Annotated in this window: 102 protein-coding genes and 2 pseudogenes (2 of these 104 only partly in view); 47 read left to right on the forward strand and 57 right to left on the reverse strand. The window is 71.6% G+C overall.

Annotated features, from left to right (window positions below; genetic code table 11):
• The 3 genes from SSP29_RS22055 to SSP29_RS22065 form a co-directional block, all read right to left on the reverse strand.
• Positions 1 to 855, reverse strand: the 5' portion of a protein-coding gene (locus SSP29_RS22055) for a methylaspartate mutase (protein WP_089102486.1). Its footprint begins 435 nt before the window's first position; 855 of the gene's 1,290 nt are visible here — the first part of the coding sequence; its start codon is at positions 853 to 855; the stop codon falls past the left edge of the window.
• Positions 852 to 1,295 (reverse strand): cobalamin B12-binding domain-containing protein, encoded by a 444-nt coding sequence (locus SSP29_RS22060; protein ID WP_150134658.1) that lies wholly within the window; start codon positions 1,293 to 1,295, stop codon positions 852 to 854. The genes SSP29_RS22055 and SSP29_RS22060 overlap by 4 nt, the downstream gene beginning before the upstream one ends.
• 86 nt (positions 1,296 to 1,381) lie before the next feature.
• Positions 1,382 to 2,662 carry a helix-turn-helix domain-containing protein gene (locus tag SSP29_RS22065; RefSeq protein WP_089102487.1) on the reverse strand — a complete coding sequence of 427 codons (1,281 nt, stop codon included), beginning with the start codon at positions 2,660 to 2,662 and terminating at the stop codon, positions 1,382 to 1,384.
• A 264-nt stretch (positions 2,663 to 2,926) separates the two neighbouring features.
• Between SSP29_RS22065 and SSP29_RS52595 the strand changes: the two genes are divergently transcribed.
• The gene (locus tag SSP29_RS52595; RefSeq protein WP_145968943.1) at positions 2,927 to 3,112 is read left to right on the forward strand and encodes a hypothetical protein; all 186 of its coding nucleotides are present in this window, start codon (positions 2,927 to 2,929) and stop codon (positions 3,110 to 3,112) included.
• Between the two features lie 122 nt (positions 3,113 to 3,234).
• On the opposite strand, the gene SSP29_RS22070 is transcribed toward SSP29_RS52595, so the two are convergent.
• On the reverse strand, positions 3,235 to 6,324 hold the full coding sequence (locus tag SSP29_RS22070) for an AfsR/SARP family transcriptional regulator (protein WP_089102488.1): 3,090 nt from the start codon (positions 6,322 to 6,324) through the stop codon (positions 3,235 to 3,237).
• Between the two features lie 531 nt (positions 6,325 to 6,855).
• Between SSP29_RS22070 and SSP29_RS22075 the strand changes: the two genes are divergently transcribed.
• Complete coding sequence (locus SSP29_RS22075; protein ID WP_089102489.1) at positions 6,856 to 7,593, forward strand: hypothetical protein; 738 nt, start codon at positions 6,856 to 6,858, stop codon at positions 7,591 to 7,593.
• A 346-nt stretch (positions 7,594 to 7,939) separates the two neighbouring features.
• On the opposite strand, the gene SSP29_RS22080 is transcribed toward SSP29_RS22075, so the two are convergent.
• A complete protein-coding gene (locus tag SSP29_RS22080; protein ID WP_089102490.1) occupies positions 7,940 to 8,623 on the reverse strand; it encodes a restriction endonuclease in 684 nt (227 codons plus the stop codon).
• Between the two features lie 484 nt (positions 8,624 to 9,107).
• On the opposite strand from SSP29_RS22080, the gene SSP29_RS59100 reads away from it, so the two are divergent.
• The gene (locus tag SSP29_RS59100; protein ID WP_150134659.1) at positions 9,108 to 9,605 is read left to right on the forward strand and encodes a hypothetical protein; all 498 of its coding nucleotides are present in this window, start codon (positions 9,108 to 9,110) and stop codon (positions 9,603 to 9,605) included.
• 38 nt (positions 9,606 to 9,643) lie between these two features.
• On the opposite strand, the gene SSP29_RS22090 is transcribed toward SSP29_RS59100, so the two are convergent.
• Together SSP29_RS22090 and SSP29_RS22095 are read right to left on the reverse strand one after the other, a co-directional pair.
• Positions 9,644 to 10,120 carry a hypothetical protein gene (locus SSP29_RS22090; protein ID WP_089102876.1) on the reverse strand — a complete coding sequence of 159 codons (477 nt, stop codon included), beginning with the start codon at positions 10,118 to 10,120 and terminating at the stop codon, positions 9,644 to 9,646.
• Between the two features lie 120 nt (positions 10,121 to 10,240).
• On the reverse strand, positions 10,241 to 10,678 hold the full coding sequence (locus SSP29_RS22095) for a glutaredoxin domain-containing protein (protein ID WP_089102491.1): 438 nt from the start codon (positions 10,676 to 10,678) through the stop codon (positions 10,241 to 10,243).
• A 64-nt stretch (positions 10,679 to 10,742) separates the two neighbouring features.
• Here SSP29_RS22095 and SSP29_RS61120 point away from each other — a divergent pair.
• Positions 10,743 to 11,000 (forward strand): annotated as a pseudogene (locus SSP29_RS61120) (NF041680 family putative transposase); the annotation flags it as partial.
• Between the two features lie 17 nt (positions 11,001 to 11,017).
• Here the strand turns inward: SSP29_RS61120 and SSP29_RS22105 are convergent.
• Positions 11,018 to 12,295, reverse strand: a complete 1,278-nt coding sequence (locus SSP29_RS22105; RefSeq protein WP_275539772.1) for an MFS transporter — start codon at positions 12,293 to 12,295, stop codon at positions 11,018 to 11,020.
• On the opposite strand from SSP29_RS22105, the gene SSP29_RS22110 reads away from it, so the two are divergent.
• On the forward strand, positions 12,283 to 12,741 hold the full coding sequence (locus SSP29_RS22110) for a MerR family transcriptional regulator (RefSeq protein ID WP_150134661.1): 459 nt from the start codon (positions 12,283 to 12,285) through the stop codon (positions 12,739 to 12,741). The two genes, SSP29_RS22105 and SSP29_RS22110, sit on opposite strands and share 13 nt — an antisense overlap.
• A gap of 313 nt (positions 12,742 to 13,054) precedes the next feature.
• Here the strand turns inward: SSP29_RS22110 and SSP29_RS58575 are convergent, their stop codons facing one another.
• From SSP29_RS58575 to SSP29_RS22130, 4 genes are all read right to left on the reverse strand, one after another.
• The gene (locus tag SSP29_RS58575; protein WP_150134662.1) at positions 13,055 to 13,618 is read right to left on the reverse strand and encodes a hypothetical protein; all 564 of its coding nucleotides are present in this window, start codon (positions 13,616 to 13,618) and stop codon (positions 13,055 to 13,057) included.
• Between the two features lie 152 nt (positions 13,619 to 13,770).
• Positions 13,771 to 14,217 carry a DUF1153 domain-containing protein gene (locus tag SSP29_RS22120; RefSeq protein ID WP_089102494.1) on the reverse strand — a complete coding sequence of 149 codons (447 nt, stop codon included), beginning with the start codon at positions 14,215 to 14,217 and terminating at the stop codon, positions 13,771 to 13,773.
• Positions 14,218 to 14,297: 80 nt separating this feature from the next.
• On the reverse strand, positions 14,298 to 14,894 hold the full coding sequence (locus tag SSP29_RS22125; protein WP_150134663.1) for a hypothetical protein: 597 nt from the start codon (positions 14,892 to 14,894) through the stop codon (positions 14,298 to 14,300).
• 332 nt (positions 14,895 to 15,226) lie between these two features.
• Positions 15,227 to 16,465: a 4-hydroxybenzoate 3-monooxygenase gene (locus tag SSP29_RS22130; protein WP_245883168.1), complete on the reverse strand. Its 1,239-nt coding sequence runs from the start codon at positions 16,463 to 16,465 to the stop codon at positions 15,227 to 15,229.
• A 481-nt stretch (positions 16,466 to 16,946) separates the two neighbouring features.
• On the opposite strand from SSP29_RS22130, the gene SSP29_RS22135 reads away from it, so the two are divergent.
• Positions 16,947 to 17,735 carry a DUF5995 family protein gene (locus SSP29_RS22135; protein WP_089102495.1) on the forward strand — a complete coding sequence of 263 codons (789 nt, stop codon included), beginning with the start codon at positions 16,947 to 16,949 and terminating at the stop codon, positions 17,733 to 17,735.
• A 394-nt stretch (positions 17,736 to 18,129) separates the two neighbouring features.
• Positions 18,130 to 19,506 (forward strand): glutamate decarboxylase, encoded by a 1,377-nt coding sequence (gene gad / locus SSP29_RS22140; protein ID WP_089102496.1) that lies wholly within the window; start codon positions 18,130 to 18,132, stop codon positions 19,504 to 19,506.
• A gap of 222 nt (positions 19,507 to 19,728) precedes the next feature.
• On the opposite strand, the gene SSP29_RS22145 is transcribed toward gad, so the two are convergent.
• The 3 genes from SSP29_RS22145 to SSP29_RS22155 all read right to left on the reverse strand — a co-directional run bounded on the left by SSP29_RS22145 (position 19,729) and on the right by SSP29_RS22155 (position 22,293).
• Positions 19,729 to 20,256 carry a hypothetical protein gene (locus SSP29_RS22145; protein ID WP_089102497.1) on the reverse strand — a complete coding sequence of 176 codons (528 nt, stop codon included), beginning with the start codon at positions 20,254 to 20,256 and terminating at the stop codon, positions 19,729 to 19,731.
• A 121-nt stretch (positions 20,257 to 20,377) separates the two neighbouring features.
• Positions 20,378 to 21,496 carry a Gfo/Idh/MocA family protein gene (locus SSP29_RS22150; RefSeq protein WP_089102498.1) on the reverse strand — a complete coding sequence of 373 codons (1,119 nt, stop codon included), beginning with the start codon at positions 21,494 to 21,496 and terminating at the stop codon, positions 20,378 to 20,380.
• Complete coding sequence (locus tag SSP29_RS22155; RefSeq protein WP_089102499.1) at positions 21,496 to 22,293, reverse strand: sugar phosphate isomerase/epimerase family protein; 798 nt, start codon at positions 22,291 to 22,293, stop codon at positions 21,496 to 21,498. The genes SSP29_RS22150 and SSP29_RS22155 overlap by 1 nt, the downstream gene beginning before the upstream one ends.
• 82 nt (positions 22,294 to 22,375) lie before the next feature.
• Between SSP29_RS22155 and SSP29_RS22160 the strand changes: the two genes are divergently transcribed.
• The 3 genes from SSP29_RS22160 to SSP29_RS22170 are packed head-to-tail and all read left to right on the forward strand — an operon-like array spanning position 22,376 to position 24,284.
• A complete protein-coding gene (locus tag SSP29_RS22160) occupies positions 22,376 to 23,005 on the forward strand; it encodes a TetR/AcrR family transcriptional regulator (protein WP_089102500.1) in 630 nt (209 codons plus the stop codon).
• A gap of 43 nt (positions 23,006 to 23,048) precedes the next feature.
• Positions 23,049 to 23,714 (forward strand): nitroreductase, encoded by a 666-nt coding sequence (locus tag SSP29_RS22165; protein WP_089102501.1) that lies wholly within the window; start codon positions 23,049 to 23,051, stop codon positions 23,712 to 23,714.
• 45 nt (positions 23,715 to 23,759) lie between these two features.
• Positions 23,760 to 24,284 (forward strand): hypothetical protein, encoded by a 525-nt coding sequence (locus SSP29_RS22170; protein WP_089102880.1) that lies wholly within the window; start codon positions 23,760 to 23,762, stop codon positions 24,282 to 24,284.
• Between the two features lie 34 nt (positions 24,285 to 24,318).
• Here SSP29_RS22170 and SSP29_RS22175 read toward each other — a convergent pair whose 3' ends face one another.
• The 4 genes from SSP29_RS22175 to SSP29_RS22190 form a co-directional block, all read right to left on the reverse strand.
• Positions 24,319 to 25,413 (reverse strand): pentapeptide repeat-containing protein, encoded by a 1,095-nt coding sequence (locus SSP29_RS22175; RefSeq protein WP_245883169.1) that lies wholly within the window; start codon positions 25,411 to 25,413, stop codon positions 24,319 to 24,321.
• Positions 25,414 to 25,493: 80 nt separating this feature from the next.
• Entirely contained in the window at positions 25,494 to 26,504 is a 1,011-nt protein-coding gene (locus SSP29_RS22180; RefSeq protein ID WP_089102503.1) for an aminoglycoside phosphotransferase family protein, read from the reverse strand.
• A 105-nt stretch (positions 26,505 to 26,609) separates the two neighbouring features.
• The gene (locus tag SSP29_RS22185; RefSeq protein WP_089102504.1) at positions 26,610 to 27,620 is read right to left on the reverse strand and encodes an amidohydrolase family protein; all 1,011 of its coding nucleotides are present in this window, start codon (positions 27,618 to 27,620) and stop codon (positions 26,610 to 26,612) included.
• Between the two features lie 162 nt (positions 27,621 to 27,782).
• Positions 27,783 to 28,046, reverse strand: a complete 264-nt coding sequence (locus SSP29_RS22190; RefSeq protein ID WP_089102505.1) for a DUF2630 family protein — start codon at positions 28,044 to 28,046, stop codon at positions 27,783 to 27,785.
• Between the two features lie 425 nt (positions 28,047 to 28,471).
• On the opposite strand from SSP29_RS22190, the gene SSP29_RS22195 reads away from it, so the two are divergent.
• The gene (locus tag SSP29_RS22195) at positions 28,472 to 29,827 is read left to right on the forward strand and encodes a phosphoinositide-specific phospholipase C-related protein (protein WP_245883189.1); all 1,356 of its coding nucleotides are present in this window, start codon (positions 28,472 to 28,474) and stop codon (positions 29,825 to 29,827) included.
• A 248-nt stretch (positions 29,828 to 30,075) separates the two neighbouring features.
• On the opposite strand, the gene SSP29_RS22200 is transcribed toward SSP29_RS22195, so the two are convergent.
• From SSP29_RS22200 to SSP29_RS61255, 3 genes are all read right to left on the reverse strand, one after another.
• The gene (locus tag SSP29_RS22200) at positions 30,076 to 31,323 is read right to left on the reverse strand and encodes an MFS transporter (RefSeq protein WP_089102506.1); all 1,248 of its coding nucleotides are present in this window, start codon (positions 31,321 to 31,323) and stop codon (positions 30,076 to 30,078) included.
• A gap of 213 nt (positions 31,324 to 31,536) precedes the next feature.
• Positions 31,537 to 31,974, reverse strand: coding sequence for a Fur family transcriptional regulator (locus SSP29_RS22205; RefSeq protein ID WP_089102882.1), 438 nt, complete (start codon positions 31,972 to 31,974; stop codon positions 31,537 to 31,539).
• A gap of 79 nt (positions 31,975 to 32,053) precedes the next feature.
• Complete coding sequence (locus SSP29_RS61255) at positions 32,054 to 32,350, reverse strand: DUF2180 family protein (RefSeq protein WP_089102507.1); 297 nt, start codon at positions 32,348 to 32,350, stop codon at positions 32,054 to 32,056.
• Positions 32,351 to 32,441: 91 nt separating this feature from the next.
• Here SSP29_RS61255 and SSP29_RS22215 point away from each other — a divergent pair, with 91 nt between their 5' ends.
• The 6 genes from SSP29_RS22215 (at position 32,442) to SSP29_RS22240 (ending at position 37,387) form a co-directional block, all read left to right on the forward strand.
• Positions 32,442 to 33,161 (forward strand): GntR family transcriptional regulator, encoded by a 720-nt coding sequence (locus SSP29_RS22215; protein WP_089102508.1) that lies wholly within the window; start codon positions 32,442 to 32,444, stop codon positions 33,159 to 33,161.
• Positions 33,158 to 34,120 carry an ADP-ribosylglycohydrolase family protein gene (locus SSP29_RS22220; RefSeq protein WP_089102509.1) on the forward strand — a complete coding sequence of 321 codons (963 nt, stop codon included), beginning with the start codon at positions 33,158 to 33,160 and terminating at the stop codon, positions 34,118 to 34,120. Before SSP29_RS22215 ends, SSP29_RS22220 begins: the two co-directional genes overlap by 4 nt.
• Positions 34,121 to 34,131: 11 nt before the next feature.
• Complete coding sequence (locus SSP29_RS22225; protein ID WP_368669249.1) at positions 34,132 to 34,725, forward strand: PfkB family carbohydrate kinase; 594 nt, start codon at positions 34,132 to 34,134, stop codon at positions 34,723 to 34,725.
• A gap of 171 nt (positions 34,726 to 34,896) precedes the next feature.
• Entirely contained in the window at positions 34,897 to 35,856 is a 960-nt protein-coding gene (locus SSP29_RS22230) for an NADP-dependent oxidoreductase (RefSeq protein WP_089102510.1), read from the forward strand.
• A 31-nt stretch (positions 35,857 to 35,887) separates the two neighbouring features.
• Positions 35,888 to 36,742 (forward strand): DMT family transporter, encoded by an 855-nt coding sequence (locus SSP29_RS22235; protein WP_089102511.1) that lies wholly within the window; start codon positions 35,888 to 35,890, stop codon positions 36,740 to 36,742.
• A gap of 207 nt (positions 36,743 to 36,949) precedes the next feature.
• Positions 36,950 to 37,387 (forward strand): universal stress protein, encoded by a 438-nt coding sequence (locus tag SSP29_RS22240; RefSeq protein ID WP_150134672.1) that lies wholly within the window; start codon positions 36,950 to 36,952, stop codon positions 37,385 to 37,387.
• Positions 37,388 to 37,492: 105 nt separating this feature from the next.
• Here the strand turns inward: SSP29_RS22240 and SSP29_RS22245 are convergent, their stop codons facing one another.
• Positions 37,493 to 37,999: a MarR family winged helix-turn-helix transcriptional regulator gene (locus SSP29_RS22245; RefSeq protein WP_089102512.1), complete on the reverse strand. Its 507-nt coding sequence runs from the start codon at positions 37,997 to 37,999 to the stop codon at positions 37,493 to 37,495.
• A 99-nt stretch (positions 38,000 to 38,098) separates the two neighbouring features.
• Entirely contained in the window at positions 38,099 to 40,483 is a 2,385-nt protein-coding gene (locus SSP29_RS22250) for an ATP-binding cassette domain-containing protein (RefSeq protein ID WP_089102885.1), read from the reverse strand.
• Between the two features lie 344 nt (positions 40,484 to 40,827).
• Here SSP29_RS22250 and SSP29_RS22255 point away from each other — a divergent pair, with 344 nt between their 5' ends.
• The 3 genes from SSP29_RS22255 to SSP29_RS22265 all read left to right on the forward strand — a co-directional run bounded on the left by SSP29_RS22255 (position 40,828) and on the right by SSP29_RS22265 (position 45,041).
• Positions 40,828 to 41,820 (forward strand): phospholipase D-like domain-containing protein, encoded by a 993-nt coding sequence (locus tag SSP29_RS22255; RefSeq protein ID WP_089102513.1) that lies wholly within the window; start codon positions 40,828 to 40,830, stop codon positions 41,818 to 41,820.
• Between the two features lie 145 nt (positions 41,821 to 41,965).
• On the forward strand, positions 41,966 to 42,802 hold the full coding sequence (locus tag SSP29_RS22260) for a PaaX family transcriptional regulator (RefSeq protein ID WP_089102514.1): 837 nt from the start codon (positions 41,966 to 41,968) through the stop codon (positions 42,800 to 42,802).
• 208 nt (positions 42,803 to 43,010) lie between these two features.
• Complete coding sequence (locus SSP29_RS22265) at positions 43,011 to 45,041, forward strand: NAD(+) synthase (RefSeq protein WP_089102515.1); 2,031 nt, start codon at positions 43,011 to 43,013, stop codon at positions 45,039 to 45,041.
• Positions 45,042 to 45,114: 73 nt separating this feature from the next.
• On the opposite strand, the gene SSP29_RS22270 is transcribed toward SSP29_RS22265, so the two are convergent.
• Positions 45,115 to 45,579, reverse strand: coding sequence for a PaaI family thioesterase (locus tag SSP29_RS22270; protein WP_089102886.1), 465 nt, complete (start codon positions 45,577 to 45,579; stop codon positions 45,115 to 45,117).
• A 70-nt stretch (positions 45,580 to 45,649) separates the two neighbouring features.
• Positions 45,650 to 46,234: a TetR/AcrR family transcriptional regulator gene (locus SSP29_RS56120; RefSeq protein WP_245883170.1), complete on the reverse strand. Its 585-nt coding sequence runs from the start codon at positions 46,232 to 46,234 to the stop codon at positions 45,650 to 45,652.
• Positions 46,235 to 46,702: 468 nt separating this feature from the next.
• On the opposite strand from SSP29_RS56120, the gene SSP29_RS56125 reads away from it, so the two are divergent.
• On the forward strand, positions 46,703 to 47,314 hold the full coding sequence (locus SSP29_RS56125) for a hypothetical protein (protein ID WP_089102517.1): 612 nt from the start codon (positions 46,703 to 46,705) through the stop codon (positions 47,312 to 47,314).
• A gap of 106 nt (positions 47,315 to 47,420) precedes the next feature.
• Here the strand turns inward: SSP29_RS56125 and SSP29_RS22285 are convergent, their stop codons facing one another.
• Entirely contained in the window at positions 47,421 to 48,110 is a 690-nt protein-coding gene (locus SSP29_RS22285; protein WP_089102518.1) for a DUF6215 domain-containing protein, read from the reverse strand.
• 158 nt (positions 48,111 to 48,268) lie between these two features.
• Between SSP29_RS22285 and SSP29_RS22290 the strand changes: the two genes are divergently transcribed.
• Positions 48,269 to 48,973 (forward strand): alpha/beta fold hydrolase, encoded by a 705-nt coding sequence (locus SSP29_RS22290; RefSeq protein WP_150134678.1) that lies wholly within the window; start codon positions 48,269 to 48,271, stop codon positions 48,971 to 48,973.
• A gap of 101 nt (positions 48,974 to 49,074) precedes the next feature.
• Positions 49,075 to 50,943 carry a glycoside hydrolase family 5 protein gene (locus SSP29_RS22295; protein ID WP_174855999.1) on the forward strand — a complete coding sequence of 623 codons (1,869 nt, stop codon included), beginning with the start codon at positions 49,075 to 49,077 and terminating at the stop codon, positions 50,941 to 50,943.
• Between the two features lie 90 nt (positions 50,944 to 51,033).
• Here SSP29_RS22295 and SSP29_RS22300 read toward each other — a convergent pair whose 3' ends face one another.
• Positions 51,034 to 51,861: an AfsR/SARP family transcriptional regulator gene (locus tag SSP29_RS22300; RefSeq protein WP_089102520.1), complete on the reverse strand. Its 828-nt coding sequence runs from the start codon at positions 51,859 to 51,861 to the stop codon at positions 51,034 to 51,036.
• Positions 51,862 to 52,145: 284 nt separating this feature from the next.
• A complete protein-coding gene (locus SSP29_RS22305; protein ID WP_368669250.1) occupies positions 52,146 to 53,183 on the reverse strand; it encodes a DMT family transporter in 1,038 nt (345 codons plus the stop codon).
• Between the two features lie 401 nt (positions 53,184 to 53,584).
• Between SSP29_RS22305 and SSP29_RS22310 the strand changes: the two genes are divergently transcribed.
• Complete coding sequence (locus SSP29_RS22310; RefSeq protein WP_089102522.1) at positions 53,585 to 54,856, forward strand: FAD-dependent oxidoreductase; 1,272 nt, start codon at positions 53,585 to 53,587, stop codon at positions 54,854 to 54,856.
• Positions 54,857 to 54,886: 30 nt separating this feature from the next.
• Here the strand turns inward: SSP29_RS22310 and SSP29_RS22315 are convergent, their stop codons facing one another.
• The 5 genes from SSP29_RS22315 to SSP29_RS22335 all read right to left on the reverse strand — a co-directional run bounded on the left by SSP29_RS22315 (position 54,887) and on the right by SSP29_RS22335 (position 59,021).
• Positions 54,887 to 55,711, reverse strand: a complete 825-nt coding sequence (locus tag SSP29_RS22315; protein ID WP_089102523.1) for an AfsR/SARP family transcriptional regulator — start codon at positions 55,709 to 55,711, stop codon at positions 54,887 to 54,889.
• A gap of 82 nt (positions 55,712 to 55,793) precedes the next feature.
• A complete protein-coding gene (locus tag SSP29_RS22320; protein WP_089102524.1) occupies positions 55,794 to 56,462 on the reverse strand; it encodes a ScbR family autoregulator-binding transcription factor in 669 nt (222 codons plus the stop codon).
• 217 nt (positions 56,463 to 56,679) lie between these two features.
• Complete coding sequence (locus SSP29_RS22325; protein WP_089102525.1) at positions 56,680 to 57,345, reverse strand: ScbR family autoregulator-binding transcription factor; 666 nt, start codon at positions 57,343 to 57,345, stop codon at positions 56,680 to 56,682.
• Positions 57,346 to 57,519: 174 nt separating this feature from the next.
• Positions 57,520 to 58,293, reverse strand: coding sequence for an SDR family NAD(P)-dependent oxidoreductase (locus SSP29_RS22330; RefSeq protein WP_089102526.1), 774 nt, complete (start codon positions 58,291 to 58,293; stop codon positions 57,520 to 57,522).
• Entirely contained in the window at positions 58,290 to 59,021 is a 732-nt protein-coding gene (locus tag SSP29_RS22335) for an HAD family hydrolase (RefSeq protein WP_089102527.1), read from the reverse strand. The genes SSP29_RS22330 and SSP29_RS22335 overlap by 4 nt, the downstream gene beginning before the upstream one ends.
• A gap of 396 nt (positions 59,022 to 59,417) precedes the next feature.
• Between SSP29_RS22335 and SSP29_RS22340 the strand changes: the two genes are divergently transcribed.
• Positions 59,418 to 60,374, forward strand: coding sequence for a ScbA/BarX family gamma-butyrolactone biosynthesis protein (locus SSP29_RS22340; RefSeq protein WP_089102528.1), 957 nt, complete (start codon positions 59,418 to 59,420; stop codon positions 60,372 to 60,374).
• 54 nt (positions 60,375 to 60,428) lie between these two features.
• Here the strand turns inward: SSP29_RS22340 and SSP29_RS59875 are convergent, their stop codons facing one another.
• The gene (locus tag SSP29_RS59875) at positions 60,429 to 61,133 is read right to left on the reverse strand and encodes a lamin tail domain-containing protein (protein WP_368669251.1); all 705 of its coding nucleotides are present in this window, start codon (positions 61,131 to 61,133) and stop codon (positions 60,429 to 60,431) included.
• A 495-nt stretch (positions 61,134 to 61,628) separates the two neighbouring features.
• On the opposite strand from SSP29_RS59875, the gene SSP29_RS22350 reads away from it, so the two are divergent.
• On the forward strand, positions 61,629 to 62,966 hold the full coding sequence (locus tag SSP29_RS22350) for a jacalin-like lectin (RefSeq protein WP_089102529.1): 1,338 nt from the start codon (positions 61,629 to 61,631) through the stop codon (positions 62,964 to 62,966).
• A gap of 69 nt (positions 62,967 to 63,035) precedes the next feature.
• Here SSP29_RS22350 and SSP29_RS22355 read toward each other — a convergent pair whose 3' ends face one another.
• Positions 63,036 to 64,685, reverse strand: coding sequence for an FAD-dependent monooxygenase (locus SSP29_RS22355; RefSeq protein WP_089102530.1), 1,650 nt, complete (start codon positions 64,683 to 64,685; stop codon positions 63,036 to 63,038).
• A 66-nt stretch (positions 64,686 to 64,751) separates the two neighbouring features.
• Positions 64,752 to 66,476: a sigma-54-dependent Fis family transcriptional regulator gene (locus SSP29_RS22360; protein WP_089102531.1), complete on the reverse strand. Its 1,725-nt coding sequence runs from the start codon at positions 66,474 to 66,476 to the stop codon at positions 64,752 to 64,754.
• A 314-nt stretch (positions 66,477 to 66,790) separates the two neighbouring features.
• Between SSP29_RS22360 and SSP29_RS22365 the strand changes: the two genes are divergently transcribed.
• The 4 genes from SSP29_RS22365 to SSP29_RS22380 all read left to right on the forward strand — a co-directional run bounded on the left by SSP29_RS22365 (position 66,791) and on the right by SSP29_RS22380 (position 71,605).
• A complete protein-coding gene (locus SSP29_RS22365; protein WP_089102532.1) occupies positions 66,791 to 67,705 on the forward strand; it encodes a YceI family protein in 915 nt (304 codons plus the stop codon).
• Positions 67,706 to 67,844: 139 nt separating this feature from the next.
• On the forward strand, positions 67,845 to 68,294 hold the full coding sequence (locus SSP29_RS22370) for a DUF302 domain-containing protein (protein ID WP_089102533.1): 450 nt from the start codon (positions 67,845 to 67,847) through the stop codon (positions 68,292 to 68,294).
• A gap of 163 nt (positions 68,295 to 68,457) precedes the next feature.
• Complete coding sequence (locus SSP29_RS22375; protein ID WP_089102534.1) at positions 68,458 to 68,874, forward strand: nuclear transport factor 2 family protein; 417 nt, start codon at positions 68,458 to 68,460, stop codon at positions 68,872 to 68,874.
• 373 nt (positions 68,875 to 69,247) lie between these two features.
• Entirely contained in the window at positions 69,248 to 71,605 is a 2,358-nt protein-coding gene (locus SSP29_RS22380; RefSeq protein ID WP_150134686.1) for a nitrate- and nitrite sensing domain-containing protein, read from the forward strand.
• Positions 71,606 to 71,623: 18 nt separating this feature from the next.
• Here the strand turns inward: SSP29_RS22380 and SSP29_RS22385 are convergent, their stop codons facing one another.
• On the reverse strand, positions 71,624 to 72,802 hold the full coding sequence (locus SSP29_RS22385; RefSeq protein ID WP_150134687.1) for an AI-2E family transporter: 1,179 nt from the start codon (positions 72,800 to 72,802) through the stop codon (positions 71,624 to 71,626).
• Positions 72,803 to 72,888: 86 nt separating this feature from the next.
• Positions 72,889 to 73,692 (reverse strand): serine hydrolase, encoded by an 804-nt coding sequence (locus SSP29_RS22390; protein WP_089102535.1) that lies wholly within the window; start codon positions 73,690 to 73,692, stop codon positions 72,889 to 72,891.
• Between the two features lie 289 nt (positions 73,693 to 73,981).
• Between SSP29_RS22390 and SSP29_RS22395 the strand changes: the two genes are divergently transcribed.
• Positions 73,982 to 75,433, forward strand: coding sequence for a purine-cytosine permease family protein (locus SSP29_RS22395; RefSeq protein WP_150134689.1), 1,452 nt, complete (start codon positions 73,982 to 73,984; stop codon positions 75,431 to 75,433).
• A 34-nt stretch (positions 75,434 to 75,467) separates the two neighbouring features.
• Here SSP29_RS22395 and SSP29_RS22400 read toward each other — a convergent pair whose 3' ends face one another.
• Positions 75,468 to 75,977, reverse strand: a complete 510-nt coding sequence (locus tag SSP29_RS22400; RefSeq protein WP_089102537.1) for a transglycosylase SLT domain-containing protein — start codon at positions 75,975 to 75,977, stop codon at positions 75,468 to 75,470.
• 393 nt (positions 75,978 to 76,370) lie between these two features.
• On the opposite strand from SSP29_RS22400, the gene SSP29_RS22405 reads away from it, so the two are divergent.
• Both SSP29_RS22405 and SSP29_RS22410 read left to right on the forward strand, forming a co-directional pair.
• A complete protein-coding gene (locus tag SSP29_RS22405; RefSeq protein ID WP_089102538.1) occupies positions 76,371 to 77,096 on the forward strand; it encodes a response regulator transcription factor in 726 nt (241 codons plus the stop codon).
• Positions 77,093 to 78,592 (forward strand): sensor histidine kinase, encoded by a 1,500-nt coding sequence (locus tag SSP29_RS22410; protein WP_089102539.1) that lies wholly within the window; start codon positions 77,093 to 77,095, stop codon positions 78,590 to 78,592. The genes SSP29_RS22405 and SSP29_RS22410 overlap by 4 nt, the downstream gene beginning before the upstream one ends.
• Before the next feature lie 20 nt (positions 78,593 to 78,612).
• Here SSP29_RS22410 and SSP29_RS22415 read toward each other — a convergent pair whose 3' ends face one another.
• The 4 genes from SSP29_RS22415 to SSP29_RS22430 are packed head-to-tail and all read right to left on the reverse strand — an operon-like array spanning position 78,613 to position 84,113.
• Positions 78,613 to 80,997 (reverse strand): bifunctional salicylyl-CoA 5-hydroxylase/oxidoreductase, encoded by a 2,385-nt coding sequence (locus SSP29_RS22415; protein ID WP_089102540.1) that lies wholly within the window; start codon positions 80,995 to 80,997, stop codon positions 78,613 to 78,615.
• An 11-nt stretch (positions 80,998 to 81,008) separates the two neighbouring features.
• Entirely contained in the window at positions 81,009 to 82,661 is a 1,653-nt protein-coding gene (locus SSP29_RS22420; protein WP_089102541.1) for an AMP-binding protein, read from the reverse strand.
• 46 nt (positions 82,662 to 82,707) lie between these two features.
• Positions 82,708 to 83,634, reverse strand: coding sequence for an acyl-CoA thioesterase (locus tag SSP29_RS22425; protein WP_089102542.1), 927 nt, complete (start codon positions 83,632 to 83,634; stop codon positions 82,708 to 82,710).
• Positions 83,631 to 84,113 carry a cupin domain-containing protein gene (locus tag SSP29_RS22430; protein ID WP_089102543.1) on the reverse strand — a complete coding sequence of 161 codons (483 nt, stop codon included), beginning with the start codon at positions 84,111 to 84,113 and terminating at the stop codon, positions 83,631 to 83,633. The genes SSP29_RS22425 and SSP29_RS22430 overlap by 4 nt, the downstream gene beginning before the upstream one ends.
• Before the next feature lie 140 nt (positions 84,114 to 84,253).
• Here SSP29_RS22430 and SSP29_RS22435 point away from each other — a divergent pair, with 140 nt between their 5' ends.
• Entirely contained in the window at positions 84,254 to 84,667 is a 414-nt protein-coding gene (locus SSP29_RS22435) for a RidA family protein (RefSeq protein ID WP_089102544.1), read from the forward strand.
• Positions 84,668 to 84,754: 87 nt separating this feature from the next.
• Here SSP29_RS22435 and SSP29_RS22440 read toward each other — a convergent pair whose 3' ends face one another.
• A complete protein-coding gene (locus SSP29_RS22440) occupies positions 84,755 to 85,609 on the reverse strand; it encodes a PaaX family transcriptional regulator (protein WP_089102545.1) in 855 nt (284 codons plus the stop codon).
• 364 nt (positions 85,610 to 85,973) lie between these two features.
• Here SSP29_RS22440 and SSP29_RS22445 point away from each other — a divergent pair, with 364 nt between their 5' ends.
• Positions 85,974 to 86,579 (forward strand): GOLPH3/VPS74 family protein, encoded by a 606-nt coding sequence (locus tag SSP29_RS22445; RefSeq protein ID WP_089102546.1) that lies wholly within the window; start codon positions 85,974 to 85,976, stop codon positions 86,577 to 86,579.
• Positions 86,580 to 86,663: 84 nt separating this feature from the next.
• Here the strand turns inward: SSP29_RS22445 and SSP29_RS22450 are convergent, their stop codons facing one another.
• The 5 genes from SSP29_RS22450 to SSP29_RS22470 are packed head-to-tail and all read right to left on the reverse strand — an operon-like array spanning position 86,664 to position 92,027.
• Positions 86,664 to 87,533 carry a carbohydrate ABC transporter permease gene (locus SSP29_RS22450; protein ID WP_089102547.1) on the reverse strand — a complete coding sequence of 290 codons (870 nt, stop codon included), beginning with the start codon at positions 87,531 to 87,533 and terminating at the stop codon, positions 86,664 to 86,666.
• Positions 87,530 to 88,492, reverse strand: a complete 963-nt coding sequence (locus SSP29_RS22455) for a carbohydrate ABC transporter permease (protein WP_089102548.1) — start codon at positions 88,490 to 88,492, stop codon at positions 87,530 to 87,532. The genes SSP29_RS22450 and SSP29_RS22455 overlap by 4 nt, the downstream gene beginning before the upstream one ends.
• Positions 88,486 to 89,787: an ABC transporter substrate-binding protein gene (locus SSP29_RS22460; protein WP_245883172.1), complete on the reverse strand. Its 1,302-nt coding sequence runs from the start codon at positions 89,785 to 89,787 to the stop codon at positions 88,486 to 88,488. The genes SSP29_RS22455 and SSP29_RS22460 overlap by 7 nt, the downstream gene beginning before the upstream one ends.
• Complete coding sequence (locus tag SSP29_RS22465; RefSeq protein ID WP_089102549.1) at positions 89,784 to 90,773, reverse strand: GNAT family N-acetyltransferase; 990 nt, start codon at positions 90,771 to 90,773, stop codon at positions 89,784 to 89,786. Before SSP29_RS22465 ends, SSP29_RS22460 begins: the two co-directional genes overlap by 4 nt.
• Positions 90,774 to 90,830: 57 nt before the next feature.
• Entirely contained in the window at positions 90,831 to 92,027 is a 1,197-nt protein-coding gene (locus SSP29_RS22470; protein WP_089102550.1) for an exo-beta-N-acetylmuramidase NamZ family protein, read from the reverse strand.
• 220 nt (positions 92,028 to 92,247) lie between these two features.
• Here SSP29_RS22470 and SSP29_RS59105 point away from each other — a divergent pair, with 220 nt between their 5' ends.
• Positions 92,248 to 94,701, forward strand: coding sequence for an FG-GAP-like repeat-containing protein (locus SSP29_RS59105; protein WP_145968944.1), 2,454 nt, complete (start codon positions 92,248 to 92,250; stop codon positions 94,699 to 94,701).
• Between the two features lie 16 nt (positions 94,702 to 94,717).
• On the opposite strand, the gene SSP29_RS22480 is transcribed toward SSP29_RS59105, so the two are convergent.
• Complete coding sequence (locus SSP29_RS22480; protein WP_089102552.1) at positions 94,718 to 95,956, reverse strand: hypothetical protein; 1,239 nt, start codon at positions 95,954 to 95,956, stop codon at positions 94,718 to 94,720.
• Positions 95,957 to 96,117: 161 nt separating this feature from the next.
• Here SSP29_RS22480 and SSP29_RS22485 point away from each other — a divergent pair, with 161 nt between their 5' ends.
• From SSP29_RS22485 to SSP29_RS58580, 4 genes are all read left to right on the forward strand, one after another.
• Entirely contained in the window at positions 96,118 to 96,306 is a 189-nt protein-coding gene (locus tag SSP29_RS22485) for a hypothetical protein (protein WP_089102553.1), read from the forward strand.
• Between the two features lie 348 nt (positions 96,307 to 96,654).
• Positions 96,655 to 99,489, forward strand: coding sequence for a helix-turn-helix transcriptional regulator (locus SSP29_RS22490; RefSeq protein WP_089102554.1), 2,835 nt, complete (start codon positions 96,655 to 96,657; stop codon positions 99,487 to 99,489).
• A gap of 145 nt (positions 99,490 to 99,634) precedes the next feature.
• The gene (locus SSP29_RS22495; protein ID WP_150134696.1) at positions 99,635 to 100,456 is read left to right on the forward strand and encodes a class I SAM-dependent methyltransferase; all 822 of its coding nucleotides are present in this window, start codon (positions 99,635 to 99,637) and stop codon (positions 100,454 to 100,456) included.
• A 95-nt stretch (positions 100,457 to 100,551) separates the two neighbouring features.
• Complete coding sequence (locus SSP29_RS58580; RefSeq protein ID WP_368669253.1) at positions 100,552 to 100,836, forward strand: FAD-binding oxidoreductase/lyase; 285 nt, start codon at positions 100,552 to 100,554, stop codon at positions 100,834 to 100,836.
• On the opposite strand, the pseudogene SSP29_RS56130 reads toward SSP29_RS58580, so the two are convergent.
• A pseudogene (locus SSP29_RS56130) lies at positions 100,747 to 101,117 on the reverse strand (phosphotransferase); the annotation flags it as partial. The gene SSP29_RS58580 and the pseudogene SSP29_RS56130 overlap by 90 nt on opposite strands.
• Before the next feature lie 85 nt (positions 101,118 to 101,202).
• Positions 101,203 to 101,871 (reverse strand): class I SAM-dependent methyltransferase, encoded by a 669-nt coding sequence (locus SSP29_RS22505; RefSeq protein ID WP_089102555.1) that lies wholly within the window; start codon positions 101,869 to 101,871, stop codon positions 101,203 to 101,205.
• 258 nt (positions 101,872 to 102,129) lie between these two features.
• Between SSP29_RS22505 and SSP29_RS22510 the strand changes: the two genes are divergently transcribed.
• Positions 102,130 to 102,444, forward strand: coding sequence for a hypothetical protein (locus SSP29_RS22510; protein ID WP_089102556.1), 315 nt, complete (start codon positions 102,130 to 102,132; stop codon positions 102,442 to 102,444).
• A gap of 142 nt (positions 102,445 to 102,586) precedes the next feature.
• Here the strand turns inward: SSP29_RS22510 and SSP29_RS22515 are convergent, their stop codons facing one another.
• Positions 102,587 to 102,916, reverse strand: coding sequence for a LysE family translocator (locus SSP29_RS22515; protein WP_089102557.1), 330 nt, complete (start codon positions 102,914 to 102,916; stop codon positions 102,587 to 102,589).
• Positions 102,917 to 102,948: 32 nt separating this feature from the next.
• Between SSP29_RS22515 and SSP29_RS22520 the strand changes: the two genes are divergently transcribed.
• From SSP29_RS22520 to SSP29_RS22540, 5 genes are all read left to right on the forward strand, one after another.
• Positions 102,949 to 103,497 (forward strand): LysR substrate-binding domain-containing protein, encoded by a 549-nt coding sequence (locus tag SSP29_RS22520; protein WP_089102558.1) that lies wholly within the window; start codon positions 102,949 to 102,951, stop codon positions 103,495 to 103,497.
• Between the two features lie 169 nt (positions 103,498 to 103,666).
• Positions 103,667 to 105,112: a glyceraldehyde-3-phosphate dehydrogenase gene (locus SSP29_RS22525; protein ID WP_089102559.1), complete on the forward strand. Its 1,446-nt coding sequence runs from the start codon at positions 103,667 to 103,669 to the stop codon at positions 105,110 to 105,112.
• A gap of 163 nt (positions 105,113 to 105,275) precedes the next feature.
• Complete coding sequence (locus SSP29_RS22530; RefSeq protein ID WP_089102560.1) at positions 105,276 to 106,799, forward strand: alpha-N-arabinofuranosidase; 1,524 nt, start codon at positions 105,276 to 105,278, stop codon at positions 106,797 to 106,799.
• A 17-nt stretch (positions 106,800 to 106,816) separates the two neighbouring features.
• A complete protein-coding gene (locus tag SSP29_RS22535) occupies positions 106,817 to 108,118 on the forward strand; it encodes a glycoside hydrolase family 27 protein (RefSeq protein ID WP_150134701.1) in 1,302 nt (433 codons plus the stop codon).
• A gap of 2 nt (positions 108,119 to 108,120) precedes the next feature.
• A complete protein-coding gene (locus tag SSP29_RS22540) occupies positions 108,121 to 109,128 on the forward strand; it encodes a LacI family DNA-binding transcriptional regulator (RefSeq protein WP_089102561.1) in 1,008 nt (335 codons plus the stop codon).
• 21 nt (positions 109,129 to 109,149) lie between these two features.
• Here SSP29_RS22540 and SSP29_RS22545 read toward each other — a convergent pair whose 3' ends face one another.
• From SSP29_RS22545 to SSP29_RS22555, 3 genes are all read right to left on the reverse strand, one after another.
• On the reverse strand, positions 109,150 to 109,836 hold the full coding sequence (locus tag SSP29_RS22545; RefSeq protein WP_150134702.1) for a class F sortase: 687 nt from the start codon (positions 109,834 to 109,836) through the stop codon (positions 109,150 to 109,152).
• 108 nt (positions 109,837 to 109,944) lie between these two features.
• The gene (locus SSP29_RS22550) at positions 109,945 to 110,409 is read right to left on the reverse strand and encodes a hypothetical protein (protein WP_089102562.1); all 465 of its coding nucleotides are present in this window, start codon (positions 110,407 to 110,409) and stop codon (positions 109,945 to 109,947) included.
• A gap of 235 nt (positions 110,410 to 110,644) precedes the next feature.
• Positions 110,645 to 112,033, reverse strand: coding sequence for a glycoside hydrolase family 43 protein (locus SSP29_RS22555; RefSeq protein WP_089102563.1), 1,389 nt, complete (start codon positions 112,031 to 112,033; stop codon positions 110,645 to 110,647).
• Between the two features lie 433 nt (positions 112,034 to 112,466).
• Here SSP29_RS22555 and SSP29_RS22560 point away from each other — a divergent pair, with 433 nt between their 5' ends.
• Positions 112,467 to 113,107: the 5' portion of a Vgb family protein gene (locus SSP29_RS22560; protein WP_089102564.1), read on the forward strand. It continues 343 nt past the right edge of the window; only the first 641 of its 984 coding nucleotides appear in the window; the start codon lies at positions 112,467 to 112,469; its stop codon lies off the right edge, out of view.

The raw sequence follows: 113,107 nt of genomic DNA on the forward strand, positions 1-113,107 counted from the left end.
GGTCGTCTTCACGATGAGCCGGGCCGCGCCGGTGCGGACCGCCAGCCGGGCGGCCTCCCGCAGGAGCAGCCGCGCCCCTTCGGGGGTCAGCGGGTACATCCCCATGTGCGCGTAGACGACGATGTGCCACTCGATGTCCGGCAGCAGTGCGGCGGCGAGCCGGGACAGCGCGGTGACCGACTCCTCGTCCTGGCGGGCGTTGGCCTGCTGCGCGTAGCTGAGGGAGACGCTGCGCAGCCCGTGCTGCCGGAAGAAGAGGGCTTCCAGCACGCTGAGCGCGATCAGCAGGCCGGGCGGGCAGAGCTGGCCCATCATGCAGCCGCCGAACGTCTCCAGATGGGGGCGTGCGCCGGTCTGCTGGGCCTCGGCCAGCAGCGCGCAGCTTCGCTCCCAGCCGGCCACGGCCACGTTGAGCGGGACCCGGCTGTAGGGCAGGCAGTACGAGACGGGGCCGCCCTCGGTGGCGTCCAGTCCGGCGGCCAGCAGCGCGGTCACGATCTTCTCGGGGCGGGCCGAGCCGTGCCGGACCTGCACCGGGAATCCGTCGTCCGCGACATCCCGCAGCACCTGCCGGGTCACGGCCGGGTCGTAGGTGGTGATCGGGTAGCCGTTGAGCGCCACGCCCTGGGCGACGGCCCGCCGGGCCGCCACGGCGTCGCCGGTCCTCGTGTAGCTGTCCACGGTGATGGTGCCGACCGTGGTGGCCGCCGCGCCGCGGGTGGCCCGCAGGCCTTCGCGCATCCGCTCGGGGCGACTCATCCCCATCCGCGGCTGCACCACCAGGTGGCCCCGGGCCTGTGCCCGGGTCACGAACTGCCCGAACGGCACCGGTGGCGAGGCCGGCCGGGCAGTCATACCGGCACCGCCCGGGACAGCGTGCGGACGAACGAACGCAGCTCGTCGGCGGAGGCGCTCTCCTCGAAGACCTGGTCGAAGCCGGCCGCCCGCAGCGTCCGCGCGACCGATCCGTCATCGGCGCCCGTGATGCCCAGCTTGCCGCCGATCACCACCTGGGTGCGCAGCAGTTCGGGACAGGCACGCAGGCCGGGGATGACCCGCTGGGCGTCGATCGCCCCGTGTCCGTTGACGCTGCTGAGGACGATCAGCTCGGGGGCCAGTCGCCGGCACTCGGCGATCAGTTCGGCGTCCGGGACGCAGGCGCCCAGATTGGTGACGCGGTGGCCGAGTTCTTCCAGCAGCAGTTGCAGGAAGACCAGATTCCAGGTGTGTGCGTCCGACGCCATGGTCGAGACGACGACGTCCAGGCCGACGCGCTCGGCCTTTCCCAGTTCCACGGAGATTCCTAGTTGGTTCAGTAGGGATGGGGAGGTGGGGGGGAACGGCGGAGCGGCGAGCGGCGAGGTGAGGGGCTCGTGGCGGGTCAGGAGACCAGCGCCGCCGGGAACGGGGTGCGGGGCAGGGACTCTCCGGGTACCGGCGCCAGGCCCGGGGTGCCGTACTGCTCCCGGCAGACCGTGCGGACGAGGTTCAGTACGGCGAACCTGGCGCTGCTGCGATCCGGGGTCAGGCGGAGCAGACCGCGTGAGAGAAGTCCGTGTACGGACTGGTGACAGTGCTGTGCGCTCCGGCCGCCGGCCGCCGCGGCCTCTTCCAGGGACCAGTCGGACGCCGAGTCCGACAGCAGTCGTACGAAGGCCAGCTGATCGGCGGTCAGCGAGCGCAGGGCCTCGTCCAGGGCCTCGCGCACGTCGCCCCGTTCGCAGTGCGTGACCGGTGGGGCGGCCAGCCCGAACGGGGAGGCGGACAGCCGTTCGGTCAGCCGGCCCGGGGATTCGAGGAGCGTCCAGCCGGCCGCGTACTCCAGTGCCCGGGGCAGCCCGTCCAGGTAGGCGCAGAGTCCGGCGATGGCCAGGGTGTCGGACGGCTCCAGGGTGAGGCCGGGGCGGAGCCGCCGCATGTGGGCCAGCATGAGCCGCACGGCCGGCACGTCCGCCAGGTCCCGTGGTGCCGTGTCCGGACCGGGTGTGTCCAACGGTGCCAGCGGGACCACCTGTTCGCCGTCGAGGGACAGCGGCGACCGGGAGGTGACCAGTACCCGCAGGCCCGGGCGACGGTGGAAGACCCGGTCCAGCAGGGTGTGGTCGAGCCCGTCGTCGGCCCCGTCGAGCACCAGCAGCGCGGGCCGGTCGCCGTCGGCCTCCAGGAGGCCGGTGCCGCCGGCGAGCGCGGCCACGGACACCCGGTCGCCGCAGGACACCCAGTGCACCGGCCAGAGCTCGGAGCGGTGCGTGCGCCAGGCCGCCTCCAGGGCCAGCCTGGTCTTGCCCACCCCGCCCAGGCCGACGACCGACACCAGCCGGTCGCCGTCCCCGGTGAGGCAGTGCGCGAGCGTCGCGGTCTCCCGTTCGCGCCCGACGATCGCGGTGCGCGGGGCGGGCGGGGCCGTGGGCTCCTCGACAGGCGCATGCCGGCGTGCCGACGCCTCGAAGGCGGAGCGCGCGCGGCCGGTCAGCCGCAGCGCGTCGGCCACCAGCCGTACGGTCTCGTGCCGGGGCCGCCTGACCCGGCCGGCCTCCATGTCCCGTACCGCACGCACGCTCAGCGTCGCGTGATCGGCCAGGCACTGCTGGGTCATTCCGGCGCGTTCACGCTGGGATCTGAGCAGTTCGCCGAAGCCGGACACCGGCTGACCACCATCCATGCCGATTTCCCTTCACATCACCACACCGATGATCGGGCCGAGGCCGGTTCCGGTCTCCGCCTGGAATGGATGGTGGTGGGATCGGATATACGGGGGATCATCAGCCGTCCCCAGCCGCTCGGGCGCGGCGGTGATCGGGCCTCCATCCGGTGTAGATCGGCCGTCGGCAGTCTCGGACCAGAACGAGGCACACGGCCTCACCGGGCTCCCCCCGGTACCCGAGACCCAGCTCCTGGGCCCGATCCCGAAGGCGGACGGCACCTGATGAAGGCATTCCCGATGTCCCTGGTCCCGCGTAAGGCCGCGCTCCTGATCGCCACCGTCGGCTGCGCCGCCGCGCTGACCGCGGCGGTGCCGGTGGGCACGCACACGGACGCCCCGAAGCCGGCCCGCTCCACGGCCGTGCTGGCCGACGGCGGGGCCCCGGACGAGTGGAACAGCACGGGCTGACCCGGGACGGCCTGCCCGTACGGGTGAGCGGCTCAGCCGACCTTCGGCTGGGCCGCTCATTCGTTCAACGGGCTGCCAGTGTCTTCGTTCAACGGGCCACCCGCGTCGGTGGGTTCAGGCTTTCACGGGCCCGGCGGAGCAGCCGGGAGCCGTGCCGCCAGCTGCTCCGCCTCGTCGGCGTCGGGCAGTCCCAGGCGGGTGAAGACGACGGCCGCCTGGCGTGCCCGGGACAGCGCCGCCGGGTTGTCGCCGAGGTCGGCGAGCGCCCGGCCGAGGACCAGCAGGGTGTTGCCCTTCTCGCGCTCGGCGCCGAGTTCCTCGCACAGGGCCAGGGCCGTCTCCCCCTCGGACAGCGCGAGGTCCGGTTTCCCCATCACCCGCCAGGCGGCCGCGAGCCGGGTCCTGACCTGCGCCTCGCGGCCCCGGATACGGAACGTCGTGCAGGTCTCCAGGCATCTGGTGTAGCTGGCGACGGCGTCCGGGTGGCGTTCGAGCTCGTGCAGTGCCATGCCGTGGACGTACCACGCGTAGGAGGTGCCGTGCGGGTCCGCCACGTCCCGCAGTTCGGCCAGGACCTCCTCGCACATGCTGACGGCCTCCTGCGCGCGGCCGCTGCGCAGCCGTGCCTGGGCGGCGTTCAGCCGGGTCACCAACTCGCCCGACCGGTGGCCCAGTTCCCTGGCCAGTTCGATCGCCCGGTCGTAGGAGTCCACGGCGTCTGCGTACCGGTGCTGGAACTGGGCTATCAGACCACGGTCGTTGAGGATCTGGCGCAGGATGACGGTGTCGCCGGCCCGCCGGCAGGCCTCGGTGGCCAGCCGGGTCTGCGACTCGGCCTCGGCGAGCTGGGTGTTCTGCAGCGCGGCGTTGCCGCACACGAACCGAGCCCGGCCCTCGGCCTGGTCGTCGCCCCGCAGTGCGGCGGCCTCGGCCACCACCCGGGCCGCCGTGGCCAGTTGCGCGTACGGGATGTCCCGTCCGAAGGGGGTGAGTGCGACCAGCAGGTCGGTGGCCGTGCGCAGCATGGGGGTGTCGCCGCCGAGCGCGAGCCGGGCGGCGGCGGTCACCGCGTTCGTGGTGCAGTCGAACTCCGAGGTCACCCAGGCGCGTGCGTCGGCCAGGGTGGCGAACCGGTGTCCGGACGTGGCGCCGCCGCCGAGGATGGCGCCGACCGGATCGCCGGGCACCATGCTCTGGAACGCCGAACAGGCCACGTCGAGCAGATGGTCGAGGAGCCGGCCCAGGGCGGCGGTGCCCTCGGCCCCCGCCGTGCCGGACGGCTCGCCGGTGCGGTGTGCCACGGCGGGGGCCGTCAGCTGGAGTGCGAAGGACCGGAGCAGGTCGTGATAGCGGTACCGGCCGGGCAGCGGCGCCTCCAGCATGGCCGCGTCGACGACCGATTCCAGCAGGTCCTCGGCCTCGTACTCGTCGAGTTCGAGCACCACCGCGGCGGCTTCGAGGCCGATGCCGGGCCGTGCGAGCGGCGCGAGCAGCCTGAAGGCCCGGGCCTGCTCGTCCGTGAGCTGGCGGTAGCCGAGTTCGAAGGCCGCGGCCACGCCCAGGTCTCCGGCGCGCAGTTCTCCGATGCGCAGCCGTTCGTCGGCGAGGCGGGCGGTCATGGTCTCGATCCGCCACCGGGGGCGGGCGGCGAGCCGTGACGCGACGATCCGCACGGCGAGCGGCAGGTGTCCGCACAGTGCCACCAGCTCGGCGGCGGCTCCGGGTTCCTCCGCGACCCGCCCCGCGCCGGCGATCGAGCGGAGCAGGGAGAGGGCCTCGTCGGTGTCGAAGACGTCGAGATCGGTCTGGAGGATGGTGGGCAGGCCGCTCAGCCGGCCCCGGCTGGTGATGATCACCCCGCAGTCGGCCGAGCCGGGCAGCAGCGGTCTCACCTGGGCGGGGTCGCGGGCGTTGTCCAGCATGAGCAGGATACGGCGGCCGTCGAGCGTCGTACGGAAGAGGCGGGCGCGGTCCTCGGTGGCGGCGGGCAGGCTGTGTCCGGGGGTCCCGAGCGCGGTGAGGAAGCTGCCCAGGACGGTTGCGGGGTCGGCCGGTTCCAGGCCGTTGCCGTGCAGATCGGCGTAGAGCTGTCCGCCGGGGAAATCGGGTTTGGCCCGGTGCGCGCCACGGAGGGCGAGGGTGCTCTTGCCGATGCCGCCCATGCCGCTGATGGAGACGACGGGCAGGGCCACCCGGGCGGGGTCGGTGAGGGCGCTGCACAGCGCCTCGACCTCGACCGTCCGTCCGGTGAAGTCGGCCGCGTCGGCGGGTAACTGGGCCGGCCGCAGGGGTGGGGCGGGCGCGGGCGCCTCGGCCGGTTCGGCGGGTTCGGCCGGTTCTGGGGGTGCTGGGGGTGCTGGGGGTGCTGGGGGTTCGTTCGCCTCGGCCGTGGCCTTCGTGGCCGCCGCCGACGGCCTGGCGGTGTCCGTGGCACGGTCCGCCGCGGGCCCCATCAGCCGCGGGTCGCCGGCGAGGACCCGGGCGTGCAGGCCGGTCAGCTCGGGGCCGGGGTCGATGCCCAGTTCCTCGGCGAGCACCCTGCGCGCCCTGCCGAACACCGCCAGCGCCTCGGCCTGGCGTCCGACGGCATAGAGCGCCCGCATCAGGAAGCCGTAGGGTCTCTCCTGCATCGGATGCTCATGGGTGAAGGCGATGAGGTCCGGGATGACCAGCCCGTGCTGTCCCTCCCGGAGGCGGTGCTCGAATCTCTGCTCCAGCAGGGTGAGCCGCAGCGCGCTGAGACGGGAGCGCTGCTGTTCTGCGAACGGCCCCGGCACACCGGTCAGGGGTTCGCCCTGCCAGAGCGCGAGCGCCTCGTTCAGCAGGCTGCCGCACTCCGCCTCCCGGCCGGCGTCCCGTGCCCGCAGGGCTTCGGCCGCGAGTTCCTCGGCGCGAACCGCGTCCACCGACGCGGGTGGGACGGTCAGTTGATAGCCGTCGCGCAGCGACACCAGGAGCTTGGGCGCGGCCCGGTCCTCCTCCATGACCTGTCGCAGTCTCCACGCGTAGGTGCGCAGGGTGGAGAGGGCGGAGTCCGGGGGTTCCTCGCCCCAGACCGCGCTGATCAGCTCATGGGCGGAGGCCGCCCGGCCGGACCTCAGCAGCAGGGCGGTCAGCAGCGCCTGCTGCTGTGGAGACCTGGTGGGGAGGGCCGCCCCGTTCCGCAGTACCTGCACGGCCCCGAGCACGACGAACCGAATGCCCTCGGCCATTCCCCTCCCCTGACCCCCAGCCTCCCCGCCGGGTGCATCCCGATGCTCTGCCAGCCCCAACCCACCTGCAAGCCGTCTCACCGATTATCGAGATCTTTTGACCGAAAATGGCAGTCGATTCCGGACAACCGGCGGCGCCGACCACGCACCTTCGGGCAGCCGGGTTCCCCGGACCGGGCTGCGACCTGGTTCTTCGTCAGCGCCGCTGCACGGAGCGGCGATTGCCGTACCGTCGAACGGCGATGTCCTCCCGGGTCCCCACGATCAGGTTGAGCGCACGGACCTCATCGTCGACCGCCTGGCCGGCCGGCCGAGCGAAATGCACACGAGACCGTGGCATGACTGGGTGGCCTGAGTACTTGCCGTGCTCGAACCGGCCGCATGCTGTGCCCCTCGGCCGGGCGGTAGAGTCCGCACGTGCGTTGATCTTCCGGACGGCGGCCAAGCGCCGCCGCAGACAGTGCGGACGGCCGCGACGAATTCGGGGCCGCCCAGTTGGCATCCCGTCGTCACAACACCGGAGATCACGCAATGACTGCTCAGCAGCCCATCACCTACGACGCGTTCGTCGCACTCGCCGCCGCTGATCCAGCTGTCGTCGGCCTTGTGCTCAAAGGGTCCCGGGCCCACGAGGGCATGACCACCGGGCACTCCGACCACGACCTGTACGTCGTCCTGGCCGATGCCCCGATGACGGCCCTCACCCGGTTCACGGGCCACCGCACGCCAGAACTCGACCTCGTCATCCTCTCCCTCGACGAGTTCCGCGCCGCCGGGATGCCAGGCTTCGAGCGGTACGCCCTCGCCCGCGCCCGGATCGTGCTCGACCGGCTCGACGGAGGCATCGCCCAGATCCTCGCCGCCAAGGCCAGGCTCGACGCCGATGAAGCCTTCCAAGCGGCGGACGAATGGCTCGATGCCTACGCCAACTCCCTCTACCGCTCGGTCAAGAACGACCGCAACGGCCATGCACTCGCGACCCGACTCGACGCCGCCGACAGCATCCGTTTTCTGCTGGAGTTCGTCTTCGCACTCGACCGTCGCCCCCGCCCCTACAACAAGTACCTCGAATGGGAGCTTGCCCGATTCCCGCTGCCCGGCTGGGACACCGGCATGCTGCTCGACGCTGCGGACCGCATCTCAGCCACGGGCGACGTGTCCACACAGCGTCGTCTCTTCGCCCATGTCGAGGCGGCGGCTCGGCGGGCCGGGCACGGCGCGGTGCTGGACGCATGGGGTGAGGACTTGGACCTGATGCGACCGCGCTAGAAGCGAACCGAGCGAGCTCCCGCGACACCGCGCCCGGCCCGATCACCCTGGCACCGGCACGTACCGAAGCTCGTCCAGACCAACCACACCGTCGGCTTCGAGACGGTTTTCGAGCGGATCGGCTCGCTGTACGTGCGCACGGCGAGGGAGGCGCAGGCACCGCGCATGTCACGTGTCGCATCTCGCACAGGCTCATTCCTCCCGCTCCGATTCCAGCGCCACGCCCTGCGGCATGCGGCATGCGGCATGCGGCATGCCGCATACGGCATACGGCATACGGCATACGGCATACGGCATACGGCATACGGCATACGGCATACGGAGACAGTGTCTTCCGTGGATCCACTCAGGGCAGGGAGGACGGCCTGCGGGGCGCGGGCAGCGCGGGCAGCAGTTCCCACAGGGGGCGGCCCTGTGACGCCCAGGCTCCGAGCAGTTGGCGGTCGACCAGGTGGAGGCGCTGCTGGCGGGCGAAGTCGCGGCCGGGCTGGGTGATCCTGCCGTTGGTCAGCATCACCACCACGTCGGCCTTGTGGACCGGGCGGCCCGTGCCGTTGAGGACCTGCAGTTCCGGGGTGCCCACGGCGGCGCCGCGTTCGCCGCCGCGGCGGTGCTTGCACTGGATCACCCACCGGCGCCCCAGCGGGTCGGTCGCCTTCACGTCGGCGCCCAGGTCTCCCTGCCCGCCGACCTGGACCGCGTCCGTGCAGCCGTCCCGGCGCATCAGGTCCCGCACGGCGAATTCGAACTGCCGGTGCGACAGTGCGTCCAGCTGGGCCAGACCGTAGCGCAGGGCGCGCGCCCGGGCCTGTTCCCAGCGTATGCGCTCCGCCCGCCGACGCCACCAGACGATGCCGGCCGGGACGGCGACGACAGCCGCCGCGAGCAGCAGCCACCAGTGCACGAGCAGCCAGTGGACCACCGCCACCACGAGAGCGATCACCCCTGCCGCGATCACGGCCACAAGGACGAACTGGATGTCGTTCTGCTGCCTGCGACGCGACCGGCGGGCGGGCCGACGCCGAGTCATCGGCCGCTTCCCAGGCGCGAGAAGTCGATCGGGTACGACACAGTGCGGGGCCGGGCACGGGATGTATCACCGGCGTCCGCCCTGTTGCCATACCAGAGCACGGCCGACCCGACGAAAGCGAAGACGGTCAGTTCCCGGCGCGCACCCGGCACCCACCGGGTATGTCCGCGAACCGCCGTCCCATCAGAGCGCACGTACGGCCGCACGAATGGCATGTGGTCCCCCAGATGGTCGTCACGTCCCGTAACGCACTCCATACTGACGGCCGCCACTGACAACGGCACACCCGAACGCCGTCAACTTCACCTGTTCCAGGGCCAGTTCGCGCCATCCCCTACGCATTCGCGGACGTCGAACGGCACCCCGAAAGGCGGCTGTCACCAGAGGTGCTGGATGCCGCGTGCCACCCAGCCGGTGGGCCTTCCAGCCGCGACCGGCGCACGATGCTTCTGGACACGCAGTGCCCAGTGGCGCTCACGCGTGCGTGCGCAAGCTCAAGGCAGTGCTCACCGATCCGATGACGGACCTCGTGTGGGTGCAGGTCACCTTCATCTCGCCGTCCATGGGGAGGGCTTCCGGGTGCACCCAGGAGAGCACGGCCACGGCGAAGGTCAGACTGCCCGAGCCGCTGGGCGACCGGGACGTGATCGTCGACCACTACATTCGCTTCTCCGCCGATGGTGCCAAGCGGCCCGCGCTGCGGTTGTGCGGAAAGCTGGGCTGCACACCGCCGGCCATCGGCTGCACCGCCGCCGCCTACGATCAGGCGCTGGAAGATGCAGTACGGCGAATCACTGGAGACCCGTGCTTCGACCTGCTCGCAGACCACCCGCAGCACATCTCCGACACGCACGTCGGTCGGCTCAGTCGGTTCGGCAACAACTCGCTCCGGCCCCTTGCCCGCCACTGCTGGCCCTTCCTCCAAGCGTCGGCCGATCGTCCCGGAGCCACCCGAGCCCGGGCCGAGAACACCGCCGGGTGACCTTTCCGCTCGTTCCGAATGCCCCGTCTCGAGACGGGCTAGCGCGATGACCGGGGAACACGCTTCTGCCCTCCGACGGGGCGGACATCGACCAGGTCGAAGCCATCCTCGTGGCGTACGAGATGCTGGACCTGGCCCAGGCCGGAGTCGCGGACGAACCCGACCCACCCCTGCGTCGTCGCGTGCCGAAGAAGCCACCCGACGACGTCCATCGTCACCCCGAAGTCGTCCTCGTGGACGCTCGTCCGGACGGTGAGTGCCCACGGTTCGCCGCCGTCCGGGTTCGGTCTGTCCACGGCACGGACCAGCAGGGACATATCGGCTCCGTCGAACGAGTGGCTCGCCGTGCCACCGCCGAAGGTCTGCCAGGGACCACCCCATGACTCCCAGTCGGTCGACTTCAACTCTGCCGGCATGTCCCCCTGCCCCAGGAGCCACCTCGGTTCCGAAAGCACCGGCTCGGGCAGGTCCGGCGGCAGGTCGACCGCCAGGAACAGGTCGTGGTGGTCACTCACACCAGAGACCCTAGCCCCAGCCACTGACAGCACTCTGCGGTCCTGGCGGACGGCGACGGATCCCGGGCTGTCCGAACTTGGGTTTTCGGGCCAGCTTCTGAGCTTGTGTCCGGCCTCCGGTCACGCGGAAGGGGAGAGCTGCTCGCGCACCCACTCGGGATCGGGGTTGGTGTGTGGCCGGCCCGCCACGACGACGGTCGGCACGATCTCGTTGCCGTCGTTGGCCGCCCTCACCACTGCGGCTCCTGCCGGGTCGCGCCAGATGTCGACCCAGTGCAACTGGCGGGCGCCGCGGCCCAGCCGGACGCGCAGTCGCATGCAGTACGTGCAGCCCGGCCGCCAGAAGACGACCGGCCGGCCGTCGACCGCGCTGCGGCGTTGTGCCTCCTGCGCACCGATCGACCTCGGGAAGATCAGGGGCGAGTTCACGCCGGCGAATGCCAGGAACAGCAGCATGAGTGCCGCGGCCGTGCCGGGGCTCCCCTTGAGGATCAGTCCGGTCGCGACAGCTGAGCCGCAGAGCACGAAAAGCATCGGCAGGATCCAGGCGCGCATCATGGTGACGAAGGCTATCGCTGAGTCGAAATGGTCCTCGAACTCGGTCGCTCACCCGGATGTGAAGGTGAGTTCGCTGCCCGGTCATGTTCCGCGGGAGGCGTTCGCGAAAGCGCCACGCTTCCGGGACGACCTGGATGACCGGTTCGAGTGTCTGGCCGCTCGCGGAGATGAACTGTTCGGCCTCGCCGGTGCGTTGCCGTGTGCGGACGGGCCGGTGAGGGCGCCGGTCGACCTGACGTCGGTGCTCGGGCACCACCGCGGGCACGGCGCCATGTACGACGCCCTGAACAACGGGAACGTGGACGTGCCCCGGTCACGGAAGAAATCCGATCCCAGCGGTCACGGGCCCGTTCCGGCCGATCCGTCTCTCGCATGCGCCCGGTGCTTCCCCCAGGTGCGTACCGCGGTGGCGATGACGGCGAGGGTGATGGTCGCGGTCCCCGAAGCGGTCAGTACCTGCCGGGGTCCCAGGGCGGCGCTGAGAGGGCCGCCGAGGGCCGTGCCCACCGGGGAGGCGGTGAGCAGGGCGGCGCCTCGGGCGGCCAGGACGGTCGTCAGCCGGGCCGCCGGCGTGCGGTTCTGGAAGAGGGTGAAGGACAGCGCGGTGAACGGGCCGTAGATCAGGCCGCCCAGGGCGAAGCAGACAAGGGTGATGCCGGTGGACACGTCCAGCCCGAAGGGCACGAGCATCAGGCCCCAGCCTGCGACGATGCCCAGGGTGACCGGCCAGAGCGGAAGCTTGCGCAACACACCGGCCGCCAGGCCACCGACGACAGCCCCCGCCCCGAACAGGGTCCAGTACAGCCCGAGAAGGCTTGCGTCTTTGTGGAGGTCGTCGGTGACATGCAGCGGGAGCGCCACCTCCACCGGTCCGTAGAGGAAGTTGAAGAACCAGGTCAGTGCGAGAATGCCGAGAAGCTCGGGTTCTCCGCGCAGCAGGTGCAGACCGGCGCCCGCCCGTCCGTTGTCGACCGGCGCGGCCGTCGCTGCGGCCTGGGCATCGCCGCCCAGCCGGCCGACCTGGACGGCGAGGACGGCGAACGACACGGCATCGAGCCCGATGATCCAGGCCGGACTGATCCCTGCCGCCAGGAGTCCGGCGAGTGCGGGACCCACGATGACGGACGCCGAGGCGCTCGAACTGACCAGCGCGTTCGCGGCCAGCCGCTGGTCTCGGGGCAGCATCTGGGAGAGCAGTGAGTACTTTCCCGCGGTTCCCCAGGCATGCAGCACCGACGATCCGGCGAGCAGGACGACATAAAGGACTGGATGCAGCACTCCTGCGGCCCAGGCCAAGGGCACACACCCGAGCAGCAGTGCGCGAAGCCGGCTGTCTGCGGCCAGTAGCCGCCGGGGAGGCACACGACGCAGCCGACGGCCGAGAGCCAGAGCACCAGCCGCACCGGGAAGGGCGTAGGCGGCGACCGCCGCACCGACGACCAGCCCCGACTGGCCGGGAGGCGCGATCAGAACCCCCAGCCACGCCACGGCGACCAGGCTCATCCCATCGCCGAGGTCGGAGGCCGCCAGGGCCGGCAAGAGCCGTCGGAACTCGGAATGTGCGAACAGCGGCCGATACGTCGGCGGCAGCAGACGAGTTGTCGATGGAATGGGCACCCGGTCAGACTTGTGGTTCAAGCGCGCTTGAAGTCAAGGGGGGACCAGTGCGAGAGTTGGGCATCGGTGATCTTGCGCGGCAGGTCAGGATGCGGCCCTCGGCCTTGCGCTATTACGAGAGCATGGACTTGTTGTCGCCCGCCAGACGAGTCGCGGGCCGACGCGTCTATCCGGCCGGCGCCCTGCGGAGGATCGCGCTGGTCAAAATGGCGCAGCGGGCCGGGTTCACCCTCGCCGAGATCCGCCGGTTGCTGGACACCGACACCGGCCGGGGCGCCACCCGGCAGTGGCGCACCCTCGCGGAGCGCAAGATCCCCGAACTGGACCGGTTCATCCAGGAGACACAGGCCCTGCGGAATGCCGTCGCAGACTGCCTTGCCTGCGGGTGCATGAACTTCGACACCTGCCGGCTGCTCTCCTCCGGCCCGGCCGCAGAAGACACCTGAGATTGTTCTGGCGCACACGGAGCCGACGGGGCCGGCGTGGCAGCCCGGTCCTGCTCCAGCGCGCGAGTGTCCCAAGGGCTGCGGGACAGCCCGGGGGGCATCGGCCGGCCGGAGTTGCCGGACGGCGGCGGCTCTGCGGTCGGCCAAGCCCTCGACGGCAGGTTGTCGGCGCCCGGGCCCTCGTCCTCGTCTTCGTCCTCGTCTTCGTCCTCGTCTTCGTCTTCGTCTTCGTCTTCGTGGAGCAGCGTGCCCGGAGGCGGAACCCGATGGCGGCCGCGCCCCCCTTCGTCCTCGTCCCTAGGTGCGTGGTCCATCAGCCGGTACCGCCCGTGCCGCCGGTGCCGCCGCGGCCGCCGCTCTCACAGCCGAGCCCGAGGCAGATCCCGCCGAGGCCGCCCGTGCCACCGCGGCCGCCGTCGCCGGTGCCCACCGCCGCTCCGCCCGTGCCGCCGGTGCCGCCGTTGGCGCTGCCGCCGCAGATCCCGGCGCAGATCCCGCCCGCGCCGCCGGTGCCGCCCTCACGGCCGGGCTTGCCGGTCGTGCCGGTGCCACCGTTGGCGCTGCCGTTGCACAGTCCGGCGCAGATCCCGCCCTGGCCGCCATTGCTCCCGTTGACGGTTGCGTTGCAGTTGCCCGCACACACCCGGTCGCCGATCCGCACACTGCCGTCGCCACTCTTGATGGGCCCGAACTGGCCGATGCCGCCGCCCGGCCGGGCACTGTCGGCGGGAAGCTGCCGGGCGGCCGCCATGGCCGTACGGCTCTGCGGTACCGGCGCCGCCATCGCGGCCGGCGCCAGCGCGCCGACCACGACACCGGCGGCGACAGCGGCCGAGGCCGTGAGACCGAGACGGACCTTCCAAGAACGTGTACGCATGACATTCCTCTTTCCGAAGAATTGTTTTCCGTACTGCGGTTTCCGCTGTATCGAATAAACCCGGTCTTGGGTCGTGCCGTCACGGCCCGGGAACTCGGGGCTTGACAGGAACGCCCCGGCCCGCATCGGGCCGGGGCGTAGGGGGAATTTCCTCAGGAGCCGAAGAGGGAGTCAAGACCAAGCAGCGCGGCCCAGTCCCCGTTGCGCAACTGCCTGTCCCAGGTGTCGAACTCCTTCTCGGAGATCTTGTATTTCTTGACGACCTCGGCCTTCTTCGCTTGCCCGGACTCCACGGTCAGCACGATCCGCGCCTTGTCCAGGCCCGTGAGCTCCGACTTGGGCTTGTCGGGCAGGTCGCCGAAGGCGAAGCAACCGGGCTTGCCGGGTTCTCCCGGCTGACCGGGCGCACCGCCCTTCCCGCCCTCTCCGCCCTTCCCGCCTTCTCCGCCGTGGCCGCAGTGGGACGGGGCGGCCGGGGCCGTCCGGCTGGTTGCTGTGGTGACACCCGGCGCCGCCTGGGCGGCGCACGCGGTGCCGGTGGCCAGGGCCAGCGAGGCCACCGCCAGGACGAGCGGACGCTGCCAGCGAGTTCTGGACATGGGGGTTCTCCGTTTTTCTTGATCGAGGTTGTGGGGGGGCGGAGGCCGTGCGGGCCTTCGCCCCCACCGGGGCGAGACGGTCAGAAGATGCTGCCGCCGCCCGCGCCGCCGGCCCCGCCCAGGCCGCCGAAGAGGACGCCGAGCCCGCCCGCGCCGCCCTTGCCGCCGTTGCCGCCCTGGAAGACACCGAAGCCGCCGTTGCCGCCCTTGCCCCCATTGCCGCCCTTGAGGATCCCGGAGCCGCCGGAACCGCCGGAGCCGGCGCTGCCGCCGAACAGGCCGGAGCCGCCGTTGCCGCCGGAGCCGCCGTTGCCGCCGACGACACCGTCACCGCCGCCACCACCGCCGCCGCCACCACCGCCGGACAGGACGCCGTTGCCGCCGTTGCCGCCCTTGCCTCCGTCACCGCCGGTGCCCAGGACGCTGCCGCCGCCGGAGCCGCCGGAGCCCCCGCCGCCGCCGATCAGGCCGCCGCCTCCGGCACCTCCGTCACCGCCGGCGCCGCCGCCGTGGACGAAGCTCACGACATGCGCGGCGGGCATCGGGGCGGCCATCGCGGCGGACGCCGGAAGGATGATGCCCCCGGCGATCACCGCGGCCGAGGCGGCGAGTGCCGCGAGGCCGGAGCCCCGGCGCTTGGAACGGATGCCGCTGCGGGTACGAGAAATACGGGTCATGGGTTCTCTCCTGTCGATAATGTCGATACTGTCGACACATGGGGTTTTTCTGTCAGCCCCGGAAATTCCGGTTGACAGCCGGTGAAGCGTTCTTGCAGGAACACCCGACCGGGACAACTCGCGGTTTCAAAGGAAGAGGAATTCCCTGTCAGGAATTCCGTCCAAGGCCCGCACTTCAAGTAGGCCCTGCGGACACCGCAGGGTCACGTTCCGAGGGGTCGTGACTTGACCCGGAGGGATGAATCGGGTATTGCACACAAAGGGGCACCGCAGGGGTCTGGGACACCCTGCGGCGTACGAACGGGTTCAGGGCCTCGATCCGGCCGCGGTGGTCAGCGGCCGGTGGCGGCGGGGCGGTCCTGGGCCGGGTCCAGGCCGGTCATGAGTTCCGCGAAGGCCCGCGCGGCCGCCGGGGCGGTGAAGAGCCGGTCGAGGCGGGCGCGGGCCAGACGCTGCAGGAACGGGCCGCAGCGGCTGGCGTCGCCGGCGTCGTGGACCGTCCGGGTCAGCCAGTGGGAGAACTCCTGGTCGCTCCACACGCGCCGCAGGCAGCGCTCCGAGTAGGTGCGCAGGGCGGTGTCGTCGCCGTCGCGGACCTGGTCGCGGACGGCGCGGGCGAAGAGATCGGCGTCGTACAGGGCGAGGTTCATGCCCTTGCCGCCCATGGGGGACACGATATGGGCGGCGTCCCCGACGAGGAACAGCCGGCCGTACTGCATGGGGTCGTTCACGAGGCTGCGCAGCCGGAAGGTCTCGCGGTCGGTGATCGGGCCCGCGGTCAGGGCGGGGTCGGCGAGCCGGGTGCGCAGCGCGTCCCAGATGCGGTCGTCGGGCCAGGCGCCGGGGTCGTCGTCGGGCGGGCACTGGAGGTAGTAGCGGCTGCTGTGCGGTCCGCGGGGGAAGTGCGCCGCGAAGCCCTGCGGGCTGACGGCGAGCAGGGGGTGGGCGGGGGGCGGTGCGTCGGCGAGGACGGTGAGCCAGCCGATGCCGTGGTCGAGGGTGTGGGCGGTGAGGTGGCCGTCGGGGACGGCGGTGCGGGTGACGCCGTGCTCGCCGTCGCAACCGGCGACGAAGGAGCAGGTGATCGCGTGCGGGGTGCCGTCGGCGGAGCGGTAGCGGACCGTCGGGCGGTCGCCGGTCAGGTCGTGCAGGGTGACGTCGGCCGCCTCGTAGCGCAGGTCGCCGCCGTCGGCGAGGTGGGCGGCGGTGAGCTTCTGCACCAGGACCTGCTGGGGGCACAGGCGCGCTCCGGGGCCTTCCGAGCCGTCGCTGTCGTCTACGAGGTGGCTCTCGCCGTCCACCCTGAACTCCAGGATGCCGTCGTGCGGCGGGCCGCCCAGCACCAGGTCGGCCAGCCCCCAGGACTCGAACATCCGCACGGCGCGGGCCTCCACGATGCCGGCCCGCTGCCGCTGCGCCACGTGCTCGCGGCTGCGGCGTTCCAGGACGACGCAGTCGATGCCGCACCTGCGCAGCAGACTCGCGACGGTCAGCCCGGCCGGGCCCGCGCCGATCACCACGACGGTGGCGGATTCCGGCGTCTCGTCCAACTGCCGTGCGCCCTGGTCCACTTGGCACCTCCAGGGGCAGCGTAGCCGAGTGCGGCCGACAGTGGAGCGGCGCGCTCCAGGCCGGATCCACACGCTCCAGGCCGGGTGGCTGCCGCCGCACAACGACCGCCGACCGCGCCACCGCAGACCGCGCCTGCGCACCCAGCCACTCAACAGATCACGCCATAGACCACACCGGGAAGAACACCCCGGACGGGCCGTAACCCGTGCCACCGGAACGACGCTGCGTCCGGCAACGGGCTCGATCGAGCACGTGCCGCACGATCGCGGCCATCGCAGTGACCGGCTCGGTGGTCGCGAAGGGGTCGGCCCGCCCCCTGCCCCGGGTGCGCCGCGGCGGGCAGACTGCGGGGTCCGCGTCCTGTTTCCCGCACAGCAGGACCCCCTCCCGGTGCACGGTGGCAGGACAGGGCTGCCACCCGCACACCGACAGCTCACCGTGTGCGCGCCGGACCCCCAAACCACGGGAGGGGAACCGTACATGACGGCACAGAACATCGACGACGTCGTGGACAGACTCGCCGGGATCGTGCAGGAAGCCGGCCGCGCCGGCGACCGGGCCGGATACTTCGCGGCCCTGTACCGGCAGGTGACCGTCGAGATCCGCACCGCGATCCACAGCGGACTGTTCGAAGACGGCGCGCGGATGGACCGCTTCGACACCCTCTTCGGCAACCGCTACTTCGACGCATACGACGCCTGGCGCCGCAACCGCGGCGGACCCCGCTGCTGGCGCGAGACCTTCGGCCTCCTCGCCGACGCCGACACCATCATCGTCCAGCACCTCCTCCTCGGCGTGAACGCACACGTCAACCTCGACCTGGCCATCGCCGCCGCCCGAACCAGCCCGGGCAGCGCCATCCGCACCCTGCAGCACGACTTCCAGCTGATCAACGACATCCTCGCGCGAGTGATACTGGCCGTGCAGGACTCCCTCGACGCCCTGTCCCCGTTCATGTCCCTGCTGGACCGGGCCGGAGGCCGCACCGACGAGCAGATCCTCGACTTCAGCGTCCGGCAGTCCCGCGAGGAGGCCTGGCACAACGCCCTCCTCCTCGCCGGCCAGAACGACACCGAACGCGCCGCCACCATCGAACGGCTCGACATCCGCGCCGCCGTACTCGCACGGCTCATCACACGGCCGGGCGGCCTCCTCCGCCCCGCCCTCGAAGTCATCCGCCACACCGAGAACGACGACGTACCAGCCGTCATCACCCACCTCGACAACGCCATGCGGCAAACCACCACCCGGCACAACCCCGCAGACTGACCCTCCGGCACTCCGCCGGAGGAGGGAGAAAGGAGAAAGAAGAAGGGGCGAGGGGAAGGGGGCCGCGGGGCTTCGGCTGTCGCGTGCGGGACGGCATACGGACCGCACCGAACCGGCGCAACAGGGCCGCGCCCGCCTGCCGCTGACCGCCGCCTGAGCACGCGCGCCGCACAAGCCCCGCGCAGAACGCGGTCGCATCGACATCGCCCGGACACCCCCGCCGCCCGGAATCCCCTGGCGCCCCCATCCGCCCGTATACGCAAGGGAAAATTCAGTTCATCGGTGCGCAAATCGATCGCTGGATCGGTGTAATCGGCACAGATGTCGCACCCCTCGGCGATCTAGCGTCGAAAGTGCACGGGGGCCACACGGACCAGAAAGCACCGAGGCACACATGCCCATCCCGGATACCGACGTCATCTCCGCGACCGCGTTCGACACCCTCACCCCGCCCGCCGTCAGCGACCCGTACCTGCCCGTCGACGAACTCCCGCACTCGGCGTCCTCACCCGACCTGGTCTTCCAGCGGCTCCGCGACGAACTCGCACTCGACGGCGACCCACAGCTCAACCTCGCCACCTTCGCGACCACCTGGATGGAACCGCAGGCCCGCCAGCTGATGGCCGACACCGCCGAGAAGAACCTCGCCGACCGCGCCGAGTACCCCCAGATCACCGCCATGGAAGAACGCTGCGTGCGGATGCTCGCCCGGCTGTGGCACGCACCGCACCCCGAACAGGTCCGCGGCTGCTCCACCACCGGCTCCAGCGAGGCCGCCCTGCTCGGCGGCCTCGCCCTCAAACGCCGCTGGCAGCAGCGCCGACGGGCACAGGGCAAGGACACCGCCCGCCCCAACCTGGTGATGGGCACCAACGTCCAGGTCTGCTGGAAGAAATTCGCCAACTACTTCGAGGTCGAACCGCGCTACGTCCCCGTGGAACCCGGCCGCTACCACCTCACCCCCGACACTCTCACCGCCTACTGCGACGACAACACCATCGGCGTCGTCACCGTCCTCGGCTCCACCTACGACGGCTCCTACGAGCCCGTCGCCGACATCTGCATGGCCCTGGACGGCTACCAGGCCGCCACCGGCACCGACATCCCCGTGCACGTCGACGGCGCCTCCGGCGCCATGGTGGCGCCCTTCCTCGACCCCGGCCTCATGTGGGACTTCCAGCTCGAGCGCGTCGCCTCCATCAACACCTCGGGTCACAAGTACGGGCACGTCTTCCCCGGCCTGGGCTGGGCCCTGTGGCGCGACACCGACGCCCTCCCCGACGACCTCGTCTTCGACATCGACTACCTCGGCGGCCGCTCCCCCAGCTTCACCCTCAACTTCTCCCGCCCCGGCGCCCACATCGCGGCGCAGTACTACACCTTCCTGCGCTACGGCTTCGAAGGCCTGCACCACCTCGCCCTGCGCAGCCGCACAGCAGCCCACACCCTCGCCACCCGTATCCGCGCCATCCCGCCCTACGAACTCATCACCGACGGAACCCAACTCCCCGCCTTCGCCTTCCGCCTCGTGCCCGGCGCGCACGGCTTCACCGTCCACGACGTCTCGCACGCCATGCGCGCACGGGGCTGGCACCTGCCCGCCTATGCCCTGCCCACCCCGTGTCACGACATCTCGGTCCTCCGCCTCGTCGTCCGCACCGGATTCACCACCCAGCTCACCGACACGTTCCTCACCGACCTGACCGAAGTCACCCGACGACTCCGCCCCCACCAACCCGTACCCGCCGCCAAGATCCCTGCCACCGCCTGAGCGGCGGCACACGGCAGCACCGCCGGGCCGGTCCAGGGTGGTACCCGGCACCCGTGCCTCCAGGCCGCCGCCGGGTCACCGCAGGCCTCCGCGGCGGCCTGGCGGCACGGGCCCGGGCGCATACCGGTGGCCGCACCAGGATCCCGATCGCCGACGTGTCCCGGTGCAAGCCCCCGCCCGGTTCCGGCGCGTGGTGTGGCGCCCCGCTCCCGTGCCCCACGCTCACCAGAGCCCGCTGGGCTCCCTTCCGGCCGCTCGGAGCAGGATGTCCCGGGTGGAACCCATCCCGTACTTGTCGGCCTCACTGGAGAGTTCGGCCACCTCCAGCAGGAGCGGCCGGATGTCGACACCGGCGGCGCGGGCCTGCCCGCACAGGCCGTTCAGGTCGACCATCATGTCCCGCGTGTCGCGGCCCTGGTCCTCGACCGACATCTCCACCAGCCGCTGCCGGAAGCCGTGGGGCGTGGGCTCGAAAGGCAGCGTCGTCGCCCAGGTGAACGAGTGGCACCGCGCCAGGAGCGCGCGCAGGGCGGCCCGGTCGCCGTGGTCGCCCTCCTGGTAGCGGGAGAGCACGTCCCGCAGCGCCGCCTCGGCCTCCGGCCGGATCCCCGCCTCGTCCAGCGGATGCGGGCCCTCCTGCATCTTCCGCGGCCAGTCGGGGTCGGTGAGGTCCACCGGCCTCGTCGCGACGGGCTCGATGCACGCATCGATCACCGCGACCCATTCCTTGAGTTCGGCCAGTTCCCCCATGGCACCTTCCTCGTCCGGCCCAGCGCGGTGGCATGCCGCTGCCCGCGCTCCGTGGCGGGAGGACGGGGGCCGTAGGAGCATAAAGCGCCCACGCCCACGCTGCCGGCACGCGGCAGGTGCCTCAGGCGGTGGCTCCGAAGGGGTTCCAGTCCTCGGGGACGAGGGGTGTCCCGGGGGCGGCACTCGCGACAGGGACGGTCTCGCCCGAGGCGACGGCCTCGTCGATGGACGTCATGGTGTCCAGGACGTGGTAGCCGAGCTCCCCGGTGGCGATGTGCGGGCCTCCGCCGCGGATGGCCCGTGCCATGTCCAGGACGCCGAGACCGCGGCCGGCCTCGATGCCCACCGGGGTGACGGTCTCCCACTCGGGATCGCGGCCCCGCTGCTGGACGCGGGTGATCCTGACCTGGCCGGCGAAGGTGTTGGGGTCGGGCAGGACCAGGGTGCCCTCGGTGCCGGTGATCTCGACGAATCCGGTGCGGGTGAGCGGGGAGTCGAAGCTGAACACGCTCTGGCCGACCCCGCCGCCCTCGAACTGGGCGAGTGCCGAGACGTGGGTGGGGACGGCCACCTCGAACTCGGTGCCCGCCCGCTCTCCGCTGCGTACCGTACGGACCGCACGGGCGGTGGAACCCAGCGCGGCGACCCGGGTCACCGAGCCGAACAGGCAGACCAGGGCGGTGAGGTAGTAGGGGCCCATGTCGAAGAGGGGGCCGGCGCCCTTGGCGAACAGGAACTCGGGGGCGGGGTGCCACAGATCCGGCCCCGCGTACTGCATGACCGTCTGCGCGGACAGCGGGGTGCCGATGTCGCCGCGGGCGACCGCCCGCAGGGCCGTCTGCAGGCCGGGGCCGAGAATCGTGTCGGGGGCGACTCCGATCCTGAGGCCGGCCGCGGCCGCCTGGTCCAGCAGGGCCCGTGCGTCGGCCCGGTCCACGGCGATGGGCTTCTCGGACCAGACGTGCTTGCCGGCGGCCAGGATCGCCGAGCTGACCTCCGCGTGGACGGCGGGGACGGTCAGGTTGACGACGATCTCGGCGTCCGGGTGGGCGAGGACGTCCGCGGCCGTTCCCCACTCCTGGACGCCGTACGTGCGGGCCTGGGACTCGGCACGCGCGGTGTCGAGGTCGCCCACGACGAGCACGTGTACGTCGGGGAACCTGGTGAGGTTGGTCAGGTACTGGTCGCTGATGTTCCCGGCGCCGATGACGCCGACGCCGACCGGGTTCCGTGCCGTCATCAGGCGATGCCCTTCTGGTTCAGGTAGGTGACGCCCGCCGCGACGCCCTCGAAGATGTCGCCGTCGTAGTGGTCGAACTCGATGACGGCGTACTCGGCGTGCGGGGCCGCGGCCAGCGAGTCGTCCAGCCTTATCCGTCCACGGCCGGGGGCGACCTGGCCGGTGTCGGCCGGGTCGAAGGGGGCGCCCGAGGTGAACGGGTCGTCGATGACGGGGCCGTCCTTCACGTGCAGGGCGCGCACCCGTGAACCGAGGCGGTTCAGCAGGGCGACGACGTCGTTGCCGCCGGCCGAGGCCCAGAACAGGTCGATCTCCAGGACGACTTCCGGATTCAGCCGGTCGGCGAAGAAGTCGAAGGCGTTGACGCCGGCGACGGTGTGGACGAACTCCTGCGAGTGGTTGTGGTAGCCGACGCGCAGTCCGTGGTCGGCAGCCCGTTCGGCGGCGTCGTTCAGGAGGGCGGCGGTGCGGGCGATCTCCTTCTCGTCGGCCCACCGGGCCGCGGGGACGAACGGGTCGAAGAGGATCTCCGCGCCCAGCCGGCGGGCGGCCTGGAACGTCTCGTCCAGGGAGGCCGCGGACGCTCCGTCGGGCGACAGGAAGCCGGCGTGCGCGGTGGGCGCGGACAGGCCATGCCGGGCGAGCGCGTCGGCGAGTTCGTCCGCGCGGTGCACGAAGTCGAAGGCCTCGACGTTGGTCAGGCCCAGGGCGGCCAGGTGGCCGAGGGTCGCGTTCTGGTCGGCCTGTAGGGCATGGCGTACGGAGTAGAGCTGAACCGACATCTGCGGTGTCGACATGGGGACTCCTCTCGGCGCGGACGGCCGGTGAACAGAATACCGACAGGGGTGATGGTTTCTAGGGGTCGTTAGCATCTCGTTCATGGCACGGGACACGGCGCGGCAGGGGACGGCCCCACGGAACTACCCCAAGGGGGAGCGGCGGCGCGCCCAGATCATCGAGGCCGCGTTCACCGCGTTCGGGCAGGTCGGCTACCGCAACGCGAGCATGGTGCAGCTCGCCGCCGCCTGCGGTGTCTCACGCGCGGGCCTGCTGCACCACTTCCCCACCAAGGAGTCGCTGCTGGAGGCGGTCCTCGAAGAGCGCGAGCGCCAGGACGACGAGCACTTCTTCCAGTCGGGTGCGGTCGGCGACGACGGCCTGGAGTACTTCGCCAGCATGCTCCGGCTCGTCGCCCACAACCAGGCCAACCCGCTGATCGTGAGCCTGTTCGCGGTGCTGTCCAGCGAGGCCACCGCGGCCGACCACCCGGCGCGCCCGTACTTCGTCGCCCGCTACGAACGTGCCCGCCGGCAGATGCAGTCGGCCGTCGACGACCTGGCGCGTCGCGGTCTGCTGCGTCCGCACGTGGCGGCGTCGGGGCTGGCGGCGGATCTGATCGCGTTCATCGACGGTCTGCAGATCCAGTGGCTGCTCAGCCCGGACGCCATCGACATGCCGGGGCACCTGCGCACGCTCCTCCGCAGCCTCGTCAGCGTCGAACTTCCGTAGTTCCGCCGCCCGTCGGGGGGCTGTTTCGAAAGGACGAGCCGACATGGACGTGTACGAAGCCGTGGACAGCCGGCGGGCGGTGCGCGCGTTCCGTGCCGAGCCGGTGCCCCGGGCAGTGCTCGAACGGGTGCTGGCCGCGGCACGACGGGCGCCGTCGAGCGGGAACCTCCAGCCCTGGCAGGTGTACGTCGTGACCGGCGAGCCGTTGGCCGAACTGAAGCGGCGGGCGACGGCCAGGGCGCTGGCGGGGGACCCGGGCGACGAACGCGAGTATCCGATGTACCCGGCCGAGCTGAACCCGCCGTATCTGGACCGCTTCGCCGCGGCGGCCGCCCAGCGGTACGCGGCGCTGGGCATCGAGCGCCAGGATCCGCAACGGCCCGTGAAGATCGCCGCGTTGAACTCGGGGGCGTTCGGGGCGCCGGTCGTGCTGTTCTGCTATCTGGACCGGGCGATGGGCCCCGGTCAGTGGGCGGACGCCGGGATGTACCTGCAGACGGTCATGCTGCTGCTCAGGGCGGAAGGGCTGCACAGCTGCCCCCAGGTGATGTGGACCATGTACCGCGAGACCGTCGGCCGGCTGGTCGGGGCCGATGACGGGCTGGTGCTGCTGTGCGGTCTCGCGGTGGGCTTCGAGCGCGAGGGCACGCCACCGGTCCGCACCGGCCGGGCCGATGTGACCGAGACGGTGAGGTTCATCGGGGAGTGAACCGGCCGGTCGGCCCAGGCGGAGCGGTGTGTTTGAATGCCGGGCATGGACGGCTCCGACCGCATGTGGATCAGCGCGATCCCTTCACTCGATCCGGACACCCTGGAACTGATCCTCGACCTCGATCACACGTCCGACGATCCGGCCGAGCAGATGGCCTGCATGTTGCTGAACCGGGGGCACGAAGGTGAGCCCGGCGTGTTCTACCTGCTGCCGGAGGATCTCTCGGCCCGGTACGAACGGAAGGGGGACCGGCTCTGCGTGTCCCTGCTGGCCCGTCGGGACGTCCTCGCCCGGGATCTGACCTCACGTCCGGCCGCGCTGCGCGCGCACCTCGACCGGCTCCCCCACGATCCCGGCGACGGAGAGCTGGTCGTCCTCGTGCGCCGGGAGACCGTCACCGACTTCGTACCCCCCGAACGGGACGGTTTCCAGCAGCCCGTCGCGCTGATCGACCACACCATCGAGCACAGCGACGGGCCGGTGGCCCTGGCGGAGTTGGTGAGCCTGTTCGAAAGCGGCGAGGCGGGTGTCGCCGTCGTCGCCGCGCCCGGACGACCGCCGGCCTGACCGCTCAACTCGATGAGAATGCGGGCCCGGGACGTCAGGCCGACTGCAGAGGCGGGGCCTGCCTTGTGATCGCGGCGGCCGGCAGCGGGTTGTCCGGTTCGGCGCCGGGGTCTGCGGTCTCGACGACTCCGGCTCTCCTCGCGTCGAACCCGGCCGGCCAGATCGTCAGGTCGCTCGCCAGTGCCCCCTCCAGTTTCGCCTGCCGCAGGTCCGCGCCGCCGAGGTCGCAGCCCCGAAGGTCGGCCAGCCGCAGGTCCGCACCGGTGAACACGGCGTCATGGGCGCGGGCCTTGCGCAGGTTCGCCTCCCGCAGGTCCGCACGGGAGAAGTCCGCCTCCCGCACGTCGGCCTTGACCAGGCGCGCGCCGCGCAGATCGGCGTCGATGCAGCGGGTGTGGTGGAGAGTCGAGGTTCCGAGTTCGGTATGACGCAGGTTGGCCGCTATGAGTGACGCCTTGCTCAGGTTGGCCTGGTAGACGCTTGCCGCCTCCAGGCAAGCGCCGTCGAAGTTGACTCCGAGCAGCCACAGCCCGTCACAGTCGGCTCTTCGCAGGTCGGTGAGGCTGACGTTCAGCCAGTCCGGTCGCGGTTCCCGGCGCAGGATCCCGAGGCACGTCAGCGCCGTCTGGGCATCGGCAGCGCGGGTCTCCAGGGGCAGCACCGAATTGATCGACGCGTCCGCCGCCGGGCATCCCGGATCCTGCGGCGGCCAGGGCAGGTGCGTCCGGACATACGCCGCCATGATGGAGACGACCGCCTCGTGATCGCGGGCGGAATGGCCGGCGATCCGCGACAGTGCGTAGAGGCCCCCGATCCGTACGTCCGGCTTGTCGCTGCCGAGTTGGTCCACGGCCCGGCTGAAGCGGTCGGTGACCTGGCCCTCCCGGGTCGCATGCAGCCCGTCCTGGCTGACCCGCACCTGCCGCCAGGTGGCGTAGGCACCGAACAGCACGACCGCGCCGCCCACCGCTTGCAGCAGCGTGGTGCGCACATTGTTCACCGCGTTCAACCGGTCCGCTGCGGCGAGGCGGCCACCGGCCAGGTCGTGGTCGACCACCAGGCCCGGAAGAATCAGAAGCACAACGCCCAGTACGGCGAGCAGGCCCAGTACGGCCGTCGCGACGGCCACGGCGCGAGTCGGACGCGTACGGCCACGAACGAATCCCCCCATGGACATTGGATCTTAGGGCAAGGCTGAAGCCGGTCAACCTATGCGGTCACGGCACTCGACTCGTTCGGATCACCGGTCGCAGTCCCGGGCGCGCCAGCGTGCGTGCATGATCCAGGCAAGTGACCAGCTTGCGGCCTGACGGGGGTGGTTGAGCACCAGCTCTGAAGAACACGATCGAGCGCTGCCCGGCCTGCGGGTCCCCATGTCGGCTTGCCGCCAGGAAGGCCCCGGTCTCCGCTCTGGCCCATCAGCATGAGGAACAGGCTTTTCATCGCAGCCAGCCCGCGGGCGCGCCGGATCGTCGCCGTGTCCGCGTGCGCGTAGACGTCGAAGAACCGTGCGGCGGCACCCGCGGGAAGGATCACCCATGCGGCCGCGAGGTCCCACGCCGGATCGCCGGCGAACATCGCATCGAAATCGATCACGCCCGAGAGCGTCCCGTCCGAGACGACGACGTTCGCCGGATGCAGGTCGCCATGCACCCAGAGCGGCGGACCCTCCCATTCGGGCGCCGCGACGGCGTCCTCCCAGACGGCCCGGACATCGTCGGCGAGTTCGTCGGGGACGACGGCGTGGAAGAAGTGGTCGAACCCGTCCGTGCACTTCTTGGGGTGGTCGCCGCGGTCCTCACTGATCGGCGCGTCAGCGGGGGCCTCCACGTGGAGAGCCCTGAGGAAACCCGCCAGAGTGTCGGCCGCGTGGTCGCCGCGGCTGATCGAGGTGTAGTCCAGCGGCTCGCCGTGAACCCACGTCATAATGCTCCAGGGCCTCGGAAAGCGCTCGGACGGTTCGCCGATCCGCACAGGCGTCGGGACCGGGAGCGGAAGACGCGGGGCCAGGGCAGGCAGCCACCGGCACTCCTTGCGCAGGCGATCCGGGGCACCTTCCATGCGCGGCATGCGCACGGCCAACTCGTCCCCGAGGCGCCACATCTGGTTGCCCCAGCCGCCCGCCACCTCGCGGACGGGCAGCCCCGCGAGGTCCGGATGCTGGTCCTCGAGAAGTCCGTGCACCAGCTCTGCGGTGATCTCGATCTCGGAGTCGGTCATGCGAAGTCACAGTAGTGGGGCAGGCGGAGGGGCTCTCGTTCTCCGGAAGATTCAGCCACTCGACCTTCCCTGTGAGAGATCGGTCATCGGCCACACGTGCGGCGGTCACAGCAGGAACAGGCGTGCCGCGTTGTCGTGGCACACCGCCCGCAGCCACTCCTCACCGAGCTCCAGCCTCTCCAGGGCATGGAGCTGGTGCACGTAGGGGTACGGGATGTTGGGGAAGTCGGAGCCGAGCAGGACACGGTCGCCGAGGGCGGCGATGCGGGGCAGGGCCCGCGGCGGGAACGGCATGAACCGCTCGGTGAAGTCGGTGAACGCCATCGTGGTGTCCAGCCGCACCTCCTCGTAGCGCCCGGCGAGGCCGAGGAACTCCTCGTACTCGGGCATCCCCATGTGCGCGACGATCAGCCGCAGTCTCGGATGCCGCGCCAGTACCCGCGCGATCGGACCGGGGCCGGTGTGCTTGCCGGGGGCCGGGCCGGAGCCGCAGTGGATCACCACGGGAATCCCGGCGTCGGCCAGCAGCCCCCAGGTCCGGTCGAGGAGTTCGTCGGCCGGGTCGTACCCGCCCACCTGCACATGTGCCTTGAACACCCGGGCGCCCGCTTCGACGGCCGCACGGACGTACGTCTCGACGCCGGGCTCGGGGAAGAGGGTCGCCGTGTGCAGGCAGTCGGAGGTGCGCCGGGCGAAGTCGGCGGCCCATGTGTTCAGCCAGGCCGCCATGCCCGGCTTGTGCTGGTAGAGCATCGCGGTGAAGGACCGGACGCCGAACTCCCTGAGGAGGACGGTGCGTTCGGCCTCCTCCTTCCGGTAGGTGATGGGCCACTCGAGGTCGCCGATCAGCGGTCCGTTCGTGTCGAAGTAGTTCCAGACCTTGTGCAGGACCCGCTCCGGCATGAAGTGGGTGTGGACGTCGATCAGTCCGGGGAGACCGAGCCGCTCCCGGAATCGGCGGATCTCGCCGGACTCCTGGTGGGGGCCCGCGTCGGGCACGGCCTCCTGCCCGCCGGTGGCACCACCCGGCACCGGCGACCCCGCGGCGCGGGACGGACCCTGGGAGGCGCCGTGGGCAGGGGCGGGGGCGGCGGGTGCCGTGCGGTGATCGTTCATACCGGCCACGATCGTTGCCGGTGAGCGACGAGTCCAGTCCCTGTCGGTCCGCGGTGCGGGGAAGCGTCGTACCGCCGGGCGGCGAACACGCCCGCGCGACGGCGAGGAGGGCGGCACCCCGGTGCGGGGGCCGCCCTCCTGGCACGTCGGGCCGGTGCGGTCTCAGGACAGGTAGCGCTCCACCTGGGACGCCGGGCGGACGGTCGCCTCACCGGGGTCCTGGCCCGCCGCGACCCTGGCGCGGCGCTGGCGGAGCAGGTCCCAGCACTGGTCGAGTTCCGTCTCCAGGCGGGCCAGGCGGGCGTGCTCGGTCGTCCCGTCCATCTCCTGCTGCGCCAGGCGATCACGCAGGTCCTTCTCCTGGCTGATCATTTCGGCGATGCGGCCGAGGATCTGCTTCTCGGCCTCGGCCTCTGGTCCTGTCATGACTGCCTCATTCCGGACGACGGAGTGGATCACGGCTGCGACGGGGCGTTCGCCGGTGCCTCCGCGCCCGCCTCCGTCCCACCACCTTCCCACCTTCTCCCACCCGGCCCCCGACCGCATCGGTCGGGCGACCGAACCCCGGTGGCGGTCAGGTGCCCGGAGCCCTGGCCCGGCAGCTCCCGGCAGGCCGGGAGAGCGGTCGCCGCGGGCCTTGCCCCGGTGTGTTCCTCGCAGGTCGTGGCCGTCGCGGGTGTCCGGGACCGGTTCGGCGGGCCGGCACCCGCGCAATGGTGACGGAGCGTCAAGTTCCTTTGTGTGATGTGGAATTCAGGTGGGACGACTGGCGCTGCACGCATTCCGGCGGGTAAGTCATGGCTCTGTCACCATCGGCAACTCCTGCCACAGCGAAGGGATACCCCGTGCGTCTGCGCTCCTTGCGCGTCCTGTGCTGTTCCGCCGTCCTCGCCCTGTCGGCGCCCGTGTTCCTCCCGGGCACCGCGTCGGCCGCGGTCCCGACGGCCTCGGTCTACCTCCAGAACTACGTCACCGGCCTCAACGCCGCCGACAGCGGCGGCACCGTGGCCGCGCACAACCCCAAGGGCAACGAGGACCACCAGCAGTGGACCGCCGTCGCGGTCAGCGGTGGCTACCAGCTCCAGAACGCCGACGAGTCCGGCACCTGCCTGGGACGCAGCGGCACCGCCGTGGTCACCGCCGGCTGCGGGGCGGACGGCACCACCTGGACGATCACCGCGGGCGCCGGCAGCACCTACTCCGTCAGCGTCCCCGGCACCTCCCAGTACCTCACCGGCTCGTCCTCCGACTCCGCCGCCGTACAGGTCGGCTCCTCCGGCGACCTCGCCCGCTGGTACCTCACCCCGGTCTCCTACGCGACCACGGCGATACCCTCCGCCGACACCCGCACCCTCGACCAGGTCACCTTCCTGACCGCGCACAACGCCTTCGCCAACGGCTCGGACGGCAACTTCGCGTCCTTCCCGGTCAGCCTGTTCCCCAACCAGAACTACGGCATCAGCCGGCAGCTGTCCGACGGGGTGCGCGGTTTCATGCTCGACGACTACACGGTCTCCGGCCAGGCCGTGCTCTGCCACAACAGCTGCGACGGCGTCAGCAGCCCGGTCCCGCTCGCCACCGACGTCCAGCGCATCGTCGACTTCCTCAAGGCCAACCCCGGCCAGTTCGCCACCGTCTTCCTGGAGGACTACGTCTCCTCCGACGTGCTGAAGTCGTCCCTCGCCACCGTCAACGGCCTGTCCGACGTGCTGTACCGGCCCGACCAGGAGGGCGTGGCCACCAAGGGCTGGCCCACCATGGCCGATCTCGCGGCCCGCGGCAAGCAGTTGCTGATCTTCAGCGACCGGACCCGGGCGAGCGACACCGCCAACGGCTGGACCACCCGGGACACGTTCGGGGTGATGTACCAGCGCGAGTGGACCGTGGAGAACTACTGGTCCATGGGCGCCGGGCTCGGTGGCTCCGACTGGTCCTGCTACAGCCGCTGGGGCACCGACAGACCGCTCACCACGGACTCGTCCGCCTTCCACCCGCTGTTCGTGATGAACCACTTCCGGGACTATCCCATCGCTGGCACCGCCGCCACCGACAACGGCAAGATCCTCAACCGGGCGCAGAACTTCTGCACTCCCGCCGCCCGGAAGAAGCCCAACTACGTGGCCGTGGACCGCTACGACACCGGGTCGCCCACCCCGCTGACCACGGTGGGCTCCCTGAACACGTACATCCTCACGCCGGGTCAGTGAGCGGCGGCCGGCCGGGGCGGCGGGCGGGCCGCCGCCCCGGCCGGCGAGGGGTATGGAACCGGTTCGCCGACGGGATCCGGCGCGGGAGTCGGCAGACCGAGCGGGGCCACGCCCGGTCCGGCCCTGAGCATCGGCGGCCTGGCCGCACGCGTCCTGGCCTGCGGGAGGGACAACGGGGTGGGGACCGGGATGCCGCCGTGCCGGGCGGGTGGCCCGGCGGCTTGGCCCCGGTTCGATGGGCTGGCGGCTCAGCCGCGGTTCGGTTCGGTCAGGTCCGGTGCGGTTGCGGGTGCGGGTGCGGCGGTCTGCCCCGGCTCCGCCGTGACCTTGCCGGTGACCACCTTCGAGGGGCGGTTGCCGCGGTCCAGGAGGCCGCCGGTGACGGCCAGTCCCAGGCCGGCCGCCGCGAGGACCGCGCCGACCAGGTTGGGCGCGGCCCAGCCCCAGCCCGCCGAGATGACCAGGCCGCCTAGCCAGGCCCCGGCCGCGTTGGCCATGTTGAAGGCGGAGTGGTTGGAGGCCGCCGCCATCGTGGGGGCGTCCTTCGCGTTGATCATCAGCAGCATCTGGACGGGCGTGGTGATGAGCGCGCCCATCGCACCGATGAAGGTGACCGTCACCAGGGCCGGGACCGTGCTGTGGACGGTGAAGTAGAACGTCACCAGTGCGGCCCCCAGCAGGATGATCCCGGCGTACAGCGTCGGGCGCAGGGCGCGGTCGGTGAGGGGTCCTGCGAGCAGGGTGCCGAGGGTCATGCCGACGCCGTAGAGGGCGAGGACCCAGGTGGTCGAGGCGTCGGAGATGCCCGTCAGGTGCGTGAGCATGGGGACGAGATAGCTGTAGACGGCGAAGAAGCCGCCGAACCCGACGACGGCGGTGGCCAGGCCGATGAAGACCTGCAGGTTGCCCATCGCCCGCAGTTCCCGCCGGATGCCCGCCTGCGGTCCGCGCGGCTGGTGGGGCACGAGCAGGGCGAGCGCGAGGAGCGCGACGAGGCCGATGACGGCGACCGCGCAGTAGGCGTACCGCCAGCCGAGATGCTGGCCGAGGGCGGTGCCGGCGGGGACGCCGACGATGTTCGCGATGGTGAGGCCGAGGAAGATCCGGGAGACGGCGCGGGCCGCGCGGTCGGCGGGCACCAGCCGGGAGGCGACGACCGCGCCCACGCCGAACAGGGCGCCGTGCGGCAGTCCGGCCAGGAAGCGGGCGGCGAACAGCAGGCCGAAGTTCGGGGCGAGGGCGGACGCCGTGTTGCCCACGACGAACAGCCCGGTCAGCAGGAGCAGCAGCCGCTTGTGGGGTACGCGCGCGCCGATGCCGGTCAGCACGGGGGCGCCGACGACGACGCCGAGGGCGTAGGCCGAGACGAGGTTGCCGGCATGCGGCACCGACACCCCGACGCGGTCGGCGATCTGGGGCAGCAGGCCCATGGTGGCGAACTCGGTGGTGCCGATACCGAACGTGACGACGGCAAGGGCCAGCAGAGCCAGAGGCATGATGAGCGGGGGAACCTTTCGGGGACGGCGGGTTCGGGGAGGGGAAAGCGGAACGGGTCCGAAAGGTGGTTCCACCCCCCGTGGCCGGCCGCACCGAGCGCCCTTGCCCAGTCCACCCCGGCAACGTTGCAGCGGGACGCGGCGAGCGCGCATTCCTGGATCGGCTCGCCCAGCGGGGTGAGCTGCGTCACTCGGAGGTCACGCCGGCAGAAGCTATTGCTGTGCGGTGGCCTGACGGCACTGCGCGCACAGTCCCCACCAGGTGATCTCGGCCTCGTCGACGGCGAAGCCCTTGTCCTCGTCGGGGGTGAGGCACGGCGCCGCGCCGACGCTGCAGTCGACGTCCTCGATCAGACCGCACCGGCGGCAGACGAGATGGTGGTGGTTGTCGCCGACCCGCAGCTCGTACCGGGCGGGCGAACCGGCGGGCTCGATACAGCGGACGAGGTGGGCCTTCGTCAGATCTTCCAGCACGTTGTAGAGGCCCTGCCGGGAGAGTCCGCCGGTCTCGGCCCGGTCCGTGCCGATACGTGCTTCGAGATCGGCCGCCGTGGAGTGCGGATGACCCTGCAGCGCGGTCAGCACGGCCCTGCGCTGGGCCGTGCTGCGCAGTCCCTTGCGCTTGAGCAGGTCGCCCGCGGTCTGCTCCATGGTCATTTCGCTCTCCTACGGCATACCGACCGTTCCGCCCTGTGAGTGCACGATACAACCAGAGTTGACTCGGTCAGTTCTAGGAAGCCTCCGCCGTACGGCATGCGCCGCAGACCAGGCGCCGGGACGGAAGGACGCTCGTCATGGGGATCACCCCGATGGGACGCTGGACGGTGGTCTGCAGGACCCGCGAGTGATCGGCGCAGGTGAAGAGGCCGCAGCGGGTACAGGCGCCGATCCCGTTGGCGTCGTGACGCCCCGCCTGGGCGCAGTCGTAACAGTGCATGTCGCTTCCCGATGAGAGGGCCCACTCGCCTGTGCGGTGGGGGTGCGTGATGGCCGTGCGCCGACGGGGTCTCGCCACCTCGGCACACATCGAACATAACCCCCTAGTTTTGACAGAGTCAAGTTTAGAGAGCAGGTCGGGACCCCTGGACCGGCGGGAGTTGTTCACCTATTGTCTAGACATGTCTGGACAGGTTCACAAGCACCATCGCATCGCCCGTGTACTCGCCGACGAGATCCGCGCCGGGGTCCATGCCGACGGCAGCCGGCTCCCCGGGGAGCACGCGCTCAGAGAGCGGTTCGGCGTCAGCCGCACCACCCTTCGGCAGGCCCTGCAGGTTCTCGGCGAGGAGGGCCTCATCGCCACCCACGCGGGCATCGGCTCGTTCGTCACCTTCGACGGGACCCCGCTCGACAACCGCCTGGGCTGGGCCCGGGCGCTGGCCGCGCAGGGCTCCGAGCTGACGACGGAGATTCTCCGCTTCGAGGAGGTCGCCGATCCGGAGCTGGCCGCCCGGCTCGCGCTCGCGTCCGACGCGTTCATCGCCCTGGACCGGGTCCGGCGGCTGCCCGACGGGCGGGGCGTGTCGCTGGAGCGCAGCAGGGTGCCGGTCACGGAGGGGCTGGCCGGGCTACCGGAGCGCGGGCTCGACGGCGGTTCGCTGAGCCGGGCGCTGATCGCGGCGGGCCGGGTCAGCGACTCCGGCGAGGGTGTCGTCTCGGTACGCGGGCTGGAGGAGGCCGAGGCCGCCGTACTGCACCGCTCCCCCGGCGAGTCCTTCCTCCGCCTCGACCAGGTGTACCGGGCCGCCGACGGCTCGGTGGTCGAGCAGGTCGGCAGTCTGCTCGATCCCGCCCGCTTCGAACTGCACGTCCGCTCGGGCAACGGAGGCCGCTCGTGACCGACCGACTCGACCGCGCCCTGGGCGCCTTCTACGGACTCGCCCTCGGTGACGCCCTCGGGATGCCCACGCAGGTGATGTCCAGGCAGGACGTCGTGCGGGTGTACGGCGCCGTCACCGGCTTCGAGGCCGCACGCCCCGACAACCCGGTCAGCGCGGGCATGCCCGCCGGCTCGGTCACCGACGACACCGACCAGGCCGTCATCGTCGGCCGGCTCCTCGTGGCGGGGCACGGCCGGATCGATCCGCTGCGGCTGGCCCGCGAACTGCTCGACTGGGAGAAGGAGATGAAGGCCAAGGGGTCCTTCGACCTCCTCGGCCCGTCCACCAAGGCCGCGCTGGACGCGGTGGCCCGCGGTGTCCCGCCGCGGGAGGCGGGCCGCAACGGTACGACGAACGGCGCCGCGATGCGCGTCACCCCGGTGGGGATCGCCTTCGCCGCCGACCCGCTCGACGCGTTCGTCGACCGTGTCGTGGAGTCGTGCCAGGTCACCCACGACACGACCATCGGCATCGCCGGTGCGGCCGCCGTGGCCGCGGCCGTCAGCACCGGAGTCGGCGGCGGCTCACTCGATGACGCCGTCGCCGCCGCCGTGTCCGCCGCCCGTGCCGGTGCGCGGCGCGGGCACTGGATCGCCGGGGCGGACATCGCCGCCCGGATCGAGTGGGCCCGGGAGTTGGTGCGGGGCCGCACCGAGGCCGAGGCCCTGGACCGTGTCGTGGCGCTCGTCGGCACCAGCGTGGCGAGCCAGGAGTCGGTGCCCGCCGCCTTCGCCGTGCTCGCGCTGGCGGACGGCGATCCGTGGCGGACCGCGCTGCTCGCCGCCAACCTCGGCGGGGACAGCGACACCATCGGGGCCATCGCCGGCGCCGTCGCCGGCTCGGTCGCCGGGCTCCGCGCGCTGCCCGCCAAGGCCGTCCGCACGCTGCGCACCGTCAACTCCCCGAGGCCACCCTGACCGCGGCCGACGTGGCCGCGGTCCGGGACCGGCTGCGTCCCGACGACCTCGTCCAGCTCTCCGGCTACGGACTGGCCCTGCCGGGCAACGGCCCGCTGCTGTCCGGCCTCACCGCCGCGCTGCCCGCGGGCAGCGTCCTCTGTCTCGATCCGGGGCCGCTGGTCGCCGACATCCCCGAGAGCGTCCTCGCGCCCGTCCTGGCCCGCACCGACTGGCTCAGCACCAACGCACGCGAGGCCCGCATCATGACCGGGCACGCGGATCCCGGTACCGCGGCGGCGGCGCTCGGGCAGCGGGTGGCGTCCGGGGCGGGGGTGCTCGTACGGGCCGACAAGGACGGCTGCTGGCTGGCCGCCCCCGGTGAACCGCCCGTGCACGTACCGGGTTTCCCGGTCACCGCCGTGGACAGCAACGGCGCGGGCGACGCGCATGTCGGTGCGTTCCTCGCCCTGCTCGGCCAGGGGCTCGATCCGCTGACGGCCTCGCGCGGCGCGAACGCGGCGGCGGCCTGTGCGGTGACCCGGCGCGGCCCGGCCACCGCGCCCGACCGGACGGAACTGGCCGCGTTCCTGGCCGGCGACCCGCTCGCCGAACGGCTCGCCTGAGGCACTCACGGGTCTCGACGACCGCCGGTCACGAAAGACGACCGCCGGTCACGAAACCGGGAAGAGAGTGTCGCCGCCGCGTCGTTGAACGCCAAGCCGCGGTCGGTGTGTCACCGGCCGACGGCTCGTCGGCCGAGGCTTGTCCCAGCGAGGAAGAGCGGTGATCACGCGATGCAGGCGGTGCGGTTCCACGCGTACGGCGGGATCGATGTGCTGCGGGTGGAGGAGGTCGAGCGGCCGGTGCCCGGGCCCGGGCAGGTGCTGGTCGAGGTCCGCGCGGCCGGGATCCAGCCCGGTGAGGCGATGATCCGCGAGGGGGCCCGGCACGGACGCTGGCCCGCGACGTTCCCCTCCGGGCAGGGCAGCGATCTGGCGGGTGTGGTGGTGGAAGCCGGCCCCGAGGTGCGCGGCTTCGCGGTGGGCGACGAGGTCCTCGGTTTCACCCATCGCAGGGCGAGCCACGCGGAGTACGTCGTGGCCGACGACGTGAACCTGGTGACCCGCCCGGAGGGACTGCCCTGGGAGGTGGCCGGATCCCTCTACGTGGCCGGCACCACCGCGTACGCGACGGTGTTCGCGGTGGACCCCCGGCCGGACGAGACCGTCGTGGTGTCCGGCGCGGCCGGCGGCGTGGGGTCGCTCGCCGTACAGCTCGCGCGGCGGCGCGGTGCCACCGTCATCGGGCTGGCGAGCGGGCGGAACCACGCCTGGCTGGCGGACCACGGCATCGTCCCGGTGGCCTACGGGGAGGGCGCGGCCGAAGGGATCCGGAAGGCCGCCGGCGGCAAGGACGTCGACGCGTTCATCGACACCTTCGGCGACGGCTACGTGGACCTGGCCGTGGACCTCGGCGTACGGCCCGAACGGATCAACACGATCCGCGACTGGCAGGCCGCGGCCAGGGTCGGCGCACGGACCTACGGGGAGGGCTCGGCCGCGAGCGCGGTCGTGGTCGGTGAACTCGCGCGGCTCGCCGCACGGGGCGGGCTGGACGTCCCGATCGCCCGCGTCTACCCGCTGGAACGGGTACGGGACGCGTTCCGTGAGCTGGAGCAGGGGCACGCCCAGGGCAAGATCGTGCTCCGGCCGCAGCCCCGCTCCGGACCACCGGCCGGGGCGCTCCGGGGCTGAGCGGGCGGGGCACAGCAGGCATGCTGGAACCATGGTGCTCGCCGTGCTCTTCGCCGTCATGGGTGCCGTCAGCAATGCGGCGGGCACGGCCTTCCAGCGCAAGGCCGCGTCCACCGTGCCCGGCCGCAGCGGGCTGCGCCTGCTGCTGGTGCTGGTACGGCGGCCCGCCTGGGCCATCGGCATCGCCGGGGTGACGGGGGCCGCGGTCTTCCAGGCGCTCGCCCTGGTCAACGGACCGATGGCGCTCGTCCAGCCCCTGTTCATGCTGGAGCTGCCGTTCGCGCTGCTGATCGCCGTACCGCTGATGCATCGCCGGCCGAGCCCGGAGGGGTGGCGGACCATCGCGGTGGTGGTGGCAGGCCTGGCCCTGCTGCTCGCCGCGGCGGCCCCGTCCGGCGGGCGCCAGCAGGCGTCCATGCAGCGCTGGATCCCGGTTCTCGCCCTCACCCTGGGCGCCATCGCCGTCGCGGTGCTGCTCGTACGGTCGTCCTCGTCGCCGCTGTTCCGCGCGGCGGCCCTGGCCACGGGAGCCGCGATCGGCAACGCGCTGACCGCCGCCCTCATGAAGTCGGCCACCGGCCGCCTCGCCGACGGGGGCCTGACCGCGTTCCTCACCACCTGGCAGACCTACGGCTTCGCGCTCACCGGGATCGCGGCGCTGCTGCTCCTGGAGAACGCGCTGCAGGCCGGTCCGCTCGTCGCCTCCCAGCCCGCGCTGACGATCGGCGACGCGGCGGTGAGCCTGCTGCTGGGCGTCTCCCTGTTCGACGAGTCGGTCCGCACCGGGTGGTGGCTGCTGCCCGAGGTGATCGGCGCCGGGCTGATCCTGTGGGGCGTGACCCGGCTGACCCGGGTGGTCCCGCACCTCGTCGACGTCATGCGCTGAAGGGGCCGCGGTGCCGACACCGTCCGGCTCGCGGCAGTTCAGTGGCTGTTACACGGGCCGCTGTCCGTCGCGCCGGCGGCCGGTGAGATGATCACAGGGTGGGGCTGGAAGAACTCGTTCGGCGCCGGACGCGCCGACCCGTCACGCCGTGATCCGGCGTCCCTGACCACCGAGTAGACCTTCCAGGCCCCCGGAAGGGGAAACACCGTGTCCGTGTTCCAGCGCATCCTGGTCGCCGTCGATCCCAGCCCCGCCCGCCGCAACGCCGTGCGGCTGGCCGGCGAGCTGGCGCAGCTGACGAACGCCGAGGTCCGCGTCATACACGTCATCGCCTCCGCCGCCTCCGTCGCCGCGGTCGTGCCCCTGGAGGAGGACTCCGAGGCCCAGGCCGTCCTCGACGAGGCGCTGACGGCGCTGCGCGACCAGGGCGTCAAGGCCGAAGGGACCCTCGTGCGGGGGCTCACCACGCAGGTCGCGACCGCCATCGCGGAGACCGCCCAGGAGTTCGCGGCCGATCTCATCGTCCTGAGCCCCCACCACCGCAGCTCAGTCGAGGCGCTGTTCGACCCGCGGGTCAGCGACGCCGTGGCGCACCACACGAACACGGCGATCCTGCTGGCCCCGGAGGGCCAGGACGAGGACTGACCGTTCTCCGGCCCACGCCGGCCGGTGCCCCGGGGCCCGCTGCGGATTCGTCGTCCGCGGCGGGCCCCGGGGATTTCAGGCCGTGGCGCTGCGGAGGGCGCCACGCTAGCGGCGCCGCCAGGGCAGCGCCTCCTGTTCGTCGCTGTCGGCGTCCATACGCTGCAGGGCGGCGTTGACGGCCTCGCCGATCGCGGCGAACTGGGTCACCTGCTCGGGGGTGAGGGCGTCGAAGACGGCCCGGCGGACCGCCTCGACATGCCCGGGGGCCGCGCGCTCCAGGAGGCTCATGCCGGCCGGGGTGAGGACGGCGTGCTGGTTGCGGCGGTTGACGGGGTCCTCGCGGCGGTCGACGTAGCCGGCCTCCTGGAGCCGGGTCACCGCATGGGTGAGGCGGCTTCGGGTGATCTTCAGTCGTTCGGCCAGCTCGGACATGGTCAGGCTGTGATCCTTGACCGAGGAGAGGTTGGCCAGCAGGGTGTAGTCGGCGTGGGTCATCCCCACGTCGCGCCGCAGCTGGCGGTTCAGGTGGTCGGACAGGTGGGTGGAGAACTGGACGTAGGCGAGCCACGCCCGTCGTTCCTCGGGGTTCAGCCAGCGTGGCGTGGTGGTCATGGCCACAGCTTAACGATATATGTTTGAATATTCAAACCTCTGTGGGCGGGCCGGCCCGAGGGGCGGGGACCGGATCCCCGCCCCTCGGGCCGGCCCGCCTCAGCCGCCGATGTACTGCGCGAGGTGCTCGGCGGTGAGCGTCGAGCGAGCGGCCACCAGGTCGGCCGGGGTCCCCTCGAAGACGATCCGGCCGCCGTCGTGGCCGGCGCCGGGGCCGAGGTCGATGATCCAGTCGGCGTGGGCCATGACCGCCTGGTGGTGCTCCACGACGACGACCGACTTGCCGGAGTCGACCAGCCGGTCCAGCAGGCCGAGGAGCTGCTCGACGTCGGCGAGGTGCAGGCCCGCGGTCGGCTCGTCGAGGACGTAGACGCCGCCCTTGTCGGCCATGTGCGTTGCCAGTTTGAGGCGCTGGCGCTCGCCGCCGGACAGGGTGGTGAGCGGCTGGCCGATGGTGAGGTAGCCGAGGCCGACGTCCTTGAGCCGCTGGAGGATGCGGTGGGCGGCCGGGGTGTGCGCCTCGCCCACCGCGAAGAACTCCTCGGCCTCGGTCACCGGCATCGCCAGCACCTCGCTGATGTCACGGCCGCCGAGGTGGTAGTCGAGGACCGACGCCTCGAACCGCTTCCCGTCGCACTCCTCGCAGGTGGTGGCGACGCCCGCCATCATCGCCAGGTCGGTGTAGATCACGCCGGCGCCGTTGCAGGTGGGGCAGGCCCCCTCGGAGTTGGAGCTGAACAGGGTGGGCTTGACGCCGTTCTGCTTGGCGAAGGCCTTGCGGATCGGGTCGAGCAGTCCGGTGTACGTCGCCGGGTTGCTGCGCCGGGAGCCGCGGATGGCGCCCTGGTCGACGGAGACCACCCCGGCACCGGCCGGGATCGAGCCGTGCACCAGGGAGCTCTTGCCGGAGCCCGCGACACCGGTCACGACGGCCAGGACCCCGAGCGGGATGTCGACGTCGACGCCCTGCAGGTTGTGGGTGGACGCGCCGCGGATCTCCAGCGTGCCGGTGGGCTTGCGGACCGTGTCCTTGAGGGCGGCCCGGTCGTCGAAGTGCCGGCCGGTGATGGTGCCGCCGGTCCGCAGGGCCTCCACGGTGCCCTGGAAGCAGACCGTGCCGCCGCCCGCCCCGGCACCGGGGCCGAGGTCGACGACGTGGTCGGCGATCGCGATGACCTCCGGCTTGTGCTCCACGACGAGCACCGTGTTGCCCTTGTCCCGCAGTCGCAGCAGCAGGCCGTTCATCCGCTGGATGTCGTGCGGGTGCAGACCGGTGGTGGGCTCGTCGAAGACGTAGGTGACGTCGGTGAGCGAGGAGCCGAGGTGGCGGATCATCTTGGTGCGCTGCGCCTCGCCGCCGGACAGGGTGCCGGCCGGCCGGTCGAGCGAGAGATAGCCGAGGCCGATCTCCACGAACGACTCCAGGGTGTGCCGGAGCGTGTCGAGGAGGGGGGCGACCGAAGGCTCGTCGACGCCCCTGACCCATGCGGCAAGGTCGCTGATCTGCATCGCGCAGGCGTCGGCGATGCTGATCCCGTCGATCTTCGAGGAGCGGGCGCCCTCGCTGAGCCGGGTGCCGTCGCAGTCGGGGCAGGTGGCGAAGGTGACCGCCCGCTCCACGAACTCGCGGATGTGCGGCTGCATCGACTCCTTGTCCTTGGAGAGCATCGACTTCTGGATGCGCGGGATCAGACCCTCGTAGGTCATGTTGATGCCCGCGATCTTCATCCGGGTCGGCTCCCGGTACAGGAAGTCCTGCAGCTCCTTCTTGGTGAACTTGCTGACCGGCTTGTCCGGGTCGAAGAAGCCCGACTCGATGTAGAGGCGGGAGTTCCAGCCGCCGCCCTTGTAGCCGGGGACGGTGATCGCACCCTCGTTGAGGGACAGGGTCTCGTCGTAGAGCTGGGCCAGGTCGAGGTCGGTGACGGCGCCCCGGCCCTCGCAGCGCGGGCACATGCCGCCGGTGATGCTGAAGCTGCGCCGCTCCTTCACCTTCTGCCCGGCGCGTTCGACGGTGACGGCGCCCGCCCCGCTGATGGAGGCGATGTTGAAGGAGAACGCCTTGGGCGAGCCGATGTGCGGCTTGCCCAGACGGCTGAAGAGGATGCGCAGCAGGGCGTTGGCGTCGGTGGCGGTGCCGACGGTGGAGCGGGGGTCGCCGCCCATCCGCTGCTGGTCGACGATGATCGCGGTGGTCAGTCCTTCGAGGACGTCGACCTCGGGGCGGGCCAGGTTGGGCATGAAGCCCTGGACGAAGGCGGGATAGGTCTCGTTGATCAGGCGCTGCGACTCGGCGGCGATGGTGTCGAACACCAGCGAGCTCTTGCCCGAGCCGGAGACGCCGGTGAAGACCGTCAGCCGGCGCTTCGGGATCTCGATGCTGACGTCCTTGAGGTTGTTCTCCCGCGCGCCGTGCACGCGAATCAGGCCGTGGCTGTCGGCCACGTGCGGCGCGGACGTGGTCGTTTCGGTCTCTCTGGCCATGCTCAAACCCGTCTCCGTCTGCTGCGCGGGGTCTCGGTCGACGGCCGCCACGCTAGCCGGGGAGGAACAGTAACGCTTCTCCATTCCTGACCGGCCCTGTCGCCCGCACGGTCACGGACGGTCCCCCAGGTGCTCGGCGGCGCTCGGCTACGAAGATTTTGCGTTCTCGCGGTGTGCCCATGAACCGGCCCCCACCTGCACCGAGTCCGCTATGTCCGCGCGTACGCCGCACAGGTAACGGTGAGTTCACCCGGCTTCTCTTCCTCGGCAGTCTACGCGCGTGGTGTCATGCCCACGCTCACCCACCCCCCACGTGAGCGTCTATCCGACTAGGAGTCACGCACATGCTGTCGAAGCTTCTCGTTCGCGCGGGGGTCGCCCTGGCGGCCAGCGCGGCGGTGGTCGCCACCGCGGTCCCCGCGAACGCCGCGAGCTACACCGCGTTCGCCTTCTCGCTCAGCAGCAGCGAGCCGACGATCTACGACTTCATCAACTCGGCCACCAGCTCGCTCGACATGACGATGTACGAGCTGGAGGACACCACGGCCGTCAACGACCTCATAGCCCTCGAGAACAAGGGCGTCACCGTGCGGGTCGTCCTGGACCAGGCGCACAAGAGCGCCAACAACTCCGCCTACACCTCCCTCACGAACGCGGGTGTGGGCGTGGCGTGGTCATCGACCAGCTTCGTCTACACGCACCAGAAGACCATCACGGTCGACGCCACCAAGTCGCTCGTCCTGACGGGCAACCTGACCTCCCAGTACTACTCGACCGGCCGGGACTACGGCGTCTTCACCGACGACACCCGTGACGTCGCGGCGATCGAGAAGGTCTTCAACGCCGACTACGCCGGCACCTCCGTCACCCCCACCGACGGCGACCACCTGCTCTGGTCCCCCACCGACTCGCGCAGCCGCCTGCTGACCGTGATCAACGCCGCCACCAAGACGCTCGACGTCGAGGAGCTGGAGTTCAGCGACAGCACGGTGGTCAACGCCATCGTCGCCAGAGCCAAGGCCGGCGTGAAGGTACGGGTCGTCCTGGAGACGCCGGGCGACTACTCCAGCGAGGTCTCCGCGGTCAAGGCCGCCGGCGGCACGGTCGTCGGCTACTCCGACCCCAACGGCTTCTACATCCACGCCAAGGCCATGGTCGCCGACTACGGCCTGTCCACCCAGGAGGTGGAGGCCGGCTCCATGAACATCAGCAGCAACTCCCTCTCCAACAACCGTGAGCTGGGCATCATCCTCACGGGCACCGGGGTGGCGCAGTCGGTGGCCACGACCGTCGAGACCACGTTCAACAGCGACTACTCGGGCGGCACCGCCGCGTAGTTCCGGGTTTCCGGGCCCGCCCCGGCCGCGCTTCGGCCCGGCCGGGGCGGGTGCCGTCCCCGCCCCGTCACCCGCCGGCAGGGCGCGCCGCCGGGCGTGCCACCCGCGCCGCGTACGTCGGCCACGTGGCCGTAATCTTGCGCACGTGAACGCCGAGACGGTCCCGGAACCCCTGGACGCCCCGCAGCCCCGACCGCAGTCGCTCCTGCTCGCCTTCTTCGGCAACCACGTGCTGGAGCAGGGGCCGCTGGCCGTCTATTCGGGCAGCATCATCACGGTCCTCGGCCGGGCGGGCGTCGGCGAGCAGGCCGTACGCTCCACGCTCACCCGCATGGTCAACCGGAACCTGCTGCAGCGGCAACGGCAGGGCCGCAGGATGTACTTCGGCCTGACGCCCCTCGCCACCCAGATCCTGCACGACGGCCGGCGCCGGGTCTGGGACACGGGCGCCGTCAACGACGACTGGGACGGCTCCTGGACCCTGCTCGGCTTCTCACTGCCGGAGTCCTGGCAGCGCCAGCGCCACGATCTGCGCTCCCAGCTCGGCTGGTCCGGCTTCGGGCCGCTCTACAGCGGGCTGTGGATCGCGCCCGGCCGGGTGGACGTCTCCGCGGTGGTCGCCGAACTCGGGCTCTCCGCCCACGTGAAGATCTTCCACGCGCTGGCCGACGAGGCGACGGACATCGACCTCATGATCCGCGACACCTGGGACCTGGGGTCGATCGCGGCCCGGTACGAGGACTTCCGCGCCCGCTGGGAGGCGTGGCGGGCCGGCCCCGACGACGACGCCGTCGTCACCCGGCTGCGGCTGGTCAGCGAGTGGCTGGGCATCATCCGCACCGATCCGCGGCTGCCCGTGCGGCACCTGCCCGCCGGCTGGCCGGCCCACGAGGCGGAGACGACGTTCCACCGCGTCGCTGCCGAGACCGATGCCCCGGCCCGCCGGATGGCCGCGGCGCTGCTGGAGACCACGCCCCTGTGAGCCGCCGCGCACGGTCGACCGCCTTGCCGGGCCGACCGCCGCGCGGCCTGCGCAGAATGCCTGGTCAGCCCAGATCATCGGGCGATCTATGCTGCTTGGGGCAGGAGGTTCGCCAGTCCGTCCGAGGACCGAAGGAGAGGGTGCCCGTGTACGGCGACGCTCTCTGTCCGGCATCCGCACCGTGTCCGTCTCTCCCGAGGAAGCCCCGTTGAACTTCTGGTCGATCTATGAGCACGGCTTCGCGCGCGTCGCCTCGTGCACGGGCCACACCGTCATCGCCGACCCGCGCGCCAACGCCGAGGCGGTCCTGCGGCAGGCCCGCCGCTGTGCCGAGGAGGGCGTCGCGGTGGCGGTCTTCCCGGAACTCGGCCTGACCGGTTACTCGATCGAGGACCTGCTGCTCCAGGACGCGGTGCTCGACCAGGTCGAGGAGGCCCTCGCGACGGTGGCGGCCGGTTCGGCCGGCCTGCTGCCGGTCCTCGTCGTGGGCGCCCCGCTGCGCCACCGCAACCGGGTGTACAACTGCGCGGTGTTCGTGCACCGCGGCCGGATCCTCGGGGTCGCGCCCAAGTCGTACCCGCCGAACTACCGGGAGTTCTACGAGCGGCGCCAGATCGCCGCGGGCGACGACGAGCGGGGCGGCACCGTCCGGATCGGCGGCGAGAGCGTGCCGTTCGGGGTGGACCTGCTGTTCGAGGCGGAGGACATTCCCGGGCTCGTGCTGCACGCCGAGATCTGCGAGGACATGTGGGTGCCGGTACCGCCCAGCGCGGAGGCGGCGCTGGCCGGGGCGACCGTGCTGGTCAACCTCTCGGGCAGCCCGATCACGGTCGGCCGCGCGGAGGACCGCAAGCTGCTGTGCCGCTCCGCGTCGCAGCGCTGTCTCGCCGCGTACGTCTACGCGGCGGCCGGTCTCGGCGAGTCGTCGACGGACCTGTCCTGGGACGGCCAGACCATGATCTACGAGAACGGCGCGCTGCTGGCCGAGACGGACCGGTTCCCGCTGGACGACCAGTACGCGGTCGCCGACGTGGACCTGGACCTGCTGCGGCAGGAGCGGGCCCGGATGGGTTCGTTCGACGACAACCGCCGTACCCACGCGGCACGCACGGGCGGCTTCCGGACCGTCCCCTTCCGCCTTGACCCGCCGACGGCCGACCTCGGGCTGCGCCGCCGCGTCGAGCGCTTCCCCTTCGTCCCGGCCGACCCGCAGCGGCTCGCCCAGGACTGCTACGAGGCGTACAACATCCAGGTCGCCGCGCTCCAGCAGCGGCTGGCGGCGATCGGCGGCCCGAAGGTGGTCATCGGGGTGTCCGGCGGCCTCGACTCCACGCACGCGCTGATCGTCGCCGCCCGTGCCATGGACCGCGCGGGCCGCCCGCGCAGCGACATCCTGGCCTTCACCCTGCCGGGCTTCGCGACCGGCGAGCACACCAAGGGCAACGCCCACCGCCTGATGAACTCGCTCGGCGTGACCGCGGCCGAGCTGGACATCACGCCGACCGCGCGTCTGATGCTGCAGGAGATGGGCCACCCGTTCGCCGCCGGCGAGCCGGTCTACGACGTGACCTTCGAGAACGTGCAGGCCGGTCTGCGCACCGACTACCTGTTCCGGCTGGCCAACCAGCGCGGCGGCATCGTCCTCGGCACCGGTGACCTGTCGGAGCTGGCGCTGGGCTGGTCGACGTACGGCGTCGGCGACCAGATGAGTCACTACAACGTCAACTCCGGGGTGCCGAAGACGCTGATCCAGCACCTGATCCGCTGGGTCATCAGCAGCGAGCAGTTCGACGCGGAGACCGGCGAGACCCTGGCCGCGATCCTCGACACGGAGATCAGCCCGGAGCTGGTGCCGGGCGAGGAACTGCAGTCCACCGAGTCCAAGATCGGCCCGTACGCACTGCACGACTTCACCCTCTACCAGGTGCTGCGGCACGGGTTCCGGCCGTCGAAGATCGCCTTCCTGGCCTGGCACGCCTGGCACGACCGGAGCGCGGGCGCCTGGCCGCCCGGCTTCCCCGAGGCCGATCGCAAGGCGTACGACCTGGCGGAGATCCGGCACTGGCTGGACTACTTCTGCCGCCGGTTCTTCGCCTTCGCCCAGTTCAAGCGCTCGGCGATGCCGAACGGGCCGAAGGTCTCGGCGGGTGGTTCGCTCTCCCCGCGCGGCGACTGGCGTGCTCCGTCGGACAGTTCGGCGAAGGCCTGGCTGCACGACCTGGCCCGCGTCCCGGAGTAGCCGCCCGCCCGCGAAGAGCCCCGCCCCTGACGGGTCAGGGGCGGGGCTCTTCGCATGGATCGCGGGTGCGCCGTCAGTCGTCGGCCGGCCGCATGATGAGGCAGGTGGTGGTCGCGTGGGCGATCAGTTTCCCGCGCTCGTCCAGCACCTTGCCCTCGGCCGTGGCGGTGGAGCGGCCGACGTGGATGACGTTCCCCTCGGCGGTGAGGGTCTGGCCTTCGGTGTGGGCGGCGCGGATGTAGTTGACCTTGAGTTCCAGGGTGGTGTAGCCGACGCCGGCCGGCAGGGTGGTGTGTACGGCGCAGCCCATCACGGAGTCGAGGAGGGTGGCCCCGATGCCGCCGTGGACGATGCCGAGGGGGTTGGCGAAGTCGGGGCGGGTGTCCAGCGAGATGACCATGCGGCCGTGCTCCACCTCGTCGAAGCGCATGCCGAGCAGCCGGCCGATCGAAGGCGTCCCGGTGTCGGTCGGCCGCGTGGACTGTATCCAGCGCATCAGTTCGAGACCGGACAGGGCGGCGAGGTCGGTGGTGGACACGGGTGGCTCCTCGGTGTGCTGGTCGTGGTGCGGGGCGCGCCGCCGTCCGGGCAGCGGGCCGCGGTGGTCGTCACTGGTCGTGGAAGGCATGGGTGAGCAGTTCACGCATTTCGGCGGCGGCCGCGTCCAGCGGTGCGGTGGTCCGTCCGGCGCGGCTCATGATCACGGCGCCTTCGAGGGCGGCGATGACGAAGGCCGCCAGCCGGGTGCTGCGCGGCTGCGGAAGGCCGTGCCGGTGGAAGTGCGCGGCCAGCGCCTCCTGCCAGCGGGCGAAGACGGCGGCGGCGGACCGGGCGAGCTGGGGTGCCTCGTCGTTGGTCTCCGCGGCCACGGCCACGATCGGGCAGCCGACACGGTAGCCGCTCTCCGCCAGCCGCTCCCGCCACAGCGCGAAGAAGGAGTCGACCGCGTCCAGGGGGTCCTCGGCTTCCATGGCGGCGTCGATCCGCCTCAGCATGTGGTCGCCGGACCGGGTCACCGCCTCCTCTACCAGCTGGGCACGCCCGCCGGGAAAGTGGTGGTAGACGGAGCCGCGGGGCGCGCCGGTGCGGGCGAGGACCCGGTCGATGCTGGTGGCGCCGGCGCCGTACTCACGCAGCAGCTCCGAGGCACCGCGGAGCATCCGTTCCCGGCTGTCGCTCCTGCGCGGGCTCATGCGACCACCGCCCTTCCCTCGGAGACACATCACGTCCTTACGTGTGAGTAACATATGGTGTGTGCCATAGAACATGCAAGAACCACCGACCGGCAACCGGCATCCGGTTGGCGGCCGGCGCCCCGGTCGGGGTAGGCTCGATCTTGAGCGAGGCACCCAACTCCGGGTGGCACGCGATGCGTTGGTGGTCCAAGGAAAGACGCTCCGCTTCCTGCGGGGAAATGCAGGTGCAAGGCCTGCCCAGAGGGCGGACCTCTTCGCATATGTGCGGTCCACGTCGGCCGCCGGGCGCACCCTGACGGGCCAACATCCGGCCGACACCCGGACGGAGCTCCGACGCGGGGCAAAACTCCTGGTCAAGACCGTCGCCATGGCACGGCCGACGCCGTTCACGGCCGGTGACCGGTTGCGGGGCGTTCCCCCGCTTTCCACGGTGGGCGCAAGACAGCAGTTCTCGAAAGGAAACCCATGCGCGCCCTTGTCTCCCGCGGCCTCCTCGTCTCCCCTCTGGTCTGTGCCGCCCTGGTCCTCGGCCCGGCGGCCGCCTCCGCTGCCGCCGCCGACGCCGGCCGAGAAGCATCGGGACCCGGTGTCGCACAGACGGTTCCGCGGCCCGGCACCGACATCGCCACGCTCCTCGACCGGATGGACGCGGCGGACACGACGCGCTACGACCGCGCCCTGACGCCTCTCGTTCACGCACTGCCCGACCTCGCCACGGCGTCGGGCACCCGGATCGACCCGGCCCGGGCCGCCACCTACGCCAAGGCGGTACGGGAGTGGAGCAGCAGGATCCAGGAGCGGCTGCGCCATCTGGACGCCGGCTCCGCCGACCGCGCGCACCGGGTCGCGCCCCGCGCGGCGGACCCCGTCTCGGACCTGCTGAGCGCGATCCAGTCCGCCGTCGACAGCCTGCTCACCTCGCTGACCTCGCTCGACCTCGGCGGAGTGCCGAGCGCCGCCACCGGGCTGCCCGCCCCGATGCTCGACACGGTCACCGGCCTCCTCGGCGCCGTGCCCCCGCTGCCGACGCTGCCCTCGGCGGGCAGCCTCGCCTCCACAACGACCGTCGCTCCATGAGGAACTGACGCACCGTCAGCCGTGGTCCGCCGCCGGGCCGCCCGGAGACCCGGGCGGCCCGGAGACCCGGGCGGCCCGGCGGCACACCCGGTCCCTGCCGAGGCCGTCAGTGCCCGTTCCAGCCCGGGACGGTCGGCAACACCTGCTCGGCGACCCGCGCCAGGGCCGTGTCGTCCGGCGGTACGTCGTCCTGCCGCCAGATCGCGACCTCGTACGTGCCCTTGCCGTCGTCCTTTCCGTGCCTGGAGACCAGGAGGCAGCGCGCGGTGCCGCCGGGGCCCGTGCTCGCCTTGCCGCCGCCGAGGTTGAAGCCGATGGAGAATGTCGGGCTGGAGTAGAGGAGGGCGGGGTGCCCGAGGACGGTCGTCCTGCGGGCGTCGCCCAGCAGACCCCCTGTCTCGGAGACGGTCATGTCGTCGTACGACGCCGTCAGCTTCACGGAGTACGTCTCCAGGGTCACCGTCGCCTCGGGTTCGGCGATCTTCGTGCCCCCGGCGAGCGTGAGCCACTCCCCGCTGCCGTCGGCGGTCTCGATCCGCTCGCGTGAGGTCCCCAGCAGGGCCGGCATGTCCGGGCGGTTGAGCGCCGTGCACAACCGGGCGCCGGAGAGATAGCGGGCCGGCAGATGATCGTCCGAGGCCGAGCAGGTCGCCGGTTCACCGGACGTGCCCTTCTGGTGGACGAACTGCTTCTGCGCCCACAGAGCGCCCACGACGACCGCGAACAAGGCCACCGCCGCGATCGCCTGAAGCCCCGGTCTGCCGGCCTTTTCGGGCTCGCTGAAACCCTCGGTCATGTCCCCCACCCCCGCTGTGCATCCCCTGTGCGCGCTGGAGCCTAACCGATGTTCACGGGGAAGGCACGCGCCGCACATCCCTCTCGGTGGCAGGGGGTTCCTCCGGGAGTGTTTGATGGCGGGAGCACGCTTCAAGCCGGAGGAAACAGGGGGACGCGGTGGCCGAGGGACGGGTCGTCGAGGCGGGCGGGAGCGCCCTGGTGGTGCGTCGCAGCCCGCGGGACCGGACGCGCGCGGCGGTGCTCGTCCTGCACGGCGGCCAGGAGAACGGACGCCGTCCGGTGCGCCCCTGGCAGCCGGCCGCGCTGCGCATGCGCCCCTTCCTGAGCGCCGCCGCCTCGGTCTCCTCGCCCCGCGACGTGCTGATCGGCCAGGTGCGCTACCGCTATCAGGGCTGGAACGACGCCGCCGACCCGCTCAAGGACACCCTGCGCGCCCTCGACGAGCTGCGCGGCCTGGCCGGCGACGCGGCCGTGGTGCTGGTCGGCCATTCGATGGGCGGCCGGGCGGCACTGCGCGCGGCGTCCGACCCCTCGGTGCGCGGCGTGCTCGCACTCGCCCCCTGGTGCCCGCCCGGCGACCCGGTCGACGATCTCACCGGGACACGGATCGTCGTCCTGCACGGGGACCGTGACCGGACCACCGGCCCCGCCGACTCGGCCGCATACGTACGACAGGCCCGCACGGCCGGTGCACAGGCCGGGATGGTGCTGCTCAGGGGCGGCGACCACGCGATGCTCCGCCGCAGCCGCGACTGGCACCGCGCCTCCGCCGCCGCCATCAGGCGGTTGCTGCGCCCCGAACGCGACCTGGAGGGGTGGACGGCCGAGGCCTGCGCGTCGGACGGGCCGCTTCTGCGCTGACCCGTGCCCTGGTAGGGTGCCTCGCCCCCACGGGACATCCACCCAGAGGACTGCCGATGCCGATCGCACGATCGTTCCGGATTGTCACGTACCTGACATCCATGTTCCTGGTTCTCACCCTGTTCGGCACGGCCCCGGCCACCGCCGGGCCGCAGTCCGCCACGGCGGCGCCGGCCGCGTCGGCCGGCGGCACCTGGCAGCCCCCGCTCTCCACCCGGGGCCGTTACATCGTCGACGCGGCCGGCAACCGCTTCCGCCTCAAGGCCGCCAACTGGGACGGCGCACAAGGTTCCTGGACGGGCAGCGGCAGCATCGACGATCCCGCGAACCACCATGCCGGCCAGGACTCCTACGGCATCCCTCTCGGCCTGGACCGCGCACCCCTGTCCCAACTCCTCTCGGACTTCCAGGCACTCGGCATCAACAGCATCCGGCTGCCGTTCTCGAACGAGATGATCCATACGACGACTCCGGTGCCGGACGCCGCGGTCACCGCCAATCCGCAGTTGCGCGGCAGGACACCGCTGGAGGTCTACGACGCCGTCGTGACCGCCCTCACCGGCGCGGGCTTCGCGGTCATCCTCAACAACCACACCAACACCTCCCGTTGGTGCTGCGGCGTCGACGGCAACGAGCGCTGGAACACCGGCCAGTCGACCCAGCAGTGGGCCGACGACTGGGTCTTCATGGCCCGCCGCTACGCCGCGAACTCCCGTGTCGTGGGCGCCGATCTCTACAACGAGGTACGCCGGAACGTGCTCGACGACCCCAACTGGGGCCTGGGCGACGACCACGACTGGTACGCGGCGGCCCAGCTCGCCGCCGACCGCATCCTCACCGAGGCGAACCCGAACCTCCTCATCGTCATCGAGGGCATCAACTGGACCGGCCTGCCGGTCGACGGACTCCCCCACGGCCGCCCCGTGCTCACCCCCGTGCGCACCCTCTCCAACACCCTCGTCGACGCCCACAAGCTGGTCTACTCGGCCCATTTCTACGGCTACACCGGTCCCCACCACAGCGGCGCCACCGGCATCGGCGAGACCAGCGACCCCCGCTACCAGGACCTGAGCCGCGACGATCTCTACCAAGCCCTCGCGGACGAGGCCTTCTTCGTCACCACCGAGGGCAAGCACTACACCGCGCCCGTGTGGGTCAGCGAGTTCGGCATCGGCGCGAACGAGACGGGCACGGCGGCCCGCACCTGGTTCGGCAACATCACGGACTACTTCGCCGACCACGACGCCGACTTCGCCTACTGGCCGCTGGTCGGCTGGGAGGGCCACGACGACTGGGCGCTGCTGCGCTACGACACCTCCGGGCACCGGTCCGGCATCCTCGACGGAGGCGACTGGCGGGCCACCGCCTGGGACCACCTCATGGACTCCGCCGGCCGCACCGGGTACGTCGAGCCGGGGACGACCTGGCGCATGCTGGCCACGGACCACGGCGACCAGGTCGAGTCCCTGCGGGTGCGGGCGGGCGGCGACTGGGACTCGGGCGCCTACAAGGCGGTCTGCCCGGACGGGCTGCGGCTGATCGGTCTCGCGCACTCCGGCGGACGCGGACTGTGCACCGACGCGACCGCAGGCGACCTGCGCGCCACGGGCGACACGCAGACGGTGGTCACGGACGAGCGGTACGTCCCGGCGGGCGGCGACTGGGCCTCCGGGTACACCAAGTACCAGTGCCCGGCGGGCCGGTTCGCGATCGGCTACAGCCGTCGCGGGGAGCGGGTGTCGGCGGTGCTGTGCGCGTCCGCACGCGTCGCGTTGGGCACGAGCGGCCGCACGGTGTGGTTCGACCGGTCCGACAACCGGCCCGCCGACGGGGCGGGCGACGACTTCGCCTCCGGCGCCTACAAGGGCCAGTGTGCCGCCGGCGAGTACGTCGCCGGCGTCGCCTTCACCACCCGGGTGGGCAGCACACCGGCTCCCGCCGCCGTGCTGTGCGTCCCGCTGGCGACCTGAGCGGGTCCGTCACCGGCCCACTGCTCCGGGCACCTCACCACCCACCGACTCTCCCCGCACACAGCTACCGGACCGGAGCAGCCGATGCGTTCAGGGCACGCGTGCCAGTTCGTCGTGGTGCGGTGGTGTGCCGGGGTTCTCGGCGGTGGCCTTGAGGATGGACTGCTGGAGGCGGCGCAGGCGTGCCGACGGCTCCATTCCCTGGTCCCTGACGAGGAGGGTGCGCAGCCGCTGGTAGACGAGGAGGGCCTCGCCGCGCCGGCCCGAGCGGTAGAGGGCGAGCATGAACTGCGCGTGCAGGTTCTCGTGGGAGTGGTAGCGGCTGGTCAGGACGGTGAGTTCGGCGAGCAGTTCGCGGTGCCTGCCGAGCCGGAGGTCGGCCTCGATGCGCTGGTCCAGCGCGCACAGCCGGCTCTCCTCCAGCCGCCGCGCCTCCATGCCCAGATGGTCCCCGGTGGGCACGTCGGCGAAGGGCGGGCCGTTCCACAGGTCGAGCGCCCGGCGCAGGGTGCTGGAGGCGTCGGCGAAGTTCCCGTCGTCCATGGCGCGGCCGCCCTGTTCGCGCAGCCGGTCGAACTCCCGGACGTCGCTGGAGCCGCCTCCGGCGGCGAGCAGATAGCCGCCCGGCAGGGTCACCAGCACGTCCTTGGCGGAGCCGGCGGCCGCGTCCTCGGGATCCGGACCCCCCAGCGCCGTCGCGATGAGCTCCCTGAGCTGGAGCACGTAGGTCTGCAGGGTGGTGCGGGCACTGCGCGGTGGAGTGCCCGCCCAGAGTTCCTCGATCAGGGTCGGGACGGACACCAGCTGGTCCGCGCGCAGGGCCAGCAGGGCCAGCACCTGGCGGGGCTTCGGTGCGGTCGGCGCGATGGAGGCCCCGTTCTCCCGCACGTTCAGTGCACCCAGCAGACCGATGTCCACACGCGTCTCCCTGGTCCTCTCATCTGACACTCCGCCAGTAGAAAACAGCATGGACAGTCTGTCAATAGACCAGTGGCCGGACCGCTTCCAACGGACCGCCGGAGAACGGTGACGACGCTCCGCCCACCCCTGCCGGTCGCCGAAGTGCCAGCACAGCGCCACTGCTTCGGCGACCGGGAGGGCGGTCCGGACCCGATCGAGTCATTCGATGCGGCCACCGAATCAGGCGGGATCCCATCTTCGGCAACAGCATTAAACAGACCATCCGGTCGGTTACTTGACTGTCACTCGTGCCGGGTGCCCCGACCGCGGCTGCCGACGGGGACGGCGAGGAGCACGATGCCGAGCGCCAGCACCGCCAGTCCGCACCAGGAGACGCCCGGCAGGCGCTCGCCCAGGACCGCGACCCCCAGGACCGCGGCCACGGCCGGCTCGGCCAGTGTCAGGGTCGTCGCGGTCTGGGGGGCGGTGCGGCGCAGGCCGTGCCCGAACAGGCGGTAGCAGAGGAAGGTGGTGACCGCGCCGAGGTACAGGACGACCAGCGCGCCCCGCACCGTCAGCAGTCCGCCACCGGCACTCCACAGCACCACCGGCAGCACGAGCAGTGCCGCTCCCCCGAACATCACGCCCAGCACGGCGCCGGAGGCATGTCCGTGGGCGATGAGCCGCCCGCCGACCAGGGCGTACACCGCGTACGACAGTCCCGCGAGGCCGGCCGACACGACACCGAGGACGTCCACGGGGGCGCCGTCGCCGGCCAGCCCCGGCCCGAGGACGAGCACCGTGCAGCCGAGGACGGCGGCCGCGGTCGCGGTGGCCCAGCGGGCCGAGGGGCGGGACCGGCTGGTGAACCAGGCGAGGAGGCCGGCGAAGACGGGGGCGCCGCCGAGCGCGATCACGGTGGCCACCGCCACGCCCGTGCGGGCCACGGCGGGGTAGAAGGCGAGCGGGTACCCGGCCACCGCGAGGGTGCCGAGGGCGAGCAGCCGGCGCTCGCCGCCGGTGCAGGCCCCTGGCAGGGAGCGGCTGCCGGGTGCGGTCAGGAACAGCAGCAGACCGCCGAGGACCAGGCCGGCGGCGCCGATGGCCGCGGCCGGCACTCCGGCGGGGGCGAGGGAGCTCGCGGTCCCGGTGGTGCCCCACAGCACGGCGGCCGTGAGGATCGGGAGCGGCCCGGCGAACGGGCCTGCGTGGCGGGGACGCGGGCGCGCGGAGGCAGCTCCGCCGAGCGCGCGGGAAGGGCGGGATGAGGTGTCGTTCGGCACAGTCGTGAACTTCCGTCGTCGAATACCGTCTGCGGACTGGTTTCGATACGGGCGCACGACGCAGGCCCCGGGCCGCCTCGGAGGCAGGGCCGGGAGCGTGGGTTCGAGCCGTCAGCGGGTGCGCCCGGTCAGGCGCAGAGCGGCGGCAGAACGACGTGCCAGTAGGTGTTCACGGAAGGATCCTACCGGGGCGGCCCGCCGGCGGGCGCCGACCGGTCCTGTCGGTTCCGTGATCATCGGCGGCCGTCCGCCGCACGTCAATGACATGGTCGACGTCACTTGTCGTATGGTTCGACCAAGTTTTGGCCAACGTGCGTCGATATCGTTTCCCGGCACCTGCCCGTGGGAGAGACTCACCCGCGGAGGGGGGACGAGCACGTCCGTTTCACGCCGGACGTGCCATCCCGCAGTGTCGCGCCGCTTTGGGGAAGGCGGCGAGCAGACAAGCGGAGGAATGCATGACGCAGTCGCTTCCGGGGCAGCGCCCTGCCCAGGAGCAGACGTTCGCCGGACACGGGCGGCCACCCGTCGTCGTGATCGGTGCCGGGCCGTACGGACTGTCGGTGGCCGCCCACCTGCGGGCGGCGGGGGCACCGGTCCGCGTCTTCGGTGACGTGATGGGCAGCTGGCGGCACGCCATGGCCACCGGGATGTACCTGAAATCGACGCCGGACGCGACCGACCTGTCGGCGCCGGAGCCCGGCGGCCGGCTGGCGGACTTCCGGCGCGCGCAGAGCGAGCCGGAACTGACCGAGCTGACACCGATCCCGTGCGATGTCTTCGTGCGGTACGGGCAGTGGTTCCAGAAGCGGTACGTCGGTGAGGTCGAACCGGCCCGGGTGACGGCGGTCGAGCGGCCGGCGGACGGCCCCGGTTTCGTCGTCCGGCTGGACGACGGGAAGGAGATGGCGGCCTCGGCCGTCGTGGTGGCGACCGGCCTGAACGGTCTCGCCCATGTCCCGGACGAGCTGCGGCAGCTCGCCCCCGAGGGGCCGGGCCCGCGGGCGCTCGTGTCGCACACCAGCCACCACACGGATCTGTCCATGTACGCGGGGCGGCGGGTGGCCGTCATCGGCGGTGGCCAGTCGGCGCTGGAGAGCGCCGCGCTGCTGCACGAGGCGGGCGCCGAGGCGCAGGTTCTGGTGCGCGAGCGGACGGTGCTGTGGGGCATGACGCCCGACCTGGCCCGGCCCTGGACGCAGCGGGTGGCCAAGCCTGCCTCGCCGCTCGGCACGGGCTGGATCCTGGCCGCGGTCTGCGCGTCGCCCGGTGGTGTGCGGTGGCTGCCCGCGCCGGCCCGGCTGCTGCTGTTCCGGCGGGCGCTCGGGCCGTCGGGCGGCTGGTGGCTGCGGGAGCGGGTGGAGGGTGTCGTACCGGTGCACACCGAGCGCCGGGTCACGGGGGCCGTGGTGCGCGGCCCGGAGGTGCGCCTGGATGTCGCCGGTCCCGGGGGCGAGCGCGAGTCCCTCGCCGTCGACCATGTGCTCGCGGCCACCGGCTACCGGCTGGACCTGGACGCCCTGCCGTTCCTGTCTCCCACGGTGCGGCGCGCCGTGGCGTGCGTGCCGGGCTCGAACGCCCCCGCACTGCGGGGGACGTTCGAGTCGTCGGTGCCCGGCCTGTACTTCACCGGTTCGCTCGCGGCGCCGATGTTCGGGCCGATGATGCGGTTCGTGGCGGGCACGGAGTTCGCCGCCGTCCGCATCGCCCGGCACGCCGCGGCCGGCTGAGCAGGTCGCCGGCCGATCCGGGCGGGCCCGTCAGCCGATCCGGGCGAGCGGGTCCGCCGTACCGGGCGCCGGGGTGTCGTCGTCGGGGGCCGCCAGCACCGACTGCCGTATTCTGCCCAGCGCGGCCGAGGGCTCCAGTCCCTGGTCGCGCACCAGGGTGGTGCGCAGTCGCTGGTAGGCGTCGAGGGCGTCGCTCCGGCGGCCCGAGCGGTGCAGGGCGAGCATGAGCTGGCCGCACAGGCTCTCGTGGGTGGGGTGGCGGGCGGCCAGTACGGTGAGTTCGGGGATCAGCTCGCGGTGCCGGCCGAGCCGGAGGTCGGCCTCGATGCGCTGGTCCAGCGCACACAGCCGGCTCTCCTCCAGTCCACGGATCCGGGCGTGCAGATACTCCCCCGCGGAGATGTCGGCCAGGGCCGGGCCCCGCCACAGGCCGAGCGCGGCGCGCAGCAGCCGGGCGGCCTCGCGCTGGTCCCCGGCCTCCCTCGTCCGGTAGCCGGTGCCGGCGATCCGCTCGAACTCCCGGACGTCGCTGGCGCCTTCACCGCTGTCGAGCAGATAGCCGCCGGGTACGGTACGCAGGACCGTCTTGGCGGTGCGCGCGCCCGTGCCGTCACCGGCCGCCGCGAGCGCCGAGGCGATGAGGTCGCGCAGGTGCATGATGTACGTCTGCAGGGTGGGGCGTGCGCTGCGCGGTGCCTGTCGCCCCCAGAGTTCCTCGGTCAGCGTCCCGACGGTCACCGCCCGGTCGGCGTGCAGCGCGAGCACGGCGAGCACCTGACGCGGCTTGGGTGCGGTCGGGATGATGGGGACGCCGTTCTCACGCACGTCGAGAGCGCCGAGTATGCCGATGTCCATGCCGTCCCTCTGCTCGTCCGCCGCCGTGGGTGGTGCGGGGCGGCTCCTGGGCCCCCGAGTCAAAAACGGCACGGGCGGTTTGTCAAACCGAACTCCGGCCGGTTGGCGTGCTCTTGACCCGCGTCCAGGGGTCGGAGCAGGAATCGGAGAGCCCAACGCCTGTGAACTGGTCGCTGTGCGCCGCGAGTTGGGGAAGTACCAGGGACCAGAACTGCTCGACGTGGCGGGGTGAGATCCGGTCGCGGTCCTCCGCGCCGAGCACTTCGAAGCCGACCGTCGCGGCGACTATCACCGCGGCCACCCGGTCCGGTGACACCCCTTCGGCCAGCTCTCCCGCACGCTGCGCGCGCAGCAGTTCCTCGCACACCCAGGCACGCCACCAGCAGCCGAACCCCATGGCGTTCTTGCGGGAGGGATCGACGCTCAGTTTGAATCCGGCGCGGACGACGACGTCGGCCGCGACCGCGCCCAGGACTTCCCGGGTGACCGTGACCAGCAGGTGCAGTGCGGAGGCGGCCGACGGCCGCCGGTCGGCTACCAGTTGCTCGACGGACCGCCGGGCCGCGCTCTCCACCTCGATCGCGAGGGCGTCCTTGTTGGGAAAGTGGAAGTGCAGCGCTCCGGCGCTCACTCCGGCCCGCCGGCTGATCGCGGGCAGCGAGGACAGCGCGTACCCGTCGGCGGCGAAGATCTCTGCGGCGGCAAGAACGAGGGCCTGGCGGGTTCGGGCCGCCCGGAGCTGCTTGACCATCGCGTCCCCCTGTTGATCCGGGCGAATCCGGAATTCGGGCGGTCCGATTCCTCCCTGGGCCGACAGCATTCCGATTCGAGAACCTTAGCAAACAGCATGACTAGTAGGTTTGTCGGCGCTCGGGGCCCGCTCGGGCTGCTCCGGAGGTCCTCGCACGCCTCCCGAGGCACGGCCTCGGGGCGTAACAAACCAGGAAGGCGGTTTGGTTCGAGGCTGGTCAGGCCTCGGTGGGTACGGGCGATTCCTGCCGGTGACGCTCGACTTCCTCGACGACCCGGGCGCCCCGGTCGGGCGCGGTGTCCAGCCGGATCAGGGCCGCGGGAGTGGCTATGGCCGGCAGTACGTGGTTGTAGAGGACGGAGATGCGGTCGTTGAGGTCGGTCCAGTCGGAGAGCGCCTCGGACATGAACTGGGTCCCGATCCAGGCCCCGAGGAAGCACTCGGCGGTCTCGCGCGGCGTGACGTGCGGCAGCACCTCGCCGCGCGCCTTGGCCTCCACGAGCTTGTCCGTCACCAGTTGGGTCCAGGCGGGCCAGGCGCTGCCGAACAGGGAGCGCCCCTGAAGGTCGGCGGAGAGCCGTATGCCGGCGAGGAGGATGACCTCCTTGGGGATCCGGTGGGCCAGCGTCATGCCGATGTCCACCCACTCCTGGAGCTTCAGCTCGCGCGGCACCCAGTAGTCGTCGCTGATCTGGGCGTTGATCACACCCCGCGCGAGGGCTTCCTTGGAGTCGAAGTGGAAGTACAGGGCACCCTTGGTGACTCCGGCCCGCTCAAGGATCTCGGAGATCGTCGCCGCCGTGTATCCGCGCTCCGCGAAGACCGCGGCAGCGGCCTCGACAACAGCGCGTCGGGTCCGAATCGCACGCTCCTGACGCGCCATGGGGACCCCTCCTCGGTCAAAACAAAACCGGACGTGACGTACCTTACCCCAATCGGGGGTCGGTACTTCGGCCGCACAGTATCGATTCCCGGTCGGCCCCGCCCTGATTCCGCGCCGGTTTCGCGCAGGTCCCGCACCGGAGCCGGAGCTTCGGCGCGGCACCTGCCGGGCAGTTCACCAGGCGGTGCGCCCGCCGTCCACGGTAAGTGTGGCACCCGTGACGAAGCTCGCCTTGTCACCGCACAGCCAGGCGGCGGCCTCCGCGACCTCCTCCGGGTCGGCGGCGCGGGCCTGCGGGGCGGAACGGTAGGCGCGCGCCTCGTTCCCGGGCGACCTGGCGAACCAGTCGTCGACCATCTCGGAGCGGGTCAGGCCCGGGGCGATGGCGTTGACGCGGATGTGGTGCGGGGCGTACTCGACGGCGGCGGCCTTGGTCAGTCCGATCACCGCGTGCTTGGAGGCGATGTAGGGGGCGGCCGCCGAGGAGGCGACCAGGCCGCCCACGCTGCTGGTGTTGACGATCGAGCCGCCGCCGGTCTCCAGCATGGCGGTGATCTCGTGCCGCAGACAGTTCCACACGCCCCGCACGTTGGTCTCGGTGATCCGCTCGTAGTCGGCGTCGGCGATGAGGTGCATCGGCGTCTTCGGCAGCGTGACGCCGGCGTTGTTGAAGGCGGCGTCGAGGCGCCCGTACCGCTCGACGGTGAACTCGACGGTCCGCCGCACCTCCTCGCCGTCGCGTACGTCCAGGGTGCGGTGGCTCGCCTCGGCACCCCGGGCGCGCAGTTCGTCGACGAGTTCGCGCAGCCTGTCCTCGCGGCGGGCCGTGAGGACCACGGTGGCCCCCTGCCGGGCGAACACCCGGGCCGCGGCGGCCCCGATGCCGCTGCTGGCGCCGGTGACGAGAACGACCCGGCCCGCCAGTGCGGCTCCGTCCCCGGCGGTCATCCGGTCACCTCACGCGTGCCGGAGAGGGCGTCGGCGTCCTGCCAGACGGTGCCGAGCCCGGCCTCGCGGTCGAGGGTGCGCAGGCGCTCCTCGTCGATCTCGGCGAGACCGCCGACCAGGTGCCGGACGCCGAGTTCGCGCATCAGCTCGCGCTGGAAGCCGTGTTCGAAGGTGCTGGGGTGGCCGACGAAGGGCACGTCCAGTTCCCTGGCATGGCCGGCGAAGCGGGCGACGTCGTCGATGAAGAGGACCTGGTGGTGGTCGAGGCCGAAGCGGTCCCGGACGATCTCCCGGATGCCGGGGCGGAAGTCGTCGGTGCAGATGTAGTGGGGCGCGGTGAACAGGTGCTCCCAGGCGCCGAGATGGCGGCGGAAGTGGTCCTCGTCGAGGCCGCCGTAGCAGATGACGTCCAGGCCCAGGGCGCGCAGCCGGTGCAGGAGTTCCTCGGCGCCGTCGAGGATGTGGACGGGGTGGTCGCGCAGGTAGCGCTCGCGCTCGGCGAAGTAGTCGGCGATGGCCTCCTGCTCGCTCACCCCGGCGCCGGTCTCCTCCAGCAGCACCTTCGCGGCCGCGAGCCGGGACTGCGAGAAGAGCCGCTGTTCCAGCTCCCGGGTGTACGAACCGCCGTACTTGAGGACGACGCGGTACAGAACGGGACTGAAGCTGTCGTTGAGCAGGACGCCGTCGATGTTGACGGCGGCGAGGCGCAGGGTGCGCAGTGGTTCCATCGGGGCTCTCCCTCTCGCAGGCCGTTCGACAATCATGCAGGGGCTGTCGAGGCGGGGTGCGCTTCGGGCACCGCGTCGGGCGGGCCGGGGCCAGGGGAACTTGGCCGAAAGAGACCGTCGTACAGGTTTTCGTGCGGCGGTCCGGATCCCGCCCCCATCGACAACCAGCCGTCGACATCTGCCACTTAGTCCGTTATTCGCCGTGCCTTCGGCGCGGTTGAGCGCAAAAATACTTGGCCAAACCACCACTGAGCGGAGTCATGCATGGATCGAGTCGAACCACGCTTGGTGAATCCTTTACCTGGTGGCCGACCCGAGAAAACCGGTAGGTCCGTATCTTATAGGCGTCGAACAGAGCTTCAAGCCAACGAAGAGCTATCCGACGGGGGGTTGTCGATGAGTCTGTCCGCCGGCGAGATCGGAGTCGGTCTGCCCGTACTGCCTCGGCTGACCACCACGGTCCCCAAGGAGTACGTCCACCGCGCCTCCCTCGCCGAGGTGTTCCTCACCGGCTGTACCGCCCAGGACGACGGACTGCGGTTCTCCCTCACCGGACAGTGGCCCCGCGCCCATACGTTCTTCAACAGCGCCGACGGTTCGAGTCATGACCCGCTCCAGGCCGCAGAGACGTTTCGGCAGGCCGGTATGTTCGTGACGCACGCGGAACACGGCGTCCCGCTCGGCCATCACTTCGTGCTGTGGTCGCTCAGTTGCCACACCGATCTGGAGCGGCTGCGGATCGCCTCCCGGCCCACCGACTTCGAACTCGACGTGACCTGCCCGGACTCCGCACCGCGCGGCCGGGCTTCGGCGCGCCGGATGGGCATCCGGTTCGTCCTGCGCCGGGACGGCCTGCCCGTGGCCCACGGAGAGGGGCGGTACTCCATCGTCACGCCGCCCGTTTACACCCGGCTGCGCGCCAACCGGCCGGAGAGGCAGACGGCTTCGGCCGGCCCTGTCGTCGCGGCCGGCCCGATGCCGCCGGCGGCCGTGGGCCGCACCTCCCCCGCCGACGTGGTGCTGACGGCCACGGACGCGCCGGACCGCTGGCTGCTCACCCCTGACCTGGACCACCCGATCCTGTTCGACCACGGCGGCGACCACCTGCCCGGCATGGTCCTCATGGAGGGCGCCCGCCAGGCCGCCTGCGCCCGGCTGGCACCCCGCGCGCTGATCCCGGCGAGCACGTCCACGTCGTTCAACCGGTACGTCGAACTCGACAGCCCTTGCTGGATCGACATCACGGGGGTGACGGCCAGGGGCGACGGCACGGCCACGGTCGACGTCGTCGGCATGCAGGACGGCGAGGTCGTCTTCACGTCCACGGTCAGCGGGCCGGTCGTCCAGGGCTGACAGGGGCCGCCGCCGAGCCCCCTCGCAGGGGCCTGGCGGCGGATGTCCCACGTGTCAGTGCCGGTGACCGAAGTCGTGCCGGTCGCCCGCGTCCCGGTGACCGAAGTCGCGCCGGTCGTCCCCGCCGCGGTGGCCGAAGGCGTGCCGGTCGTCCGCGTCCCGGTGACCGAAGTCGCGCCGGTCGTCCGCGTCCCGGTGACCGAAGTCGCGCCGGTCGTCCGCGTCCCGGTGACCGAAGTCGCGCCGGTCGTCCATGTCACGGTGACCGAAGGCGTGCCGGTCGTCCATGTCGCGGCGGTGGTGCAGGCCCCAGGAGGCGGAGTCGACGTAGCGCCCGCGCTCGTTGCGCAGGGTGGCGGTGTCGGCGTCGTGGTTAAAAACGGAGGAGCGGCGGTCCTGGTACAGGTCCGTCAGGGTGTCCCGGCCCTCCCCGGTGTGGACGCGGACCGTGGCGTCGCCCGCCAGCCGGTAATGGCGGAAGGTGTAGCTGTGACCGTCGGCGTCCGACAGGGTCCAGCCGCTGAGGTTCACGTCCCGGCGGGAGGTGTTCGTGACGTCCACCCACTCCCGGTTCAGGGCGCGGCCGGAGAAGACCGCCCGGCCCTGAACGTCGTGCTGTACGGCACTGATGACGACCGCATCGCGGTGCGACAGAGCGGGATGCGCAGCGGCCGGCAGGGCCGTGACGCCCACCAGGGCGGCCGCCACAGCGGCGGCGGAGCCGAGACGGCGGGCGGTCGCGGAAACGGAAACGGACACGTGGTCCCCCTTCACGGGGTTCGAGCACACTCCAGCCGCGGGCGACGCGAAGCCGCAGGACGCGAGGGGTGTGTGGAGCTGGATGGCGGCCGGGCGGCCGCGCATCCACACCTTGCAGCCCGGCCGTGCGGCCTTCGGGACGCACACGGCGCCTATTACAGATCCTTCGCTTTCCTATGACTCTCGCGTGTAACGTCCATTTATTAGTTGAATGAGTGGATTTGACACTCCTTCAGCTCTTTCCGCCCCACAGGCAACGGCCTCGGCCACCATCGGACCAGTGGGCGAACGGTGCCCGGATCACCCGAAAGTGAGTAACAGTCAGCACCCGATCGGCCCCGCGAACAGAAATCGATCTTCTGAACGTCACGCGGAATTTCCAAACTGGTTAGTAACAAGAGGGGGTCCGAAGAAAGCGTTTGCCGCTACGTTTTGGCGTGCCTCATTGGCATGCCCACAACTCTCAGCGCACACCTCCCCGTAGGAGACACCCCCATGCGCAGACTCGTTGCCTGTCTGGCGGCCGCCGTCGCCGCTCTCGGCGGGCTCACGGCGACGGCCACCCCGGCCGCGGCGGCCGCCTCCGGCACGTTCAGCGTGCTCACGTACAACGTCGCCGGGCTTCCGGAAGGCCTGTCGAGCGCACCCACCCCGCGCGACACCAGCACCACGGCGATCGGCACGCGCATCGCGCCGTACGACATCGTCAACGTCCAGGAGGACTTCAACTACCACGCGTACCTGTACGCCACCGACACCCACCCCTACCGCACCGCGACCAGCGGCGGCGCGGGCATCGGCAGCGGTCTCAACACCGTCTCCAACTACGCCTGGGACGGAGACGACTTCGAGCGCGTCGGCTGGAACTCCTGCCAGATCGACTCCGGCGACTGCCTCACGCCGAAGGGCTTCACCTTCATGCGCGAGCGGCTCGCCGAGGGCGTCTACGTCGACTTCTACAACCTGCACACCAACGCGGGCACGAACGACGGCGACGAGGCCTCCCGGGCCGACAACCTCAGCCAGCTGACCGCCTTCATCGGCACCCACTCGGCCGGCAACGCCGTGGTGGTGATGGGTGACACCAACACCCGCTACACCCGCACCGCCGACACCATCGCCGAGTTCGCCTCGAACAACGGGCTCACCGACGCCTGGGTGCAGCTGATCCGCGGCGGCAGCGCGCCGGCCAAGGGCAGCGACGCGCTGGTCTGCGACCAGTCAGGGGCGACCGTGCCCAACACCTGCGAGGTCGTCGACAAGGTGCTGTACCGCAGCAGCAAGCTCGTCAACCTCAACGCGACCTCGTACAACAACGAGCACGCCAAGTTCCTGACGTCCGACGGGCTGATGCTCTCCGACCACGACCCGATCACGGTCGGCTTCTCCTGGTCCGAGAACGCCAACTTCCAGCTGAGCGACCAGTTCGGCGGTCCGCACGGCGACTACTACCAGGACATCGACAAGGTGGCCGTCGGCGCCCGCGCCACCAGCATCTCGCTGCGCTCCGGCTCCCGTGTCGACCAGGTCGGCATCACCCTCGCCGACGGCACGACGCTCACCCACGGCGGCACCGGCGGCACGGCGTCCTCGCTGACGCTGGGCAGCAACGAGTACGTGACGACGGCGTACCTGTGCGAGAGCAAGTACAACAACACGACCCGCATCTTCTACGCCAAGTTCACCACCAACCTGGGCAACACCCTCGCCGGTGGCACGACGACCTCGGACTGCGTGACCCGCACCGCGCCGTCGGGCTGGCAGATCGCCGGCTTCCACGGCCGCTCCGGTGACGAGCTCGACAAGGTCGGCTTCATCTACACCAAGCGCTGACGCGCCCGGCCGGCCGGCGGACGCCACGAACGGTCCGCCGGCCGTCGTCCGGAGTGCCGGGAGCGGTCCTCAGCCGAGCGCCTCGCGGTAGTCGGCGAGCGCGGTCTCGGTGGTCGCCAGGGGGAAGCGGGCGCCGAGGTGACCGTCCGGGCGGACGACGAAGCCGGTGGGGCCGTCGGGGCGGTACAGGCGGGCGAACTCACCGGCCGTGTCCAGGTATTCGGGGACGAGGGGCACATGGGTGCCGTCCTCCGTACGGATGGCCAGGACGTCCCAGCCGGGGGCGAGGACGGCCTTGATCACGTCGGTGGGGTCCGCCGCGTAGAGCAGCACGACGTGGTCCGGGCGGCCCCGCAGGATGTCGAGCAGGCGCAGCGGGTAGGCGGCGAGCGGTGTGGTGAGACCGGCGCAGTCCGGCGCTCGGTCGCCGGGTTGCGGGACGTCCGGGGGTCCGTAGGGGGCGGTGGCGAGGGGGCCGTCCCGGTAGCCGACGAGCAGCTGGGCCTCGCGGAGCACGACGGTCCGCGGGTCGTCCGGGTCGGCCGCCATGCCGTGTTCGGCGTGGCGTACGGTGCGGCCGACGACTTCCTCGCCGACCGGGCGGCGCTCGGCGTCGTAGCTGGCGAGCAGGGCCGGACCGGCCTCGCCGCGCAGGACGAGGGCGAGTTTCCAGGCGAGGTTGCAGGCGTCCTGGATGCCGGTGTTCATACCCTGGGCGCCGGTGGGCGGGTGGATGTGCGCCGCGTCGCCCGCGACGAAGACGCGTCCCTCGCCGTAGCGGTCGACGATGCGGTGGCTAATGCGGAAGACGGCGGACCAGCGCAGCTGGGAGAGGGTCGCGGGCCGGGGCGCGAGGCGGTCGACGACGGCCTGGAGGTCGGGCAGCTCGGGGAGCCGCCGGTCGCCCTGCGGGCCGTGGGCCACCCCGTCGGCGCCGACGGCACCGCCGGTGTCCTCGGTGGCGAGTTCCGGCGGGACCAGCATGGCCATGCGGTAGCGGCCCGGTCCGGGCAGCGGGATGCAGACCAGCAGGTCGTCCGTGGTGCCGTCGGCACCGCGGTGCTCCGACCTGATGCCGTAGCCGGCCGGCAGGTCCCAGTCGGCCACCACGTCGCCCAGCATGTACTCCTCGGTGAAGGCCCCGCCCGCGAAGTCGAGGCCGAGGCCCTTGCGGACGGCGCTGTGCGCCCCGTCGCAGCCGACCAGGTAGCGGACGCGCAGTTCCTCCGCCGTGCCCGAGGCGGTGCGCAGCCGGGCGGTGACCCCGTCCTGGTCCTGGGTGAAGGAGAGGAGCTCGGTGCCGCGTTCGACGACCGTGCCGAGCCCGTTCAGGTACTCCTCGATGATCCGCTCGACCTCGTACTGCGGCAGCGCGGCGAAGCCGTACGGCACCTCGGGCGGCAGCGTCAGCTCGACCCGGCCGGTCTCCTCGCCATTGACATAGACCAACTGTCCGCGCATGGGCACGGCGTGCTCGACGACGGTGCGGGCCAGGCCCATCCGGTCCCAGAGCTCGATGGTGCGCGGCTGGATGCCGACGGCCTTGGCGTACGGCAGCCGGGCCGGGAGCCGGTCGACGAGGCGGCAGTCCGTACCGTGCCGGCGGAGTTCGGCGGCGGCGCTCAGCCCGACCGGGCCGGCGCCCACGATCAGGACGTCGGTTGTGTGCGTCACGGGCGCCTCCCAGCAGGTAGCCCCGGACCGGTTGCGTCCCTCCATGGTGGCCCCGCCGCGGGCGGGCGGCGAGCCGGGACGCCCGCGGCGGCACCGGGCGCGGCCGGGCGGCTACGCGCGGCTGCCGTAGGTGCGCAGTTTGCGGTAGAGCGTCGCGCGGCCGATGCCCAGGGCGGCCGCCGTGCGGGCCTTGTTCCCGCCGTGGCGGCGCAGGGCCTCCAGGATCGCGGTGCGTTCCGCTTGTTCCATGGGGCTCAGCGGGCGCCCGGCGGGTCCCTCGCGTACGGGGTCGGGCAGTTCGGTGCGCCGGACCGGCCCCACCGTCCGGCGCTGCTGCGCCAACGACCGTACGACATGGGCGAGTTCCGTGATGTTCCCGGGCCACGGGTACCGTTCCAGGGCGCGCCGGGCATCGAGTGTCCAGGTGAGCGGGGGCCGGCCGGGTTCCGTCGCCGGGGCCACGGCGGTGAGCAACTCCCTGATGTCCTCGGGGCGTTCGCGCAGCGCGGGCAGGGTGACCGAGCGGGCGGCCAGGGTGTCGAGGAGCCGCTGGAGGCAGGGGCCGGGTGGCGCTCCGGGGGTGTAGGTGACCAACAGGGGTGCGGTGGGCCGGGCTTCGAGGAGGGCGACGATCGCCGCCACGTCCGGCTGTGCCAGTCGTTCGGCGTGGCGCAGCACGAGACTGTCGCGGGGGTCGGCGGGCAGGGCCTCGTGCAGGTCCCCTTCGGCCGCGTCGACGACGAGCGGATCGGCCCCGCCGAGCAACTCGCGAGCCAGGGAGGTCTTTCCGGTGCCGCGTTCGCCGACGAGCAGTAGGGGGGCGCGGGTGGCGGCCAGTTCGGCGGCGCGCTCGGTGGCGTGCCGCCAGGGCACCGAGTGCCCGGCCAACGTGGTGGGCGGGCGCCCGGCGGGGACGGCGGGGACAGGGCCGTACGCCGGTTCCAGTACGGCGACGGCGCCGACGGTCTCGCCCAGGTGGCGGACGACCTGGACCGTGGCGCCGCACGGGAGCCGGGCGCCGGGCGCGTCCTCGCGCAGCGCCGTGTGCACGGCTCGTTCCAGGTCCTCGATGTCCCGCGCCGCCAGCAGCCGGCCCGCGGCCTCGCTCACCAGCCGGCTGTGCCCGGCGAACGCCACCACCGGCCGGTCCTGCTCCGCGCAGGCCGTGAGGTAGGCGTCGAGCAGGGCCCGCACCGGCGGACGGGTGTGCGCCCGCAGTTCCGCCTCCACCACCGCGGCCGTCGCCTCGGCCAGGGCCGCCTGCGGGTGCGGTGCGCAACCGCCGCACAGGGCCGACGCCACGGTGACCGTGCCGACCGGCCTGCCGTCGCCGGGGGCCCGCAGCGGCACGCTGACCGCGGAGACCTCCTGCCACATGTCCAGGAAGTGCTCGGGTCCGTGCAGTTCGGCGCGGTGGCCGGTGCGCAGGGCCAGGGCCGCGCTGTTGGGGCCGACGCTCTGCTCGGAGAGGTCGGGACAGAACGTGTCCCGCGGGGCGTGCCCGGCGGACCACACCACGCGGAGCCGGGCGTCGGTGAGCAGGAGGGTGGCGTGCTCGTGGTCGAGCACCGGGCCGAGTCGCTCAAGGACCGGCCGGGCCGCTTCGAGCAGTGCGGGGTCGGACGGCTGCGGGGCGCGGTCTTCGAAGGGGGCCGCGGAGTCGTGCCGTACGCCGTGGAAACGGGCGCGCCGCCAGGCGGCCGCGACCTCGTCCGGCACGTCCGCCGGCAGCGGGTGCCCGGCGAGGAAGCGGGCGCGGGCCCGGCGCAGTTGGCCGAGCGCGGGCCGGGCCGGGGACTGCCGGCCGGCCGAGGGGGGCTGCTCTGCGGTGGTCATGGCGCCCCTCACCGTACCGGGAACAGTTGAAGGAGCAACGACCGGCGTCCCCTGCGGGGTTTCGTCGTACCCCGCGTGTCTCGGATTGAGACACCCATAGCCGCCCGTGCCGTCTCATGATCTTGAACGGTCGGTTCCCGTCCTTCCCCCTCCGGAGCGTTCCCCGTGCACACCGATGTCGTGACCGACGTCCTGATCGTGGGCAGCGGGCCCGCGGGCGCCTCGGCCGTGCCTGACAGTCACGGCCCCACCGGGTCGCACGACGGCCGTACCGCCCCCTTCCTCCCACGCACGCGACACGAAAGGTGAACAGCATGGCCCTCGGCCTGCTCAGGCGCCGGTGGTCCAAGGACGCCCCGGCCCGTTCGGCGGGACTCACCCTGCCCCTCCCGCCCGGTGCGGGCGGGATCGCCCGGACTGTCCTGGACCCCGTCGACCAGCCGCTCGGCGGCGCCGACGTCACGGTCACCGCGCTGGACACCCACCAGGTGACGGCCCGGGGCACGACCGATCCCTTCGGCTTCTTCATGGCGGCCCTGCCGCCCGGGCGCTACAGCATGCTGATCGTCGCCGAGGGCCTGGACCCGCACCGGGAGACCGTCGAGATCGTCGCCGACAGCTGCCCGGCGCCCGCGCGCATCCGGCTGCAGCCGGCCCGGCAGCTGCCGCTGCCGCCGACCGGCGGCTGGGTCTTCGATCCGCCGCACACCGCGATCCGGTTCATCGCCAAGCATGTCGGCATGGCCCATGTCCACGGCCGTTTCGAGCGTTTCGACGGTGCGATCACCGTCGCCCCGGACATGAGCCAGTCGGCGGTCCGGGTGCGCATCGACGCGTCCAGCATCAACACCGGGAACACGACCCGCGACAACCATCTCCGTTCCGGTGAATTCCTGGACGTCGAGCGGTATCCGTACATCGACTTCGCCAGCACGCGCTTCGCCTACCGGGGCGGCAGCAAGTGGACGCTCCTCGGCACCCTGACGATGCACGGCGTCAGCCGTTCGGTCACGCTCGACACCACCTACCTGGGCACGGTCAACGGCGGCTACGGCGAGGAACTGCGCTGCGCCGCGCTCGCCACGGCCGAGCTGCACCGGGAGGACTACACCCTCAACTGGCGGTCGATGCTGGCCCGCGGCATCGCGGTGGTGGGTCCGACGGTACAGCTGGAACTGGACGTGCAGGCGATGTACCGCTCACCGCAGACGCCCACGCCGCCGGAGTGACGATGCGCGCCGCCCCCGGGTAGACGGGTGCGGCCCGCCTCACCTGTTCGGGTGAAGACACCCGAAAGGTCGAGTCGTACGGTCCGAGTGGACCGATGACCGGCGCCGTCGGCCCTTCGAGGAAAGGTGCCCAGGAGCCTTGGCCATTGAATACGTCCTTCGCACCGCCCTTGAGCGGCACATCATCAGTACGCGACGGCACTTCACGGATGTCATCCGGGACATCCGCGCGGAAATCGAAGCCCGGGAAACGACCGGCGGGCAGGTCGACCGGCTGGCCCTGGCCCGGTGCGGAGAAGTCGGTCCGGACCGGGCCGCCGTGCTCGCCCCCGGGGTGAGCCGTCTGGTCCGTCTGGTTCTCGACAGGCCTTCGACGACCGCGGAACTGGCCCGGACACTGCCGGATGTCGGCTTGTACTGTCCCGTGTCGGTCCTCGTGCAGCAGATCACCGACGGCGGAACACGGCTGAGCTACGATTCCGTCGCCGGCGCGATAGCCGTTCACCGGGACGAAGCCGCCACAGCGGTCGCGCAGAGCTTCGACGCCGAGATCCTGGAACTGCTGCGCCGCGTCGCAGACCGGGACTGAGTCCCGCTCCGGCGCGGCAGGGCGCAGGCGCCGCAGCTGCCGGACGACACCGGCGACTTCGGAAGATCATTGTGTTCCGAGGGCCTCACGATCGCTGACCTGCCCATCCCGTCATAGCGTGGAAGTGCACCGATCGGCCGAAGAGCCCAACGGAGTGATCGCCATGAGTGAGAGCCGGACCGAGCGGAACAAGGCCGTCGTCGTCGAGTTCCTGACGACTGCGTTCAGTTCCAAGGACTTCGCTTCACTGGACCGGTACGTGCACCCGGACTACATCCAGCACAACCCGTTCATCCCGCCGGCGAAGGCGGGACTGCGCGGATTCATCGCCGGACTGCCCGACGACACCCGTTACGAGCCGGGTGCGATCATCGCCGAGGGCGACCTGGTCATGGTCCACGGGCGATACTCCGGCGGCGCCGACAAACCGCTCCTCGGGGTCGACATCTTCCGTTTCGAGGACGGTCTGGTGGTGGAGCACTGGGACGTCCTGCAGAGCGAGGTCGCCGCGCAGGACACCGTGGCAGGCAATCCGATGTTCACCAACCCGCAGACCGGCCCGGCCGATCGGCCGGCCTGAGGCACACGTAGCCGAGTGATGCCGGACTTCGGGACGGCCCATCGGGCGCCGCCAGCCGAACGGCGGATCCGCCGGGCCCGCCGTGGTCCAGGGCGCAGAAACCGCTGTCCATGCCACCGCCTGCCGCCATGCGCTCGCCCGCCGAGGCAAGCCCCGTCCGTTCGCCCGACCGAACGGACCAAGGGGTACAGGCCCCCTCCTCCATCATCCGTGCGTTGACCACCGATGGTTTTGATTGAGCTTTGTACCATTTCGGAGAAACCGCTTCCCCCAAACGCCGGTCGATCCCGATCTCCGGGTGTTAAAACTTGGCAACTGAACGTCGGGCTGCGCACAGTCCTGCGCACCATCCCTGTTGTGAAAAGGGACGATCTTGTCCAAGTCCAGACCTCTGACCGGCAATTGGCGCGTCGCAAGACGCCTCCAGGCCATTCTGCTCATCCCCGTGCTCGTCGCCCTCGGCCTCGGTGGCGTCCGGGTGAGGAACTCGATCGGCACCCTGCAGGACGCCAACGACGCGGTGCGCGTGGCGGAGTTGGTGCAGGCGGCGAACGCCTACGCCAGTGACGCCATCAACGAGCGCGACGTGTCGGTCATCCCGCTCCTGCAGGGCAAGCGGAACGCGCCCGCCGTACTGGCGGCCCGCAAGGTCACCGACGCCGACGCGAAGGCGTTCGACACGGCGGTGGCCCGGGTGCCGAAGACCGCGGGCCTCACCCGGCGGATCGAGCTGGTGCGGGCGGGTGAGAAGCTGCTGCCCGCGGTGCGGGCCGACGCGTTCACGGCCAAGGTGTCCGGAGTGCAGACGGAGGAGAGCTACCACGCCGTCCAGCACCCGCTCATGGAGATCTCGAACGAACTGGGCTTCGGCAGCAACAACCAGGCGAGCTTCGGGCGCACCCTCTACGCCATCTCCCTGACCCAGGCGGCCGAGTCCCTGGTGCGCTCCATCGGCACGCATCTGCTGGTCGAGAACCGCGACGCGCTCACCGAGGACGAACTGAAGACCCAGCTGGGCTCGTTCAGCTCCTACGCCTACCTGGAGCAGGTGGGTCTCCAGGAGTACGCGGGCGCCGGTACCGCCGGGGACATGACCCGGCTGCGGACGGCGCTGGCGGACGCGCAGAAGAAGGGCGCGCAGCAGACGGCCAAGGCCGCCGAGGAGGCCAAGGCCGCCGGGCAGACCTTCGTGACACCGCCGGCCCTGCCGAAGATGATCACCGCGATCGCCGCCGGAACGCCGACCGAACAGCTGGCCGCCGAGGGCATCACGCCGGAGTCGTTCTTCGCGGCGTCCGCGCTCGCCTTCGACGCCTACCGCGGTATCGAGGTCCATCTCACCGACACGGCCCTCGCCGATGCCCGGAGCATCGCCGCCGACGCCAGAGTGGAGGCGATCGTCAACGGCTCCCTCGCGCTCGGGGCCGTACTGGTGGCCGTCCTGCTCGCGGCGTGGGTGGCCCGCTCGATGAGCCGGGGCATGCGCAGGCTCAGTGCTTCGGCGATCGAGATCGCCGAGCAGCGGCTGCCCGCGGTGATCACCCAGTTGTCGCTGGCCGTGCCCGGCCAGGTCGACACCAAGGTGACGCCGATCCCGATCACCACCACCGACGAGATCGGCGAGGTCGCCCGCGCCTTCGACCACGTGCACCGGGAGGCGGTCCGGCTGGCCGCCGAACAGGCCGCGCTGCGCGGCAACGTCAACACGATCTTCACCAACCTGTCCCGCCGCAACCAGTCGCTGATCGAGCGCCAGCTCGCCCTGATCACCGACCTGGAGGAGCGCGAGGCCGACCCCGAGCAGTTGTCGAACCTCTTCAAGCTGGACCACCTGGCCACGCGGGTGCGCCGCAACGGCGAGAACCTGCTGGTGCTCGGCGGCGAGCGCCCCACCCAGCAGTGGGATCATCCGCTCCCCCTGGTCGATGTCATCCGGGCGGCGGCCTCCGAGGTGGAGCAGTACGAGCGGATCGAGCTGGAGGGCATCCCGGAGGCCGAGATCCACGGCCGGGCCGTCACCGACCTGGTGCATCTGCTCGCCGAGCTCCTGGAGAACGCCACCTCGTTCTCCTCGCCGCGCTCGGCGGTCCGGGTCACGGCGGCCCGGCTGCCGGACACCCGGATCATGGTCGAGATCCATGACAAGGGCATCGGTCTGGTGCCCGAGGACTTCGCGCTGATCAACCACAAGCTGGCCAATCCGCCGACCGCGGACGCCGACGTCTACCAGTACATGGGGCTGTTCGTGGTGGGCAGGCTCGCCGACCGGCACGGTATCCGGGTCCAGCTGCGGCCGGCCGCCGGGGAGTCCGGCACGACCTCCCTCGTCATGCTCCCCGGCACCATCACCTGGCGCAGCGGCACCGAGTCCGACGCCGACACGCTGGCCCTGGCGGCCTTCAGGGCACGCGCCACGCCCGGGCTGGCCGCTCTGCTCGCGGACGGGCCCGCCGACCCGTTCGGCGCGCACGAGGCGTGGGACGACCTCCTCCCTGCACCCGGCCCTGGCGCGCCGTCCGGCTTTGCCGCGCCGTCCGGTGTGCCCGCCACAACCGGTGGTCCCGCCTCGGCCGGTGCTCCGGCCGCCGGTGGGCCCGCCGCCTTCAGTGGTCCCGCCGCGCCGGACGTTCCGGCGCAGGCCGGACCACCCGCGTCGTCCGCACCGTCGGCGCCGTCCGGGCGTCCCCGGCGCGCGGCGAAGCGCGGCCGGCGCCCCGCCAAGGACGGCTGAGCCGCCGGCACCGCAGGGTCAGGGCGGCGGCACCGGGCGCAGCGCCCGCACCACCGCCCAGAGGACTGAGATGAACGGCACGGCCACGACAGCGCCGATCACCCCCGCGACGATGCTGCCGGCGATGACGGACACGGCGACGACGAGGGGGTGCAGCCGCACCGCCCAGCTCATCACCAGCGGGTGCAGCACATGCCCCTCCAGCTGGCCGATGACGACGATGAGCACGAGGACGGCGGCGGCCGTGAGCGGGCCGCGCCCGGCCAGCGCCACCACCGTGGCCACGCTGAGCGCGACCGGTGAGCCCACCAGCGGGACGAACGTGGCGAAGAACTCCAGGAGGGTGAGCGGCAGCGCGAGCGGCACCCGCAGGACGAGCAGGGCGATGCCGACGAGGACGGCGTTGGCGGCGGCCACGATGATGATGCCGCGGGTGTAGCCGGCGAAGGTCCGCCAGGCCGCCCGCCCCGCCCGGTCCCAGCCGCTCCGGGCGCCGGCGGGCAGCAGTTCGCGGCTGGTCCAGGCCCACAGCCGCTCGCCGGAGTGGATGAAGAACACCGAGGTGAAGAGTGCGAGCGCGCCGCCGGTGATCAGTTCGACGAGTGTCCCGAAGCCGCTGAGCGCCCTGCTCGCCAGGTTGGAGCGGTGGGACTGGATGTAGTTCACGATCTGCTGCTGGAGATGTGACAGGGCGCCCGGCCCGAGCCGGAAGGGCGGGCGCTGCAGCCAGACCTCGATCCGGTGGATGCCGCCGCGGAACTCCTCGGCCAGCGTCGCCGACTCCTGCGCGACCGCGTTGCCCACCAGGGCCAGCAGACCGAAGAACAGGCAGATGCTGCCGACCAGGCTCACCGCCACGGCCAGCGGCCTGGGGAGCCACCGGGCCAGCAGGTCGGCGAGCGGACGCAGCACCGAGGTGATGACCAGGGCCAGGAACACGGCGACGGCGATCAGCTGGAAGCGGCCGAGGACGACGAAGACGCCGTAGACGACGATGCCGACCACGATGAGCCGCCAGGCGTACGCGGCGGCGATCCGCAGGGCGGGGACGACGATCGCGCTGACGGAGTCGGAGGCGCGCGGGTCTCGGGCGCGTTCCGGGATGCGGATCGCGCGTGCGGTCCGGCTGCCCGGTGCCGCGCCCCGCGCCCGGCGCGCGCGGCCCCGCCCGGCCGCCGGCCCGCCCGCACCCGCCACCGTGCCTCCCGTCGCCGGCGTCCGTCGCCTTCAATGCACGTTAGGTGCATTTCGGGCGGCGGGTGGGGTGCAGTGGGCCAAGGGGGTCAGTGGGCCGCCGCGTCGGTGACGGCGGTGCGGACGGCTCGTTCCACCAGGTTCACGCCGTCGGCCATGGACGTGTTGCCGTTGGAGAGGACCGCGACGAGGTAGTGGTGTCCGCCGGCCGTGATGCGTCCGATGCTGTTGATGTCCCACAGGCCGGTGGTGGTGCGCATGAGCCAGCCGTTCTTCAGCGCCCATCCGGAGTCGGCGGCTGCCGAGACGCCCCAGGACTGGTCAGTGGCGATCTCGGTCATCAGGGTGCCGATACGGCTTCGGGACGCCGCGTCGAGGGGCGTGGGGCCGGTGCCGAAGATCGCGCGCAGCAGTCGTATCTGATCGGCCGCGGTGGTCCGGGTGAGCCCCCAGAGGCCGCCCGGGCCGCCCTGGGTCGAGGTCAGTCCGAGCCGCTTGTTGGCCGACTCCAGGCCGGGGGCCTCGCCGATGGCCCGCCACAGGGCGGTGGCCGCGGTGTTGTCGCTGTCGCGGATCATCACCTCCGCCTGCGCGCTCTCCCGTGCGGTGAGCTCGCGCCGGTGGTCCCGCGCGTGGAGCAGCATGGCGGAGAGGATGTCGACCTTCACGATGCTCGCCGTGTCGTACGGCGTGTCGTCGCCGTAGACGGCGGGTTCCCGGCCTGTGCCGTCCAGGTCGAGGACGGCGGCGGTCACCCGCGCCTCGCCCTGGGCCGCCACGGCGGTGCGGAAGTCGACGGGGCCGGATCCGGTGCCGGCCGCCATGGCCGCCGGAGCGGCTCCGACGAGCAGGGCCACCACCGCGGCCACGAGGGACAGGGTTCGGTTGGGCATGGAGGGAGCCTTCGCAGTTCGGATCGGAGGGACACAGAACTGCGAACGTAGACAAAATGCCCGGATCGCGACGTGACCGCCGCCACGACGAGACCGGTTCGGGGCCGATTGTGAGCAGTCCAACAGAACCGTTTGTGAGCAGCGCAACAGGACTGCTTGCGAGCGGCGCGACAGCGAGGCGCGCGAGGTGGACGTTCCGGTGTACGGAACACGAATTCCGCATGCCTCATCCGCCTCGGTCCGGGGGAAGAATGTGGTCAGAGTGACGGACTGGCCCCTGGGAGGTGCCATGAGCACATCGGCGGAACCGCGGGTGAGCGGTCTGGAGGTCCGGTCCATCGACTACGTGCCGCTGGACGAGCGGCACGGCAAGCTGTGGCATCTGGGCCCGCTGTGGTTCATGTCCAACGCGCAGATCGCCACCCTGGCCGTGGGGCTGATCAGCATCACGGAGGGCGGCAATCTGATCTGGTCGCTGCTGGCGATCGTCGCGGGCACCCTGATCGGCACGTTCTTCATGGCGTTCCACTCGGCGCAGGGGCCGCAGCTGGGACTGCCGCAGATGATCCAGTCCCGCCCGCAGTTCGGCTATGTCGGGGCGCTGCTGGTGTGGCTGTTCGCGTATGTGCAGTACGCGGGCTTCAACGTGTTCAACACCGTCCTGGGCGCTGAAGCCCTCGACACCACGATCCACGGCGGTGTGAAGCTCTGGGTGGTCGTGGTCACCGTCATCGCGCTGGTCGTGGCCCTGGTGGGGTACGACATCATCCACAAGGCCGAGCGGTTCCTGACCTACACGTTCCTGGTCATCTTCGGGATCTTCACCGTCGGCGTCCTGGTCACCCTGCACTACCCGGCGGGCTCCTTCGACCTCGGCGCGTTCAAGGTCACCCCGTTCCTGGCGCAGTTCGGCGTGGTCGCCGGCTACCAGATCAGCTGGGCCATCTACGTCTCGGACTACTCGCGCTACCTGCCGCCGGACGTCACCGTGCGCAAGACGTTCTACTGGACCTACTTCGGCTCGGCGCTCGGCGGCATCTGGCTGATGGTGCTCGGGACGCTGCTGGCCGCCTGGGCGGGCGACAGCTTCGACACGATCCCGTCGATCAACGCCGCCGGCGACAAGGTCTTCGACGGCTTCGGCGCGATCGTCCTGCTGTTCTCCGCACTGGGCCTGATCTCCGTCACCGCACTGAACATGTACGGCGGTTCACTGACCCTGATCAGCGCCATCGACTCGTTCAAACGGGTGCGGCCGACGCTGGGCGTGCGCCTGGTCACCCTTGTGGTGACCGCGGCGCTCTCCCTGATCGGCGCACTGGCGGCGACGACGAACTTCCTGACGAACTTCAACAACTTCCTGCTGCTGGTGCTGTATCTGTTCATCCCGTGGACGTCCGTGAACCTGATGGACTACTACGTGGTCCGCAAGGGTCACTACGCGATCGCCGAGATCTTCAAGCCGAACGGCATCTACGGCCGCTGGGGCTGGCAGGGGATCATCTCGTACCTGGTCGGGTTCGCGGTCATGATCCCGTTCTTCTCGGTCGGCACGCTCTTCGTCGGCCCCGCCGCCAAGGCTCTGGACGGGGCGGACATCTCGCTGTTCATCGGCCTGCCGGTGTCGGCGCTGCTGTACTGGCTGCTGACCCGCTCGATCGACGTCGAGGCGGAGACCCGCATCGCCGAGGCGGAGGCCGCGGCCCTGGAGCAGGCCGCGCACGAACACCGCGAGCCGTAGGACCTGACTGCGGTCCGAGAAGTCGACGTCGACGTCAGTAGGCGGAGTTGACGTTGTCGATGGAGCCGTAGCGGTGGGCGGCGTAGTTGGCGGCCGCGGTGATGTTGGCCACCGGGTCGGTGACGCTGCGGGCGGTGCCGGCCACGTGGTACGCGTTGAAGGTGGGGTCGATGACCTGGAGCAGACCCTTGGAGGGGGTGCCCTTCTGCGCGTTGACGTCCCAGTTGTTCTGGGCGCTCGGGTTGCCGCCGGACTCGCGCATGATGTTGCGCTTGAGGCCCTCGTAGCTGCCGGGGATGCCCTTGGACTTCATGATCTGCAGCGACTGCTTGATCCAGCCGTCGAGGTTGTTCGCGGAGCCGGTACGGCTGCTGTCGCCGGAGGAGGCCGTGACCGCGGTGGAGGTGTGCACCTGCGTCAGTTCGGCGGCCTGTGCGTTCGCCGGCATCAGGGTGAGGGCGGCGGCCGCGGCACCGGTGGTGGCGAGGCCGGTGAGGCCGAGGGTGCGCAGGCGGGCAATGCGGGTGCGAGTGGTCATGGTCATGCGAATGCAACTCTCCGGTCTGGGACGGCGTCGGCGCCGGCCGCGGTGGGCGGCGGCGTTGGGCGGAGCCCGTACTACCGGCGGGAGTGGGTGGGCCCGGCGGGGATCCGCTCGGCCCGTCGCCCGTCTCCCGGCGACGAGAGCAATGGTTAGCGGCCGCCGGAGCGGGGCGCAATGATGTGACGTACTACCCGACTTCGGATTGAATGCCCGAAATGGTGGCGAATAGGTGCCTTATATCCAGTTCAGGGCGTTCCGTTCCTACGATGCCGGATAGGATGTGATGTGGCTCCTATGGGGGGTGTCACGCGTTCAGGGCCCTTCGCGGGGCCCTGGGGATGGGGTGGGCTCGCTCCACAGCTCTCGTACAGGCCGCCGCGAGAGCATCCGCCCATGTCTGACACCTCCACACCGGCGCCGGGCGCGATCCGGGTGCTGATCGTCGACGACGAGCCCGAGCTGACCGAGCTGCTCTCGGTCGCCGTCAGCGCGGCGGGCTGGCAGCCGTTCGTGGCGCGGAACGGATACGGCGCGCTGCGGGCCGCCCGCACCTGCGGACCGCACGCCGTCGTGCTGGACGGCATGCTGCCCGACCTGGACGGGATCCAGGTGCTGCGCCGGCTGCGCCACGAGAACGCCAGGGTGCCGGTGCTGATGCTGACCGCCCGGGACGCGGTGGAGCACCGCCTCGACGGGCTCTCCACCGGCGCCGACGACTATGTGACCAAGCCCTTCTCCCTGGAGGAGGTGATGCTCCGGCTGCGCGGGCTGCTGCGCCGCGCCGGGGCCGGCGAGGGCGCCGCGGAGGAGGGGGTGCGGGTCCTCGGCGACCTGGTGCTGGGCGAGCGGACCCGGGAGGTGCACCGGGGCGGCACGCCGGTCTCGCTCACCGCCAAGGAGTTCGACCTGCTGCGGTTCCTGATGGACCACCCCCGCCAGGTGCTCAGCAAGACGCAGATCCTCGACCACGTGTGGAACAGCTCGTTCGACGGCGGCGGCAACCTGGTGGAGGTGTACGTCTACGGTCTGCGCGCGAAGATCGACAAGGACCGCCGGCCGATGATCCACACCGTGCGCGGCGCCGGGTACGTCATCAGACCGGCGGACGACGAGGCATGACGGTCATCGGGCGGGCCCTCGCCCGTCTCCGCGGGCGCTCGCTGCGGGCCCGGATGGTCCTCGTCCACTCCCTCACCCTGGCCGCCGTCTGCACGGCGATGGCCGTGGCGACCGTGCTCGTCCAGCGCTACTACCTGATCCGGGACCTGGACCAGCGGGTCACCGACGCCGCCGAGCACAGCCAGGGCGGCCGGGAGCACGCGCCGCCCGGGGCGAGCCTCGGCTTCCTCAAGGAGCGCGGCCAGCACACCGGCACCCTCGCCGCCCTCCTGGACGGCGCCGAGATCACCACGGCCGAGGTGGTGACGGACGGCGGCCCGCGTGCCCTGACCGCGGCCCAGTGCGCCGCCCTCGACGGCATCCCGGCCGACGGGAGGCTGCGCACCCGGACCATCCCGGGCCTGGGCGCCTACCGGCTGACGGCCGTCAGCGAAGGGGGCACCGCCATGCTGGCCGGGCTGCCCGTGGGCGGCGTGCGTCAGATGATCGATTCCCTGGTCGTGATCGAGGCCTGCATCGCCGGGGTCGGGCTGGTGCTGGCGGGTTCGGTGTCGGCGGTGGCGGTCCGGCGTCAGCTGCGGCCGCTGCAGCGGGTCGCCGCCACCGCCGTCGAGGTCTCGCACGCACCGCTGGACCGGGGCGAGGTCAGCGGGCTCACCCGGGTACCGGCGCCGGACACCGACCCGGGCACCGAGGTGGGCCAGGTCGGGGTGGCGCTGAACCGGTTGATCGACCACGTGGAGTGGTCCCTGTCCGAACGCCAGCGTGCCGAGGAACACATGCGGCGCTTCCTCGCCGACGCCAGCCACGAGCTGCGCACCCCGCTCGCCTCGATCGCCGGGTACGCCGAGCTGATGCTGATGGGCGTGGACACCCGGAAGATCGAACCGGAGCTGGCCTGGCGCCGGGTCTCCGACCAGTCGGCGCGGATGACGGGCCTGGTCGAGGACCTGCTGCTGCTCGCCCGGCTGGAGGAGGGCAGACCGCTGGAGGCCGCCGAGGTGAACCTGGCGACCCTGGTCGGGGACGCGGTGTGGGACGCCCGGGCGGCGGGGTCGGACCACCACTGGCAGCTGGTGCTGTGCCTCGACACGCCCGCCACCGTGACCGGCGACCCGTCCCGCCTGCACCAGGTGGTGGCCAACCTGCTGGCCAACGCCCGGGTGCACACCCCCGCCGGGACGCGGATCACCGTCACGGTGGCGGCCGCCGGCGGGCACTGCGTGATCCGTGTGCACGACGACGGTCCGGGCATCCCGGCCGACCTCCTGCCGGCGGTCTTCGACCGCTTCACCCGGGGTGACGCCTCCCGCTCCCGCGCCCCCGGGACCGCGGGCGGGGCGGGTCTCGGGCTGGCCATCACGGCCGCGATCGCCCAGGCGCACGGCGGCCGGGTCGAGGTGGACAGCGCGCCCGGCGACACCCGGTTCACCGTCACCCTGCCGCTCGCCGGCACCGCCGCCCCGATGCAGGCGGCCACCACGGCAAGGAACTGATCCGCCGGCGCTGCCCGATGTCACCGCACCGCCGGCAGCCCCTCCCCCGCGGGCTTCCACCGCAGATGGACGCTCTCCCCCGGCTGTCCGGCCCGCAGCAGCGACAGGCGGGGGCGGACGGCGTCGGTGCGTGCGGTGGGGGGTTTGCGGCGGCCGGCCCGGAACTGGGCGGGCCACTCGGCGGCCGCTCCCCGGTACTCCTGCTCGGCGGCCGCGTGCAGGGTCCAGTGCGGGTCGTACAGGTGGGTACGGCCCAGGGCGCACAGGTCGGCGCGGCCGGCGAGGAGGATGGAGTTGACGTCGTCGTAGGAGGCGATGGCGCCGACGGCGATGACGGCCGCCCCGGTGGCGGCGGCGACCTCGTGCCGGATCCGGTCGGCGAACGGGGTCTGGTAGGAGCGGCCGTAGGCGGGCCGCTCGTCCTTGGTGACCTGGCCGGTGGAGACGTCGACGCCGGCCGCGCCGTGGGCGACGAAGGCGCGGGCGATCTCGACCGCGTCGTGCTCGGTGTTGCCGTCCGGCATCCAGTCGGTGGCGGAGATCCGCACGATCACGGGGCGTCCGGCGGGCCAGACCGCGCGGACGGCATCGAAGACCTCCAGGGGGTAGCGCAGCCGGTTCTCCAGCGTTCCGCCGTACGCGTCGGTGCGGTGGTTGGCGATCGGCGACAGGAACGAGGAGAGCAGGTAGCCGTGGGCGCAGTGGAGTTCGAGGAGGTCGAAGCCGGCGTCCGCGCCGCGCCGGGCCGCCGCCGTGAACTCGTCCCTGATCCGGTCCAGGTCGGCCCGGGTGAGCTCGCGGGGTACGGGTGAGCCGGGGCCGTAGGGCAGTGGGGAGGGGCCGACGGTCTCCCAGTTGCCGTCCGGGAGCGGTTCGTCCATGCCCTCCCACATCAGGCGGGTCGAGCCCTTGCGGCCGGAGTGGCCGAGCTGGAGGCCGATGCGGGCGGTGCTGTTGGCGTGCACGAAGTCCACGACGCGGGTCCAGGAGTCGCGTTGGGCGTCGTTCCACAGGCCGGTGCAACCGGGGGTGATCCTGCCCTCGGGCGAGACGCAGACCATCTCCGTCATCACCAGGCCCGCCCCGCCCATGGCCCGCGAGCCGAGGTGGACGAGGTGGAAGTCCCCGGGGACCCCGTCGACGGCGGAGTACATGTCCATCGGGGAGACGATCACCCGGTTCTTCAGCTCCAGTCCGCCGATCCGGAACGGCTGGAACATCGCGGGGGCCCGGCCGCTCAGACCCTGCGCCGCGGCGAAGGCGGTGTCGACGCGGTCGGCGAACTCGGCGTCGCGGGTGCGCAGGTTGTCGTAGGTGATGCGGCGGGAGCGGGTGAGGAGGTTGAAGCAGAACTGGGTGGGTTCCTGGCGCGCGTACATGCCGATGTTCTCGAACCACTCCAGTGAGGCCTGCGCGGCCCGCTGCGTGGACTCCACCACCGGCCGCCGCTCGCTCTCGTACGCGCTCAACGCGCTCTCCGCCTCCGGGTGTTCGTGCAGGCAGGCGGCGAGGGCTAGGGCGTCCTCCATGGCCAGTTTGGTGCCGGAGCCGATGGAGAAGTGGGCGGTGTGGGCGGCGTCGCCGATCAGGACCAGGTTCTCGTGGTGCCACCGCCGGTTGCGCACGGTGGTGAAGTTCAGCCACTTGGAGTTGTTCGCGAACACCTGGTGCCCGTCGAGTTCCGCGGCGAACAGCTCGCGGATCCGGGACACGGCGTGCTCGTCGGAGACGCCCGGCGCGAACGCGGCGTCCTCGGTGGCGTCGAAGCCCGCCCGGCGCCAGACGTCCTCGTGCATCTCCACGATGAACGTCGAGCCGGCGTCGGAGTAGGGGTAGCCGTGGACCTGCATGACCCCCCACTCCGTCTCCTTGACGAAGAACTGGAAGGCCTCGAAGACCCGGTCCGTGCCCAGCCACATGTACTTGCTGTGCCGCCGGTCCAGCGAGGGGCCGAAGACGTCCGAACAGGCGGTGCGCACACCGGAGTTGACGCCGTCCGCGCCGACGACGAGGTCGTACGCGGCGCGCAGCTCGGCCACCTCGGGTGCGAGGGTGCGAAAGCGCAGGGTGACGCCCAGTTCGCGGCAGCGCTCCTGGAGGAGGCGCAGGAGTTCCTTGCGGCTCATCGCGGCGAAGCCCTGGCCGCCGACGGTGTGGCTCTCGCCCCGGTAGTGGATGTCGATGTCCGTCCAGCGGGCGAAGCGGCGGGCCATGGCCTCGGCGAAGACGGTGTCGGCGTTCTCGATGCCACCGAGCGTCTCGTCGGAGAAGACCACGCCGAAGCCGAACGTGTCGTCGGGGGCGTTGCGTTCCCACACGGTGATCTCGTGGGCGGGGTCCAGCTGCTTCATCAATGCCGCGAGGTAGAGCCCGCCCGGGCCACCGCCGATGATCGCGATTTTCACCGGAGTTCCTCTCACTGCTCGGCGACCGGCTCGGCGGCCTGCTCTTGTTCGATGATCCTGCGGAGGGCGAACCGCTGGAGCTTGCCGCTCGTGTTGCGCGGCAGGGTGTCCCGGAAGCGCACGTCCCGCGGGTACTTGTAGGGCGCCAGGATCTGCTTGACGTGGTCCTGGATCTCCTTGGCCTTCGCCGCGTCCCCGGTGACGCCCTCGCGCAGTACCACGAAGGCGCACACGACCGAGCCGCGCTCCGCATCGGGCCGGGCCACGACCGCCGATTCGACGACGTCCGGGTGGGTGTCGACGGCGGCCTCCACCTCGGGGCCGCCGATGTTGTACCCGGAGGAGACGATCATGTTGTCGCTGCGCGCGTGGTAGTGGAAGTAGCCGTCCTCGTCGCGGTGGAAGATGTCTCCGGTGACGTTCCAGCCGTTGACGACGTAGTCCAGCTGCCGCTTGTCGTCGAGATAGCGGCAGCCCACCGGGCCGATGACGCCGAGCCGGCCCGGCTCTCCCGGGCCGAGTTCCTCGCCGTCGAGGCCGAGGATCGTGGCCCGGTAGCCGGGCACCGGCCGGCCCGTCGCGCCGGGCCTGATGTCGTCGCCGGCGGCCGAGATGAAGATGTGCAGCAGCTCGGTCGCGCCGATGCCGTCGATCACCCTCAGCCCGATGCGGTCGCGCAGCTCCTCCCAGGTGCTGAGCGGTATGTGTTCGCCGGCCGACACCCCTGTCCGCAGACTGCCCAGTTGGCGCTCCTTGCCGTCGCGCACGATGGCCTTGTAGGCGGTGGGTGCGGTGGCGAGGACGGTGACGCCGTGCTTCTCCACGAGGTCGGCGAGCTGGAGCGGTGTCGCCGTCTCCGTGAGCAGGGCGCAGGCGCCGGCCCGCAGCGGGAAGACGACGAGCATGCCGAGGCCGAAGGTGAAGGCGAACGGTGCGGTGCAGGCGACCAGGTCGTCCGGCCGCAGCCGCAGGACGTGCCGTCCGAAGGTGTTGTCGATGGACAGGATGTCCCGGTGGAAGTGCATGGTGATCTTCGGAACACCGGTGCTGCCCGAGGTCGGGCCGAGGAGTGCCACGTCGTCGGCGGCGGTGTCGACGTTCGTGAACTCGCCGGACTTCGCGGCGCACCGGGCCACCAGGTCGCCGTCGTCGGTCCCGCCGTACTCGACCGCCCGCAGGCCGGGCAGCGCGGTGCGGAGTTCGTCGGTGAAGCGGTGGTCCACGAGGGCGAGCGCGGGCCCGGTGCGCTCGGCGATCGGGACGATCTCCCGGGCGCGCAGCGCGGCCATCGTGGTGACCACCACCCCGCCGGCCTTCAGGACACCCAGCCAGCAGGCCACCGTCCAGGGGGTGTTGGGCGCGCGCAGCAGCACACGCTGCCCCGGCACCAGGTCAAGGTCCGCGGTGAGCACCTGGGCGACCTGGTTGGCGCGGGTGCGCAGTTCGCCGTACGTCCACACTTCCCCGGCCGGGGTGCGCAGGGCGGGGCGGTCGGGGCCGTGGCGTTCGACGGCCGCGTCGATGAGTTCGCCGGCCGCGTTGAGGCGGTCCGGGTAGGTCAGTTCGGGGGTGGTGAACTCGATGGTGGGCCACAGTCCGGCGGGCGGGAGGTGGTCCCGGGCGAAGGTGTCCAGGTGCGAGGTGGGTGAGAGCGGAAGAGCCAACGCGGGGTTCCTTCCGGGAGCCCGCCGGTGGTGTGCGGCGGGCGGCTCAGGCGGGACGGATCATGCCTTCCTGGACCACGGTGGCCAGGTGGCGGTGGTCGCGGGTGAAGAAGCGGCCGCTGCCCAGTCCGCGGCCCGCGTCGGCGGCCACCGCCTCCTGGGCGTAGAGCAGCCAGTCGTCGACCGGTGCGGGGCGGTGGAACCACATGGCGTGGTCGAGGCTGGCGGTGATCAGGCCGGGGTCGGCCCAGGCCAGGCCGAGGACGCGCAGCACGGGTTCGAGGATGGTGTAGTCGCAGACGTAGGCGAGGGCGGCGAGGTCGCGCTGGGCGTCGGTGAGTCCCTCGACGGGGCGGAGCGCGTCGAACGGCCGTACCCAGACGGCCTGGTGGGGCAGCCGTTCGCCGTCGACGGTGAGGTAGACGGGGCCGGGTACGTGGCGCATGTCGAAGCCGCGGCCGCCGCTCCAGTAGGCCTTGGATTCTGTGGTCATGGTGCCGCCGGTGCGCTCGGCGAGGTACGCGGCCGAACCGGGCAGCGTCTCGGGGCCGGGAACATCCTCGGCGAACTCGGTGTGGAAGGACGAACCCGGCTCCCCCGCCGCGAAGTTGGCGAGGCAGACGTACAGCGCCTTGCCGTTCTGGTAGCCGCGCACCTGGCGGGTGCTGTAGCCGCGGCCGTCGCGCAGTACCTCCACCTCGTAGCGGACCTCGGCGCCGATGTCGGCCGGGCGCAGGAAGTAGCTGTGCATGGAGTGCAGCGTCTTGCCGTCGGTCACCGAGCGCATCGCCGCGGCGGCGGCCTGGGCGACGAGGTCGCCGCCGTAGGCCTTGGGCCAGGGGCAGGGCTGGGTGGTGGCGGTGAAGGCGAGGTCGAAGTGCTCGGTCGGGGCGGGCTTCAGGGTGAGGGCCGCGGTGACGATCGCGGAGGTCGGGGCGGTCTCGCCGGACGGGCCGGTCGGCGCGCCGGTCATCGGTTCAGCCAGTCGCGCAGGTCGGTGTCGGCCACGTCGGGCAGGTTCACCACGATGTTCTCCGGGGTCCGGGTGGTCATCCACACCAGTGGCTTGGTGCGGGAGAGGTTGCACTCGACGTGCGGCATGAACGGCGGGACGAAGACCCAGTCGCCCTCCTCCATGTCGAGGTAGTCCTCGAACTTCTCGCCGAAGTAGATCCGGGCCCGGCCCGACAGGACGTAGCCGCCGGTCTCGGCCTCGCCGTGGTGGTGGGAGACCGAGCGGTAGCCGGGCTCGTTGCTGACCTTGCCGTACCACAGGCGGCGCGCCGGGGTGTGCCGGGCGCTGACGCCCGACACGCGGACGGCGCCGCCCGAGTCGGCGGTGTTGACGTCCTCCTGGCCGGCCCGGGTCACGACCGGGGCGACGAGGCCGCTGGGCAGCCGGTACATCGCGTTGTCGCCCTCAAGCCGGTACTTGCCGAGGTCAGGCTCCATGGAATCGACTCCGTTTCCGTGGGCTCGCCGGGGTCCGGAACCGGACCGCGTGCTCTATCTCGTATTTTTCACGGCCGTCATTTATTGTCAATACGCCCGGCCGTGCGGCCGGAGCCGGACACCACCGAACCGGAGGCCTGATGACTCCCGTCGCCGTGAACCCGCCCGACCTGCCCGCCCCGAGCGGCTACTCGCACGGAACCCTTGCGGGGAACACGCTCCACCTGGGCGGCCAGACCGCACTCGACGCCGATATGAAGATCGTCCCGGGTGGCATCGTCGAGCAGTTCCGCCAGGCGTTCGGCAATGTGCTGACCACGCTGCGCGCGGCCGGAGGCGAGCCGGAGGACCTGGTGAGTGTGACGATCTACCTCACCGACATCCCCGACTACCAGGCCCACGGCAAGGAGATCGGCAGGGTGTGGCGGGAGCTGGCGGGGCCGGTGTACCCGGCGATGGCGGGCATCGGCTGCACCGCGCTGTGGCAGCCGGAGGCGATGATCGAGATCCTCGGCGTGGCCGTGATCCCGGAGGAGCGGCTGATCAGGCCGTAGGCGCCGGGCCGGGGCGCCGGCCGCCGGATGCCGGATGCCGGGCCGCCGGTGCCGTGGCGATCCGGGCAGATGCCGCTGCCGGGTGCCCTAACGGCTGTGTATGACCGCCAGGGCGTGTGCGCGGGCGGGCTCCCGGAGCGTCCTGTCGAGTTCCTCGAAGAGCGCGCCGGCGGTTTCACCCATCCAGCCCGGCGGCAGCAGGGACAGCGGCAGCCCGGGGTCGCGGTAGGGCAGCCGGCGCCACTCGGTGAGCATCGGCAGATAGATCCCGAACGCCTCCCGGGCCGGGATCTCGCCCGCCGCCGCACGCTCGCGCACCGGCAGGTACCGCTCCAGGAAGTCCGCGTAGAGCGCACCGAGCTCGTCGAGGTCCCACCACTCGCGGACCTTCGCCGACAGGTCGCCGAAGGCGAAGTGGTCGCCGGTGAAGATGTCCACGTACGGCGTGAGCCCGAGGCGCTGCAGGGTGCGGCGGGTCTCGTCGGCCAGGATGCCGGGCGCCACCCACACGCCGGGGGCCGCGGTGCCGAAGCCCAGGCGGGTCAGGGCGGTGCGCAGGGCGTGCCGCTTGTCGCGTTCGGACTCGGGCACGGAGAACACCACGACGAGCCAGCCGTCGCCGGCCGCGGCCCGGTTCCGCTCGAAGATGCGCACGTCGCCGTCCTCAAGCACCTCCAGGGTGCCCTCGGAGACGGCGTACCCGGCGGCGCCCTCGTGGCGCTCGCCGCGCAGCACCCCGCGCCGCTTCAGCCGGGAGACCGCCGAGCGCACGGCCTGCCCCTCCACACCGAGGTCGGCCATGAGGCGTATCACGGAGGCGACGGAGAGCCAGTTGTGCTCACGGCGCGCGTACAGCGCGAAGAGGGTGATGATCAGCGGGCCCAGCCGGCTGTCCCGGCCGCCCGCGCCGACGGCGGTCGACGGCTCGACGTGCGCTGTCATGCCCACCCACCTCCGGCGAATGTCACCCTTCTGATCGCGCAGCAGCCTATCGTGCGTACGGGTGCCGCACCGGCGGTGCGGATCGCCGCTGCGGGGTCCGGCCCGCCCGCGTCGTGCTGCGGGTCGCCTCCCGACGGCAGATGGTGGTGGTACGGCACGCACGGCGGCGTCCCGCGCGACCGGCCGGGCGGCGGAGACCAGCCGAGATGACCGGTCCGGCCGAAGGGCGGGAGACTGCGAGGCGCCCGGCCGGGGCATCGTATTCACCTGCGCCACCGTTGTCTCTGGTACGTCTGATACGCCTGATAGCCCTTTGGCCCCAGATATCTCTGGTGCCTTCGTCGTCTCTGTTGGGGAGTCCGACATGACCACACCCCGGGACCTGTTCCTCGTCACCGTGTACGACGCCGCCGCCCGGCCCGTCGAACAGGGCGACCTCTCGCTGGCGCTCGCGGGAGCCGAGCTGGTCGATCTCGTCGACGCCGGGGCGGCCGCGCTCGACGGCGAACTCATCGTGCCCGCGACAGCGGGCGGGACGGGTGACCGGCTGCTCGACGAGGCGGTGGCGGCGCTACGGCGGGAGACGCCGTACGAGTCGGTCGAGGACTGGCTGTGGCGGCGGGGGCGCGGCCTCGGTGCCGCCTATCTCGACGCCCTGGAGGCGGACGGGACGGTCGCCCGGCAGCGGCGGCGCTGGCTGCCGCTGCCGACCGGCCGGACGGAGCCGGCCGACTCGCCCGAGCGGGGCCGGGCGCACGAGCGCTGGGCGTCGGGCGAGCCCGTGCTCGCCGCCCTCGCGGCCGCCGTGGGGATCCAGGGCGAGGCGGCCAAGGACCTGACGGGGGCGGCCCCCGAGGCGACCGTGACGGTGGTGGCCGCGGTGAACGACGCCGTGACGGAGCTCGCCGCGGTACGCCAGCGCCGGGAGATCGAGGACGCGGCCTTCGACAACGTCTGGCGCGGCCTGTGACGGTCGCCGTTCGCGGCTGTCCTGCCCGCCGTCCGGGCGAACGGCACCACCGGGTGGCCGTTCGCCCGCTCCCGACGCCGGCCCTCACTTGAGGCCGCTGAGCATGACGCCCCGGATGTAGTACTTCTGGAGCAGCAGGAAGAGGACCAGGACCGGCAGGACGCTCAGGACCAGGCCGGCCATGACGATGGGCAGCGTGCGGGTCGGGTCGACGTAGTCCTGGAGGAACTGGATGCCGACGGGCAGGGTCATCACGTCCGGGTTGGCGGTCGAGACGAGCAGGGCCCAGATGTACTCGTTCCAGGCGTCGACGAAGGTCAGCAGGCCGAGGGTGACCAGGACCGGCTTGGTCTGCGGGACGACGATCCGCCACCACACGGTGAACTCGCCGGCGCCGTCCATGCGCGCGGCCTCCAGGACCTCGTCCGGGATCGACACCATGAACTGGCGCGTGAGGAAGATCCCGAAGCTGCTGACGAGGAACGGCATGGCGAGCGCCACGATGCTGACGGTCAGTCCCGCGCCGCCGCGCCCGAGCAGGTCGTTGCCGCCCGCCAGCGGCCAGTGCACCAGGATCAGGAAGTGCGGGATGAAGAAGAGGAACGGCGGGAACATCATCGTCGACAGCACGAGGCGGAAGACGAAGTCCCGGCCGGGGAAGCGGAGTTTGGCGAGCGCGTAGCCGGCGAGCGACGACGTGAGCAGCACCGACCCGGTGATCGTGGCCGTCGCGACGACGCTGTTCCGGAAGAGCACCGGAAGGTCGAGCTGGTGGATCGCCGCCCGGTAGTTGGACAGGTCGAACGCCCTGGGCAGGAACCGGTACGGCAGCGTGCCGGCCTCGTCCGGTCCCTTGAAGGACGTCATCAGCATGTCGGCGAACGGCACCACCGTGAGCACCGCACCGGTGACCACCAGCAGATACGACAGCCACGGGAACCGGCGGCGGATCACGCGTCCTCCCCCTTGCGCCGGAAGAGCCACAACTGCACCAGCGTGACCGCGAGGACCACCGCGAACAGCACGAAGGCTGCGGCGCTCGCGGTGCCCCAGTCGCCGTAGGAGAAGGCCTGCCGGTACATCTCAAGGGCGGCCACGTCGGTGGCATCCCCGGGCCCACCCTTGGTCATCACGATGATCAGCGCGAAGGACTGGAGGCCGGTGAGGAACTGGGTGACGCACACGAAGAGCAGGGACGGCCGCAGCAGCGGCAGCGTGATCCGCCAGAAGACGGTCACGGGCCCGGCGCCGTCGAGCGCGGCGGCCTCGTAGTACGACTCGGGGACGGACTTCAGCCCGGCGGTCAGGACGAGGATCGCCGAGCCGACGGAGGCCCAGGCCTGCACGACCACGACCGAGGGCAGCGCGGTGTCCGGGTCCTGGAGGAAGGCCACCGAGCCGAGCCCGACGGCGTTGAGGACACCGTTGACGAGGCCGCCCGGCTGGTACATGTACTTCCAGACGTTGCCGACGGCGACGACGGTCGTGACGATCGGCAGGAAGTACAGGGTGCGCCACAGGCCCTGGAACCGCAGCCTGTCGATGCAGGTGGCGACGAGCACGGAGCCGGCGAGGGCGAGGGCCACCGTGCCCAGGGCGAAGAGCAGCGTGTTGGTGAGGATCGGGGCCAGGAACGTCGAGCCGTCGGCGAACAGGCCGGCGAAGTTGTCCAGGCCGACCGGGTCGATGTCGCCGAGGTCGAACCCGGCCCAGCGGGACGTCGACAGCAGCACCGCGAAGCCGAGCGGCAGGGCGAGGAAGACGGCGTAGAACAGGAGCGTCGGCGCCAGGAAGAGGTAGGCGACGACGGCCTGGCGGCGCCGGCGCCGGGCGCGGACACGGACTCCGAGGCCGGCGGACCTGTCGCGCGCCGCCCGTTCGGTCGACTCCGGTGCCAGGGTGGCGTTCACCATGACCGCGACACCTCCTGGTCGACTTGGCGGCGGGTGGAGCGCAGGGCCTCGTCGACCGTCTGCTGACCGGTCCACAGCGCCTCGATGTTCTTGCGCAGCAGCGACTTGGCCTGCTGCGCGCCGGGCACGTTCGGTTCGGGTACGGCGTAGGCCAGCGCGTCCAGGAACGGGTGCAGGTTCGGGTCGCCGCCGGTGCCGAGGAGCCTGCGCATGTCGTCGGCGCGGCCGGTCAGGGAGCCGACCGACGCCTGGAGAGCGCTCATCCGGGTCGTGCCGCGCACCTTGTCGGCGTTGAGCCAGCGCAGGAACTCCCAGGCCTCGCACGGGTGTTCGCTGGCGGTGTTGACGCCGAGCATGAAGCCGGTGGAGAGCGTGGCCCGTCTGCCGTCCGCCTCGGGGAGCGGCACGGGGGCGACGCCGACCTCCCGGTAGGCGGTTCCCATCAGCGCTTTGAGGTTCGTGGTCCACCAGCCGGCGCTGATCACCATGGCGACCTGTCCGGAGGCGAACGCCTGGTAGACGTTGACGCCGGGGGCGCTCGCGCCCCTGTCGACGAGGCGGCGCTCCAGGTCGAACACGGCGCGGCCGGCCGGCGAGTCGATGGCGGTGCTCCTGCCGTCCGCCGAGACGAACCGCCCGCCTGCGGCGTTGAGCAGGGCGAGGGTCTGGCCGACGGTCGTGGAGTCGTCGAAGGTCGACAGGCCGAACCCCTGGACCAGGGTGTTGCCGTACCGGTCCTGCCGGGCGGTGCGGTACGCGGCCTCCTCCAGCTCCGGCCAGGTGCGCGGCGGGCCGTCGAGGCCGGCCGCGCGCAGCAGCCGCTTGTTGTAGTAGAGGGCGTACGTCTGCATCTCGGTGGGGTAGCCGTAGACCCTGCCCCCGACCGACGAGGAGCCGACTGCGGCGGCGCCGTAGGCACGGCCGATCTCCTCGGCGTGCTCGGGCGGCGCCGGCCGCAGCACGCCGGCCCGGACGAGCTGGCCGTTCCACAGGCAGTACGGGTGCAGGATGTCCGTGCCCTGGCCCGCCGCCTGCCGGACCATGAAGGTGGTCAGCAGGTCGGTGAACTCGACGGCTTTCGTCCGCACCTTGACCCGGTCGTGCAGGGCGTTCCACTCGTCCACCGGACCCTGCAGGGCCTTCTTCAACTCCCCGCTCGCGTAGTGCGAGAGCAGGGTGAGGACGACCGGATCGCCGGGCCGCCCGGTGCCCTGGTGCGGTGCGGCGCAGCCGGCGGCGAGCAGCGCCGAGGGCAGCGCGAGCGCGAAGTGACGCCGGCTCAGTGACGGTGTCACCGGGCGGCCTCCCTGCGCATCACCTTGAACACCCGGGTCGTGGTGAAGCCGCTCTTGCGGTACAGGTGGCCCGCCGGGGACTGCGCGCCGGTCCACAGGAACCACGCGGAGTGCGCGCGGAGCGCCCGCATCCGCTCCAGGACCAGATGGAGCAGGACCTCGCCGAGTCCGGTGCCGCGCATCTCCTCCAGCACGCCGATCGGGCCGAACCGCTCGTCCACCGAGTCGAACGCGCCGTGCATCGCCCAGCCGACCATGCGGCCCCCGGGATCGCGGACCACGACGATCCGGTCGAGCGGCGTCCCCGCGGTCAGGCACGCCCGGATCGTGCCTGCCCAGTCCGGCCCGAAGTGGCCCCCGGCGAGGGCGAGAAGGTCCACCAGGTCGTCGTCGGCCGGGGTGGCGAACCGGTAGCCCCGCGCGGTCAGTTCGGCCACCCGGAGCGCGATGTCGTCCGGGAGGCGGTAGCCGACCAGGACTCGGTCCATCGCGGCCGCCTCGTACAGGGTGCGAAAGCCCAGGGAGTCGAGGAGCCCGGCCGCCTCCGGGTAGGCCTCGGCGTCCAGGCCGGGGAAGACGTAGTTCGGGGTGTACGAGGAGAAGTCCACCCGGGTACGGCCGTGGCCGTGCAGCCAGTCGAGGGCCTCGGTGAGCAGCCGGCGGCCGAGGCCGCGCCCGCGGGCGTCCGGGTCGACGAAGAAGAACGGGATCCAGCCCTGCTCCGGCTCCAGGTCGGTGCCGGCCATCGGGGTCAGCCGGCGCACCGCGTAGGCGGCGCCGACGACCCGCTCGCCGTCCACGGCGATCCGCAGCCCCTCCGGGTCGAAGTTGGGGTCGAGCAGGACCAGGGAGCGGAAGCGGTCCGGGGTGATGGGGTCGGCCGGCGCGCTCCGCCGCCACGCGGCCACGATCCGCGGCCCGTCGCCCGCGCGGAAGCCGCGGATCCCGGCCCGGTTCGTCGTCGTGAGAGTCGTGAGATCGGTCATCGACGGGTTGTCCTTCCGAGCGGAGCGGCGGGTCTCAGGGGGGTGGAGCAGCGGGCCTCAGGGGTAGAGCAGCGCGTCGTCGCCGGCCCATCGGGCGGGCGGGGACGGCGGATCGCACAGCGGCAGCGGGTCCTCGCCCGCGTCGACGGCGCGCCGCAGCCGGTCGGACCCCCACAGCAGGTCGACGAAGTGCCGGTGTCCGGTCCCCTCGGCGCCGCCGTCCGTGGTGTGCCAGGCGAAGTCGTCCGGGTACAGCCGCCGCAGCACGGCGAGCATCGCGACGGCGGTGCGCACGGGCGCGAACGCCGTGCGGTCGGTGATGTGCAGCTGGACCCCGCGCAGGGGACGTCCGGCGTGTTTGTGGACGGCCGGTACGAACCGCAGGTCGCGGAAGTGCACCCCGGGCAGGCCGAGTTCGGCGAGCGCGGGCGCGAACCGGGCGTCGAGGTAGGGGGCTCCGACGATCTCGAAGGGCTGGGTGGTGCCCCGGCCCTCCGAGAGGTTCGTGCCCTCGAAGAGGCAGGTGCCGGGGTACACGGTGGCGGTGGCGGGCGTCGGGATGTTCGGCGAGGGCGCGATCCAGGGCAGCCCGGTGGCGTGGGCGTCCATGGCGCGCCGCCAGCCGAGGGCCTCGATCACCGTCAGGTCGGCTGCGCGGCCTGCCGCCCGGGGCACGGCCGAGGCGTTCAGCCACCGGGCGAGTTCGCCGCAGGTCAGGCCGTGCCTCAGGGGGACGGGGGCACGCCCGACGAAGCTGGCCCACGCCGGTTCGAGCAGCGGGCCCTCGCTGACGAGTCCGCCGAGCGGGTTGGGGCGGTCCGCGACCACGAACCGGATTCCGGTGCGGGCCGCCGAGACCATCAGGTCGAACATGGTCCACACGTAGGTGTAGCACCGGGCACCGATGTCCTGGAGGTCGTGGACCAGGGCGTCGACGCCGCTGTCGATCAGCAGCTTGTCGAGTCGCTCGCCGTCGCAGCGGTAGGTGTCGTGCACCGGCAGGCCCGTGTCGGGGTCCGTCCGGGCGGTCTCGCTCTCGCCGGCCTGGCCGGTCCCGTGCAGCCCGTGTTCGGGACCGAACAGGGCGACCAGCGGCGCGCCGGCCGCGAGCAGCGCGGGTGCGGCCGGACGCAGGTCGGAGAGGACTCCGGTGTGGTTGGTCACCAGCCCGAAGCGGCCGGGCCCGGCGAGTCCGGGTGCCGCGTGCAGTCGTGCGATCCCGGTCGTCACCGCGACGCGGTCGTCCGTGCTCATTCCCTGCTCCGTCTGCCGGTGACACCTCTTCCACGCAACGGTCAGGAATTTACTCTTATGTCCCATAATTCCGGCAGTGAATCGCCGACGGCTCATGCGCCCCCTGCGTCACCCGCCCACGCGTGTCCACCATCTGATCAACTGCCTTCACCGTTCCCTCACTTGCCTCCTAAGCTGCGCATCAGGGGTCAAGCGCCCCCCACGGGGAGGGAACACGCACATGGGCAGATCTGCCATGCCGTCGGGCCGCCTGCGCGCCACGGCCACCGCACTCGTCACCGTCTCGCTGGCCCTCGGGGGCACTGCGCTGCCGGCCGCCGCCACGGACCTGAGCACGGTGCCGCCGTGGAACACCGCCGTCCCGCTGTCCGCCGCCTACAGCGTGCCGCAGGACGTCGTCGTCCGTCCCGACGGCGGCGCCGTGGCCGCCTGGACCGACGGCAGCCAGACGCTGTACACCGCCACACGCGCCGCCGGCACCGACACCTGGAGCGCGCCGGTCCGGTTCAGCGGCACGGCCATCTCCGAGGCACGGCTGGTGACGCGGACCGACGGAACGGTCGCCGTGCTGTGGGTCGACAACGGCTACCGGCTGCTCGGCTCGGTGCTGACCGCCGGCACCTGGTCGTCGCCCCATGAACTGTTCGACGGCGACAACAAGCTGACCTTGTCCCAGATCGATGTCGCGCAGGGCCCGAACGGCCAGGTCGCCGCCGTCTGGACCGCCACCCCGTACACCTACTCGGACTCCTCCGAGGTGTATGCCGCCACCCTCGGCACCGACGGCACCTGGGCCGCCGCGGAACAGGTCAGCGACGCGGCCAGGCACGCCGGCGCCTACGGCGACGTCGACGCCACGAACCCCCAGATCGCGGTCGACGCGTACGGCGGACTCGTCGTGGCGTACGCGATGGAGGACGAGTCGTACAAGACGGCCTACGCGATGACCACCGCCCGGCCGTACGGCGGCACCTGGCAGACCCCGGCCCAGCTGAGCAGCAATCCGCTCGCCGACTCCGCCCATCCGGCCCTGGCCACCGACGCGTCCGGCTCGATCGACCTGCTGTGGCGGTTCGGAACGGCCACGGCCCAGACCTTGGAGCTGGTACGCCGCCAGGACGCGGGTTCCGCGTGGGGGGCCGCGACCGCCCTCGTGAGCGGTGTCGGTGCCGAGGGGGATCCCGAGCCGCTGGTCACTCCGAACGGAAACGCGACCGTCGTCTGGGCCGACCCGGCGGCGGGCGCGGTGCGCACCGTGACCCGCTACGCCGACTCGACGTGGACGGCCTCCTCCACCCTCTCCACCGGCCCCGTCTCCGACGCCTACGAGGTCCGGACCGCCATGGCGGCGGACGGGTCGGTCCACGCCCTGTGGCGCGAGAACGGCGCGAGTGCTTCCGCCAAGCGGCTGATGGAGGCCACACTCGACGGCGAGAGGAACATCTGGACGGCCGCCCGCACGGTCCAGGGCCCGCTCACCGCCATCAACCACGCCCGCATCGCGGCCGGTTCGCTCACCGACGCCACCGCGGTGTGGACCGGGTCGGCCGGCCTCTCGGGATCCCGCACCACGTTCCCGAGACTCGCGGTCGGCTCGTCGTCCGTGCCCGCGACGGTGAACTTCCGGAACACCTCGTCCTGGGAGCCGAAGTGGGAGCTCAACGGCCCGGTCACCGCGTGGCAGGTCACCCTCACCGATCCGGTCGGCCGCACCGTGCGCACCCTCACCGGCACCGCCGGCAGCAGCACGGTCGCGACCTCCTGGAACGGCCGCACCACGTCCGGCGCCCGGGCCGTCAACGGCGACCTGACCTGGACCCTGACCGCCACCCAGCCGGGCTACTCGGGCACGGCCGCCGTGGCGAGCGGCGTCCTGAAGGTGACCGGCTCGGTCCCCGCCTTCCATGACTACGGCGACGGCTCCGGCGCTCTCCCCGACGGCGCCGGCGACCTGCTGACCCTCGACGGCGGCGGCCGGATCTGGCTCCACTACGGCACGTTGAACTACGTGTGGCAGATGGGCAGCGGCTGGCCCACCACCATCCGGCCGGTGGCCCTCGGCGACCTGAGCGGCGACGGCTGCAACGACGTCCTCGTCAGGCTGAGCAGCGGTGCGGCGCGCCTCTACAAGCCGGCCTGCGGCGGCACGCTGAAGCCGACGACGTCGTACACCACCCTGGCCACCGGCGGCTGGAACCAGTACGACGTCCTCACCTCCCCGGGCGACCTCACGAAGGACGGCCGCCCGGACCTGATCGCCCGCAACGCGGCCACCGGCGCCGTCTACCTCTGCAAGGGCACCAGTGCCGGCAAGCTGTCGGCGCGCGTGAAGCTGTTCGCGAACTGGAAGACCTACAAGAAGGTCGTCGGCGCCGGGGACCTCAACGGCGACGGCATCGGCGACCTGCTGGCCCAGGACAAGTCGAACAACCTGTACCGCTACTACGGCAAGGGCGACGGCACCTTCTCCGCGCGCGTGAAGATCGCCGCCAACTGGGGCGCCTCGTACAACGTGGTCCTCGGGGCCGGCGACGTCACCGGGGACGGCAAGGCCGACCTGGTCGCCCGGGACACGGCGTACCGTCTCTACCGGCAGAACGGCACCGGGAAGGGCACGTTCGGCACCCGGGTGCTGGTCAACGACGGTGGTTTCGGCTACAAGGCGCTGTTCTGAGCCGCCTTCCGGTCCCCTAGCGGAACAGCAGCGGGACCAGTGCCGGGATCGCTGGGGCGAGCAGGTAGAGGAAGATGCCGGTCGTGGCCTTTCGGGTCGTGACCGGCAGCACCGGCTTCGACCAGACCTGCGCTATCGCCGCGTTGCGCGTGTCGCCCGGGGGTTCGTGGTCGTACAGGTACCGCACGTGGTCCTTCTTCACGGTCAGCGCGGAGTGGTAGCCGATCGAGGACGGGTACACGATCACGAGCATGTCGACCAGCATCACGACCAGCACGATGAAGACCATCCACGGCCGCGCCGGCAGCCAGACCATGAAGAGGACCAGCAGGCCGATCATGTGGGCGAGGGCAGAGCCGTAGGTCCACAGGATGAACTGGCGCAGCGGGCGCAGTCCCTGGAAGCCGTCGCTGTCGTACCTCATGTTCGGGGTCACCCCGAAACCGAGCAGGTCGGACCGGTACAGGTAGACGGTGAAGACGACGCCCATGACGAGCTGTTTCGACAGGACGTAGAAGGCATGGGTGCCGGCCGCGCACAGGGCGACCGCCAGCTCCGGGTGCCGGTGCCAGTTGCCCCACCAGCCGTCGTACACCGCGGTCCGCCAGGCCGTGTCGGAGACGTCCGTGGGGTTCCAGGTCTCCATCAGGCCGTAGGAGTCGACGTAGCGGTACAGCAGGAACGTTCCGCACGCCATGGCCAGCAGAAGGGCCAGGGACACCCACCGGCGGCCCAGCCACCGGAACCACCGGTTGGTCTTCCGTACCAGGTCGTTGAGGCGCCGGACCTCCTCGTCGAGCAGCTTCTCGGTTCCTCCGTTGCGCTCGTTCATCTGCACGAAGGCGGCGATGGCCTGGACCTGCTGGCAGCAGAAGACGGGGGTGACGAAGACGACCGCCAGGATGACGAGACCGGCCGGGTCCTGGAGCAACGCCAGGCTGGCGCAGCCCAGTTCGGCGTGGCCGGTGAAGAGGTAGTCCAGGGCCCACCGCCGGCCGTCCCCGGACGACGGCCCGAGCGCTCCGGCGGCCTCGGCCAGGCCCAGCAGGGTGCCGCAGGAGCCCAGGCTGATCAGCAGGATCTTGGTCTTGGCGGTGAGGGACCAGGTCCGCTCGTCGTCCGGCGCCCGGACGCTCCGGCGCCGGACCGCACGCAGTCTGCCCGAAAGGCGCAGGGCCAGGCGGATCCCGGCGGGCGCGGACTCCCGGAAGACGCCCCCGATCCGCTGCGGTTCCAAGGGTTCCAACCGCGCCATCCCCCGCCCCCCAAGGTGAAACGCGCAACAACACCTTTATAACCATCGCCCCGTCCGCTGCCCAGTGCGCGGGAGCGCCCGTTCGGGGCACCGATTGCCCCGATGGTGTGACGACACCGGCCATGCCGACTCCCGTGCGCGTCAATGACGTTGGAACAGGCATGGGCCTCAGCGACACTCCCTCCTTCGCCCAACTGTCCGACGCCTACTGGCTGGACAGTCCCCACCTGGGCGGACACGTCCCCGACCCGGCACCCCCGGCGCCGGCGCCGGGCTCCGCGTGGCGGACGGCGATGGTCGGGCTCTCGGCCCTCACCGTCGCGGTCGCCCTGGTGGTGGCCTTCGTGTGAGCCCCCCGGCAGCCACGACGGGATCACGGTCGACGGCGCCCCGCACGCCGTGCTCCCGGCCCCCGGGCCGTCGCACTCGGCCACCCCGCCCTCCCTGCGCCGGTTCGCCGCCTCGGCAGCGGCCGCGACCTGCAAGGTTGCCGCCGCGTCGCCGGTGTCACCGGGCGGCTCGGTCGGTTTGACCTCAGGAGTGCGCCGCCGTTACGGTTCCGGTCAATTGCCTTGACGCGCCCGGCGCGGATCGACGTCCGGCTTCCGAGATGTGATGCGGGAAACCCCACGGGCATCGAACGTTTCGTCGCGGCTCCCGTCTCGGACGCCGTCCGGCCCGATCACGATGAAGGCTTCATGTCATCCCCTGAATCACCAGACAGCGGGGGCGGCGAACGCCTCGCCGGCACAGCCGACGCGCAGCAGGCCGATCGTCTCGTCGGCCGGACGGCGGAGTTGGCGCTCGTCGACGCACTTTTCGGTCCGGCCGCTGCCGAGGGCGTCGCGCTGATGCTGACCGGAGAGGCAGGTGTGGGCAAGAGCGCGCTGCTGGACGCCGCGGCGCGGCGAGCGGCCGAGGCGGGCTTTCGTGTCCTGAGGGTGGTGGGCTCGCAGTTCGACGAGGGCGTCGGCTTCTCGGCCCTGAACCAGATACTGCAGCCGTTGGCGGACGGCATCCCCGGCCTGCCGCCACGGCAGGCGGAGACGCTCCGAGCGGTCCAGGGGCTGTCCGAGGAACCGCCGACCGAACTGCTCTCCGTCGCGAACGCCGTGCTCGCTCTGCTGTCCCGTACCGCTGCCGAGGACCGGCCCGTCGCGTTGGTCATCGACGACATGACCTGGCTGGACCGGCCCAGCACCGTGGTGCTGGGAACGCTCGCCCGCTATGTCCGCGACAGTCGCCTCGTGCTGCTCGCGGCGTCCCGGATCCACGAGGGCTTCCTGCCGAGCGGTGCCGGGATACACACGCACGAGGTTCAGCCCCTGGACGAGGCATCCGCGAACGAGCTGGTGACTCAGCGGTTCCCCGCCATGACGGCCGGGGTCCGCCGGCGGCTCGTCGAAGAGGCCGCCGGCAACCCGCTGGCCCTGCTGGAGCTTCCCGTCACCCTCAACGAGGCCCAGCAGACGGAACGCGGACCACTGCCGAGCGTGCTGCCACTGTCCGAACGGCTCAAGAAGGTCTTCGCCGTGCGGGTCGACGCGCTGCCGGACCCGACCCGGTATCTGCTCCTGCTCGCCGTGCTGGACGGCTCGGGCGAGCTGCACATCCTCCAGCGCGCGACGAGCGGCCTCGACGCCCTGGCCGAACTGGGTCCTGCCGAGAAGGCCGGACTGGTGCACGTCGACTCCCCGACGGGCCGCCTGGTCTTCCGGCACCCGCTCACCCGTTCCGCGGTCATGGAACTGTCGACGATCGCGGAGCGCCGGCGCGCGCATCTCGCGCTGGCAGGTGAATGCCCGGAAGGATCCGAACGCCGGGCCCGCCACCTGGCCAACGCGACCGTCGGCCCGGATGATGCGGTGGCCTCGCTGCTCCACGAGGTGGCCTACAGCACGCTGTGCCGCGGCGATGCCGTCGGCGCCATCACCACGCTGCTCCGCGCCGCCGATCTGAACAGCGACGGGACCGCCAAGGGACGCATGCTCGCCGAGGCCGCCTGCCTGGGCGCCAACATCGCCGGCGACCTGCGCAACGTACGCGCCCTGCTGGACGACGCCAGGCTCGCCGACCCCGTGAGCGCCGACTCGCTCGCGGTCGCGGCGACAGCGGCGAGTGAGCTCATCAACGGCGAAGGCGACGTGGACACCGCGCACAGGCTGCTCGTGGGCGCCATGGACAGCTACGCCCGGCCGAGCCCCGCCGAAGACCACATGCTCAACGAGGCACTGCACGTGCTGATCCTGGTGGGCTTCGCCGGCGGCCGACCGGAGTTCTGGCAGTCCTTCGACCGGATCGCCACACGCGTTCAGCGCCGGACTTCCGATCACCTCCTGTCGGTCGTCCACTGCGCGGTCGGCGATCCGGCCCACAAGGCGCTGGCCGTCCTCGACGCCCTCGACGGCCTCGTCTTCGCCCTCCACGCGGAGACGGACCACAGGCGTATCCTCCGCACCTCCATCTCGGCCGCGTACACCGACCGCCTGCCCGGCTGCCGCAGCGCCCTCAGGCGCGTCGTCGACGACGGCCGGAACCGAGGAGCCGTCACCTCGGCGATCGAGGCCCTCTTCATCCTGGGGTACGAAGCCTACGCCAGCGGGCAGTGGGACGCCCTCCGGAACCTCACCGCCGAAGGTCTGCGCTGGTGCGACTCCCGCGCCTACGGTCTGCCGGCCTGGTCGGGCCGGTTCCTGGAGGGCCTGCTCGCCGCCGCGCAGGGCGACGACCGGACCGCGGGAGAGACCGCGGACCGTCTCGTGTCGTGGGCGAACCCGCGGGGACTGCGGCTGCTGCGTGTCTACGCCTCGCACATCCGGGCCCTGTCCGCGCTCGGCGACGCGGACTTCGAAGAGGGATACCGTCATCTGCGGTCGGTGATCACCCCTGGCGAGCTGCCACCGTACATGCCCCATGCCCTGTGGCTCTTCATGGACTTCGCCGAAGCCGCGGCCCGCACCGGCCGCCACGCGGAGGCGGCCCGGCACATCGCGGCGGTCAGGGAGACCGGCATCCCGGCGATCTCGCCGCGGATGGCCATGACGGCCGATGGCGCCGAGGCCATGGCCACCACGGACTTCATCGATCACGACCTTTTCGAGAGGGCTCTCGGCACCCCCGACGCGGAACGGTGGCCGTTCGACCGGGCACGAATCCGTCTCGCCTACGGCGAGCGACTGCGCAGGGCCAAAGCCGGCTCGGCCGTCGTGCATCTGGAGGCCGCGCTCAGCACGTTCCGGCGGCTGGGAGCCGAGCCCTGGCGCGCGCGGGCAGCGAACGAACTGCGGGCGAGCGGCAACCCCGTCAGGACGGCGGTGTCCGGGACCGATCCGGTTGCGACGCTGACGCCACAGCAACTGCAGGTGGCGCAGCTGGCCGCCACCGGGCTGACCAACAAGCAGATAGCCGGCCGGCTCTTCCTGTCCCCCCGCACCGTGGCCGCGCATCTTCGCGGTGTCTTTCCGAAGCTGAACGTCACCTCCCGGGCCGGACTCCGTGACGCACTCACCGGCCTGCCCCGGCCGCGAACTTAGGCCATCCGGCCGAAGGCAGCGCTGACAACGGGTTCGTAGGGTGAGGCGACCGAAGGTTCACCGGGCGCCGGGGCGCCTGATCCCGAGTGTGCCTTCACATCGTCGGACTTCCGAGTCAGTACTTCTGGATGATGAGGGGACACGCATGCCGGAAGCGGCCTTGAAGGCCTATGTGATGGGGCAGAGCTCTGAGGAGTCGAACAGACTGGGCGTGCAGGATTCGCTGTACGCCGAGCACACCGAGTACCTCCTCAGGACGGCGGGCGTGCAGGAGGGGATGCGTGTCCTCGACGTCGGCTGCGGCACCGGGGCGGTGTCTCTCGCCCTTGCGCGCATAGTCGGCCCGGACGGCCATGTCACGGGCGTGGACATGGATCCGGCGGTACTTGCGATCGCCCGCAGGAACGCCGCGGCGCTCTCGACGCGCAACGTCGCCTTCGAGCAGGCCGTGCTCCCCGATGTGGACCTGCCCGAGCCTGTCGATGCCGTGGTGGGACGACTGATCCTGATCCATGTCGATGATCCGGTGGGGGTCGTGAAAGGGCTGACGCGGTCTCTCCGCCGGGGTGGTCTGGTGACGTTCCAGGATTTCAACGTGTCACGGTTGCGGGCCTTCCCCGAGGTTCCTCTGGTGACGCAGTGCCAGAAGTGGATCAGCGCGGCGTTGACGGCCGGCGGCCGCAACCCGGACATGGGCGAACAGCTGGCCCGGGTGCTGCGGGCCGCGGGACTCTCCGAGCCCGGCGTCGCCTGCGCCGTGCCGACCGGCGGCTCGGATTCGGCGGCGGTGACGCTGGTAGCCGAAAGCGTGAGCAGCCTCATGCCGGTCATCGAACGCAACGACATCGCCGACCCCCGGGAGGTCGGCATCGACACCCTCCACACCCGACTGGCGAAGGCGTGTCTGGAGAGCCAGGCGACGATCTATCTCCCGGATCTGGTGGCCGCCTGGGCGCGAGCGGACTAGCGAATACCGGCCCGGCACGCCGGGGGCGTCCGGCTGGTACGTCTCCGCAGTCGTCGGTCCCCCGTGGAAAGAGAAGTCTCGTGACGAATGTCATCGTGATCGGCGCCGCACTCGGCGGCCTCCAGACAGCCCTGCTCCTGGCCCGGGACGGCCATGACGTGACCGTACTCGAACGGGATCCGGAGCCGCCGCCCGCCGACCCGGAGTCGTCGTGGTCGCGTTGGGAGCGCCCCGGAATCCCCCAGCTGCGCCTCCTCCACCTTCCGCTCGCCCGCTGGCGCCAGCTGGCCGAGGCCGGCGAGGATTTGATCGACTGTCTGGTGGGGTGTCTGGTCCGAGGTGTCCAGCCAGAGTCCACGGCGTGGGGTGTCCCGGTGTAGTGCGTCGTCCAGGATGCCGACCGTCCAGGGGCCGCCGTAGCCGTTCTTGTGGCGGCCGGCCTCACGCGCCGCGACTGCTTCGCGGCGTGGGGCAAGGACGACCAGGTACAGGGGCCTCGCCGTCACGGCGCCAAGGTAGGCGTTGCCTCGGCGGTCGGCCGGGGCGTGAACTCCTCGCGACCGGACACGATCATCCGCCGGAAGCTGTCACCGCGCAGGTGCACGGAGCGTGGGAGCCGCTCGGCCGGCAGCTGGGCGACGGTGGACTTCCCTGCCGCCATGACTCCGGTGACGAGCACGACCGCGGATCCGAGCTCCTGCACTGTGGGCCCCCGTCGCCTGTGCTGCTTTGATTCCCCATGACCGTCAGCCGGGGCGCTTGGCCATGACGACCAGACCGGGCCCGCTGTACTCCTCCGGGGGGAGTCGCAGTTCGGCGACCGGGTTCAGGCCGGCTTGCTCGATCAGGCTGACGAGTTGTTCCGGCCGCCACTTGTGTGTCGTCCAACGGACGGGTACGCCTCCGTAGGCCTCGGTGCGCACCGCGTCCTCGTCACCGACGTGTGTTCCGGTGATGAAGTGTCCGCCTGGCCTCAACGCGCGCGCGAACATGGCGAGGACCTGGGGAAGGACGTCCCGGGGGAGGTTGAACAGTGACCACCACCCGAGCACACCGCCCAAAGACGCTTCACCGAGGTCGAGTTCGGTGGCGGAAGCGACGGCGAAGCGGCACTCCGGATGAAGTCGGCGCGCGTTCTCGATCATGCGAGGAGAGAGATCCACCCCGGATACATCGAGTCCGCGTTCGGCGAGGTAGGCGGTCACCGTTCCGGGCCCGCAGCCGACGTCGAGGACGGGCCCGAGCCCGCGCACGGTGTCGGCGAAGGCGTCGATCGACGCCTTGAGCCATGGATGCCTACGGATGTCGCTGACTCCCGTCGTCACGACCATGTGGGCGTAGTTGTCGGCCACCCGGTCGTAGGACTCACGTACGACGTCGAGATCGGCCGGGCGGTCAACAGGGTGTGCGCGCATCAGCCAACGATAGGGCTGCGCGGCGGACTTGGGGCCTGTGAAGCGGTTGGCACACAGCCGTTCCCCACGGTCCGGCCGGGCATCGGCACCCCCGTCGGCCGGACCCGGCCTCACGACACGCCGACGAACATCGCCCGGACGTGGGACGTTTCCGTGTCGCCGGGGCATCCGGGGCGGTGACGGTGTGTGATGACCTCGGGGTTCGGAGTTTCCGCAGTCCTGTTCTCACCGTTGTCGAACTTCACGAAGGACTTCACGATGCGCCTGCTCCGTCCGCTCGCCGTCGCTCTCGGCGGGCTTGCCCTCGCCGTCATCACCATGGGTCCGGCGGCCGCCGCCGAGGGGACGTTCGTCTGGGTGGGGCCGAAGGGCAAGGCGTACGCCATCCAGAACCCGCCGGACCGCAAGTGCCTCGACATGGCGCAGGAGGCGCGCGGGCCGCAGAACGCCACGAAGAAGGCGCTCGTCGTCTACAGCAAGCCGAAGTGCAAGGGCACCACGCACCGGGTCGCCCCCGGACACTCGGCGTCCGGCAGCGTGCACTTCGCCAGCGTGGTCTTCAACCCCCGTTAGGCAGCTCGGCAACGCCCCGCAAGGGCGCGGAACCAACACGACCAGCCCTCCGGTGACGCCGATCACGAGGTGGTGATCGGCGCCACCGGTCGTTGCGCACACGCCAGACGGTGCCTTCCGGATCAGCACCCACCGGCTCCGGTCAGACTCCCCCGGCCACCGCCACGCCGAGCCCGCACAGCACCACGCCGGTGACGATGTTCAGCGCGCGCCGCACCGCCGGCCGGGACACCAGGGCCCGGCCCCGGCCGACGGCCCAGGTGAAGAGCAGGTACCAGCAGACGTTGACGACGGCCCAGAGGACGCCCAGCGCGATGCTGCTCAGCAGAACGGGGCCGTCGGCCGTGACGAACTGGGGCAGCACCGACACGGCGAACACCCCGGCCTTCGGATTGCCCAGCGTCGTACCCAGTCCGGCACCGTACGCGCCCCGGAGACCGCCGGGGCCGTCCGCCCCGCCGCCCGGGTCGATCTCGGCGGCGCCCTGCTTCGCCGCCGCCCTGGTTGTCCGACCGCGGCGTCGAGCGGATCGCCGCGGGCGAACTCGACGTCGCGGTGATCGCCTCCTGGGCGCTTCCCCCGGAGCCGCCCCCGCACCTCACAGTGCACACGCTGCTGCGGGACCCCATGGTCATCGTCCTGCCCGACGACCACCCCCTGGTCACCGGGTCCCCCGACGGCACACCTCTGCGCCTGGAGCAGCTCCGGGACGAGTCCTGGGTGACCATCCTCGCCGGACACGCCGCCCGGGAGCAGCTGGACCGGGCGGCGATCGGCGCCGGATTCACCCCCAGGATCCGGTTCCAGACGGCGTCGTACGACCTGGCCCAGGCCCTCGTCGGCACCGGCTACGGCGTGGCGCTCGTCTCCCGGCTGGCGCTCACCCGGGTCCCCGGCACCACGCACCGCCCGCTGGCCGACCCGCCGCTCCACCGCGACCTGCACGCCGTGACCCGGTCCGACACCGCGCTGACCCCGCTGGCGGACGTCTTCCGGACCCTGCTGCTCGACGTGGCCACCGACCTGAGGGGCATCTGGTCGTCACAGGGGTGAGCGAGCGACCGCCCAGGCAGGGGCCCGACGCGGCACGGAGGGTTCGCGCGGTCTTCCGCACGGGTTCAGAACATCGCGACCCGCATCACACCCGGACCCCCTTGATCGATCATTCACCGGCCGGTTTAGCATATGAGCGCCACCCAGCTCGATCGAGAGATTCAGGTCTGTGACTGTCAACGACGACTCGTTCACCAACTGGAAGAACCGCGAGGAGATCGCGGAGTCGATGATCCCGCTCATCGGGAAGCTGCACCGGGAGCAGGACGTGACGGTCCTCCTCCACAGCCGCTCCCTGGTGAACAAGTCGGTGGTCAGCATCCTCAAGACCCACCGCTTCGCCCGCCAGATCGACGGGGCCGAGCTCTCGGTCACCGAGACGATGCCGTTCCTGCGGGCGCTCACCACGCTCGACCTCGGCCCCTCCCAGATCGACATCGGCATGCTCGCCGCGACCTACAAGGCCGACGACCGGGGCCTGAGCGTCGAGGCGTTCACCGCGGAGGAGGTCGCCGGGGCCACCGGCGCCAACAAGATCGACCGCCGGGAGCCGCGGGACGTCGTCCTGTACGGCTTCGGCCGCATCGGCCGGCTGGTCGCCCGGCTGCTCATCGAGAAGGCCGGCTCGGGCAACGGCCTGCGCCTGCGGGCCATCGTGGTGCGCGGCGCGGGCGGCGAGGACATCGTCAAGCGCGCCTCGCTGCTGCGCCGCGACTCCATCCACGGTCAGTTCCAGGGCACGATCACCGTGGACGAGGAGAACAGCACGATCCTCGCCAACGGCAACGAGATCAAGGTGATCTACGCCGACGACCCGTCCCAGGTCGACTACACGGAGTACGGCATCCGGAACGCGATCCTCATCGACAACACGGGCAAGTGGCGGGACCGCGAGGGCCTGTCCACGCACCTGCGCCCCGGTATCGAGAAGGTCGTCCTGACCGCGCCGGGCAAGGGCGACGTCCCGAACATCGTGCACGGCGTCAACCACGACACCGTCAAGCCGGACGAGCAGATCCTGTCCTGCGCGTCCTGCACCACCAACGCGATCGTGCCGCCGCTGAAGGCCATGGCCGACGAGTACGGGGTGCTGCGCGGGCACGTGGAGACCGTGCACTCGTTCACCAACGACCAGAACCTGCTGGACAACTACCACAAGTCGGAGCGCCGCGGCCGGTCCGCGCCGCTCAACATGGTCATCACCGAGACCGGTGCCGCCTCCGCCGTGGCGAAGGCGCTGCCGGACCTGAAGGCGCGGATCACCGGCAGCTCGATCCGGGTCCCGGTGCCGGACGTGTCGATCGCGATCCTCAACCTCCAGCTGGCCCGCGAGGCCTCCCGCGAGGAGGTCCTCGACTACCTCCGCGAGGTGTCGCTGACCTCTCCGCTCAAGCGCCAGATCGACTTCATCACCGCCCCGGACGCGGTCTCCAGCGACTTCATCGGCTCCCGCCACGCGTCGATCGTCGACGCCGGCGCGCTGAAGGTGGAGGGCGACAACGCGATCCTCTACCTCTGGTACGACAACGAGTTCGGCTACTCCTGCCAGGTGGTCCGGGTCGTCCAGTACGTCTCGGGCGTGGAGTACCCGACGTTCCCGTCCCCGGCGGTCTGACCGCCTCGTCTCCGGCAGCCCGGCCCCTCTGCGCGCGCAGAGGGGCCGGGCTGTCCGCACTCTTGACGCGATCACGGCCCGATGGCAGATTTTTATCGATACAACCGAGTCTGCGAACTCCGTTCCATATATCGAACACGTCCGTCCGGTCAGGAGTGCCCGCGTGCCCACCGCCACCGCGATCATCAACCTCGACATCGAGGGCCCTACGATCAGCCGCCACCTCTACGGCCACTTCGCCGAGCACCTCGGCCGCTGCGTCTACGGCGGCTTCTGGGTCGGCGAGGACTCCCCGGTCCCCAACGAGGGCGGCATCCGCCTGGACGTCGTCGAGGCGCTGCGTGCACTGGACATCCCCAACCTGCGCTGGCCCGGCGGCTGTTTCGCCGACGAGTACCACTGGCAGGACGGCGTCGGCCCGCGCGAGCGGCGCCCCCGGATGGTCAACACGCACTGGGGCAACGTCGAGGAGAACAACCACTTCGGCACCCACGAGTTCATGGCCCTGTGCGAACTCCTCGGCGCCGAGCCCTACATCAGCGGCAACGTCGGCTCGGGCACCGTCCGCGAGATGAGCGAGTGGGTGGAGTACCTCACCCGGGACGGCGACAGCCCGATGGTGCGGCTGCGCAAGGAGAACGGCCGCGAGGAGCCCTGGCGGGTGAAGTACTGGGGCATCGGCAACGAGACCTGGGGCTGCGGCGGCAACATGCGCGCCGAGTACTCCGCCGACCTGGCCCGCCAGTACGCCACGTACTGCCGCGACCACGGCGACAACAAGCTCTACCGGATCGCCTCGGGCGCCTCCGACGCCGACTACAAGTGGACCGAGACGCTGATGCAGCAGATCAGCTGCTTCGGCTGCGAGGCCACCCCGAAGACCTTCTTCCAGGGCATCTCCGTGCACTACTACACGCTCTCCGGCCCCTGGGAGGCCAAGGGCAGCGCCACCGGGTTCACGGCCGACGACCACTACCGCACGATGCTGTCCGCCCGCCGCATCGACCGCATCCTCACCGGCCACTCCACGGTCATGGACGTCTACGACCCGGGCCGCACGGTCGGTCTCGTCCTGGACGAGTGGGGCACCTGGTGGGACGTGGAGCCCGGCACCAACCCCGGCTTCCTCTTCCAGCAGAACACCCTGCGCGACGCGCTGGTGGCGAGCACCCACTTCGACATCTTCCACAAGCACGCCGCCCGCCTGCACATGGCCAACATCGCCCAGACCGTCAACGTCCTCCAGGCCATGCTCCTCACCGACGGCGACGCCCTGGTGCTGACCCCGACCTACCACGTCTTCGAGATGAACAAGGGCCACCAGGACGCCACCTCGCTCCCGGTGCACGTACGCGGCGAGGGCACCCGGCGCCAGGTCGGGGACGCCGAACTCGACACCCTGTCCGCCTCCGCCAGCGTCAAGGACGGCACGGTCCTGATCTCGCTGAGCAACCTGGACGCCGAGGAACCCACCGAGGTCACCCTCGACCTGCGCGGCGGCACCCTCGGCGAACCGGCCGCCCGTATCCTCACCGCCGACAAGCTCCAGGCCCACAACACCCCCGAGGCCTCGGCGGCCGTCACCCCCCGGGCGTTCGACGGTGTGTCCGTGACCGGCGGCGGGCTGCGGCTCACCCTCCCGCCTCACTCGTTCGTGACCGTCCAGGCTCCGCTGAACCAGCGCTGACCCGCAGGAGTGCGCACATGACCCGATCCGCACGTCCGCTGCCCGCCCGCCATCTGCGGCCGCCCATGGGCTGGAACAGCTGGGACTGCTACGGCACCACCGTCACCGAGGAAGAGGTCCTCGCCAACGCGGAGTTCATGCGCGAGCACCTGCTCCCGCACGGCTGGGACACCGTCGTCGTCGACATCCAGTGGTACGAGCCCACCGCCCGCGCCCACGGCTACAACCCGGACGCCCCGCTCGTCCTCGACGGCCACGGCCGCCAGCTCCCGGCGCCCAACAGGTTCCCCTCGGCCGCGGGCGGGGCGGGTTTCGGGCCGCTGGCGGCGCGGGTGCACGCCATGGGCCTGCGGTTCGGGCTGCACATCATGCGGGGCATCCCACGGCGCGCGGTCGAGGCGGAACTGCCCGTGCTCGGGACGGAGTTCACGGCCGCGGAGGTGGCCGACACCGGCTCCGTGTGCCCCTGGAACTCCGACAACTACGGCCTGGACCACGACCACCCCGGCGCCCAGGCCTACTACGACTCCCAGGTCGCCCAGTTCGCCGCCTGGGGCGTCGACTTCGTCAAGGCCGACGACATGCTCTTCCCGTACCACGAGCGGGAGATCGCCGCCTACGCGCGGGCGATCGAGCGCAGCGGGCGGGCCATCGAGCTGAGCCTCTCCCCCGGTACCGACATGTCCCTCGCCCGCCTGGACCACCTGCGGGAGCACGCCACCATGTGGCGGGTCTGCGACGATCTGTGGGACCGCTGGGAGGACGTCGAGGCGCAGTTCGCACGCATGGCCCGCTGGGCCCCCTGGCAGGGCCGGCAGGGCTGGGCGGACGCCGACATGCTGCCGCTCGGCCACATCGGGATCCGCGCCGAGCGCGGCGCGGACCGCCAGTCGGCCCTCACCCACCCCGAGCAGGTCAGCCTGCTCACCCTCTGGCTGATCTCCCGCTCCCCGCTGATGATGGGCGGCGACCTGCCCACCTCCCCGCCCGGAACCATCGCGCTGCTCACCAACGACGAGGCCCTCGACGTCCTGTGGCACAGCACCGGCAACCAGGAGGTGCTGCGGGAACGGGACCTGGTGCTCTGGACCGCCCGGGACACCGACGGGCACACCCGGTACGCGGCGGTGTTCTCGCTGGCCGACGAGGAGCGGCGCTTCGAGGTGCCGCTCGGGGCGGTCGGGGCCACCCCTCGCGACCGCGTCCGGGAGCTGTGGACCCGCACCGGCACCGCCCATGACGGCCGGCGGCTGGTGACCGTGCTGCCCGCCCACGGTGCCGCCCTCTATCGTCTTGCCGAGGACGACCGGCGGGAGTGAGTGTGGCGACGATCCAGGACGTGGCGAAGGCCGCCGGGGTGTCGGCGATGACCGTCTCCAACGTGATCAACGGGCATCCCAACGTCCGCCCGGCCACCCGGGAACGCGTCCTGGAGGCGGTGGACCGGCTCGGCTACCGGGTCAACGTGGCCGCCCGCAACCTGCGCAGGGGCCGTACCGGGACCCTCTGCCTGGCCGTCCCCGAGATCAACCGCCCGTACTACGGCCGGCTGGCCGCCTCGATCATCGCGGCGGCCGCCCGGCACGGCCTGCGGGTGAGCATCGAGCAGACCGGCGCCCGCCGGGAGAACGAGCTGGCGGCGCTCTCCCTGTCCCGCAACCGGCTCTACGACGGCCTCATCCTCAGCACGGCCGGCATGGGGCCGGCCGATGTCGAGGCGCTGGACGTCGACCATCCGGTGGTGATCCTCGGCGAGCGGATCTTCGGCGGGCCCGTCGACCATGTCGCCATGCCGAACGAGGCCGCCTCCGAGGCCGCGACCCGTCATCTCGTCGAGCGGGGCTGCCGGCGGATCGCCATCGTGTGCGGGCCGCTGGGCGGCGAGGTCGACGTGTCGAGCCTGCGGCACGCCGGGTATCTGCGGGCGCTGGCCGCCGCGGGGCTGCCGGCGGACCCGGAGCTGGTGGTGACCACCAGGTCGCTCACCATGCAGGAGGCCGCCCGCCGCGTCCGGGAGCGGATGGCGGAGGGCCTCGCCTTCGACGGGGTGTTCTGTGTGACGGACACGGTGGCCATGGGCGTGCTGCGCGCCCTCGCCGACGCCGGGGTCCGGGTGCCGGAGCAGGTCAGGGTGATCGGCTTCGACAACGTCGACGAGAGCGCGTACCTCGTGCCCTCCCTGTCCAGCGTCGACCCGGACCACGATCTGATGGCCGAACGCGCGGTCACCCTGCTGGCGGCCCGCATCGACCGGAGCGGGCCGGGACCGGAACGGGAGGAGTTCACCGGTCCGTTCCGTCTGGTGGTGCGGGAGTCCACGGGCGGCTGACCCCGCGTCCCTGCCGTGCTGTCAGACCAGGTGGCCGAAGACCACCAGGTTCTCCGTGTAGTCCTTGACGTCGTGGTCGTAGTCGCCGGCGCAGGTGATCAGGCGCACCTCGGGACGGCGGGTGTCCGCGTAGACGCGTTCGCTGGGGAAGTCGTCCTTCGCGAAGGTGTCGGCGTCGTCGACCACGAAGTTCGCGTCCCTGCCGTCGGCCCGGCTCACCGTGAAGCGGTCGCCGCGTTCCAGTTCGTCCAGCCTGACGAAGACGGCCGCCGAGGTCTTGGTGTCGACGTGGCCGGCGATGATCGCGGTGCCCGCCTCGCCGGGCGCCGCGCCCCTGGAGTACCAGCCGACGAGGTTGGTGTTGTCGGCCGGCGGGGGCTGGAGCTGGCCCGTGGAGCCGATGGTGAGCACGGTGAAGGGGGCGTCGACGGAGATCTTCGGGATGAGCAGGCGGGTCGGTGTGGACCGGGGCAGCGCCTGGCCGGCCCGGAGCGGATCCGCCGAGGGGACGGCGTCGGTGCTCTCGGCCCGGCTGCTGCCGGTGGTGCCGGAGCCGTTGGTGTGTCCGCCGACCAGCGCCACGGCCAGCAGCAGGACGGCGATGCCCCACACGGGCAGCCGGCCGCCGCGCGCGGGGCCGTCCTGGGCGTCCGGTCCGTCGGGCTCGTCGGGGTCGTCGGGGTTCGGGGCGGAGAGGCCAGCTGCCAACGGAGGTCACCTTTCTGGGGCACGGCAGCGGGAGGGCGGGACAGGGGCCGCGGTGCCGTCGGCGTGTGGAGCGCCGACGGCACCGCGGCCCCCGTATGCGTCGGCCCGTCAGGACACGGGCCCGGGGACTCTCCTGCGCCGGAGCGCGTAGGCACCGGTGGCCGCTACGCCGAGGACGGCCAGCCCGCCGGCGGTGACGCCGGGCGTGGCGAGGCCGCCGCCGCCGGTGTGCATGCCGCCGTGCGGCCGGTCGCTCTCCTCGTCGTCACCCCACGACGAGCCGCTCTCGTCCTTCCCCTTGCCCCCCTGGTCGTCCTTGCCTCCCTGATCCCCCTTGCCTCCCTGGTCCCCCTTGCCTCCCTGGTCCTGCTTGCCGCCCTGGTCCCCCTTCTGCTCGTCGTCGTTGCCCTTGTAGCTCTCGGGGTCGAACTTGCTGTCGCTGCTGCTGTAGGAAGAGTCGTCACGGCCTCCGTCGTCCCAGTCCCCCGCGATCGCGGCCTGGGCTGCGGGGGCGGAAAACGCGAGGGCTGCGGTGGCGGCCGTCGTCGCGAGGATCATGCGGGCAGAACGCATCTCGATGTCCTTCCGCCGTGGCCGGGCGCCGATACTCCATCAGCTGTAACGACCCGGCCCCGACATGAACCACCGTCAGCCAGCCCCCCGGCCTGCACCATCCAGGCCGCCCATCCGTGGTGACGACACGCCCAACACCGCCCGGCTGGGTCAATGCCGCGCGGGGGCGCACCGCCATTCGGGCGGTCGTGGGCCCGTCGTCGGCGTGTCGCCGCATGACGGGCCCGCCGAGGTGTCAGTAGCCGACGTAGAAGGTGGCGTCGGCCTGGTCCGTGCTCGTGGAGACGGGGTCGATGCGCAGCACGTAGTCGGAGTGGCGGATGTAGCGCGTCGGGTAGTTGTACGAGCGGAACGAGGACCAGGAGGAGTCGGCGAGGCCGGCCGTCCGGTAGAACGTGGCGTCCTGCGCGAACGACGTGGTGCTGTCGTTCTCGTCGAGCTGCAGCTGGTAGTTGTAGTGGCGCAGATAGCGGGTCGGGTAGTTCACCGACCGGAAGGACACACCGCTGCTGTCGGCGAGACCGGGGACCAGCGTCCACATGCCGTCGGTGTACGGGTCGAAGGCGTACGCGTCGATCCGGCCGATGAAGTTGCTGTGCCGGACGTATCTGGCCGGGTAGTTGTAGGACTTCAGCCGGTTCCACGCGGGGGTGCCCCACTGGGCGACGAGGTTGTTGTACTCCGTCGAGGTGATGGGCTGGATGCCGCAGTGCTTGGAGTTGAGCGGCTGGGTGTAGGTCTTCTGGTCGAGGGCGGTCCAGGTGCCCGCGGCCAGGGCGCTGGTCTGCCAGGCATAGAAGACGCCGTTGGGGTCCCAGGTGTCTCCCCACAGGTACCAGGTGGAGCTGGACGTCAGGGACTTGACCAGGGTCGGGGCCTCGGTGCCGTTGTGCGAGACGGCCGTGGAGAACTCGGTGAAGCTGCCGGGGTCCAGTGAGGTGGAGCGGGCGCCGACAAGCGTCGAGTTCTTCTTGAAGTACAGGTAGTTGACGCCGCCGACGCCGACCGCGAGGTCGCCGTCGATGACGTCGTAGCCGGGGTCGAAGAAGACCTGGGGGTCGCCGGCGGTGATGAAGTCACCGGTGTAGTTGATCATGATGACGTTGTGGCCGCTGTCGTTGACGGCGGAGTAGATGACGCCGTACGTGCCACGCCCCGCGTCCCAGAAGGCCTCGGGCGCCCAGGCGTGGGTGTCCATGTCGTGCAGCTTCATCCGCCGGTACCCGGTGAAGCTGCGCAGGTCGGTGGAGTCCCAGACGTGGATGTACTGGCTGACGTACGTCCAGTCGGTGCCGTACAGGTCGGTGGCGAGCACCACGAAGGTGCCGTCCTGCTTGCGCAGGATGAACGGGTCGCGCAGGCCGAGGGAGCCGGCGGTGGGGGTGGCGACGGGGGCGTTCTGGTTGAGCGGGGTCCACTGGAGGCCGTCGGTGCTGACGGCCAGGTGCAGGCCGTAGTTGGCGGCCAGCATGTCCGGGGACTCGGTGAAGTAGCACATCACGTAGGCCGAGTTGGTCGCGGCCTGGGCGGCTCCGGCGCCGAGGGCGAGGGCGCCGGTGGCGGCGAGGGGGACGGTCGCGGCCATGCCGAGAAAATGACGGCGCGACAGGGGGGTGCCGTTCATGTGCGCTCCAGACGAGGGGGGATGTCCGGGATTTCGGACGCGGTTCGGAAAACCGATCAGAAACTAGAGGGACGCGTGGGGCGCGTCAATGCTTGCGTAACAAGGGAGTTACTGGGAATTCGCTGTGCACGCCGGGAGCGCGAGGCTCGCGGGCCGCAGACCGGGAACCGTGACGGTGAGCGCGGGACGGCCCGGCCGGCGGGGCACGGTGAAGGCGGCCATGGCCCGTTCGGGCGCGGCCGCAGCGAGTCGGGCGAGTGCGGCCGCAGCGAGCCGGGCGGGCGCGGCCGCTCAGGTCCCGCCGAAACCGCCAGGCCCGGTGCCTCCGGCCCCGTCGGAACCGGCCCGCCTCCCCCTTCCGCCTCTGTCAGGTCGTCCCGTGGTGCGGTCCTGCCTAGGCTCGGTCTGAAAGTCCGTCGGAAAAGGACCGCACATGACCGGTTGCCTCCCCCGCCGCCCGCTCGCGCTGCTGGTCGGTGTCCTGACCGGTGTGGTCGCCGTAGCGGCCCCGGCCCGTGCCGCGGGCGGTGCGGTGACGGAGTATCCGATCACCACCGTCGCGGACAGTCTCCCCGCCGGCATCACCGCCGGGCCGGACGGCGCCCTGTGGTTCGCCCAGTCCGGCGCCGCCCGGATCGGGCGGGTCACGGCCGACGGCACGGTGACCGGGTTTCCCACTCCGACCCCGGACAGCACGCCCTTCGGCATCACCCGGGGACCGGACCGCGCGCTCTGGTTCACCGAGCAGTCGGCGGGCCGCATCGGACGGATCACGCCCTCCGGTGCCGTCACCGAGTTCGCCCTCCCCAGGGCCGCGAGCGCGCCCGCCGGCATCACGTCCGGACCCGACGGCGCGCTGTGGTTCACCGAACTGGGGAGCAACCGGATCGGCCGGATCACGACCGCGGGCCGGGTCACCGAGTACCCGCTGCCCACGGCCGGCGCCCTCCCGTACGGCATCGCCGCCGGCGCCGGCGGTGCCCTGTGGTTCACCGAGCTGGCCGGCGGCAGGGTGGGGCGGATCGAACCCACCGGCCGGATCACCGAGTTCCCGCTGCCGAGCCGTGCGGACTT

The sequence above is a fragment of the Streptomyces hyaluromycini genome, from assembly GCF_002217755.1.
GTDB lineage: Bacteria > Actinomycetota > Actinomycetes > Streptomycetales > Streptomycetaceae > Streptomyces > Streptomyces hyaluromycini.

Bases quoted from the DNA above. Each gene is read 5' to 3' on its own strand.
- SSP29_RS22185 (WP_089102504.1), bottom strand. From the start codon at position 27,620: ATGAACGATCACCGCACGGCACCCGCCGCCCCCGCCCCTGCCCACGGC.
- SSP29_RS22180 (WP_089102503.1), bottom strand. From the start codon at position 26,504: ATGACCGACTCCGAGATCGAGATCACCGCAGAGCTGGTGCACGGACTT.
- SSP29_RS22430 (WP_089102543.1), bottom strand. From the start codon at position 84,113: ATGGAGCCTGACCTCGGCAAGTACCGGCTTGAGGGCGACAACGCGATG.
- SSP29_RS22150 (WP_089102498.1), bottom strand. From the start codon at position 21,496: ATGACGGCACGGAACCCGGTCGGCGTCGGCGTCATCGGCGCCGGGAAC.
- SSP29_RS22320 (WP_089102524.1), bottom strand. From the start codon at position 56,462: ATGGTCAAGCAGCTCCGGGCGGCCCGAACCCGCCAGGCCCTCGTTCTT.
- SSP29_RS56120 (WP_245883170.1), bottom strand. From the start codon at position 46,234: ATGAGCCCGCGCAGGAGCGACAGCCGGGAACGGATGCTCCGCGGTGCC.
- SSP29_RS22095 (WP_089102491.1), bottom strand. From the start codon at position 10,678: ATGATGCGCGCCTGGATCCTGCCGATGCTTTTCGTGCTCTGCGGCTCA.
- SSP29_RS22410 (WP_089102539.1), top strand. From the start codon at position 77,093: ATGACGGTCATCGGGCGGGCCCTCGCCCGTCTCCGCGGGCGCTCGCTG.
- SSP29_RS22390 (WP_089102535.1), bottom strand. From the start codon at position 73,692: ATGCCCAACCGAACCCTGTCCCTCGTGGCCGCGGTGGTGGCCCTGCTC.
- SSP29_RS22375 (WP_089102534.1), top strand. From the start codon at position 68,458: ATGAGTGAGAGCCGGACCGAGCGGAACAAGGCCGTCGTCGTCGAGTTC.
- SSP29_RS22170 (WP_089102880.1), top strand. From the start codon at position 23,760: ATGGACGGCTCCGACCGCATGTGGATCAGCGCGATCCCTTCACTCGAT.
- SSP29_RS22555 (WP_089102563.1), bottom strand. From the start codon at position 112,033: ATGAACGGCACCCCCCTGTCGCGCCGTCATTTTCTCGGCATGGCCGCG.
- SSP29_RS52595 (WP_145968943.1), top strand. From the start codon at position 2,927: ATGAAGGCATTCCCGATGTCCCTGGTCCCGCGTAAGGCCGCGCTCCTG.
- SSP29_RS22165 (WP_089102501.1), top strand. From the start codon at position 23,049: ATGGACGTGTACGAAGCCGTGGACAGCCGGCGGGCGGTGCGCGCGTTC.
- SSP29_RS22340 (WP_089102528.1), top strand. From the start codon at position 59,418: ATGAGTCTGTCCGCCGGCGAGATCGGAGTCGGTCTGCCCGTACTGCCT.
- SSP29_RS22440 (WP_089102545.1), bottom strand. From the start codon at position 85,609: ATGACAGCGCACGTCGAGCCGTCGACCGCCGTCGGCGCGGGCGGCCGG.
- SSP29_RS22075 (WP_089102489.1), top strand. From the start codon at position 6,856: ATGACTGCTCAGCAGCCCATCACCTACGACGCGTTCGTCGCACTCGCC.
- SSP29_RS22205 (WP_089102882.1), bottom strand. From the start codon at position 31,974: ATGGAGCAGACCGCGGGCGACCTGCTCAAGCGCAAGGGACTGCGCAGC.
- SSP29_RS22110 (WP_150134661.1), top strand. From the start codon at position 12,283: ATGGAATGGGCACCCGGTCAGACTTGTGGTTCAAGCGCGCTTGAAGTC.
- SSP29_RS22480 (WP_089102552.1), bottom strand. From the start codon at position 95,956: ATGGCGCGGTTGGAACCCTTGGAACCGCAGCGGATCGGGGGCGTCTTC.
- SSP29_RS22325 (WP_089102525.1), bottom strand. From the start codon at position 57,345: ATGGCGCGTCAGGAGCGTGCGATTCGGACCCGACGCGCTGTTGTCGAG.
- SSP29_RS61255 (WP_089102507.1), bottom strand. From the start codon at position 32,350: ATGTGTGCCGAGGTGGCGAGACCCCGTCGGCGCACGGCCATCACGCAC.
- SSP29_RS56125 (WP_089102517.1), top strand. From the start codon at position 46,703: ATGCGCGCCCTTGTCTCCCGCGGCCTCCTCGTCTCCCCTCTGGTCTGT.
- SSP29_RS22355 (WP_089102530.1), bottom strand. From the start codon at position 64,685: ATGGAGGGACGCAACCGGTCCGGGGCTACCTGCTGGGAGGCGCCCGTG.
- SSP29_RS22535 (WP_150134701.1), top strand. From the start codon at position 106,817: ATGACCCGATCCGCACGTCCGCTGCCCGCCCGCCATCTGCGGCCGCCC.
- SSP29_RS22330 (WP_089102526.1), bottom strand. From the start codon at position 58,293: ATGACCGCCGGGGACGGAGCCGCACTGGCGGGCCGGGTCGTTCTCGTC.
- SSP29_RS22315 (WP_089102523.1), bottom strand. From the start codon at position 55,711: ATGGACATCGGCATACTCGGCGCTCTCGACGTGCGTGAGAACGGCGTC.
- SSP29_RS22365 (WP_089102532.1), top strand. From the start codon at position 66,791: ATGGCCCTCGGCCTGCTCAGGCGCCGGTGGTCCAAGGACGCCCCGGCC.
- SSP29_RS22470 (WP_089102550.1), bottom strand. From the start codon at position 92,027: ATGAGCACGGACGACCGCGTCGCGGTGACGACCGGGATCGCACGACTG.
- SSP29_RS22495 (WP_150134696.1), top strand. From the start codon at position 99,635: ATGCCGGAAGCGGCCTTGAAGGCCTATGTGATGGGGCAGAGCTCTGAG.
- SSP29_RS22550 (WP_089102562.1), bottom strand. From the start codon at position 110,409: ATGCGTTCTGCCCGCATGATCCTCGCGACGACGGCCGCCACCGCAGCC.
- SSP29_RS22230 (WP_089102510.1), top strand. From the start codon at position 34,897: ATGCAGGCGGTGCGGTTCCACGCGTACGGCGGGATCGATGTGCTGCGG.
- SSP29_RS22350 (WP_089102529.1), top strand. From the start codon at position 61,629: ATGCGCAGACTCGTTGCCTGTCTGGCGGCCGCCGTCGCCGCTCTCGGC.
- SSP29_RS22435 (WP_089102544.1), top strand. From the start codon at position 84,254: ATGACTCCCGTCGCCGTGAACCCGCCCGACCTGCCCGCCCCGAGCGGC.
- SSP29_RS58575 (WP_150134662.1), bottom strand. From the start codon at position 13,618: ATGCGTACACGTTCTTGGAAGGTCCGTCTCGGTCTCACGGCCTCGGCC.
- SSP29_RS22285 (WP_089102518.1), bottom strand. From the start codon at position 48,110: ATGACCGAGGGTTTCAGCGAGCCCGAAAAGGCCGGCAGACCGGGGCTT.
- SSP29_RS22235 (WP_089102511.1), top strand. From the start codon at position 35,888: ATGGTGCTCGCCGTGCTCTTCGCCGTCATGGGTGCCGTCAGCAATGCG.
- SSP29_RS22510 (WP_089102556.1), top strand. From the start codon at position 102,130: ATGCGCCTGCTCCGTCCGCTCGCCGTCGCTCTCGGCGGGCTTGCCCTC.
- SSP29_RS22255 (WP_089102513.1), top strand. From the start codon at position 40,828: ATGCTGTCGAAGCTTCTCGTTCGCGCGGGGGTCGCCCTGGCGGCCAGC.
- SSP29_RS22145 (WP_089102497.1), bottom strand. From the start codon at position 20,256: ATGGGGGAACTGGCCGAACTCAAGGAATGGGTCGCGGTGATCGATGCG.
- SSP29_RS22080 (WP_089102490.1), bottom strand. From the start codon at position 8,623: ATGACTCGGCGTCGGCCCGCCCGCCGGTCGCGTCGCAGGCAGCAGAAC.
- SSP29_RS22405 (WP_089102538.1), top strand. From the start codon at position 76,371: ATGTCTGACACCTCCACACCGGCGCCGGGCGCGATCCGGGTGCTGATC.
- SSP29_RS22120 (WP_089102494.1), bottom strand. From the start codon at position 14,217: ATGTCCAGAACTCGCTGGCAGCGTCCGCTCGTCCTGGCGGTGGCCTCG.
- SSP29_RS22245 (WP_089102512.1), bottom strand. From the start codon at position 37,999: ATGACCACCACGCCACGCTGGCTGAACCCCGAGGAACGACGGGCGTGG.
- SSP29_RS22425 (WP_089102542.1), bottom strand. From the start codon at position 83,634: ATGACCGGCGCGCCGACCGGCCCGTCCGGCGAGACCGCCCCGACCTCC.
- SSP29_RS22215 (WP_089102508.1), top strand. From the start codon at position 32,442: ATGTCTGGACAGGTTCACAAGCACCATCGCATCGCCCGTGTACTCGCC.
- gad (WP_089102496.1), top strand. From the start codon at position 18,130: ATGCCCATCCCGGATACCGACGTCATCTCCGCGACCGCGTTCGACACC.
- SSP29_RS22200 (WP_089102506.1), bottom strand. From the start codon at position 31,323: ATGCCTCTGGCTCTGCTGGCCCTTGCCGTCGTCACGTTCGGTATCGGC.
- SSP29_RS22155 (WP_089102499.1), bottom strand. From the start codon at position 22,293: ATGTCGACACCGCAGATGTCGGTTCAGCTCTACTCCGTACGCCATGCC.
- SSP29_RS22310 (WP_089102522.1), top strand. From the start codon at position 53,585: ATGACGCAGTCGCTTCCGGGGCAGCGCCCTGCCCAGGAGCAGACGTTC.
- SSP29_RS22445 (WP_089102546.1), top strand. From the start codon at position 85,974: ATGACCACACCCCGGGACCTGTTCCTCGTCACCGTGTACGACGCCGCC.
- SSP29_RS22135 (WP_089102495.1), top strand. From the start codon at position 16,947: ATGACGGCACAGAACATCGACGACGTCGTGGACAGACTCGCCGGGATC.
- SSP29_RS22395 (WP_150134689.1), top strand. From the start codon at position 73,982: ATGAGCACATCGGCGGAACCGCGGGTGAGCGGTCTGGAGGTCCGGTCC.
- SSP29_RS22490 (WP_089102554.1), top strand. From the start codon at position 96,655: ATGTCATCCCCTGAATCACCAGACAGCGGGGGCGGCGAACGCCTCGCC.
- SSP29_RS59105 (WP_145968944.1), top strand. From the start codon at position 92,248: ATGGGCAGATCTGCCATGCCGTCGGGCCGCCTGCGCGCCACGGCCACC.
- SSP29_RS22250 (WP_089102885.1), bottom strand. From the start codon at position 40,483: ATGGCCAGAGAGACCGAAACGACCACGTCCGCGCCGCACGTGGCCGAC.
- SSP29_RS22485 (WP_089102553.1), top strand. From the start codon at position 96,118: ATGGGCCTCAGCGACACTCCCTCCTTCGCCCAACTGTCCGACGCCTAC.
- SSP29_RS22295 (WP_174855999.1), top strand. From the start codon at position 49,075: ATGTTCCTGGTTCTCACCCTGTTCGGCACGGCCCCGGCCACCGCCGGG.
- SSP29_RS22160 (WP_089102500.1), top strand. From the start codon at position 22,376: ATGGCACGGGACACGGCGCGGCAGGGGACGGCCCCACGGAACTACCCC.
- SSP29_RS22070 (WP_089102488.1), bottom strand. From the start codon at position 6,324: ATGGCCGAGGGCATTCGGTTCGTCGTGCTCGGGGCCGTGCAGGTACTG.
- SSP29_RS22360 (WP_089102531.1), bottom strand. From the start codon at position 66,476: ATGACCACCGCAGAGCAGCCCCCCTCGGCCGGCCGGCAGTCCCCGGCC.
- SSP29_RS22465 (WP_089102549.1), bottom strand. From the start codon at position 90,773: ATGACCGATCTCACGACTCTCACGACGACGAACCGGGCCGGGATCCGC.
- SSP29_RS22125 (WP_150134663.1), bottom strand. From the start codon at position 14,894: ATGACCCGTATTTCTCGTACCCGCAGCGGCATCCGTTCCAAGCGCCGG.
- SSP29_RS22335 (WP_089102527.1), bottom strand. From the start codon at position 59,021: ATGGAACCACTGCGCACCCTGCGCCTCGCCGCCGTCAACATCGACGGC.
- SSP29_RS22065 (WP_089102487.1), bottom strand. From the start codon at position 2,662: ATGGATGGTGGTCAGCCGGTGTCCGGCTTCGGCGAACTGCTCAGATCC.
- SSP29_RS22455 (WP_089102548.1), bottom strand. From the start codon at position 88,492: ATGGTGAACGCCACCCTGGCACCGGAGTCGACCGAACGGGCGGCGCGC.
- SSP29_RS22400 (WP_089102537.1), bottom strand. From the start codon at position 75,977: ATGACCATGACCACTCGCACCCGCATTGCCCGCCTGCGCACCCTCGGC.
- SSP29_RS22505 (WP_089102555.1), bottom strand. From the start codon at position 101,871: ATGCGCGCACACCCTGTTGACCGCCCGGCCGATCTCGACGTCGTACGT.
- SSP29_RS22190 (WP_089102505.1), bottom strand. From the start codon at position 28,046: ATGACAGGACCAGAGGCCGAGGCCGAGAAGCAGATCCTCGGCCGCATC.